The organism is Nakamurella leprariae (assembly GCF_016918035.1).
Taxonomy (GTDB): domain Bacteria; phylum Actinomycetota; class Actinomycetes; order Mycobacteriales; family Nakamurellaceae; genus Nakamurella; species Nakamurella leprariae.
The window spans coordinates 1-115343 of sequence record NZ_JAERWK010000025.1 but is presented as its reverse complement, the minus strand read 5'-3'; the positions used below and the strand labels follow the sequence as shown (position 1 = coordinate 115343).

Sequence of the window (115343 nt, the reverse complement as noted above, 5' to 3'; positions counted from 1 at the left end):
GCCGCGGTGGCTCGGCGCGGGCCGCCCTGCGGGCGCTGCGGGAGGCGGCCCGGCACCGCACCTTCTGGGCCCTGGCCGGCGGATTCGCCATCTGCGGCGCCACCACCAACGGGATCATCGGCACCCACTTCATCCCGGCCGCGCACGACCACGGCATGGCCGAGACCACGGCCGCCGGGCTGCTCGCCCTGGTCGGCGCGTTCGACATCGTCGGCACCATCGCCTCGGGGTGGCTCACCGACCGGTTCGATCCGCGGGTGCTGCTCGCGGTCTACTACGGCTTCCGCGGTGTCGGCCTGGTCATGCTGCCCGGCCTGCTCTCGGACTCCGTCCATATCAGCATCCTGGCCTTCGTCATCGTCTACGGCCTGGACTGGGTCGCCACCGTCCCTCCGACCGTCGCGCTGTGCCGACAGGCGTTCGGTGACAACGGCACCATCGTGTTCGGCTGGGTCTTCGCCGCCCACCAGCTCGGCGCGGCCGCGGCCTCGGTCGGCGCCGGTGTCATCCGCGACGTCTCCGGCACCTACACGGTGGCCTGGTTCGGCGCCGCGGCCATGTGCCTGATCGCCGCACTCATCTCGTTCCAGATCCGGCCGCTGCCGACGGGTCGGACCGGCGCGCGGGTGGGCGGGCCGAGGCGCTGATTCCGCTCAGCGGTCGTACTGCGCCAGGAACGGTCACTCGGCCGCGCCCATCCGGGGCAGCACCTCCATGAGCTGGAGCCACGACGGGTACGGCGGCACGGGACGACTGACCCGCTCGATCCGCTCCTGCTCCGCGGCCGAGAGCACCAGCTGCGCGCCGGCCAGGCTGTCGACCAACCTGTTCCCGTCGCGTCGCCCCGACGACGAGCGAGGTGACACCCGGCCGGGACAGCGTCCAGGCCAGCGCCACCTGCGCGGCCGTGACGCCGCGCTCCCGCCCGACCGCGACCAGTTCGTCGACGATGTCGAACAACCGGTCCCGGTCCGGGACCGGAGGGATCCCCAGCGGAGTCGCGTGGCGGCCGCCGTCGGTGGTGCTGTCCCGACGGTACTTGCCGGACAACAGACCTCCGGCCAGCGGGCCCCACACCAGCGTGCCCAGACCCTGATCCGCGGCCATCGGCAGCAGGTCGAACTCGGGGTCGCGGACGTGCGGCGTGTAGTGGATCTGCTGGGCCACCGGCCGCGGCAGGTGCAGCGCGTCCGCCGTGGCCACGTGCTTGACGACCTGCCAGGCCGCGAAGTTCGACACGGCCACGTAGCGGACCTTGCCGGACCGGACGAGAACGTCCAGCGCCGAAAGGGTCTCGACGACCGGGGTGAGGCCGTCCCACATGTGCAGGTGGTAGAGGTCGATGTGGTCGCGCTGCAGCCGCCGGAGGCTGGTCTCGGCGGCGGCCAGGACGTGGTGCCGGCTCGAGCCCCGGTCGTTGGCGGTCGGGCCGGTGGCCAGGCCGACCTTGCTGGACACCAGCACCTCCGGCGACGGTCGACGCCGCAGCAGGGCTCCGACGATCTCCTCGGACGTCCCGCCGTGGTACGAGTCCGCCGTGTCGACCAGGTTGACCCCGGCGTCGACGGCCTCGTCGAACATGCGCTCGGTGGCGGCCAGGTCGGTCGATCCCACCCGGGTCGCCCGGCCGCCGGTGAACGTGAAGGACCCGAGCGTCACGGTCGAGACGAACAGGCCGCTCGAGCCGAGCCGGCGGAGCTCCACGGGTGCCTCCCACGGTGACACCGGGACGGGCCCGGGATCGCCGACGGTGGGGACGGTAGCCGTCGCGGATGTCGCGCGCGCTGCGCCGGTGCGCCCCCGGCCGGTCACGGCGCCCCCGGCGGCTGTGGTGAGGTGGTCGGGTGCGACTCGCGACCTGGAACGTCAATTCCCTCCGCTCCCGGATCGGCCGCGTCGAGGCGTTCCTGGCCCGCCACGACGTCGACGTCCTGGCCGTGCAGGAGACCAAGTCCCGGGAGGACCAGCTGCCGCTGATGGGGCTGCAGGCCGAGGGCTACGAGGTCGCCGCGGCGGGGACGAACCAGTGGAACGGCGTCGCCATCCTGTCCCGGATCGGCCTCGACGACGTCCAGATCGGGTTCGACGGCATGCCCGGGTGGGGTGAGCCGGAGGCGCCGGAGTCGCGCGCGATCGCCGCGACCTGCGGCGGCGTGCGGGTGTGGTCGCTGTACGTGCCCAACGGCCGCAAGCCCGACGACCCGCACTACACCTACAAGCTGACCTGGCTCGCCGCGCTGCGGACCGCGGCCGCCGGGTGGACGGCCGCCCCCACGGTGCTGGCCGGTGACTGGAACATCTGCCCCACCGACGACGACGTCTTCGACATCAAGCAGTTCGCCAAGTCGACCCACGTCACGCCTCCGGAGCGGGCCGCGTTCGCCGCGTTCGCCGCGGACGGGTGGCACGAGGTGACCCGCGCGCACGCCCCCGGGTACACGTACTGGGACTACTACCGGCAGCGGTTCGAGCGCGACCGCGGCCTGAAGATCGACTTCGCCTACGCCTCGCCGTCGGTGGCCGGGCGGGTGCGGGGCGCCTTCATCGACCGCGACGAACGGGACCCGGCCCAGGGCTCCGGCAGCCCGTCCGACCATGCCCCGGTGGTGCTGGAACTGGCCGACTGATGTCGGGTCAGAGCCAGCCGCGACGCTTGAACATCGCGAACAGCACCGCCGCCGCAGTCACGATCATCACCGCCGACACCGCGAACGCCGCCCAGGTGTTGACGCCCGGGTACTCCACGTTCTGCCCGAAGAACCCGGTGATCGCGGTGGGCACGGCGATGATGGCGGCCCACCCGGTCAGCTTCTTCATCACCGTGTTCAGCCGGGCGTCCGCCAGCGACAGGTTGGTCTCGAAGATGGTGGCCAGCATGTCGCGCAGCGAGTCGGTCCATTCCTGCGCGTGCACCGCGTGGTCGTACAGGTCGTCGAACGCCGCGGCGAGCTCGGCGGACGGGTGCGTGTCCTGCAGCCTGCGGATCAGCGCGCCCACCACGTCCCGCATCGGGACGGCGATCCGGCGCAGATCCACCAGGTTGCGCCGGACCTGGTAGGTCCGCCGCTGCATGTGTTGCCCCGGGCCGGCCTCGTCGAACAAGCCGTCCTCCAGGCTCTCCACCACGTCGTCGAGCTGCTGCGCCGCGTCCAGGTGCCGGTCCACCACCACGTCGAGCAGCCCGTGCACCAGCGCGCCGACCCCGTCCCGCAGCAGTTCCGGGCTGTCCGCCCAGCGTTGCACCACGGCGTCGACGTCGAACGCGGGCGTGCGCACCGTGATGAGCACCCGCCGCAGCACGAACGCCGACACCCGGGTGATGTTCAGCGCCGGCTCCACCTCGTCCGGCGGCGACTTCACCACCGGCGGCACCAGCGCGTAGACCACCAGGAAACTCGACTCGGCGTACCGGGTGACCTTCGACCGCTCCCCCGCCGAGAGCGCGTCCTCCACGGCCTGGGCGGGCAGGCCCAGATCGTCGGCCAGCGCCGACAGCGCCGACGGGCTGGGGTCGACCAGGTCCACCCAGACCAGGGCGTCGTCCTGGTCCAGCAGCGGCCGCACCTCGCCGAGTCCCGGCTGCTGGTCGAGGAGCGTGCCGTGTCGCCACACCGCGATCCGCACGTCGCGTCGATCCACCATGTCGTCCGCCACGGCAACAGTGTGCGCGCCCCGAGGTCCGTTCCAGCCGCGGCACCGCAGCCGGAGCCGGGGTCATCGGAGGGGACCCACCAGGGCCCTGGTCACACCGCGAGGCCGCGTTGCAGGAAGTCCAGGAGCGCGGCGCCGCGCGCGTCGTAGGCGGCGGTGTCCGAGGTGAGCATCAGGGCGAGGCCGGTGCCGCGCAGCTGGGTCACCAGCAGGTCCGCGGTGTCGTCGGCGTCGACGTCGGAGCGGATCGAGCCGTGACCGATCCCGTCGGTGATCAGGGCGGCGAGCAGCCGGCGGAAGTGCTCGTCGCGCTCGAGGAACAACGAGCGCAACGACGGTTGCGAGGTGACGGCCTCGGCCCACATCTGCAGGAACGCCCGGGTGGTGATCTCCTGCCGGCCGACGGCAGCCAGGTACGACTCGACCGTGAGCAGGAGCCGTGGCAGTCCGCGGACATCGGTCTGCGGCGACGCGATCGCCGTCTGGGCGTACTGCGCGGCCCGGGTGAGCAGCTCGTCCCGGCTGCCGAACTGGTGGGTGACGATGCCACGGCTGTATCCCGCCTCGACGCCGACCTTGGCCAGGGTGACGGCGCCCGAGCCGTGGTGGGCGATGAGGCGGAGCGTCGCCTCCAGGACCCGGTGCTCGGTCCGGGCCCGACGCTCGGCCTGGGTCCGCCGTTGCTCTGGCACCTGGTCCTCCCTGACTGATCGATGCACCGGAACTGTGGTTGACAGCCGCTTCGTCCGTGACGCTAACATCCTTGTCATCCAACAAGCTTGTCGCTTGACAAGTTTCTGCCGACCATCAGCTGGGAGCGACATGACCGCGAGCGACGATCGAACACGGCAGCGCGGACCCGCCGAAGTGTCGTTCGGCGGACGCCCGTGACGCCCCGGGTGTTCGTGCACGGCAACCCCGAGACGGACGCCGTGTGGGACCCGATGCTCGACGTGCTGGGCCGCGAGGGCGTCACCTGCCTGTCACCGCCGGGCTTCGGTGCGCACCTGCCGGACGGGTTCGGGACGAGGCTGGACTACCGCGACTGGCTGATCCGCGAGCTCGAGACATTCGATGAGCCGGTCGATCTCGTCGGTCACGATTGGGGCGGCGGCCACGTCGTCGCCGTGGCCATGGCCCGCCCGGACCTGCTGCGCAGCTGGGTCAGTGACGCCATCGGGATCTACCACCCCGAGTACGTCTGGCACGACCTCGCGCAGGTCTGGCAGACCCCGGGAGCCGGAGAGCAGAACGTCGCCGAGCGGTTCGGCGCCCCGGAGCCGGCGCGTGCGGCGGTCATGGAGGCGCGGGGCATCGACCGCGCCGTCGCCGCCCGGCTCGCCGCCGGGCAGGGCGAGGAGATGGGTCGGGCCGTGCTGCGGCTCTACCGCTCGGCGGCCCAGCCCGCGATGGCTGACGCCGGTCGGGACCTCCACCTCGCCGCCGCCCGGCCCGGGCTGTGCGTCCTCGCGGCCGAGGACGACCTCGCCGGGCCGATCACCGCCCGGACCCGCACCGCCGAGCGGGCCGGCGCCCGGACCGCGGTGCTCGAGGGGCTCGGTCACTGGTGGATGGTGCAGGACCCGGCCCGAGCGGCCGGCACGCTCGCCACGTTCTGGGACGGCGTCGGGCGACCGCCGCTCGGCAGCGGCGTCCGCGACGCCTAGAGCGTGACTTCGACGTCCGAGAACAGGATCCGCACGCCGCCGGTCGCCGCGCTCTGCACGCTGGCGAGGAAGGCGCCGGCCTCGGGCGTCGTCACCGCCCGGCTGGCGGTGTCGTAGTCCGGGAACGACAGGTCGAGCATCCGGTACGCCGGGGTCGGCGAACCATCTTCCTTGGGCCACACCTTCGACGACTCCACCGACTGCACGCCGGGCAGAGCCCGAGCGAGGTCGACCTGCGCCCGCGGGTAGGTGCTCTCGAACGACTCCGGATCGACCGGGTTGTCGTAGATCACGGTGATCTTGGTGGTCACGGGCTCTCCTGTGCACAGCGGGCGGCGTGGACGAGTGGTCGGGACCAGCGTGCCCACAGCCGCCGACGACCACCACCCGACCGGTCAGGTCCGATCAGGCCCTCGCCACCAGCACCCGCACCGCGGCGTCCACGCCGGTCCCGGCGGTCACGTCGGCCGAGCCCTCGATGCCGTCCGGCACCGCCCCGGTGGTGACCTCGGTGGCCAGCACCTGGTCGGCCAGCCACTGCCGCCGGCCCTGCACCGCCGCCGCGGCGACCGGGTGCTCGGTCTGCACGGTCAGGGTGATCCGGTCCGAGACGTCCAGGCCCAGCTGCTTGCGCAGGTCCTGCACGCCGCGGGCGACGTCGCGGACCAGGCCGTCGGCGATCAGGTCCTCGTCCAGCTCGGTGGCCAGCGAGACGAAGCCGCCGTCACGCAGCACGCCGATCGCGGCGCCACCGGCTGATCCACGGGCCGAGGCCAGGTCCAGGTTGAACTCGCCGTCCTGCAGGGTGATCCCGCCGCAGACGACGCTGCCGTCGTCGGCGACCGACCAGTCCCCGGCCTTGGACGCCTTGATCACCTGCTGCACCTGCTTGCCGAGCCGGGGACCGGCCGCGCGCGCGTTCACGGTGAGCGTGCGGATGACGCGGTCGTCGTGCTCGGCCAGCTCGGTCAGCTCCACGCTGCGGACGTTGACCTCGTCGCGCAGCACGTCCAGGAACGGCTGCAGCGCCGCGGGCTCCGCCACCGCCACCGTCAGCGACGACAGCGGTTGCCGCACCCGCAGTCTCGCCTCCTTGCGGACGGACAGCGCCACCGACGCGATCTCGCGGACCTGGTCCATGGCCGTCACCGACGCGCGCAGCGCGTCCGAGCTCGGCAGTTCGTCGGCCGTCACCCAGTCGGCCAGGTGCACCGAGCGCCCCCCGGTCAGCCCCCGCCAGATGACCTCACTGGTCAGCGGCAACAGCGGAGCCACCAGCCGGCACACCCGCTCCAGCACGGTGTGCAGGGTGTCGATCGCGTCGACGTCGCCGTCCCAGAACCGCTGCCGGGACCGGCGCACGTACCAGTTGGTCAGCACCTCCAGGTACTCCCGCACCGTCGCGCACGCGCCGGCCAGGTCGTAGGCGTCGAGCTGCCCGGTGACCTCGTCCCGCAGCTGCGCGGTCCGGCCCAGGATGTACCGGTCCATCGGGTCGGTCGAGTCGGTCCGCACCGACCCGGCCACCCCGGCGGCGTTCGCGTACAGGGCCAGGAAGTTCCACGCGTTCCACAGCGGCAGCACCGCCTGCCGGACGCTCTCGCGGATGCCGGCCTCGGTGACGACGAGGTCGCCGCCGCGCAGGATCGGTGAGGACATCAGGAACCAGCGCATCGCGTCGCTGCCGTCCCGCTCGAACACCTCGCCCACGTCCGGGTAGTTGCGGCGGGACTTGGACATCTTGAGACCGTCGTCGCCCAGCACGATCCCGTGCGCGATCACCGTGCGGAACGCCGGCCGGTCGAACAACGCGGTGGCCAGCACGTGCAGCGTGTAGAACCAGCCGCGGGTCTGCCCGTTGTACTCGACGATGAAGTCGCCGGGGTGGTGCTCCTCGAACCAGGTGCGGTTCTCGAACGGGTAGTGCACCTGTGCGTACGGCATCGAACCGGACTCGAACCAGCAGTCCAGCACCTCGGGCACCCGGCGCATGGTCGAGGTGCCGGTCGGGTCGTCGGGGTTCGGCCGGGTCAGCTCATCGATGTACGGGCGGTGCAGGTCGGTGGGCCGCACACTGCGTTCGCTGGTCGACACCCCTTCTCGCTCGTTCCTCGCTCGAAGGATGTCTCCGAAATCCCGCTCCAGCTCGTCCAGCGAGCCGTACACGTCGACCCGCGGGTACGACGGGTCGTCCGAGACCCACACCGGGATGGGCGATCCCCAGAACCGGTTGCGGGAGATCGACCAGTCCCGGGACCCGGCCAGCCATTTGCCGAACTGCCCGTCCCGGATGTGCGACGGCGTCCAGTCGATCTGCTGGTTCAGCTCGACCATCCGGTCGCGGAACTTCGTCACGGCCACGAACCAGGACGACACGGCCCGCTGGATGAGCGGGGTGTCGCAGCGCCAGCAGTGCGGGTACGGGTGGTCGTAGGTCTCCCGCCGGAACAACAGCCCGGCGTCCTTGAGGTCGCCGATGATCTGCGGGTTGGCCTCGAACACCTGCATGCCCTCGTACGGCGGCACCAGGGAGGTGAACCGGCCCTGGGCGTCGACCGGGTTGACCACCACGATGCCGGCGGCGTCGGTCACCGCCTTGTCGTCCTCACCGAAGGCCGGCGCGATGTGCACCACGCCGGTGCCGTCCTCGGTGGTCACGTAGTCGGCCGGCAGCACCTGGTGGGCCGCCGCCCCGCCGGCACCCGGGGCCTGCTCGGTGCCGGTGAAGAAGTCGAACGGCGGGACGTACCGGGTGCCGACCAGCTGGGCGCCGGTCCACCGGCCCAGCTCCTGCGGCTCCTCCCCCAGCTCCCGGGTGTACGCACCGACGCGGGCCGCGGCGAGCAGGTACCGACCCTGACGCGGGGCGTCGTGGCCGGCCTGCACCACCACGTAGTCGACGTCCGGATTCACCGCGGCGGCCAGGTTGGACGGCAGCGTCCACGGCGTCGTGGTCCAGACCAGCGCCTGCGCACCGTCGAGCACCGGGTCGTCGCTGCGCAGCCGCAGCGGCACGGTCACCGCGGGGTCCTGACGCGGCCGGTAGACGTCGTCCATCCGGGTCTCGGTGGCGCTCAGCGGCGTCTCGCAGCGCCAGCAGTACCAGAGCACCCGGTAGCCCTCGTAGACCAGACCCTTGTCCCACAGGGTCTTGAAGGCCCACATCACGGACTCCATGTAGTCCAGATCGAGGGTCTTGTAGTCGCGGGAGAAGTCGACCCAGCGGGCCTGGCGGGTGACGTACTCCTGCCACTCGTGGGTGTAGCGCAGCACCGAGGTCCGGCAGGCGTCGTTGAACTGCTCGACGCCGAGCGCCTCGATCTCCGACTTGTGCTTGATCCCGAGCTGCCGCTCGGCCTCCACCTCGGCGGGCAGGCCGTGGGTGTCCCAGCCGAAGCGGCGCTCCACCCGGCGGCCGCGCATCGTCTGGTAGCGCGGCACCACGTCCTTGACGTAGCCGGTCAGCAGGTGGCCGTAGTGCGGCAGGCCGTTGGCGAACGGCGGACCGTCGTAGAAGACGAACTCGTTGTCGCCGTGCTCCCCGGCCGGGCGCTGGTCGACCGAGGCCTGGAAGGTGCCGTCGGTGCGCCAGAAGTCGAGCACCTGGTGCTCGAGCGCGGGGAAGGACGGGTGCGGGTCGACGCTGTCGGCCCCGGCCCGCGGGTAGCCCCGGGGGGAGCCGGTCGCCGGATCAACGGTGCCGCAGTCAGCGGTCTCGGGCTGGGTCATGTCCTCGTCCTCGCACAGGTCGGTCGATCCACCTGCGAGGACGAGATCCCCACCGGACTCCTCGCCCGGCCGCGGTCCCGCGGTACCACCCCGCTTGCCCGGTGCCCGGCCTCCCGCAGGAGACCCGACGACCGGACCGCTCATCGTCCGGCTGTGACGGGCCGGTCCCGTTCGGGTCTAGTGAGGTCCTCTCGGCGTCAGGAGCTGACGCGCGGTGCGGACCCGTTCTTCCGAAGGCTCCCCGGTGATGGCCGGATCGACGCCGTGCCCAGGATAACGCCGAGCCGGGGCGCACTCATTCCTGGGCGCGCCCCGGCTCGGGACAGGTCGGCGGGCTCGGCGGTCAGCGGGCGGTCACGCCACCGTTGGCGGCGGAGACGTCCGCGTCGGCCAGTGCGCCGGCCTCGTCGGCGTCTTCCCCGTTGGACGCCTGCTCGCGGGTGCCCACGGCGTCCAGCTCACCGAGCTGCTCGTGGATCCACGCCTTGAGCCGGGTGCGGTACTCCTTCTCGTACTCGCGCAGCTCGGCGATGGTGCGCTCCAGCTTCGCGCGCTGCTGGTCGAGGTCGCCCAGCGTGGCCTGCACCTTGGCCTGGGTCTCCGCATCGGTCGTGTCGGCCTTCGCCTGCGCCTCGGTGACCAGCGTGTCGGCCTTGGCCTGCGCCTCGGCGAGCAGCTGCTCCGAGCGGTCCTGCGCCTCGGTGGTCAGCTTGTCGGCGGTCTCCTGCGCGATGGTCAGCAGCCGGGCCGCGTGGGTCGGCGCATCGGCCGCGTCCACCGCGGACGGCTGGGCCGGTGCGGCCGCGATCCCGGGGCCTGCAGTGCCACCGGCGTCGTTGTGCAGCTCGATGAGCCGGGTCAGCTCGGCCTCGACCTTGTCGAGGAAGGCGTCAACCTCGTCCTCGTCGTAGCCGCGCTTTCCGATCGACGGCTTCTTGAACTGGACGTTGTGCACGTCGGCGGGGGTCAACGGCATGGGGCACTCCTCGTGGACTTCTCGGTCGCGACGGCGGTGGCCGGGACCCAGGATGACCCAGGATCCGCCCGGCGGCAGCGCGGGTCGGCTGGCCAGGTGATCGGTCCCTCCGCCTGAGGCGGCCGGTCAGGAGGACCGCCCCACGCGTAGCGCAAACCCACTCTATCGGTGGACCGGAGTCCTCCGGCGACGGCGCGCACGCGCGTCGGTGGCTCACGGGGTGGGTCAGGCGGTGGCGAAGGCGAAGCCGGAGACCATCGTCATCAGGATGTAGACCACGATGAAGAGCACGAAGATGCTCAGGTCGAAGCCGACACCGCCCAGCCGGACGGTGGGGATGATGCGCCGCAGCAGCTTCACCGGCGGATCGGTCGCGGTGAACACGATCTCCAGCGCCATCGCCGGAACGCCGGCGGGGCGCCAGCTGCGCGCGAAGACCCGGACCAGCTCGATGACGATGCGGGTGAGCAGCGCGAGCCGGAAGAGCCACAGCAGCAGGAAGACGACCTGCCAGAGAACGTTCACAGTCTCGTTTGTACCGGACCGGCGGCCCGACCGGGACCGGTCGGGCCGTGTCGTCGGTCGGGTCGTCCGTCAGCGACCGGCGTAGGCCGGCTCGGTGGAGTACGCCGCGGCCGCCGCGACCTGGTCGGCATCGGCCTCCGGAGGCAGCAGCATGAAGACCTTGGTGGTGACCTTGTCGATCGACCCGTGCAGCGCGAAGGCCAGACCCGCGGCGAAGTCGACCAGACGCCGGGCGTTGGCGTCGTCCATCTCGGTCATGTCCAGGATGACCGGCAGACCCTCGCGGTACTTCTCACCGATCACCGCGGCCTCGGCGAACCCGCCGAGCTTGATGGTGACGGGGCGGCCGGCCGCTGCCGAGGCACCCGACGCGGCGACCTCGTTCTCGCGACGCCACTCGGGGCGGGACTGCACGGCCAGGGCTCCCTGGGTCACGGGAGTTGCCGCGGACGCGGGACGCGCCGACTCGGCGGCGTACGGCTGGTGATCGGCGGCGGCACCGTAGGAGCCCTCACCGAAGCGGTCGGTGGCGCGGTCGTCGTGCCGGGCATCGTCCCGGTACTCCGGGCCGTAGTCGTCGGCGTAGACCTCATCGCCCTCGTACCGACGGTCCTGATCGTCCGGCACCAGGCCCAGGAACGCCCCCATCTTGCGCCACTGTCCCATCGGCTGTGCGTCCTTCCTCTCGTCGCCGCTGCACGGAGCGCCGGCGACGGATGGCCGAAGTGCGTTCCGAGCTCGCGTCAGGGTATCGCCCGGTCAGGTGATCGCCGGAGCGCGACACACCTCGCCGGACGGGCGCTCCGCGTCGGACGATCCGGCACGGAGGGTGGAGCTGGTGGTGCGGTCGATCGGACGTCAACGGCGCCGGTCGGGGTCCAGCCAGACCAGGCCGCCCTGCCGGCCGGTCACCGGCGGGCCAGCACCCGGCGCGCCGGCGGCCAGGGTCGCCCGCCGGTGGCTGTACAGCTCGGCATCGGTGAAGGTGCAGCGCGGGTCGATCCGCACGGTCGGCACCCCAGCGCCCGCCAGCTGCCGGGCCAGCCCGGCACGGACGTCGACACCGGGTGTGCCCCACCGGGTCCGGCTGGCCGAGCCGGGCAGCGCGGCCTCCACCTCGTCCCGCAGGGCCGTCGGGACCTCGTAGCACTGCCCGCAGATGGCCGGTCCCAGCAGGACGTCGACGGCGGCCACCCGGGCGCCCAGCCCGGTCATCGTCTCGAGCAGCCGCAGCGCGACACCCGCCGCGGCCCCGAGCCGTCCCGCGTGCGCCGCACCCACCACCCGGGCACCGGTGTCGCCCGCCAGGATGGGCACGCAGTCCGCGGCCAGCACCAGCAGGCCCAACCCGGGGACGTCGGTGACCAGCCCGTCGGCGCCTGGGACGGACCTGATCGCAGGCGCCCGGACGACGGCGACCCGGTCACCGTGCACCTGGTCCATGCCGACCATCCGCCCCGAGAGGCCGGTCGCCGCAGCGAGTCTCGCCCGATTGGCGGCCACGGCGGCGGGGTCGTCGCCGACGTGCTCACCCAGGTTGAAGTCGCCGTACGGACCGGTGGACCGTCCGCCGCGCCGGGTGGTGACCACCCGGCGGACCCGAGCCGGCCCCGGGCTGGTGGACCCGGTCAGCGCTTCATGAACGACGGGATGTCAACGTCGTCGTCCACGGGCGGCTGGGCCGGACGGCTCGCATACCGGGGTGAGGCCGGCGGCTGGCTCGGCGCGGGGCGCTGGGCCGGAGCCTGCTGGGCGTACCCACCCGGCTGCGAGTACTGCGGGGCCGGTGGACGGGCATCGAACGACGGCGCGGACGGTACCGGAGCGGGCGGGGCGGCCACCGGTGCCTGGGCCCGCGCGGTCTGCTGCGCGGCCAGGAACGGATCCCGTCCACCGCCACCACCCTGGCGGGCCTGCCGTTCGTTGAACGTCGGCGGCAGCACCTGCGGCGTGGAGTCGAAGCCCGCGGCGATGACGGTGACCCGCACCTCGTCGCCGAGCGAATCGTCGATGACCGTCCCGAAGATGATGTTGGCGTCCATGTGGGCCGCCTCCTGTACCAGCGACGCAGCCTCGTTGATCTCGAACAATCCGAGGTCGGAACCGCCCGCGATGGACAGCAGCACGCCGTGCGCCCCATCCATCGAGGCCTCGAGCAGCGGCGAGTTGATCGCCTTCTGCGCGGCCTGGATGGACCGGCCTTCCCCGCGCGCCGAACCGATGCCCATCAGGGCGGTCCCAGCCCCGGCCATCACCGACTTGACGTCGGCGAAGTCCACGTTGATCAGACCCGGCGTGGTGATCAGGTCGGTGATGCCCTGCACGCCGTTGAGCAGCACCTCGTCGGCCGACCGGAACGCGTCCATGAGCGAGACGCCCATGTCACCGAGCTGCAGCAGCCGGTCGTTCGGGATGACGATCAGGGTGTCGCACTCGTCGCGCAGCGCCTTGATGCCGTCCTCGGCCTGCCCACCGCGGCGGCGGCCCTCGAAGTTGAACGGCCGGGTGACCACCCCGATGGTGAGCGCGCCGAGCCGGCGGGCGATGGAGGCGACGACCGGGGCGCCACCGGTGCCGGTGCCGCCACCCTCACCCGCGGTCACGAAGACCATGTCGGCGCCCTTGAGCACCTCCTCGATCTCCTCGCGGTGGTCCTCGGCGGCCTTGCGCCCGACGTCCGGGTTCGCGCCGGCGCCCAGGCCACGGGTCAGCTCACGACCGACGTCGAGCTTGACGTCGGCGTCGCTCATGAGCAGCGCCTGCGCGTCGGTGTTCACGGCGATGAACTCCACCCCGCGCAGGCCGACCTCGATCATCCGGTTGACGGCGTTCACGCCGCCACCGCCGATCCCGACCACCTTGATCACGGCGAGGTAGTTGTGCGGAGGGGTCATCCCCTTGGCCCTTTCTTCGGGTCTGATCGTCTCGTCACGGCCGGGCGGGCGTGCGACTCGCGGCTGCTGCCAGTGCTGCCCGGTCGATGCCGGGGCGATCCGACACGCCGATCGGCGTGTCCCTCAACCCTCGACCTCAACCAGACGGTTATAGTTATGTCAACTGCTGCTGGGATGAAGGTAGGGCGCGGACCGCGCGCATCCGGGCATTGGCTGCGGTGTGTCGGGAAGTCGTGTCGCCGCTCCGCGTGCCCGATGCGACCGGGACCCGCCCGCGCGTCGTCCCGTCGGCACGGCGCGATCGCCGTCGCGTCGATCACGCACGCTCGAGATGCCATGCCACGCACCGGCACACGTGCAGGGTCAGGATGGTCAGGACTCGTCCCAGCCCCGCTGCGGCTCGGCGCAGGTCTCCCGGAACACGTACTGCGACACCCGTTTCCGGTGTTCGCTGCTCCAGTCGATCGGAGGCCGACGAGCTTCCGGCGGCAGGTGACCGATGCGGTAGACGGCCATCAGCTCCAGCTCCTCGGGCACCGCCAACAGGTCCTGCACCCGCTGCCAGGCCCACGGCACCTCCATCGGGAAGGACACGAACTGGATGCCCAACCCCAACTGGGTCGTGGTCAGCCACAGGTTCTCCATCGCGGCGCCCATGCTGAACAACGAGTAGAAGGCGGACAGCTCCCCCGGCCGGTACTCGGCCCGGTCCAGCAGCACGGCCAGCAGCAGCGGCGATCCGGCGACCAGCTTGCGGTTCTCCTCGCCGAGCAGCTGCGGGACACGGAAGGCGTTCACCAGCTTCTGACCCCGCGGGGTGAACACCTGCCGGGTGAACGGCCGCAGTGGCGCGGGCAGCCGGTCGAACAGGATGCCGGACCGGGTCTGCTCCAGTTCTTCGGCGCTGAACCGGAAGTACCGCCGGTACCGGGAGAAGAACGTGCCGGACGACATCGTCTCGGTCATGCTCTCGCCGCTGATCCGGGCGATCGCCTCGATCATGGCGCGCTGCTCGATCAGCACGAACCGCCACGGCTGCGAGTTCAGCTGCGACGGCGCCCGGCCGGCCACCTCGACGAGCAGCCGCTGGTCGGCCGCGGACACCGGGTCGGGCAGGAAGGCGCCGTTGGTGGTGCGGCGGCGGCGGATGGCCTCGAGCAGCTCCATGTCGATCAGGCTGGCCGATCAGGCCGGCGGCCGCGGACGGCCCAGAGCGTGGCCGCGTAGGCCGGGGCCAGCGACGCCCCCAGGGCGGCGTGCCCGGCGGTCCGGGCCGGCACGAACGGGATCGCGGCCAGCGGCAGCGCCGCCGGCAGCAGCCGGACCACGGCGCGGTCCCGGCGAACGGCCAGCACGAGCCCGGCGGCGGCGGTGAGCCCGGCGGTGGCGGCGTACGCCGCGTGGTGGATCCACCGTGCCCGGGAAGTGTCCAGGGTGCCGGTGGCCACCCCGAGACCGAGCGTGCAGTTCACCAGCCAACAGGCGGTCGCGGACACGACCAGCACGCGGGACACCCCGTCATTCCACCACGCCCACCGGGGGGGGTGCGGTCGGTCCGACCAGCCGCCGCGCGTGGCGATGGGGTCACCCCAACGGGTCATTCCCGTCACTGAACGGTGATGTCGGGTGACCGCAACGGTGTTCATCGTGGACACTCGAAGATCTCGTGGGGCACCGACCGGGCGGCGAGCACACGTGCGTCCGGTCCGGGCCGCCGCCATCTGCACGTCGTTACCGCACCACACCATCGATCCAGAGAGGCAGGCACCGTGATCGCCACTCCTCCGGCCGCCGGAGCCGACCAGCACCCTTCGTCGGAGCTCGTCGGCAACCCGCTGCGCATCCGGAACCTCCCCGAGAGCACACCGGCCGCCGAGCCGGCGGCCGGCGCCGACCTGCTGGGCAACCCGCGTCGGCTCCGCGGCCTGAACGCCGCCGACTTCGAGGTCTGAACCGGTCGCTCCGACACCATCACGGCCGGGATCGCAGCTGCGGTCCCGGCCGTGATCGTCTGTCGCGACCGGCCGCGGAGTCCTCAGGACGCCGGCGGGATCCCGGTCACGACGCCCGAGGTCAGGTCGACGGCCCAGCCCGCGCCGGTCCCGGCCGGCCGGGACCAACTCTGTCCGGGCTGCAGCACCTCCAGCTGCCGACCACCGTCGATGACCCGGTACGGCAGCCGCAGCTCCCACCGGGCGCCGGTCCCGTCGGTACCGCCCAGCTGCACGCCGACGGCCAGCACACCGCTGCTCCGGTCGCCCGGCAGCCGCACCACCGGGTCGTCGCCGGCCGGCCCGGTCGCCGCGTCGGGCGCGGCCACCGTCCACCCCAGCTCGATCCGCTCTCCGGCATCGGCCGGGTCGGGCACCGGCCGGGTCTGCAGGTCGGTCGTGCCGTCGCCGACGTAGGCGACGACCGACCGACCTGGGTCGGGGTCCGCGGTGGCGTCGTCCGGGAGGTCCAGCTCGATCCGGAGCTCGATGCGGGCGCCGCGGTCGACCGTGAGCCGGTCGAGGCGGACCGGCCCGCCGAGGACCTGACCGCCGGGCAGCGCGTGCGACAGCCGGAACGCCGCGCGGTCGCCGAACCGATCGAGCACCGCGAAGTCCTCGGCCCCGCGGTCCTCGGCGTACAGCACCGGCCCGTCCAGGTCGGGGTCGTTCTCCAGGAACGGCGTCGATCCCAGGTAGCCGCTGTTGCCGCGGAACGGCAGGAAGACGACCGAGTCGTCGGGCACCTCGGCCTCGACCAGCGCCTGGATGGCGCGGAACTCGTCCTGCACGGCCAGGTTGCGGGTGATCTTGTCCGGCACCGCCGTCGCCGTGACCGCCACCATGACCACCACCACCACCGGCGCCGCCCAGCGCCGCCACCGCTGGGTCGAGGTGCGTCCGTCCCGGACCAGCCCGACCAGCGCCGCGGCGCCGAAGACGACCAGGGGCAGCACCACCGGCAGCAGGTAGTACGGCCCGAACAGGACCACGCCCTCCCAGTTGACGCCCATCGCGTACGGGCCCCAGAACGTCAGGTAGCCCAGCGGCACCACGACGGCCAGCGCGGCCACCGACCACCGGCGGTCGCCGCGGGTACGGAGCAGACCGACCACGGCCAGGACCAGCAGCACCAGCCCGCCGGCGATCCAGCTGGGCACCCAGCGCAGGTTGACCAGCAGCCCCTCCACACCGTCGGCCGGGGTGAAGTCGAACGTCGCGTCGTCGAACACCCCACGGGCGCCGAAGCCGAACCCGTCGCGGGTCCCGGTGACCGTGTACGGCAGCCGCAGCGGGTCGCCCAGCACCAGGGCGTGGTAGCCCAGGGCCAGGGCGCCGACCGGCAGCGCCCCGGCCAGCACCGGCAGCATCCACCGCCACCAGCGTCGGCCCCGGGTCCCCACGTGCGTGCTGTCGGCGCTGTCCGGTGCGGCGTCTCGGGTCGACCAGGTGGTCCACAGCGCCCAGACGGCGAACGGCAGCACCACCAGCAGCGCGTCGAACGGCCGGGCCCAGGCGGCCACCGCCGCCAGCGTGCCCGCGACCACCAGGCGGGGGGTGGAGTGACGGCGCAGGCCGCTGAGCAACAGCCAGCCGACCGCCGCCAGCAGGGCCAGTTCGAACAGGTACGACAGGTAGGTGCCGCTCTGCACCAGCACGATCGGCGACACGGCGAACAGCGCCCCGGCGACCAGGCCGGCGGGACGGTCGCCCAGCACCTCGCCGGCCAGCAGCGCGACCAGCACCGCGGCGGCCCCCGCACACGCGGCCAGCCCGACGACCTCGGAGCCGGTGAGCACCCCGGCCAGCGCCAGGACGGCCGACCAGGGCGGCGTGTACTTGACCACGATCCGGTCGTCCACGACCGCGGACGCCCACGGTCGGAAGGCGTCCTGGTCGGCCGGGAGGGTGAAGGTGCCGTGCTCGATCATCCGGGCGAAGGCGACGTACACGGAGTCGTCGCGGTTCAGCGAGTACAGCGGGAACAACCACAGGTGCACCAGCACCGCCGCGGCCGCGGCGCCCACCCCGAGCAGGACCAGCGCCGGCCAGGCCCGGCGGGCACGGACGGTCGCCCGGGGGGCGGTGGCGGGCGCCGGAGCGGTCACGCGGCGGCGCCGACGGGGATCCCCCGATGCCTGCGACCTGACCAGGCCCCTGACCCACTGCCGTGCCGCACGCCGACTCCTGTCCGCTCGCTCACTCGATCACCTCCGCGGTCCGCGGAACACACTCAGGACCAGGACGGCTCCGCCACCGGAGGAGTTGCGCACGACAGTCCACCGCGGCCGGGCCCGGGGCGCCGACCGGTCGGGGACCGCGATCAGCGCACCGAGACCAGGGTCGGATCGGAGATGTCGAAGACGGTCCCCGGCTGCTGCAGCACGGCGGGCAACACCTGCAGTTTGCGCGCGGTGTCCACGTCCAGCGTCGTGTCGTCGCTGCCGTCCCCGGCTGTCGCCGCGACACCCGGGTCGGGACCGGCCGTCCCCCAGCGCACCGTCCGCCCGTCGGTCAGCCGCAGCGTGACGTCGTACGGCGAGGTCGCCGCCACCGCGGCCAGCTGGGCCCGCAGTGACTCCGGCAGCACCCCGGACACCCGCACCGCCGCCAGCGTCGCCGGATCCTGCGGTCCCGGCGTGGCCAGCTCCACCACCGGCAGCGTCGGCACGGACTCCCGTCCGGCGACGGTCCGGTACGGCTCGCCGGTGGCGTCCAGCAGCCACCAGCTGTCGTTGGCCTGGGTCACCGCGACCGGCACCGGCAGCTCGACGGTGATGAGCAGGGTGTCCGGCCAGGCCCGTTCCACCTCGGCGGCGGTGATCCCCGGCAGGGCGGCCACCCGAGCCGCGACGGCGGCCGGGTCGACCCGGGCCAGCGGCGTGTCCAGCGCCACCCCGGACGCGGCGAGCACCTCGGCGCGCACCTGCTCGGCCGCGGCCGGATCACCGGTGGTGGCCGACGGGTCCGCCGCCGCGTCCCCGCCGGTGGCCGCGGTGATCCCGTCCACCTGGACGGACCGGACACCGAGCACCGGCGTGAACCAGGCCACCACGAACCCGGCCACCAGCAGGACCGCGACCGTGGCCAGACCCACCAGCAGCGGCCACCGGCGCCGACGGGCCCGGACCGGCCGCGCGGACGCGACCTCGGCCGGGCGCGGCCCCGTCGGACGCACCGGGGTCCGCGTGGGCCCGCTCACCGGGACCCCAGCAGGGTCAGCAGCTCCGGACCGAGCGTGGTGACGTCACCAGCGCCCATGGTGATGACCAGGTCACCGGACCGCACCAGCCCGGCGACGGTCCGGGCCGCCACCGCGAAGTCCGGTTCGTAGCGGACGGTGCGGGTCCCGCCCGGGCCGCCGACGCCCTCGGCCGGCGCGTCCGAGGTCGGGACGGACCGGGCGATGAGCTCGCCGCTCACGCCCGGCACCGGCTCCTCGCGGGCGCCGTAGACGTCGAGCACGACGACCACGTCGGCCGACCGCAGGGCGGTGGCGAACTCGCCGGCGAACGCGGCGGTGCGGGAGTACAGGTGCGGCTGGAACACCACCACCAGCCGGCCGCCGGCCGGCACCACCGCGCGCGCCGCCCGCAACTGGGCCCGCACCTCGGTCGGGTGGTGGGCGTAGTCGTCGTACACGGTGACGCCGCCGGCCGTGCCTCGGCGCTCGAACCGCCGCCGCACCCCGCGGTAGGCGGCCAGTCCCTCGGCCAGCCGGTACGGGTCGACGCCGAGTTCGATGCCCGCGACCAGCGCGGCCGTGGCGTTCAGCAGCATGTGCTCCCCCGGCACGGCGAGCCGGAGCGCGACCTCCCGGCCGTCGGCCAGTCGCACCGTGCCGGCCGCACCGGTGCGTGCGCCGTCCTGGTCGGTTCCGGGGCCGGCCGATCCGGTCGGGTCGACCGTCACTCGGACCTCAGGTGGGAACGGACCGTCGACCCGGGTGCCGTAGCGCACCACCCGGGCGCCACCGATGCGCTCGCCGCCGGTCCGGCCGGCCAGCGCATCAGCCCCGGGGTCGTCGGCGCACACCACCAGGAAGCCGCCCGGCTGGATCCTCTCGGTGAACGCGTCGAACACCGCGGCGTACGCCTCGGCGGTGCCGTGGTGGTCGAGGTGGTCGGGTTCGAGGTTGGTCACGATCGCGCCGTGCGGGGCGAAGGCCAGGAAGGAGCCGTCCGACTCGTCCGCCTCGGCCACGAAGACGTCACCCGTGCCGCTGTGCGCAGCCCGCGCCAGCCCGGTCGCCGCGCCGGGCACCGCGTCGGGCACCGCGTCCGACGCCGGCTGGGCCAGCACCCCGCCGATCGCGTAGGACGGGTCCAGGCCCGCGGCGTGCAGCGCCACCGTGAGCATCGAGGTGGTGGACGTCTTGCCGTGGGTGCCGGCCACGCAGACACTGCGGGCGCCGGCCATCAGGGCCGCCAGCGCCTCCGCCCGCCGCACCACCGGCACGCCGAACTGCTGCGCCCGGCGCACCTCCGGGTTGTCCGGCCGGATGGCCGTGGAGACGATCACCGCGGTCGGTCCGCCCGGCAACAGGTCCAGGTTCTCGGCCCGGTGACCGACGGCGCAGCGCACGCCGACGGTGCCCAGCTCGTCGAGGGTGCCGGACCCGCGGGCGTCGGACCCGGCCACCGGCCAGCCGCGCTCGGCCAGCAGCGTGGCGATACCACTCATCCCGGCTCCACCCACGCCGACCAGGAACGACCGTTCCAGACTGACGCCGCCGGCGGTCACCGGAGCCGCGGCCGTCACGACGCCGTCCCGGCGGCCCGGTCGACGACCGAGCGGATCAGCGCCACCAGGGCGTCGGCGGCCGGGGCGGCGGCCATCCGGCGGGCCGCGGCCGTCCGCTCGGCCAGCCGGTCCGGGTCGCCGAGCACCGGCAGCACCTGCTCGAGCACCATGGCGGCGGTGAGGTCCTCGTCGGCCACGGCCACCGCCGCGCCCACGTCCAGCTGGCGCTGAGCGTTCAGTCGTTGCTCCCCGTTCCCGTGCGGCAGCGGCACGTACACCGCCGGCAGGCCGACCGCGTCGATCTCGGCCACCGTGATCGCGCCCGACCGGGCCAGCACCAGATCGGCGGCCGCGTAGGCCAGGTCCATCCGGTCGAGGTACGGCACCGCGACGTAGCGGGCCCCGGTCCCGGAGCCACCATCGGCGCCGGCGACCGACGGCGGGTCGTTCTTGCGACCGTAGGCGTGCAGCACGCCGATGCCGGCGGCGGTCAGCTCGGCCGCCGCGCCGGCGACCGCCTCGTTGATCCGGCGGGCGCCCTGCGAGCCGCCGAACACCAGCAGTGTCGGCGCGTCCGGGTCCAGCCCGAAGGTCTCCCGGGCCTGCCCCCGCAGCGCCGGGCGGTCCAGCTGGGACAGCGACCGGCGCACCGGGTTGCCGACCACCTGCGCGTGCGGCAGGCCGGTCCCGGGGACGGCCGCAGCCACCGCGGCGGCGAACCTGGAGCCGATCCGGTTGGCCAGGCCGGCCCGGGCGTTGGCCTCGTGCACGACGATCGGCACGCGACGGCGGGCGGCCAGGTAGGCCGGCAGCGCCACGTAGCCACCGAACCCGACGACCACGTCCACCGACCGTTCCGCCATCACGGCCCGGGTCGCCCGGATCGACGCCCGCATCCGGGTCGGCAGCGTGACCAGGTCCCTGGACGGCTTGCGCGGCAACGGCACCGCCGGCACCAGCCGGAGCTCGTACCCGCGGGCCGGCACCAGGGTGGTCTCCAGCCCGCGCTCGGTGCCCAATGCGGTGATCACCACGGACGGGTCCGCGGCGAGCGCGTCGGCCACCGCCAGAGCGGGTTCGATGTGACCGGCGGTGCCGCCGCCGGCCAGCAGGACGCTCAGGCTCATCCGCGGCCACCCCGACCGTTCCGGCCGCCGCCGGCGGTGGGTCCACCGTCCCGTCGGGTGGGACCGGTGATGCGTGGCGCCCGATCGGGCAGCGGCGGCAGCGCGTCGCCTCGGCGGGCCGGCCGGGACCCGGTCCCGCGCCGCGGTCCGGCCGGGGCCTGCCCGCGCTCGGTGGCGCGCGGGGCCCGGGTCGGCGGGGCCTCGGCGGGTCGCCGGGACGGGGCGCGGCGGGCGGCCGTGGCCACCGCCGGGCGTTGACGCTCCGACTTGGCCCGCTCCCTGGTCCGGCGCTTGAGCGCCCGGCGCTGGGCACGTTCGCTCCGCACCGACTCGGCGTTGCGCATGCCCAGGAACCGGGCCACACGGCCGCCGTTCACCGTGTTGAGCGCGACCGCGGCCTCGGGCTCGGTGCGCGCGAAGTTGGCCAGCAGCCCGAACACGATCATGGTGATGATCAGCGAGGTACCACCGGTGGAGATCATCGGCAGGGTGATGCCGGTGACCGGCAGCAATCCGACCACGTACCCGACGTTGATGGCGGCCTGCCCGACCAGCCAGACCGTGCAGGACGAGGCGACGATCTTGACGAACGGGTCCACGTTGCGCCGGGCGATCCGCAGGCCGGTGTAGGCCAGCAGCGCGAACAGCAGCAGCACCACGGCGCACCCGACGAAGCCGAGCTCCTCGCCGATGATCGCGAAGATGAAGTCGGAGTCGGCGTTGGGCAGGTAGCTCCACTTGGCCCGCGACTGCCCGAGGCCGACGCCGAACCAGCCGCCGTTGGCCAGCCCGTACAGGCTCTGCAGCAGCTGGTAGCTGCTGGCCGGATGCGAGTCGGGGTCCATGAATGCGGTGATCCGGACCAGCCGGTACGGCTCGGCCACCGCCAGCGCGACCACGCCGGCCACCGCGGTGACGGCCAGCCCGCCGAACATCCACCACGGCGCGCCGGCGAAGTACATGACGGCCAGGAAGACGATGCCCAGCGCGACGGTGGTGCCCAGGTCGGGCTGCGCCATGATCAGAGCGCCCATCAGCGCGAACACCGGCAGCACCGGGATCAGCAGGGCGCGCACCGAGCCGAGCGTCTGGCGGCGGCTGGCCAGCACGTGCGCCATCCACAGCAGCAGCGCGAGCTTGGCCACCTCACTGGGCTGGAACTGGAAGCCGCCGACGCGGATCCAGCTGCGGGCCCCGTTCAGCAGTACGCCCACCCCGGGCACCAGCACCGCGGCCAGCAGCAGCAGCGAGACGATGACCGCGGCGGTGGACAGCGTCCGCATCAACCGCACCGGCAGGTACTGCGCAGCGAAGAAGCAGAGCAGGCCGACACCCGCGTAGGTGAGCTGGCTCTGGAAGGTGGAGAACGACGACCCGGCCGCCCGGAACGCCGACACCGACGACGAGGACAGCACCATCAGCAACCCGACGCCGAGCAGCAGCAGGAAGACGGCCAGCACCAGGTGCAGCGAGGTCATCGGCCGGTCGAGCCAGTCGGCCCCGACCCGGCGGACCGTCCGGGCGCCGCGCCGCACGCGGCCGCCGGATCCGTGCGGTTCCCGAGCGTTCCGGCGGGGGCTGCGCTGCTCGGGAAGCTCCGGCCGGCGCTCCCGCTCCTCGGGCTCGGTCGCTCCGGACCGCGACTCGGCCAGGCTCACGGCTGTCCCGCCGGGCGGGCACCGGGCAGCGCCAGGGCCGCCCGGGTGAACGCGTCGCCGCGTGCGGCGTAGGAGGCGAACATGTCCAGCGAGGCGGCCGCCGGGGCCAACAGCACGACGTCACCCGGGGCGGCCATCTCGACGGCCGCGGTCACCACCTTCTGCATCACCCCATCGTCGGTGCCGGGCACGCTCACGCAGGGGACATCCGGCGCGTGTCCGGAAAGTGCGGACGCGACGATCGGCGCGTCCACGCCGAGCAGCACCGCGCCGGCCAGCCGGTCGGCCACCGAGGCCACCAGTTCGTCGACCGCGGCACCCTTGAGCTGCCCACCGGCCACCCACACCACCCGCGGGTGGGCCAGCAGTGACGCGGCGGCGGCGTGTGGGTTGGTGGCCTTGGAGTCGTCCACGAACCGGACCGGCGGCGTGGCGGCCGGTGCCCCCGGGGGCACCAGCTCGGCCACCAGTTGGTTGCGGTGCCCGGACGGGGTGTAGTCGCGCAGCCCGCGGGCCACGTCCTCGGGCCGCACCCCGACCTGCAGCGCCAGCGCCGCCGCGGCGCCGGCGTTGGTCACGTTGTGCGGGCCGGCCGGACGGATGTCGGCCACCGGCAGCAGCACCTGATCCGGAACACCCTGGCGCCGCACCACCAGCTGCCCGTCGATGACGCCGATCGCGTCCATCCCGGCGCCGGCCGCGACGGGCGTACCGCCGGCGACCGCGACTCTGTGCACGGCGGGGGCGGCCGCCAGCAGCGTGGCGGCCACCGGGTCGTCGACGACCGCGACGGCGACGTCGCCGGTGAGCACGCGGGCCTTGTCGGCCGTGTAGTCGGCCATGGCCGACGCGGTGGTGGGCCGGTCACTGCCGGCCGGTGCGCCGTACCAGTCCAGGTGGTCCTCGGCCACGTTGAGCACGACGCCGGCCCGCGGCCGCAGCGTCGGCGCGGTGTGCAGCTGGAAGCTCGACAGCTCGGCCGCGATGACCTCCTGCGCGGGGTCCGTGGCCGTCACCGCCTCGATGACCGGCCAGCCGATGTTGCCGCAGGCGGTGACCCGGCGGCCGGCCGCCCGCAGGATGCTCTCCAGCATCCCGGTGGTGGTGGTCTTGCCGTTGGTGCCGGTGACGGCCAGCCACTGCCGACGTCCGCCGGCCGGGCCCTCCCGATCCAGCCGCCAGGCCAGCTCGACCTCACCGATGATCGGGACCCCGCGGCGGGTGGCGTCCACCAGCAGCGGATGCGTCGGCGGCAGCCCCGGGGAGGTGACCACCAGCTCGATCGGCTCGGGCAGCTCGGTGACGTCGCCGACGAGGCGCACGTCCCCGGGCAGGTCGGCCAGCGCGTCCGGTGCGGACGGTGCGGCTCGGCCGGACAGCAGCACCGTCCGGTCCGGCGCGGCCAGGGCCCGGGCCACGGCCAGGCCGGTCATGCCGGCCCCGGCCATCAGGACCCGGGCGACACCCGGCACGGCGGGTGATGCGTGTGCTCGATCAGCCACCGGTCAGCGACAACCATTCCGCGTAGAAGAGCCCGAGACCCAGCGCCGCGGACATGGCCGCGAGCAGCCAGAAGCGCACCATCACCGTGGTCTCGGCCCAACCCGACAACTCGAAGTGGTGGTGGAAGGGCGCCATCTTGAACACCCGGACGTGGCGCACCTTGAACACCGCGATCTGGATCACCACCGACAGCATCTCGACCACGAACAGACCGCCGATCACTACCAGCAACAGCTCGGTCCGGGTCAGGATGGACAGGCCGGCGATCATGCCGCCCAGGGCCAGCGACCCGGTGTCACCCATGAAGATGCGGGCCGGGTGGGCGTTCCACCAGAGGAAGCCGATACAGCCGCCGAGCATCGCGGCGGCCACCGTGGCCAGGTCGAGCGGGTCGCGGACCTCGTAGCAGCCGGCCAGCGCGGCGTCGCTCAGCAGCGGGTTCCAGCAGGCGTTGCGGAACTGGTAGAAGGCGATGAGCACGTAGGCGCCGAGCACCATGACCGACGACCCGGCGGCCAGGCCGTCCAGCCCGTCGGTGAAGTTCACCGCGTTCGACCAGGCCGCGATGATCAGCACGACGAGGATGACCGTGCCGATCGCGCCGAGCGAGAGGAACGTCAGGTCCCGTGTGTAGGAGATCCGCTGCGACGCCGGGGTCAGCCCCGTCTGCGCGCTGGGGAACCACAGCACCAGGACGGCGAAGGACAGCGCCACGAACGCCTGGCCGAAGAACTTCATCTTCTTGTTCAGGCCGAGGTTGCGCTGCTTGCGGATCTTGATGAAGTCGTCGAGGAACCCGACGATGCCCAGCCCGGTGGTCAGGTACAGCAGCAGCCAGCCCGACGCGGTCGGTCCGCTGCCGTCGGTGGCGAGCTGGACGCCCACCGCGACCAGGTAGCCGACCCACATGGCGATGATGGCCGCGGCCCCGCCCATGGTCGGGGTGCCCCGCTTGCCCTGGTGCTGCTGCGGGCCGTCCTCGCGGATCTCCTGGCCGAACCCCTGCCGGGAGAAGACCTTGATCAGGTACGGCGTCAGCAGGATGGAGACGCCGAGCGCCACCACCGCGGCGATCAGGATCATCCTCACGGCCGGACCCCGTCCGCCGTGCGGGATGCGTCGGACAGCCCGCGGGACAGTTCATCCACCACGCGCAGCGCGACCTGCTCCAGCCCCACCGACCGGGATGCCTTCACCAGCAGCACGTCACCGGGCTCCAACTCCTCCAGGAGGATCGCCACCGCCGCATCGACGTCCGGGACGAGCGCCGACTCCCCCGCCCAGGATCCCTCCAGGTGGGCGCCGAGGTGCAGCGCGCGGGTCGGCGACGGGCGGCCGCGGACGTGCCCGGCGCCCGGCCCGACCGGCGAGGTCGCGCCCAGGATGCGGGTCTCGGGCGCGTCGCCCACCACCAGCAGCCGGTCGATGCCCAGGCGCACCACCTGACGGCCCAGCTCGTCGTGCGCGGCGACGGACTCGTCGCCCAGCTCCCCCATCTCGCCCAGCACCGCCCAGGTGCGCCGGCCGGCGCCCAGGGTGGCCAGGGCACGCAGCGCTGCCCGCATCGAGTGCGGGTTGGCGTTGTAGGCGTCGTTCACGACGGTCACCGTGCCGCCCCGGACCGCAGCGGGGCCGGTCGCCGGGAGGGCCACCTCGGTGACCTCCATCCGCCAGCGGCTGGCCGGGGTGGCCTGGGACAGGGCCGCCGCCACCGCGTCGACCTCCATCCCCAGGGCGCGGGCCACGGCGGCGACGGCGAGCGCGTTGCCGACGTGGTGCTCGCCCACCAGCTGCAGCCGCACCGACGCGGAGCCCTCCGGGGTGATCAGCTCGAAGGTCGATCGCGCGGTCGTGTCCTGCCGCAACTGCTCGGCCCGGACCTGCGCCTCGGGGCGGGTGCCGACCAGCACCACCTCGGCCCGCGTCCGGTCGGCCATGGCCGCGACCCGGTGGTCGTCGACGTTCAACACGGCCACCCCGCCGGCGTCCGGTCCGGTGGAACCCGGCGCGGCCGCGGGCAGCGCCTCGACCAGCTCACCCTTGGCGCGGGCGATGGCGTCGACCGACCCGAACTCGCCCAGGTGCGCCGATCCCACGTTCAGCACCACCCCGATCCGGGGCGGCGCGATCGCGGTGAGCGCGGCGATGTGGCCGACCCCCCGGGCGGACAGCTCCAGCACCAGGAACCGGGTGTCGGCAGTGGCGCGCAGCGCGGTGTACGGGTGGCCGAGCTCGTTGTTGAACGAGCCGGACGGGGCGACGACGGCGACCTCGGGATCGGTGCCGTCCGGGAGCTGGGTCTGCAGGGTGGTCCTGAGCACCGCGGCCAGCAGGTCCTTGGTGGACGTCTTGCCCGAGGACCCGGTGACGCCGATGACCTGCAGGCCGTGCCGGTCGACCAGCGTGGTCACGCTGGCCCGGGCCAGCCGGGCCAGGGCGTGCAGCACGGCGGTGTTGCCGATCTCAGTCGCGTCGCCGGTCGCGTCTCCCGACGTGGCCACCACGGCCGCCGGGTCGCCGGCGGTCGCGTGGACGCCCGTATCCGGCTCACCGGCCGGGAGCCCGCTCACGTCGAGGACGGGCATGCCCGCAGCGTCGGACCGGTGCACCGGACCGGAACCGAGGACGGCCACGGCCCCGGCCGCGGCGGCGGCGTCGCCCAGGTCGTGGCCGTCCACCCGCTCGCCGCGCAGCGCCACGTACAGCGCGCCGGGACGGACCCGTCGGGTGTCGAACTCCACCGACGTCACGACGACGGACTCCCACCCCGGCTGCGCCGGGACGCCCACCACGTCGGCGACCTGTCGCAGCGTCATCTCGATCACGGGCTGAACTCCTCGGGCGGTGTGGCGGCGGATCCGGACGGGTCAGCGGTCAGGTCGGTCAGTGCGGCGGTGAGTTCGTGGCGGTCGGAGAACGGGTGCACCACGCCCGCCACGTCCTGGCCCTGCTCGTGGCCCTTGCCCGCGATGACGACGGCGTCACCCGGCCGAGCACGGCGCACCGCCTCGCGGACGGCCTCGCGCCGGTCGCCGATCTCCAGGATCTCGGCCGCCGTGCCGGCCCCGGTGGCCCCGGCCAGCACGGCGGCCCGGATCGACGCCGGCGGCTCGCTGCGCGGATTGTCGTCGGTGACGATGACCAGCTCGGCCCCCAGCGCTGCCTGCCGGCCCATCTCGGCCCGCTTGCCGCGGTCCCGGTCCCCGCCGGCGCCGAGCACCACCAGCACCCGGCTGGGCACGGCGGCCCGGACCGCACGCAGCAGCGCCTCGACCGCAGCCGGCTTGTGCGCGTAGTCGACCACGGCCAGGAACGGCTGCCCGGCGTCGACCTTCTCCATCCGGCCGGGCACGGCCACGTCGGCCAGCGCCCGGGCCGCGGTGGCCACGTCGCGACCCAGCAGGTGCACGCAGGCCAGTGCGGTGGCCGCGTTGGCCACGTTGAAGGCACCGGGCAACGAGACGGTGACCGGCACCGTCCCGGCCGGGGTGGCCACCGTGCAGTGCTGCACGCCGGTGGGATCGGCACGGCGCTCCAGCACGCTCACGTCGGCCCGCCTGGCGGGGTCGGTGGAGACGGTGAGCGCGTCCGGCACCCGCTCCGCCAGGCGGCGGCCCCACTCGTCGTCGACCACGATCACCCCGGCCCGGGCCCGCCCGTCGAACAGCAGCGCCTTGGCCTCGAAGTAGCCCTGCATGTCCGAGTGGAAGTCCAGGTGGTCCTGGCTCAGGTTGGTGAACGCGCCGACGGCGAACCCGGTCCCGGCGACCCGGCCCAGGGACAGCGCGTGCGACGACACCTCCATCACCGCGACGTCCACGCCCTGCTCCAGCATCACCGCGAACAGGGCCTGCAGGTCGGGCGCCTCCGGGGTGGTCAACGCGCTGGGCAGCACCCGCCCGGCGATGGAGGTCTGCACAGTGCCGATGAGCCCGGTGCGTGACCCGTCCGCGGCCAGCGCCGCCTCGAGCAGGAAACAGGTGGTGGTCTTGCCGGACGTCCCGGTCACCCCGACCACCGGCAGCCGCTCGCTCGGCCGGCCGTACACGTCCGCGGCCAGCGCACCGAGCGGTGCCCGCGGGTCCGCCGCCACCAGCACGGGCACGCCGGCGTCGGTCAGCTGCGCGGCCCCGGCCGGATCGGTGAGGACGGCCACCGCGCCGGCCGCGACGGCGTCACCGGCGAACTCGGCGCCGTGCCGCCGGGTGCCGGGCAGCGCGGCGAACAGGTCACCGGGGCGGGCGTCCTGCGCGCGCAGGGTGACCCCGGTGATGACCGGATCTGCCATGGCGGCCGGGTCCGCAGCCAGCGCGTGCGCCGCGGCCAGCTCGACCAGCCGGACCCCGACCACCCGCTCCGGGCGGACCGACGCGCGGGCCGGACCGGCGGGACCGGATCCCGACGGCGGTCCCGACGGGGCTCCCGGCGCGGGCGGTGGAGCGGGCACAGACACAGGCACAGGACTGCAAGCTACCGGTCTCAACCCACGTACAGGTCGTAGACGGGCGCCGGTTCGGGCGACGGCGGGACGTTGTCCTGACGCATCAGGTAGGCCGCGATCTCGTGGAACAGCGGCGCCGCGCTGCTGCCGCCGGGACCGCTCGAGTTCGGCGCGTCGAGCATGAGGGCGATCGCGTACCGCGGGTCGTCGGCCGGCACGACCCCGCCGAAGGTGGTGGTGACCAGGGTGTCGGAGTAGTCGCCGGTGGCCTCGTCGACCTGCTGCGCGGTGCCGGTCTTGCCCGCCACCTGGTAGCCGGTGAGCGCAGCCGCGGGGGCGGTGCCGCGGTGGTTGACGTCACCGTCCTGCACGGTCGCGCGGAGCATGTCCTTGAGCGTGTCGGCGGTCTGGGCGCTCATCACCCGCGTCTGCGTGCCGGGCGCCTGCGCGCCGCTGCTGACCGGGATCTCGACCGGCTGTCCGTCGCTGGTCATGCTCTGCACCAGGGTCGGGGTGACCCGGACACCGTCGTTGGCGATGGCCTGGTACATCCCGGCCAGCTGGACCAGGTTCACCGTCATGCCCTGCCCGATGGGCAGGTTGGCGAAGGTCGACGACGACCAGCTGGACTGGGCCGGCAGATCGCCGCGGGTCTCGCCGGGCAGCTGCACGCCGGTCTTGACGCCCTGCCCGAACAGCTCGGACTGCCGGATGAACGCGTCCGGACCGATCTGCTGGGCGATCATCAGCGTGCCCACGTTCGACGACTTGGCCAGGATGCCGGCCACCGTCATCTGGATCGGGCCGTGTGCCCAGGCGTCGTGCACGGTGACGTCGCCCATGCCGATCTCGCCGTCCACGGTGAGCACGGTGTCGGGGGTGATGAGGCCCTGCTCGAGGGCAGCGGCCATGGTCACCACCTTGTTGACCGATCCGGGCTCGAACTTGTCGGTGACCGCCTTGTTGCCGGTCTCCCGGACCGACTTGCCCGGCTCGAAGCAGGCCATCGCGGCGATCCGGGCGCTGTCGGCGGTCATCACCACGGCGCAGCCGGACTTGGCCCCGGTCTCGGTGACCCGCTGCTGTACGTACTGCGCCACCGTGTGCTGCAGGTCGTTGTCCAGGGTGAGGGTGATGTCGACGCCGTCGGTGGCCGCGACCTCGTTGCGGGCGCTGCCCGGGATGATGCCGCTGCGGGCGTCCACGTCGACCTCGCGGGAGCCGTCCTCGCCGGAGAGCTTGCCGTCGAACTTGGACTCGATGCCGGACAGCCCGTTGCCGTCGAAGTCGACGGTGCCCACGATGGCCGCCGCGGCGCTGCCGGTCTGCGCCTCGCGGATGTCCTGGCGCTCGGTCACCACCGCGTTGATCTGGTCGTCGTCCAGCACCGCGGCCATCTGCTCGATGATGACGTCGGCCTCGGCCGGCATCAGCCCACGGGCCAGGTAGACGTACCGGCTGTCCGAGCTCAGCTTGTCCATCAGCGCGTCGGCGGTGCGGTCCTCCGGCGCCGTGGTGGTGCCGGTGTCGGCCAGGTCCGCGGCCAGCAGCTCGGCCACCCGGCGGCGCTGGGTGTCGTCGGTGAACAGCGCGGGCCGGGCCGCCACCGCACGGCCCTCCACGGTGAAGGCGAGCTGGGCGCCGGTGCGGTCGCTGATGGAGCCGCGCTGCGCGGCCAGGGTGACCAGCCGGCTGCGCTGGTCGACGGCCTGGGCGGCGTAGCCGTGGCTGTCGACGACCTGGACGCTGATCAGCTTCACGCCGACGGCGACCAGCATCACCACCAGCGCCACCATGGCCAGCCGGCCGCGGCGGGGCAGGTTCGCGCGGGCGACCCGGGACCGCCGGGTGCGCCGACCACGGACCGACCGCGGCTGCGCGGCGCGCCCGGAGCGGGCCGGGCGCTCGGTGCGGCTGCGGCCGGTTCGGTCGCTGCGGTCCGGACGGCCGGCACGGTCAGTGCGGTCGGCCCGGGACGGTCCGACCACCCGCCCCGGGCGGACGGCGTGGCCCGACCCCGGACGCTGGCCACCGACGGCGTGGCCGGCGCCGGTGGCCGGGTCGGAGGGGTGCTCGGAGTTGCGCTCGGTGGGACGCGGCGGCCGGACCGGCGCGCCGCGGCGGCCGGCGCCGGCGCGGGGGGACCGGGTCGGTTGCGGACGCCCGGTGCCCGGCGGCTGGCTGCGCTGGCCCTGGCCGCGCTGGGTCTGGCCGCGCTGGCTCTGGGCACGCTGGCTCTGGGCGCGCGGGGGCTGGCCGGCGCGGTCGCGCGCCACCGCCCGGCGTTCGGTGCTCTCGTCACGGATCACGGAGCACCTCCGGGCTGGGCGGGATCGGCGGGCTGGTCCGCCGGCTGGGGCGGTTCGGCCTGATCGGCCGGTGGCGCCGGCTGGTCCTGGTCGGCCGGGGTCGTGGGTGCCGGGTCGGCCGGCGCGGTGGGTGCCGGGTCGGCCGGCGCGGTGGGTGCCGGGTCGGCCGGCGCGGTCGCCGGGGCCGGGCCGGGCACCACGGACGGGGTGCCGACGACGGTCGCGCCGGTCGATCCGCCTGATCCATCAGCGCCCTGCAGCATCAGCACGGCCGCGTCACCGGCCGGAACGAGGCCGAGTTCCGCCGCCTGCTGCGCGATGCGCGGGGTGGCGCCCAGCTCCGAGGCCCGCCGCTGCAGTGCCTCGATCTCCAGCTGCAGGTCGGCCACCGTGGCGTTGGACCGGCTGGTGCGCAGGCCGGCCTCCTCGGTCAGCGTGTTCAGCCACAGCACGCCGCCGACGCCACCGGCCAGCGCGACGATGAGCACGAGGACGAACGCAGCCCGGCTGAACGCACCGGGGAGACGCCCCGACCGGACGCCGGTCCCGGCGGCCGGGTCGGCGCCGGCCAGCGCGGCGCGACGGGCGCGGCGGTCGTAGGCCTTCTGGACGGAGCGCGGCCGGCGCGTGGTGGTCACCGGGGCGGTGCGGGGCTGTTCCTGCGGGTTCCGATCGGACGACTGCCCGGACGACTGCTCGGACACCAGGGCGGTCACCTCGTCGACGGTTCCGACGGGAGCCACGGACGTCCCGGCGCGGCGGTTCATCCGGCCTCCCGCAGTCGGACGGCGGCACGCAGGCGGGCGGACGCGGCCCGCGGGTTCTCGGTGACCTCGGCGTCATCCGGCTGCTGGGAACCCCTGATCAGCCAACCGAACTCGGGCGCCGAACCGGGGACGTCGAACGGGAGCCCGGGCGGCGCAGTGGATTCCGTGCGCGGCGCGATGGCGTGCTTGACGATGCGGTCCTCCAGCGATTGGTAGGACAGCACCACCAGCCGTCCTCCCACCGAGAGATGATCCATGGCTCCGGGGATCGCCCGGCGCAACGCGCCGAGCTCGTCGTTCACTTCGATGCGCAACGCCTGGAACGTGCGCTTGGCCGGGTGTCCACCGGTGCGCCGGGCGGCGGCCGGGATGGACGCCCGGACCAGCTCGACCAGGCGGGCACTGGTGGTGAACGGCTGCTCGGCCCGGGCCCGCACGACGGCCGAGGCGATGCGCGGCGCGAACCGTTCCTCGCCGTACTGGCGGAGCACCCGGACCAGCTCGGGCGACGAGTAGGTGTTCAGCACGTCGGCCGCGGTGATACCGGTGGTGCGATCCATTCGCATGTCGAGCGGGGCGTCGACCGCGTAGGCGAACCCGCGGCGCACCTCGTCGAGCTGCAACGACGACACGCCGAGATCGAACAGCACTCCCGCGACACCGACCCGCGGGATCCAGCCCCGGGCGGTGTGATCCGCCACCACATCGCCGATCTCGTCGTACACGGCATGCACGAGCACGGCTCGGTCGGCCACGCCCGCGGCGGTGAGCCGGCGCCGGGCGACGTCCAGCGCCTGGTGGTCCCGGTCGATGCCGATCACCCGGAGCTGTGGATGGGCCTGCAACAGGGCGAGGGTGTGACCGCCCATGCCCAGGGTGCCGTCGACCATCACGGGATCCGGGCGGTCGGTGAACGCGGGGGCCAGCAGCGTCCCCACCCGGGCGGAGAACACCGGGACGTGCAGTCCGGCCAGCCGGGCCAGGTCGTCGGACTCTGTCGCCGGAGCGGTCGCCGGGCCGGTCGCGGCCTGCGGGTCGTCCGGCTCGGTCACGTCGTCGCTCTCCTGGTTCTGACCGGTGGTGACCGTGCCCGACGGGGCCGTGCGACGGCCAGGAGCGGATCCTGGCCGCCCCCGGGGTCCGATCCGTGGTGGCGCCTGATGTCTGGTCCCCACCCGCTCCCTCCCTGGCGCGGGGGAAGTCGCGTCAGGAAGCAGAGCGGGTGCAGGCCGGGCAGCAGGCGTGGGCGCGGATCGGACGGTCGGTGGGGCGGAGTGGGACTCGGGGACGTTGGCTGGGGGCCGCGACCGGGGCTAGCCGCTGTCGAACAGTGACCGGTCCGGCGCGGCGTAGACCGATTCCTGCTCGGCCTCGTAGGCCTCCCACCGCTGGGAGTCCCACAGCTCCATGCGGAGCCCGACACCGGTGATGACGACGTCCTTGGTCAGCCCGGCGTACTCGCGCATCCGGGCCGGGACCGAGATCCGGCCCTGGGCGTCGGGGCGCTGTTCCTCGGTGTTGGCCAGCATGTAGCGCTGGTACCCGCGGGCCCGCTCGTCGGTGATGGGGGCGGTGATGGCCGCTTCGGCGAACTCGGCGAAGCCGTCCGGCGTGAACAGGTACAGGCAGTGGTCCTGACCCCGCACCAGCATCGCCCCGGCGGCGAAGTGGTCGCGGTACCGGGCCGGCAGCGTGATCCGGCCCTTGTCGTCCATGCGCGGGGTGTGCGTGCCGAAGAACCCGGTGAGTCCGGTCGCCACGGCCGATCACCTCCACCCCTGTTGCTCCCACCGTCCCCCGGCGCCGCCACCGTACCCCACTTTCCCCCACTTCGGCCCACAAACTGTCCCGCAACGCGTCGCGTCCCCACCACCTGCCCCATCGGCCGTCCCGCGCGTCCGCCGGGCCTGGCGGGGCTCCGCGCTGGACCAGCCGTTCGTCCCTGTTCCGAGCACCGACCGCCCGGCCGACGGGTCCGACCCACGTCCCTGCAGTTCCGGGGCGTCCGGCGGCCGGTCGGGTCCGACGACGAAGGTCGCGGCGGGGCCCGACCCTGGCAGACTGGCGGACGCACCGTCGGCCGGTCCGGCCCGGCGGATGCCACTGACCGTGCCGGCGGCGCGGACGGCACCACTCCAGGACGCAGGAGGCCGAGCGTGACCCAGGAAGTCGAGACAGGCCGGCAGGCCGGTGCTGCCCCGAACTCCGGGCCCGCGATCGCCCCGCACGAGGTCGGCGCGCCCGTCGACGGACCTGTCGACCAGACCCCGCTGACCCCGGAGGGCGCGGCGGAGCTGGCCGGCCGGCTGGCCGACGGCGTCGGCCAAGTACTGCTGGGCAAGCCGGAGGCCGTTCGCCTCGCCCTGATCGGCGTGCTGGCCGAGGGTCACCTGCTGGTCGAGGACGTGCCGGGCACCGGCAAGACCAGTCTGGCCAAGGCCATGGCCCGGGTGCTCGGCGGCGCCGTGAGCCGGGTCCAGTTCACGCCGGACCTGATGCCCGGGGACGTCACCGGCTCGAGCGTCTTCGACCGCAACACCGCCGAGTTCGAGTTCCGGCCCGGTCCGGTCTTCGCCAATGTGGTGATCGCCGACGAGATCAACCGGGCCTCCCCCAAGACGCAGTCCGCGCTGCTGGAGTGCATGGAGGAACGCCAGGTCACGGTGGACGGCACCACCTACCAGCTGGCCCGCCCGTTCCTGGTGGTGGCCACGCAGAACCCGGTCGAGATGGAGGGCACCTATCCGCTGCCGGAGGCGCAGCGGGACCGGTTCCTGGCCCGGATGTCGATCGGGTACCCCGACCCCACCACCGAGGTGGCGATGCTGTCCGACCGGGACCGCACCGACCCGCTGGCGCTGCTGCGCCCGGTGGCCACGGTGGAACGGACCGCGCAGCTCATCGACGCGGTGACCCGGGTGCACCTCGCCCCGGCGCTGCGTTCCTACCTGGTCGAGATCGTGGCCGCCACCCGCGGGCTGCCCGACGTCCGGCTCGGCGCCTCGCCCCGGGCCGTGCTGCACCTGGCCCGGGCGGCCAAGGCGTCGGCGGCCATGGACGGCCGCACCTTCGTGGTGCCCGACGACATCCAGCGGCTGGCCGTGCCGGTGCTGGCGCACCGGCTGATCCTGACCGTCGAGGCACACAGCCATCACCGGTCGGCCGAGGAGATCGTGGCCGTGCTGGTGTCCCGCATCCGGGTCCCCCGGGGGTCGGGTGGCTGAGCCGGCCGCACGACCGATGCCGGGGATGGGCCCCGGGAAGCGGCCGCGGTCCACCCGGGACGGCTGGCGATCCATCAGCGGCCTCACCACCCGGGGGCGCTGTCTGCTGGCCGGTGGCCTGGCCGCCGTCGTCTGCGCCGTCGTGCTGGACGAGCGGGACCTGTTGCGCATCGGCCTGTTCGCGGCCCTGTTCCCCATCCTCGCCTGGCTCGTCATGACGCTGCACCGGACCCGGCTGGCCGCCGCGCACCGGGTGCTGCCCGATCGGCTGGCCGCCGGCAGCACCGGCACCGTGGAGCTGACCGTGACCAACTCGGGGGTCAGCCGGTCGGCGTCGTGCGAGCTCGGCGAGCGGCCGACCCCCGACCTGACCGCGGGCCTGCGTGCCACGGTGCCCGGTCTGCGGGCCGGTCACAGCGCGGTGACCCGCTACCCGGCGGTGGCGGTGCGCCGCGGCCGCTTCGTGGTCGGGCCGCCACGCATCCGTATCGGTGATCCGTTCGGCATGTGGGAGAGCACCCGGATGCTGCCGGCCCGCACGGAGGTCCTGGTCGTCCCGACCGTCGAACCCCTGATCGGTGCACCGCCGGGACCGGGCACGCTGTCGGCCGCGTCCGAGCGGACCCCTGCCGGCGAGTCCGGCGGCGACCCGGACATCACCATGCGTCCGTACCGGGACGGTGACGACATCCGGGCGATCAACTGGCGCGCCTCCGCCCGGCACCACGACGAGCTCATGGTCCGGCTGCACGAGCCCGCCTCCCACGGCGGCGCCACCGTGCTGCTGGACCACCGGGTCGCCGCGTTCCCGGACGCAAGGCCGACGTCCGAGTACCCGGACGGCATCGGCGGTGACCCGACCTTCGAACGCGCCGTCTCGGCGGCCGCGTCGCTGACGTTGCACCTGGCTGCCGAGGACCACCGGGTCCGCCTGGTCACCCACACCGACCGGGTGTTGGCCGACGGGCACGACATCGCCGACGACGTCCTGGGCGCGCTGGCCGTGCTGGGCGCCGACCGCACCTCCTGGCACCCGGTCCGGCCCGCTCATCCCGGGCTGGTGGTGGCCGTGCTCGGCGAGCTCGACGTCCGGACCGCCCGGATGCTCACCTCGACGCTGAGCCGGGCCGGCACGCTGGTCGCCGTGGTGGTCAGCGAGCACGACGGGCGGACGGTCGCGCCGCCCCCACCGGAGGGCATCACCGTGATGACGGCCGCCGGCTGGCGGGTCACCCGGTGGACCCGGGACGAGCCGCTCGCCGCCGCCTGGCAACGGGTGTGCCCGCCGCGCCACCGGCCCGGTCCGGGTCCCGCGGTGCGGATGCGCCCGGCCGGGACGGCCGGACTGTCCGGGGCCGGTGCCCCGGGGACGGGGGTCCGCCGATGACGGTCACCGCACCGCCGGAGCACGACGGGCCGATCCCGGTCGGGGCCTACCCGGCCGGTCCGCCGCCGGACGACGGTCACCCACAGGTCGCCGCGCTGGCCACCGCGATCGGCGCGCTGGCCGTGCTGGCCGGATCGAGCGCCCTGGCCACCCAGCTGTCCGGCACCTCGTGGCTGACCTCGCTGGTGGTGGTGCTGACCGTCATCTGGCTGGTCGGCGTGGGCGGCCGGCTGTTGCGGCTGCCCAGCGCGGTGGTCGTGCTGGTGCAGCTCGCCACCCTGGCCGTGACGCTGACCGGCCTGTTCGTCACCGGCGCGACCTGGGGGGTGCTGCCCGACCCGCACGCCTGGGCCGAGGGCCGGGAGCTGCTGGCCGGCGCCTGGGACCAGGTGCTGACCACCGTCGCGCCCGCACCGGTGACCCCCGAGCTGTCCTTCCTGATCTGCCTGAGCGTCGGGCTGGCCGCGGTGGTGGTCGACCTGCTCATCGCGGTCGCGGGTGCGCCCGGGCTGGTCGCGCTGCCGCTGCTGTGCCTGTACTCGGTGCCGGCGTCCATCTCCGGCGTGATGCTGCCGTGGCCGGCGTTCGTGCTGCCGGCCGTGGCGTACGTCCTGCTGCTGCTGGTCACCGGGGCGGCCGGGCGGGTGACCGGCTGGCGGCCGGCCGCCGGCGTGGGGGCGGCCGCGGTGCCCATCGCGACCATGGCTGCCGTGCTGGCGCTGGTCGGCGCGGCCGCCTCCACCGGGGTGGGCACCGAGGGGCGACTGCCGCAGGCCGAGGGCGGCGGCAGCTCCGGGATCGGGCTGTCCCCGTTCACCTCGCTGCGCGGCGACCTCGAGCGGGCCGATCCGGTCGACCTGATGCGGGTGAGCGGGTTGCCGACCCCCGACTACCTGCGCACGGTCGGGTTGGAGTCCTGGACCCCCGACCAGGGCTGGTCGGTCGACGAGCTGCAGGACTCCGGGTCGCTGTCGACGGACGTGACGCCGGGCCCCGACGAGGTCACGTTGGACATCACGGTGACCAACCTGCGCGAACGCTTCCTGCCGGTCTACCAGGCGACCTCGGCCGTCTCCGGGTTGGGCTCGGGGTGGACCTACGACGCCGAGCTGCAGGCGGTGTTCCGCGAGGACCCGGTCGACGTGGACTCCTACCGGCTCACCAAGAGCACCGCGATGGCGGGCGCCAGCGCGCTGCGGGCGGACACGGTGACGGCCGATCCGCGGCTGCTGGACACCGGGGCCATGCCCGAGGAGGTCGTCGCGCAGGCCTGGGCGGTGGTCGCGGCGGCGACCACGCCGTTCGACCAGGCGCTGGCCCTGCAGCAGTTCTTCACCGATCCCGCCAACGGGTTCGTGTACTCGCTGTCCGTGCCGACCGGCAACACCGGTGACGCGCTGCTGGACTTCCTGCAGAACCGCCAGGGCTACTGCGAGCAGTACGCATCGGCGATGGCCGTGATGGCCCGGGCGGTCGGGCTGCCGACCCGGGTGGCGGTCGGCTTCACCCAGGGCGACCGGCAGGCCGACGGCTCGTACCTGATCAACAGTCACGACGCGCACGCCTGGGTCGAGGTCCGTTTCGATGCGGCCGGATGGGTCCGGTTCGATCCCACACCACTGACCGGTGGCCAGGGCGGACAACAGGGCTTCTTCGACGACACGGCGCAGGCTCCGTCGACCGCGCCGACCACCGAGGGAGTCACGCCCACCTCGGACGCCGCGGTGACCAGCGGCGACCTCGGGATCCCGGAGCCGGCGCCCGGGATGGAACCGCTGCTCGACTCCTCGCCCCCGGTGCCCACGGACGAGTCCGGGTCGGGTTCGCTGCTGGCCGTCCTCGGATGGACCGTGGGCATCGTGGCCGTCCTCGCCGCCCTGGCCGCCACCCCGACGTTGGTGCGGGGGCTGCGCCGCCGCCGGCGGCTCACGGTGATCGAGGCCGGCGGCCCGCAGGCTCCCCTGGCCGCGTGGGCCGAGGTGGAGGACGCGGCCGCCGATCACGGGGTGGCGATGAGTTCGGCGGAGTCGTTGCGCAGTGCGGCCAACCGGCTCGCCCGGGTCGCCCGGCTCGACGGCGACGACCGGGACGAACTGCGGATGCTCGTCCTGGACACCGAACGGGCCTGCTACGCGGCGCCCGTCGGGACCGCGGACCCGGTCGTCGGTGCGGTGCCGGTCGGAACGTCGAGGGCCGCCGCCGCGCTGTCGTCCGGCTCGACCGCAGTGGCAGGGGCGGCAGGAGTGGCGGTGGCGGACCGGGCCGGCGGCTCGGCGACCGGCGCACTGCTCGCGGAACGGGTCCGGCGGATCACCGCCGCGATCGCCCGGGGGCGGCCGCAGCGGCTGTCCGACCGGCTGCTGCCCCGGTCGGTGCGGCCCCCGCGCTGGCGCTGAACGGGTGGACACCGGCCCGGTGGTGCGGCGGCAGGGCGGGGGCCTGATGCACGGCGGTGATCAGATGACGGGTGCGGGGTGCCCGATGATCAGGTGAGGGTGCCGGTCGGGCCGACATCGCGAGCCGGTCGCGGCCGCGGGGTCCGGGACCGGGCACAGTCCACGCCTGGTCGGCGCACAGCGTCATCGACGGGCGGGCGTGCGGCACCGGGGAGCGGCCCAGGGCCGGTCAGGACGCCGGGGTGGACACCGACGACCGGACCGGCCGGCGGCTCACTGCTCCGGTTCTTCGAACCGGCGGCGGAAGCGCTCCTCCATGCGGTGCGACATCGTCGGGTTGGCACTGGGCGTGCTGCGGTTGCCCGACTTCGCGGCGCCGCGACTCCCGGGCTGACCGAAGACGAAGAGCCCGACGGCGGCGACCATGGTCAGGAAACCGAGAACACTGACCACCACACCGAGGGCCAAGAGGCTCTGCGTGGCGATCACACCGACGACGAGCGCGACAAGCCCCAGAAAGAACGTGATCCCGGCGACGATGGGTCGCCGCCGACGGATTCGCCCGACGTTCACACTGGTCGCGAACTTCGGATCATCCTTATAGAGAGCGCGTTCGATCTCGTCAAGCATGCGCTGCTCGTGCTCGGAGAGCGGCATGGGTCCTCCTCCGGCACCGACCTACGCGGTGGGTCACTGGACAGGTCGCCGATGAGCGACCTCACCATCCAGGATACGAGCACTCGCGCCCGGCGTGGTAACGAGTGAGCAAATCGGCTGATGGTCAACCCCGGACCGCCCCGGAACGGTCCCGGGTCCCTCGCGGAGCGCGATCGTCGGGCCGCTCAGCGCGGCCGACCCGGCCCGTCCAGGCCCGGTGCGGGCGGGCCGGGTCGGGACCGCGACGGGCCTGCCGACGGCCGAGCGGCTGGGTGCCGGGCCGCCGGCGGTGGATCGGCGGGACGGCCGGGGCCGAGCACGCTGCCCGGGCGCAGCGCCGCCGCGCCGAACCGGTCGACGAGCAGGTCCGCGACCCGGTCCACCGACGCCCAGCGCCGGGCCGAGTCGGCGGACACCGCAGCGGCGGGCGCCGCCGGCCCGTCGGCCGCGGCGACGACGGTCGGGCCGAGGTCGAACGCCAGCTGCTCGGCGATCACCGCTCCTCCGGTGATCGCCGGACCGCCCGCGCCCGGGCGCCGGGCGCGGTCCGGGCCGTCGTCCCGGCGCTCGGTCTGGTCGTCGCGACCCGGATCGGACGGACCGTCGTGCAGCAGGTTCTCCAGGCGGACGCCGAGCAGGCGGATCCGGCGGCCGGCCGGGACGGCGCGGTGCAGCAACGCGGTCGCGGTCCGGTAGATCACCTGGGTGATGTCCGTGGCCGGCTCGACGGTGCTGGACCGGGTGATGGTGGTCCAGTCGGCGAACCGGATCTTGATCGTGACGGTGCGGCCGCGGGCGCCGCCGGCGCGGGCCCGCGCACCCGTCCGGCCGGCCAACTGCAGCAGCGTGCGCGCCCACACGTCCGGGTCGGGGGTGTCGTCGGCGTAGGTGTGCTCCGCGCCGAGTGAGGACTCGACGGTGTCCGGGGTGACCACGCGCTCGTCGACGCCGGACGCCAGCCGGTGCAGGTTCGTCCCGACGGCCGTGCCGAGCACACGGGTCAGCAGGCGCAGGTCGGCCGCGGCGATCTCCCCCACGGTGTTCAGGCCCACCGACTCGAGCCGGGCCGCGGTGGCGGGACCGACGCCCCACAGCGCCCGCACCGGCAACGGGTGCAGCAGTTCGAGCACCCGCTCGGGTGGGACGACGAGCATGCCGTCGGGCTTGGCCCATCCGGAGGCGAGCTTGGCCACGAACTTGGTCGAGGCCGCGCCGACCGTGGCGGTCAGCTGCAGTTCGTCGGCGATCCGTGCCCGCAGGTCGGCGGCGATCCGCGACGGCGACCCGGACCGGCGTCGGGCTCCGCTCACGTCCAGGAACGCCTCGTCCACCGACAACGGCTCGACCAGCGGCGTGACGTCCCGCAGCATCCGCATCAGCGCGTCGGACGCCTCCCGGTAGGCCGCGTAGTCCGGCGGGAGCACCACCAGTCCCGGGCACAGCGCGCGGGCCGCCGCGGTCGGCATCGCCGAGCGGATGCCGTAGCGCCGGGCCGGGTAGTTGGCCGAGAGCACGACGCCCCGCCGGTCGCCGACGGGATCGGTGGGCCGGCGCCGCTCGGGCTCAATCCCGGTGTCCAGGTCGTCCGGGTGGGCGGACCGCCCCGATCGCCGCGTCCGCCGCGGATCCTGCGGTGCGTCGGGGTGGGCCATCGGCAGCCGGTCCGGGCCGGGCCGGCCGGCGACCAGCATCGGCCGGTCGCGCAGGTCCGGCCGGCTGCGCAGTTCCACGGACGCGAAGAACGCATCCATGTCGATGTGCAGCACGGTGCAGCGGGAGTCGTCGACCTCGGCCGGGTCCGCGGTGACCAACCGGCCCAGGTCGGGCCGGGTGCTCACCGCGCCGGCGGGGCGCCGTCGGCTGTCGGCCCCGCACCGGCCGTCGACCCCGCACCGGCCGTCGCGGCGACCCGGTTCGCACGGCCCACGACCAGCAGGTCGCCGGCGATCTGCTGGGCCACCGGGTGCACGGCCAGGTCGGCCTCGACGGCGCACCGGTCCTCGTCCTCGTCCTCTGCCGATCCGGCCGCGCCGACGTGAGCGACGCCCGGGACCACCCCGATGCCGAGCACCGACTCGACCTCGAGATCGGCGGTGGCGAAGATGCCCCGCAGTTGCTCGACGGTGAACCGCCGCCGCAGCGGGTCGTCGGCGCCCCAGCGCCCGTCGGGATCGGCCAGCAGGGCTCGCGCCGCAGACGAGCGGCCGGCCAACGCCTGGGCCAGCACGGCGGCCAGCAGCCCCGGCACCAGCACCGACACCTGACCGCCGGGCCGCAGCACCGCGGCGATCGCCGCCATGGCAGCAGCGGGGTCGTCGACCGCCTCCAGCACGTGGTGGCACAGCACCAGGTCGGCGCCGGGAGTGGTGTCGCCGACCGTCGCGTCACCGGCCACGCTCCAGCCGGCCACCACCTCGGCCAGCCGATCGGCGTCGGCCTGCCGGCCGGTGACGCGGTCGTCGACGCCGGCCTCCGCGGCCCGACGGTGCAGGATCGCCAGCGCGTCGGCGGACGAGTCCACCACCAGGACGCGGCAGCCCAACTGCGCCAGGGGGACCGCGCGGGTCCCACTACCGCCGCCCACGTCGATCACCCGGGCGTGTGGCCGGTCCGCGATCAACCGGCGCAACACCTCGGCGACCGGATCCGGCCCCGCCGCACCCGCGGTCATCGGCGCAACTCCACGGCGGGCTCGTGCATGGGGGTCACCCTCATCTCGGTGCGGCCCTCCTGACCGGTCCAGCCTGGCCGCATGGGTGGACAGTCTCCAGTTCGGATCCTGCACGAGATCCGGCTCGGATCTTGCTCGGCGCATCTCCGGTCCTGAGGGTAGCGAGCGAGCGGTGTCCGATCCGGCCGGACGCGCACCGCCGCGGACGCGCCCGGTCCGGCAGCGACTGACGCACCCTCCCCGGGCCGTTAGGGTGTCCGGGTGTTGGTGGCCAGCGTGCTCAGTCTGAAAGGCGGTGTCGGCAAGACGACCGTCACCCTCGGCCTGGCCTCCGCGGCCCATCACCGAGGGATCGACACACTGCTGATCGATCTCGATCCGCAGATGAACGCGACCAGCACCCTCACTGCCCGCGACGACCTGGTCGCGGTGCTCGACGGCACCCGACCGCCGGGTGGTCACCACGCGCAGTCTGCCGGGGATCCCGACAAGGACAGCCACCGGCCGCGCGTCGGCAGCACCACCATCACCGAGGTGCTGGACGATCCGCGGCGCAAGGTCGTCGCGCGGGCCGTCCAGCCGTCCGGCTGGGGTGGATCACTGCGGATCCTGCCAGGCAGCGAGACGGTAGAGGCGCACAACCACCCGGACCCCGACGCCAAGCGGCTGGTCCGGCTGACCGACGCCCTCGCCCTGGTCGATCCGGCACCCGAGCTCGTGCTCATCGACTGCCCGCCGTCGCTGGGGCAGCTGACCCGCAGCGGGCTGGTCGCCGCCGACCGCGCCGTTCTGGTCACCGAGCCGTCGCTGTACTCCGTGACCGGCGTGCAGCGCGCCCTCGAGGCGGTCCAGCAGGAGCGCAGCGGCCACAACCCTCGCCTGCAGCCGCTCGGGGTGGTCATCAACCGCTTCCGGCCCCGGGTGGCCGAGCACGAGTACCGGCTGCAGGAGCTGCAGGACTTGTTCGGCCCGCTCGTCCTGTCGCCCGTGCTGGCCGACCGCTCCGCGGTGCAGCAGGCCCAGGGCGCCGGCATGCCGATCCACGGCTGGCCCACCCCGGGCGCCCGGCAGCTGGCGCAGCAGTTCGACGAGCTGCTCGACCGGTTGCTCCGGTCAGCCCGTCGCCGGTCACGCTGACCGGCGGCTCAGCAACTCCTCGACGACGTCGAGGAAGACGGCCGTCTGCCGCACCATGTCGTCGGCCTCCCGCGCGGTGACCGTTGCGGCCAGACCCGCCTCGACCGCGTGACGCTTGGCCGAGCCGGCGGCGAAGAACGCCCCCCACTCGGACAGCTCGGGCGCCACCCGGGCGATCAGCTCCCACGCGCTGCCCCGCCGGCCCCGCACGGGACGGGCCCGGGCGGCCAGCACGGCCGCCGCGGCCCGCAGCGCGGCCAGGTGCGCCGCCGCGAACCGCTCCGGCGCATCCGCGATGCCCACGGCCCGGCCGACGCCGCGGCCGGCGTCAGCCAGAAGGTCACGGGCGGCCTGCGGAACCGGCGGCGCCCCGAGCGGCGCCGGTCGCGACCGTTCACCGGTCCGGTTCGGGCCGGTGCGCGCCGCCGGGGCGGCGCGGCGCGGCGAGCGGCCGGGCGCCTCAGCGCCGTCCGCCGCCGTCGGATCGCACAACATCGGCTGCCAGCCGGCCCGTTCCTGAACCGTCAGCGTCATGGCTCCCACTCCGATCGTCCCCTGGACCATGTTTCGTACGTCTGTTCGACACCGACGGTACCTCGTGGACGGGGCGCTCCGCCAGCACGTCCTGTCCGACGTCCCGGCGACCCGACTCATGCCGTGAGACCCGCACCCTGATCCGCACTGTGCCAGGGACCACCGACACCGAGGATGGCCAGAGCACTCCGGGGTCGTGACTCGACCTCCGACCGTCGACGCGATCACCGACGTCGACCACTCCGGAGGCCGGATGCGCCCGCCCCGGCCCGCCGCGCCGCCGGTGCGGCGTGGTCTGATGACCGGATGCGACACGCCAGGGCGGAGCCGGGACCCGGTCAGGACGACGCCGCCGGGACCCGCGTGCGGCTGGTCCGCTGGACCGCAGAGCAGTTCCGGGCCCGGGTCCAGGAACTGGTCGACGTGTACGTGCAGGCGATGGGGTACCCGCCGGGCGTGGCCACGGCCCGATCCGCGTTGTGGGACGAGCACAGCCGCCGGCCGGACTTCGACTGCTGGGTCGCCCTGGACGCCGCGGACCGGGTGCGCGGGCTCTGCTACGGCTACCGTGGCCTGCCCGGTCAGTGGTGGTATTCCGAGGTGCGCCGCGGGGTGGAGCGGGACGCCTCGCGACGGCTGGACTGGCTGGCCGACTTCTTCGAGCTCACCGAACTGCACGTCCGGCCCGACACGCAGGGCAGCGGCCTCGGTGAGGCGCTGCTGCGCCGGCTGCTGGACGCCCGGACCGAGCGCCGGGTGCTGCTGTCCACACCTGAGGGCGAGAACCGGGCGTGGCGGCTGTACCGCCGGCTGGGGTTCGAGGACCTGCTGCGGCACTACCGCTTCTCCGGCGACGCCCGCCCGTTCGGCATCCTGGGCCGGGACCTGCCGCTGCCGGAGGTCCTGGCCGACCGACACGCCGACCACCCCGTCGGCTGACCGGCAATCCGGCCGGTCACAGTCGGGCGAGCTGGCGGGCCAGCGGGTCCAGCCCCATCCCGCCGAGCCGCAACGCGGCGGTGTGGAAGGCACGGGCGTCGAACCGGCCGCCGGCGCGGGTCCGGGCGGCTGCCCGGCCCGCCAGCCACACCCGCTCGCCGACCTTGTAGGCCGGCGCCTGGCCGGGCCAGCCCAGGTAGCGGTCGATCTCGTCGCGACACAGCGCCGGATCGCTGACCGTCCGGGTGGTGAGGAACTCCAGGCCCAGGGCGGGGGTCCACCGGTGACCGGTGGCGAACCGGGCCTCGGCCGGGATGGGCAGCTCCAGGTGCATGCCGATGTCGACCACCACCCGGGCCGCGCGGAACAACTGGGAGTCCAGCAGACCGAACAGCACGCCGTCGTCGTCCAGACGGCCGAGCTCGCGCATCAGCCGCTCGGCGTACAGCGCCCAGCCCTCGCTGTGCCCGGCCGTGCCGCCCAGGGACCGCCGGAAGTCGTTGAGCCGGTCCCGCTCGTGCAGCGCGGTGGCGATCTGCAGGTGGTGGCCGGGCACGCCCTCGTGGTGCAGCACGGTGGTCTCCCGCCAGGTCGGGAAGCGCTGACGGTCGGCCGGGAAGGAGAACCACATCGACCCCGGCCGGCGCAGGTCCTCCGACGGCGCCAGGTAGTAGGCCCCGACCGGGCTGCCCAGCGGCGCCATCCGGCAGTCCAACGCGCGGATGGACTCCGGCAGGTCGAACTGGGTCCCGGCCAGGTCGGCCACGACGGCGCCGGACACCTCGGTCATCCAGTCCTGGAAGGCCGCCCGTCCGGTCACCGACCGCGCCGGGTCGGCGTCGAGCGCCGCGGCGGCCGCGGCCGGACTGCCCCCGCCGGTGATGCGGCCGGCCACCCGGTGCAGTTCCGCCTCGATGGTCAGGAACTCGTGCCAGCCCCAGGCGTACGTCTCGGCCAGGTCCAGCTCGGTGCCCAGGAACCGACGCTGATCCATCCGGTAGCGGTCGGCGCCGACCGGGTCGGTGGACGGCGCGGCCGGCCGCAGCTCGGTGCGCAGGAAGGCGGCGAGCTCCAGGTACGCGCGATCGGCGGCCCGGGCGACCTCGGACAGGCCGGCCCGGGTCACGGCGTCGGTCCCGGAGTCGGTCCTGGGGTCGGTCCTGGGGTCGCGGGCCGTGTCGCTGGTGGACAGGCCCCGGACGAACGCGGTGAACCACCCGCCGTCCCCGGCACCGGCACCGGCACCGGCACCGAAGGCCGTGCACTGCGCGGCGCACCGTTCGATCTGCCGGACCGCGGCGGTCCGTCCGGCGGCCGACGCGACGGCCAGGCCGCGGGCGTACCCGTCCAGCGCCGCCGGCACCCCGGCCATCCGGTCCCGCAGTTCGGCCAGGTCCGCCTCGGTGTCCGTGGGCAGCAGGTCGAAGGTCTGGCGCACGTGCTGCACCGGCGAGCTGATGCTGTTGAGGTCGGCGGCGGCCCACCCGGAGGCCAGGCGCTCCGCTTGGCCGGTCAGCCGCTCGGTGATGACCTCGCGGGCCAGCTCGTCGTCGGGGCCGGACGGCGGCACGACGGCGAGCCGGGCCAGCGTGCCGGTGATGAGACGGTGCCGTTCGGCCAGCCCGTCGGGCGACAGATCGTCCAGGCCGGGGCGACTCGACCGGCGGCCGAGCTCGATCGCCGTCATCGGGCTGAGCTCGACCAGCGCCGCCACGTACTCGTCGCTCACCCGGTCCACCGATCGGGGGATCCGCGCCGCCGGTGGGACGACAGGACCGGCGGACGACACGGCACCGACCGTACCGGCGGCGCCCGGCGCCGGTCCGCGGGTCAGCGCCCGCGCCCCTGGCGGCGGTGGGGATCCGGGCGCAGCACCGTGCGCTGCCCCGGGTCGCCGCCGACGGGGATGCCGCCGGCCTGCTCGGCGATCGAGTGGGCGATCTCGGCCGGCGAGTCGTCGGCGGCGGGTTCGATCGGCGGATGGCCGTCCCCCTCGCCCGGCCCTTCGCCCGGATCGGCGCCCCCCTCGGGTGGCCGATCCGCCGGCACGGTGACCTCGGGGGTGTCGTCGTCGCCCGCCCCGGTCCGTCGACCGGGTCCCTGGTCGTCGGGTCCGGTCGCATCGCCGTCGCCCGTGGCGCCGCGGTACGCGGCCCGGACGGTCAGGTGCGCGGACACCGGGGCGGTGACGAACTGCAGCAACACGATGAGGACCAGCAGCCCGATCACCGCGGCGCTGCGCAGCTGCAGCCCGAGACCGATCATCAGCAGCACGATGCCCAGCACCTGCGGTTTGGTCGCGGCGTGGATCCGGCTCATGGTGTCCGGGAACCGCAGCACGGCCACCCCGGCCAGCGCGGACATGGCTGCGCCCGCCACCAGGGCGACGCCGGCGATCACGTCGAGGACGTTCACACGCGGTCCCGGGGCAGCAGTTTGGCCAGGCCGGCCGAGCCGAGGAAGCCCAGCAGCGCCACGACGACCGCGGCGACCAGCGTGATGGACGACCGGGTCACGGCGGCGACGACGACGATGACGCCGACCAGGATCGCCAGCAGGACGTCCAGGGCGATGACGCGGTCGATGAGCGACGGGCCGCGCAGCAGCCGGACCATGGCGCAGATGCCGCCGACCGCGAACAGGCCGCCGGCGACGAAGGCGGCCACCGCGATGGTGGTGCTCATCCGTTCCTCCGTCCCGTTGGTCGTTCGCCCGTGCCGGTCCTGCGCGGCGGCCGGTCACGGGGACCGGCCCCCACCGCGGCGACGATCCGCCGTTCCTGGGTGCGGACCGACTCGGCGAAGCGCTCCAGGTCGCCCGGGGCGGTGTCCAGGACGTGGATCTGCAGGGTCCGCCGGTCGGGGTCGGCGTCGATGATGAGGCTGCCCGGCACCAGCGACACCGCGAGCGCGGTGAGCGTCTGGACCAGGTCGGACTGGGTGTCCAGCTGCACGGTGGTGATCTCGCTGCGCGGCAGCCGCGGCCGCACCGCCAGCCAGCACACGTTCAGTCCGGCCCGGACCACCGCGAACCCGAAGGTGACCACGAGCACCACGGTGCGCCATGGATGCAGGCCGACGCGGAACTCCAGCGCGGGCAGCGGGAACAGCAGCAGCACCACGGCGGAGAACAGCACGCCGAGCAGCACCAGGACGGGTGAGACCGACCCCCACAGCGCGGTCCACACCAGGACCAGCGCGACCAGCGCCATCAGGTAGGCGCGGCCCTGCATGCGGCGACTCAGGTGCTCTCCGGTGATCTGCCGGCGACGGCGGCGCAGTCGTTGCAGGCCGCTCATCCGGTGCCTCCCGGATCCTGGGCGGTCGGCTCGGCGGGACTGAGCCCCGGCGGGTCGATGAGCAGGTCGGCGGCACCGTCGGCCGGCGTGTCCATCACCGCGCGGACATAGGTCTGCTGGTCCATCAGGTTGCCGGCCGCGCGTTCGGCCAGGCCGTAGATCGGTCCGGCGCCGACGGTCAGCACCAGCCCGACCGTGACCACCGCGGTGGTCGCGCCGACCATGCCCAGCGGCAACCGGGCGGCCTCGGCGGCCGCCATCCGGCGGCGGGCGGCCTCGCGGGCCCGACGCCGGGACTCGGTGTACTGCGTGGTCATCGGGTGGTCGCCACGGGGGTCCAGCGGGCCGGTCGGCGGGTGCTCCTCCCCCGCCTGCGGTACCGGACGCCAGAACGCCCGGCCCCAGACCCGGACGATCGCGTACAGGGTGAGCAGGCTGGTGAGCGTGCCGAGGCAGACGATGACCAGCGGCAGCACCTGGGCGGCGCCGGTGGAGCCTTCCAGCGCGGCCTCGAACAAGCCGACCTTGCCCAGGAACCCCGAGAACGGCGGCACCCCGGCCAGGTTCATGGCCGGGATGAAGAACAGCACCGCCAGCACCGGCGCCGCCGCGGCCAGCCCGCCGAGCCGGGCCAGCACCGTGCTACCCGCCACCCGTTCGATCAGGCCCGCGCCGAGGAACAGGGCCGTCTGCACCAGGATGTGGTGGGCGACGTAGTAGATCGCCGCGGCCACGCCGGCCTCGGACCCGATGGCCACGCCGAAGAGCATGTAGCCGATGTGCGAGACCAGGGTGAACGAGAGCATCCGCTTGATGCCGGGCTGCACGATCGCACCGAGGATGCCGACCAGCATCGTCGCACCGGCCGCCACCATGAGCACGGTGGTGAACATGCCCGGGAACAGCAGCGTCTGCACCCGGATGATCGCGTAGACCCCGACCTTGGTCAGCAGGCCGGCGAACACCGCGGTGACCGGGGCCGGCGCCGTCGGGTACGAGTCGGGCAACCACGCCGACATCGGGAAGACCGCGGCCTTGACCCCGAAGGCGGTCAGCAGGATCGCCGCGATGGTGGCCTTGATGCCCGGCGGGACCGAGTCGATCTTGGTGGCCAGGTCGGCCAGGTTCACCGTGCCGGTGGCCGCGTAGACCATGGCGACGCCGGACAGGAAGATCAACGACGACAACAGCGAGACGACGATGTACGGCGCCCCGGCCCGCAGCCGCTCCGTCGTCCCGCCCAGGGTGAGCAGCACGTAGCTCGCGGTCAGCAGGATCTCGAAGCTGACGAACAGGTTGAACAGGTCACCGGCCAGGAAGGCGTTGGACACGCCCGTGGCCAGGATCAGGAACGTCGGGTGGAAGATCGACGTCGGCGTCTCGGAGTTGGTGCCGTCCTCCTCCTCGTCGTCGCGGCCCTGCGAGATCGAGTAGATGAGTACGGCCAGCGTGACGATCGTGGAGACCACCAGCATGAACGCGGCCAGCCGGTCGGCGACCAGGGTGATCCCGAACGGGGCGGACCACCCGCCGATGTGCATGACCATCGGTCCGCGGTCGTCGACCACCACCAGCATGATCAGCGCCACGGCCAGCTGGGCGGCCAGCGCGGTGACCGACAGGGCGCGCTGCACCCGCGGGCGGCGGCTGGCCACCATGGTCACGCCCGCACCGATCATCGGCAGGATGACGGCCAGGGGCAGGAGGGCGATCACGGGCGCATCACTCCGATCCCCCGGTGGTGTCCTGCCGCGTCAGGTCCTCGTCCTCGTCGGTGTCGACCACGATCGCCGCGGTCGAGCGGTAGTTGCGGTACACCATGGCGAGCAGGAACGCGCTCACTCCCAACGAGATGACGATCGACGTGAGGATCAGGGCCTGGGGCAACGGGTCGGCCAGCGCGGCGTCCGGGTCGCCCTCGCCCACGATCGGAGCGACGCCGCTGGTGCCCGAGGTGAGCAGCAACAGGTTCACGCCGTGGCCGGCCAGCAGGAACCCGAGCAGCACCCGGACCAGGTTGCGGGACATCATCAGGTAGACCCCGGCGGCGAACAGGCCACCGACGGTCAGGGCGAGCACGAGGCCGACGGTCACCGGCGCCGCCCCCGTCCGGAGCCCGCGGTCGCCGGGGCACCGGAGCGACGGCCGGCCCCGACCCGGTCCTGCGCCTGGCCCTGCTCGACCCGGTCCTGCACCAGCTGTCGGTCCAGCTCGGCGCCCATCGACCGGAGCACGTCGAGCACCAGGCCGATGACGACGAAGTAGACGCCGATGTCGAACAGGCTCGACGTCACGAACTTGAGGTGCCCGAGCACGGCGACGTCGGCCTCGAAGATGGTCGACTGCAGCGCCGCGCCCCCGGTCAACAGGCCGAACACGGCCATCACCGAGGTGATGAGCAGGCCGATGCCCATGAGGATGCCGGCGTCGACCGGGGCGGCCTCGCCCAGTTCGAACGCGCCGCCGGCCAGGTACCGCAGGGCCAGGGCCAGGCCGACGATCAGCCCGGCGGCGAAGCCGCCACCCGGCTCGTCGTGCCCGACGAACAGCACGAACAGGGAGAACACCACGATGACGTGGAAGATCAGCCGGGTCACCACCTCGAGCAGCAGCGACCGGCGGGGCGACCAATTGGTGGCCAGCCACGGCGAGGGCCGGTCCGGCCGCGTGCTGTCGTCCGACGGCAGCACGGTGGGACGCCGCGGCACCGACCCGGTGCGGCGGTTGATGAAGATGAGCGAGGCGACGCCGGTGGCCGCGGCCACCAGCACGGTGATCTCCCCGTAGGTGTCCCAGGCGCGGACGTCGACCAGGATGACGTTGACGATGTTGTGACCGCCGCCGAACGTCACCGCGGCACCGTCCAGCGCCCCGGAGACCGGTTCGAGGGTGCGGCTGCCCGGGATGATCAGGGCCAGCGCCGTCATGAGGGCCCCGGCGGCGATGGCCAGCACGGTGCGGATCACGTTGCCGCGCTTGCCGGTGGACAGCGCCGTGTCCGGCATCCGGGTCAGCACCAGCAGCGCGGCGATCAGGGTGACCGTCTCGACCAGCAGCTGGGTCAGAGCCAGGTCCGGCGCCCCCCGCACGATGTACAGGACCGCGATGGCGTACCCGATGCCGCCGACGACCAGCACCGCCACCAGGGCGCGACGGATCTTCAGCAGGCTGACCGCCAGCACCAGCACGACGGCTCCGACGGCCACCTCGGCGGGATCGCCGAGCACCACGTCGCCGGCGACCTCGCCGGAGTGCAGCAGGTTGAGCCCCGGGAAGACGATGAGGACGAGCAGGATCGCGCCCATCGAGGCCGGCAGCGAGCCGCGCTGGGTGGCCGAGGTGACCCCGAAGGCGATGAAGTCCACTGCGCGGGTGGTGGCCCGGTAGCTGCCGCCCGGCGCAGCGCCAGGAGCGGCGATGGCGGCGCGGGCCCGTTCGATCCCGCGCTGGGCCAGGAACACGCCGGTGCCCACCACCCAGCCGGTCACCGACAGCAGCAGCGGCAGGTTGAACCCGTGCCAGAGGGCCAGCGCGTCGGCGTGCGTCTCCCCCGCGGTGCGGGCGTAGGACTGCAGCAGACCCTCCAGGACCTGCGGTACGACACCGAAGATCAGACCGAGGACCGCGAGCAGTACCGCCGGACCAGTCATCAGGGCGGGCGCCCGCTTCGGCCGGACCGGCTCCACGCCGTCCTTGTCGCCGAACGCGCCCCAGAGGAACCGGATCGTGTACGTGACGGTCAGCGCCGACCCGACCGCCATCAGCGCCACCGCCACCACGCCCCAAGTGCCGCCGTCCAGCAGCCCGGCGTACCCGGCCTCCTTGGTCGCGAACCCGAGCATGGGCGGGACACCGGCCATGGAGACGCCGGCGGCGACCGCCACCCAGAACGGCACCGGCAGCCGGCGGCGCAGACCGCTGAGCCTGGTCAGGTCCCGGGTGCCGGTGGTCTCGTCGATGATGCCGACCACGAAGAACAGTGGTGCCTTGAAGCTGGCGTGGGCCAGCAGCATGGCCATGCCGCCGAGCAGTGCGTCGGCGTTGCCGGCGCCGAGCAGCAGGGTCATCAGGCCGAGCTGCGAGACGGTGCCGTAGGCGAGCAACAGCTTGAGGTCGCGCTGCCGCAGCGCCTGCACCGCGCCGTACAGCAGGGTCGCCCCACCCAGCAGGATCAGCAGCGGCTGCCAGAAGGTCGGCGAACCGTCGGGCAACGCGAACGCGGGCGCCAGCCGGGCGAACAGGTACAGACCGGCCTTGACCATGGTCGCCGCGTGCAGGTACGCGCTGGCCGGGGTGGGCGCGGCCATCGCGCCGGGCAGCCAGAACGAGAACGGCACGATCGCCGACTTGGTGATGCCACCGACGATCAGCATGATCACCGCGGCGGTCACCCAGCCACCCTGCGGCGGGTCGGCGATGATCTCCGAGATGCGGTACGTATCGGCCAGTTCGCCGAGCAGCACCGCCCCGATCAGCATGACCAGACCACCGGCGGTGGTGGTCAGGAACGCCTGCGACGCGGCCGACCGGGAACTCTGCTTGCCCGCCCGGTGCGCGATGAGCAGGTACGACAGCAGACCGGTCAGCTCCCAGAAGATGACCAGCAGCAACAGGTTGTCGGCCCAGACCAGGCCGAGCATGGAACCGGCGAAGACCAGCATCGAGCCGAGGTACTTGCCCAGGCCGTCGTCCCCACGGGGGAAGTACCGGCTGGAGTAGAGCAGCACCAACGTGCCGATGCCCGCGATGACCAGGGTCATGATCATGGACAGCGCGTCGAGCCGGAAGTCGAGATCCAGCGACAGGACCGGGATCCAGCTGATCGTGACGGTGCGGCTGCCGCCGTCCAGCACGGACGGCAGCATGGCCGCGGCCCACACCGTGGTGGCGGCCGGCAGGGCGGACAGGACGATGAGCGCGCTGCGGTCCCACCACCGGCAGCAGGCGGGACCGAGCAGGCCGAGGACGAGGTACGCCAGCAGGAACCAGGGGGCCGCCGCGAAGGCTCCGGAGGTCCCCATCAGCGGGACCCGTGGTGATCAACCGGGAACAGGGCGTGTTCGGACGGTCTCGGGGGCGCCGAGGCGAGACATCCGGAAACGCGCACACTTCTCCCAGGGCTCGACGGTGGGTGTGACGTCCACTTTACCGTCCGCCGGGCGGCCTTCCCGCCCCGGGCCTGCGGGAATCGGTGTCAGGGACACGACCGACGAGCCGGTCGGCCCACGGTGCCGCCGACCGCGACCGGGTCAGCGGCCGCCGGGAGTCTCGTCGCGACGGACCTTGCGCCGCGCGAGCGCATCGACGATCCGGTGCACCAGGTTCATCAGGGCTCGCATCGCGGTTCCCTCCAGGCGTTCACGGGACGGGCAGGACGGACGCCGGTCCCGGTGGCATGACGCTGACGTCGCCCAGCCTGCCAGAGCAGACCGGGTCGGCGATGGAGTCGGTCAGGCGTCGGCCTCGCCGGACGCGACACGTCCCGGGGCCCGACCGGATCGGGCCGAGTCCCGGGACGCGTCGCTGCGGCGTCAGCTGCAGCCTGAGGTGCTGCCGCAGCCCTCGCACACGTAGCAGGCACCGGATGGGCGCATCTTGGTGCCGCAGGTGAAGCAGAGCGGGGCGTCGGCCGACTTGCCGATGACCAGCTCGAGCAGCTCGGTCGACGAGCCGGCGCGGCCGGCCGGCGCCGCCACCGGCGCGAGACCGGACGACGGGGCCGGGGCGACCACCGGATCGGTGGCGGTGCCCTCAGCGGCACCCGGCTGCACGCCGGACCCGCCCTGCTCGACGGCCGGGCGGACCACCGGGGTGGCGTCGACCGAGGTGCGCAGCTCCTCGACGACCTCCTCCTGCGCCGACGAGGACCCACCGCCGTAGGTGTTGTCCAGATGCGCGGAGCGCTCCTCGGCCGAGAAGATGCCCAGCTCGGCGCGCTTGTCGACCGGCAGGTAGTCCAGCGCGATGCGACGGAACAGGTAGTCCATCACCGAGGTCGCGATGCGGACGTCCGGGTCGTCGGTCATGCCGGCCGGCTCGAAGCGCAGGTTGGTGAACTTGGCGACGTAGGACTCCAGCGGGATGCCGTACTGCAGGCCCACCGAGACCGCGATGGAGAACGCGTCCATCACGCCGGCCAGGGTGGAACCCTGCTTGCCCAGCTTGATGAACACCTCGCCGAGGCCGTCGTCCGGGTAGGAACCGGTGGTCAGGTAGCCCTCGGCCCCGCCGACGGTGAACGAGACCGTCTGCGACGGCCGCTTCTTGGGCAGTCGGCGGCGGACCGGACCGGTGTGCACCGGCGCTGCGGCGACCGGCGCGGGAGCGGCCGGCTCGACCGGGGTCTGCTGGGTGGTCTTGTTCTTGCCGGCCGCGGACAGCGGCTGACCGACCTTGCAGTTGTCCCGGTAGATGGCCAGCGCCTTGAGACCCATCTTCCAGCCCTGCTGGTAGATCTCGGCCACGTCGGCGACGGACGCGTCCTCCGGCATGTTCACCGTCTTGGAGATGGCACCCGAGATGAACGGCTGGATGGCCGCCATCATCCGGACGTGACCCATCGGGGCGATGGATCGCTCCCCCATCGCGCAGTCGAAGACCTCGTAGTGCTCGCGCCGCAGACCGGGGGCGTCGACGACGTGGCCGTGCTCCGCGATGTACTCGACGACGGCCTCGACCTGCTCGTCCTGGTAGCCCAGCGCCTTGAGGGCGCGCGGCACCGTCTGGTTGACGATCTGCATGGAGCCGCCGCCGACCAGCTTCTTGAACTTCACCAGCGCGAGATCGGGTTCCACACCGGTGGTGTCGCAGTCCATCATGAGGCCGATGGTGCCGGTCGGAGCGAGCACCGAGGCCTGGGCGTTGCGGTAGCCGTGCTGTTGCCCCAGCTCCACCGTGCGCGCCCAGGCGGCGGTGGCCAGCTTCAGCGCGACGGCGTCGTTGGTGTGCAGCACGCGGATCTGGTCGTTGGCCGCGGCGTGCTTGCGGATGACCCGCTTGTGCGCCTCGGCGTTGCGGGCGTAGCCCTCGTAGGCGCCGACTGCGGCGGCCAGCTCGGCGGACCGGCCGTAGGCGGAGGCCTGCATGAGCGAGGTGATGGCGGCGGCCAGCGACCGGCCACCCTCGGAGTCGTAGGCGTGCCCGGTGGCCATCAGCAGCGCGCCCAGGTTGGCGTACCCGATGCCCAGCTGACGGAACGCCCGGGTGGTCTCGGTGATCGGCTCGGTCGGGAAGTCGGCGAAGCAGATCGAGATGTCCATGGCGGTGATGACGAACTCGACGGCCTTGGCGAACCGCTCGGCCTGGAACACGCCGTCGTCGCTGAGGAACTTCAGCAGGTTCAGCGAGGCCAGGTTGCAGGACGAGTTGTCCAGGTGCATGTACTCGCTGCACGGGTTGGACGCGTTGATCCGTCCCGACTCGGGCGAGGTGTGCCAGTCGTTGATGGTGTCGTCGTACTGGATGCCCGGGTCGGCGCACTCCCACGCGGCCTGGGTGATCTTGCCGAACAGATCGGCGGCGTCGACGGTCTCGATGACCTCGCCGGTCATCCGGCTCCGCAGACCGAAGTCGGTGCCGTTGGGGCCTGCCCCCTCCACGGCACGCATGAATTCGTCGGAGACGCGGACCGAGTTGTTGGCGTTCTGGTACTGCACGGAGACGATGTCGTCGCCGCCCAGGTCCATGTCGAACCCGGCGTCACGGAGGGCACGGATCTTGTGCTCCTCCTTGGCCTTGGTCTCGACGAACTCGGCGATGTCCGGGTGGTCGACGTCCAGCACGACCATCTTGGCCGCGCGGCGGGTCGCGCCACCGGACTTGATGGTGCCGGCCGACGCGTCGGCGCCGCGCATGAAGGACACGGGGCCGGACGCGGTGCCACCGGAGGACAGCAACTCCTTGGACGACCGGATGCGGGACAGGTTCAGCCCGGCGCCGGAGCCGCCCTTGAAGATCAGGCCCTCCTCGCGGTACCAGTTCAGGATCGAGTCCATCGTGTCGTCCACCGACAGGATGAAACAGGCCGAGACCTGCTGCGGGGACGCCGTTCCCACGTTGAACCAGACCGGCGAGTTGAACGCGAACACCTGGTGCAGCAGCATCCAGGTCAGCTCGTGCTCGAAGACCTCGCGGTCCTCCTCACCGGCGAAGTAGCCGTGCTCGGTCCCGGCCCGGGTGTAGGTCAGCACCACGCGGTCGATGAGCTGCCGCAGGCTGCTCTCCCGCACCGGGGTGCCCACCGCGCCGCGGAAGTACTTGCTGGTCACGATGTTCGTGGCGTTCACCGACCAGAAGTCCGGGAACTCGACACCGCGCTGCTCGAAGTTGATCGACCCGTCGCGCCAGTTGGTCATGACGACGTCGCGCCGCTCCCAGGTCACCTCGTCGTACGGGTGCACGCCGGGCGTGGTGAACAACCGCTCCAACCGCAGTCCGGCGCTCGTCGTGGACTGGCCGGCGCCGGAGCGGGCGCGGCGACTGCGGGAACCCTGCGCGGGCTGCCCGGCACCGGCGTCCGGCGAGTTGCCGTTGGTGGCGGTCTCGGTCATGGAGCGTGTCCCTTCCCCTGGATCACGATGCCGCACGGTCGAGGACGACCGGCGGGCTTGCGGGTGGCGCTGTGGTGCCGTGCTGCGGTGGTGCGTGCGGTGCTGCCGTGGAGCGGCCCCGGCTGCAGGAGCCGCGGCCGGCCGGCGCCGGGTGGACCGGGTCGCCGACGGTGGTGACGGCCGGGCGACGCTGCTCGGCGGGTTCGAGGTGCAGGACTGACGGGCGACGAGCGGTCAGCTCACCGGCACACCACGTGCTCGGGGGCGTCCCGTCTCGGGTCGGCCCCGGGCCGTGCCGGGCCCGGTGCCGTCGGCCGGCTCGGTGTCGTCGCCCGGACCGGCGTCACCGCCCTTGGCCCGGCGCCGCATGTCGGCGATCTCGGCGGCGAAGTCCTCCGCCGACGTGTAGGAGCGGTACACCGACGCGAACCGCAGGTAGGCGACCTCGTCCAGTTCGCGCAGCGGGTCGAGGATGGCCAGCCCGACCTGCTGGCTGGCGACCTCCGCCATGCCCCAGGCCCGGATCGTCTCCTCCACCTGCTGGGCCAGCTGGGCCAGATCGTCGTCCCCCACGGGGCGCCCCTGGCAGGCCCGGCGTACCCCGGTGATGACCTTGGAGCGCTGGAACGGCTCGGTCACGCCACTGCGCTTGACCACCATGAGCACCGCGGCCTCGACGGTGGAGAACCGACGGGAGCACTGCGGGCAGGACCGGCGACGCCGGATCGCCTGGCCGTCGTCCATCTCCCGGGAGTCGATGACCCGCGAGTCGGGGTGACGGCAGAACGGACACCGCACCGCAGCCACCTCCTTCGATCCTCACGCGCGCGTCCCGGACCGTCCGGCCGCTGTCCGTCCCCGCGCCCGATGTGGACAACGCGTGGACCGGACGTGGGCAGCCGGTCTGCTCCTGTGGACAACTCAGTCATCCGTGGGCACTACTTGTGGATGACTTACACCAGTGTAAGCACTAGATGTTGGGGTGACGGTACGGCGGGAGCCCGCCGCCGGACAAGTCGGCACGGGCGTGTCGGGACGGATTCACTCTCCCGGCCGTCGACGTGATCGTCGATCACCGTGCGTGCGGCGGGGAGCCCGCCGGACCCGGCGAACGGGCGGCACCGTCAGTCACTGACCGGTACCTGGAGCACCTGCCCGACCGGCAGGGTGACTGCCGCGAACTCGCCCAGACCGTTGATCCGCCGGATGTCCTGCACCACCTCGTCGGCGTCCCGGACCGGGTCGGCCTCGACCGCGATGGAGAACAGGCTGTCGCCCGGCTCCACCACCACCGGCACGGATCGCAGCGACGACACCGGTGCGAACAGCGTCCACAGCAGGACGGATCCGGCGACCACGACCGACGTCGTCATGGCCAGGCGCGCCCACCGCCCCATCCGGTAGCCGCGGAGCGCGGTGGGGGCGCCGGTCGGGCACCCGACCGGGGAACGGACGTCCGCGGGCGCCACGGTGTCGGCCGCCCGGGTGCCGGGCCGTCGGCGGGCCGGTCGGGCGCGGTCCGCACGGACCTCCGCCACCCGGCGACGCCGGCGGGACCGACGGCTGGTGTCGTCCGCCGGCTCGACCGGCGCCTCGGTCGACGAGAGCCGGTGCGGGACCCCGTGGGGCCGGGCCGAGGCCAGCCGCAGCCGACCGGCGCGGGCGCACTGCCGGCAGGTCGGGACGGTCGAGCCGGCCGCCCGCAGCCAGGACGTCGAGCCTGCCGGGCGGTGGGCCCGGCCGGTGAGCGGCGGGGCGACATCGACGGGCGCCCCCGGTCGGACCGGGGCCAGGAACACCGACCGGCCGGCGCGCCGGTCGGCGCGCCGGCGGTCGAACGCGGGGACGAGCCCGCCGAGCACACCGGCCGGACCGGTGCGCAGTGAGCGACGGACACCGGACGTCAGGACGTCAGCCATCTGGACTCTCCTGCCTCCGCCGGTCCCGTCATCGGGATCGGCGACTGCTCCGAGGTGGTCCGACCCGGTCGCGCACCCGCTGCGAGCGTGCCGCCGGTTCGAACGGGCGTTCTATCGAGCGCCCGTGGATGTTCTACACCCAGGCACCGACAACGCCGTCCGGACGACGTCCTCGAACGCCTCGGACCGGGCCTCCGCGAGCCGGAGCAGCCCGGGTCGGATCGGCTCCGACCTGCACAGACGACATCCGGGGCGTGTCGCTCGAACAATTGTTCACAGTTCGAATACACTGGGCGCGCCGCTCCGTCGATCACCGCCTCAGGTCGAGCGGACGGCACACGGACCGGGGCAGACACGTCCCGGCGTCACGGGAAGGTGTTGCGGTGGCCAGGGAACGCACGACAGCAGACAGCGGCGTCGGGACCGTGGCCGCAGGAGTCAGCGGGTCGACCGGCGGGAGCGGCACGACGGGCGACACCGTGGTGGTCTTCCCCGACGTCGCCCACACCGGCGTGCTGACCATGCGGCAGCGCAAGATCCTGCAGGTCATCAGGGACTCCGTGGAGCGCCGTGGCTACCCGCCCAGCGTGCGGGAGATCGGCGACGCCGTGGGTCTCAAGTCGCCGTCATCGGTGGCCCACCAGCTCAAGGTGCTGGAGCGCCGAGGACTCATCCGCAAGGACCCGAACCGTCCGCGCGCGGTGGACATCCGGCCAGCGGAGGACAACTTCGAGGATGCGACCGTGATGCCGGTGCCGGCGTTCGTCCCCGTCGTGGGGCGGATCGCCGCGGGCGGGCCGATCCTGGCCGACCAGCAGATCGACGACGTGTTCCCGCTGCCCCGCGAGTTGGTCGGCGAGGGCATCCTGTTCCTGCTCAAGGTGGTCGGCGACTCGATGATCGACGCGGCCATCGCCGACGGGGACTGGGTGGTCGTCCGCCAGCAGCCGGTGGCCGAGAACGGTGACATCGTCGCCGCCATGATCGACGGCGAGGCCACGGTCAAGACCTACCGTCGCCGCGACGGGCACGTCTGGCTGATGCCGCACAACGAGGCCTACGAGCCGATCGCCGGCGACGAGGCGGCCATCCTGGGACGGGTCGTCACCGTGCTCCGCAAGGTCTGACCGACCGCCCCGGCACAGCAACAGGCCCGGGACCACCTGGTGGTCCCGGGCCTGTTCTTGATCGTGTCCGACCGCCCCGGCGGTCAGCGGTGTCCGCTCAGGAGGCGACGCGGCGCTGCGGCTCGGGCGCAGCCTGATCGGCCGGCACCACGGGCACGACCGGAGTCGCGGTGATCTGGGCGGGCGGCGTCGGGACGCTGGCGGTCACGTCGGACTCGGCGGCCGTGGCCTTCTTGGGATCGTCCTCGTGCATGGCCGACACCTCGGACTTCAGGATGCGCAGCGAGCGCCCCAGGCCCCGAGCGGCGTCCGGCAGCTTCTTGGCGCCGAACAGAAGGATGAAGGCGGCGATGATGATCAACCAGTGCCACCACGACAAGCCACCCATGAACTGACCTCCTCGGAGAAGACAACGATGCCGGGCCCGGACCATTCGTCGCCGGGTTCCGGACGGATTGCTCAAGCCGGGCGAGCACAGCAGTTCGTGCGGCGACCGTTCCAGGGTACCCCGGTCGAGGTTACCGGCGCGTTGCCGAACGGCGGACTCATGGTGTCCGCGCAGACCACGCACAGTGGTGCAGCTCGCCCCGATCGCCGAGGTGACCGCCGCTCAGATCCCCCGGCCGGTCACAGCACCATGCTCACAGCACCACGCTCACCCCACCGCGTTCACAGCACCGCGTTCACAGCACCGTGGCGACCCGGTACTCCTCCAGCAGGCCGGCCAGGTTCAGGTTGACCTTGGCGTGCAGGTGCGTGCCGGCGTCCGTGTGCCGCTCGTCCAGCACCGTCCCCTCCCGGTGCACCCGGGCGACCAGGGCGCCCTCGGTGAACGGCACCACCACCTCGACGGTGACGGCCGGGTCCGGCAGCCGACGCGCGATGACCTCGCGCAGGGCGTCGATGCCCTCCCCGGTGTGCGCGGAGACGAACATCGCGCCGGGCAGCTCGTGCCGCAGCTGGGCCAGTACCACCGGGTCGGCGGCGTCGACCTTGTTCACCACGATGAGCTCCGGCACGGCCGCGGCATCGATCTCCGCGAGCACCTCCCGGACGGCGGTGATCTGTGCCAGCGGTTCGGCATCCGATCCGTCCACCACGTGGACGAGCAGGTCCGCGTCGGCGACCTCCTCGAGCGTCGAGCGGAACGACTCGACCAGCTGGTGCGGCAGGTGCCGGACGAACCCGACCGTGTCGGTGAGGGTGTACTGGCGCCCGTCGGCGGTGCGCGCCCGCCGGGTCGTCGGGTCCAGGGTCGCGAACAGCGCGTCCTCGACCAGCACCCCGGCGTCGGTGATCCGGTTCAGCAGCGACGACTTGCCGGCGTTGGTGTACCCGGCGATGGCCACCGCGGGCACGGCGTTCTCCCGCCGCTGCGACCGCTTGGTGTCGCGCACCTTGGTCATGGCGGCCAGTTCGGCCCGCAACTGGGCGATGCGCCGGTGGATGCGGCGACGGTCGATCTCCAGCTTCGTCTCACCGGGACCGCGGGACCCGATGCCGGCGCCGGCGGCGACCCGGCCACCGCGCTGCCGGGACAGCGCGGCACCCCAGCCGCGCAGGCGGGGCACCAGGTAGTTGAGCTGGGCCAGCTCGACCTGGGCCTTGCCCTCCTTGGACCGGGCGTGCTGGGCGAAGATGTCCAGGATGAGGGCGGTCCGATCGACCACCTTGACCCGCAGCCGCTCCTCGAGGTTGCGCAGCTGGCCGGGTGAGAGCTCGCCGTCGCAGATGACCGTGTCCGCGCCGGTGGACTCGACGATCTCCTGGAGTTCGGTGACCTTGCCGGAGCCGATGTAGGTGGCGGCGTCCGGATGGCTGCGCCGCTGCACCAGCGCATCCAGCACCACGGACCCGGCCGTCTCGGCCAGCCGGGCCAGCTCCGCCATGGATGCGGCCGCCGCGTCGGCGCGTTGGGAGCCCGCACCGCCGGCGCCGGCCCACACGCCGACCAACACCACCCGCTCCAGCTGGAGCTTGCGGTACTCGACCTCGGTGACGTCGGTGAGTTCGGTGGACAGCCCGACGACCCGGCGCAGGGCGGCCCGGTCGGCCAGGTCCTGCTCGCCGCGGGTGTCGGGGAAGTGCTCGGGGAGAGTTGTGGCGCCGTCGGTCGCCGCATCGGACGTCGCGGACCGGGCGTCGTGAGTGGGATCAGGACGGACGTCGGGATCGAGGTGGATGGCCGAGCCGTGGCTCGGCGACGTCCCGCGCATCGGACGGGAGTCGTCCGTCCGTCCGTCGGCCCCGTCGGACAGTGCCGCTCGTGCGGCGTCGTTCTGCATCGTCATCGTGCTACCAGGGTGCCAGACCGATCGCGGCGGTTCGAGCGAATTACCAGGTCCTGGCCCTCGATCAGCGACCCTCGATCACCTGACGGCGGAGCCGCCGCACACCGATCAGCCGGCGTCGGGCCACAGGGTGGCGTCGAGTCGGCCCACCGCGACCAGGACGGCCGGGCCTTCCAGCGTGGCCGTCCCGTCGTCGGCGACGGTGACCACGACCCGCCCGCCGGGCACCCGCACCCCCAGGGTGCCGGCCCGCCGTCCATCGGCGGCGAGCGCCACCGCGGCGGCGGCGACGGTGCCGGTCCCGCAGGACCGGGTCTCCCCGGAGCCGCGCTCGTGGACCCGCATGGCGATCTCCGCGACGGGACCGGCCGGGCGGTGCACGAACTCCACGTTCACGCCCGACGGGAACACCGTCGCGTCGAAGTCCGGGGCGGTCGACAGGTCGAGCTCGGCCAGCGGCACGTCGGTCAGGCAGGCCAGGTGCGGGTTGCCCACGTCGACGGCGGTGCCCTCGAACCGACGCCCGGCGACCGCAGCCGTGCTGGCGCCGCCGAGCGTCACCGGTCCCATGTCCACCCGGACGGGACCCTGCTCCCCCAGCCAGGCGGTGCGCAATCCGGCCCGGGTGTCGAAGGTCAGCGTCCCCGGGGCGGCCCAGCCGGCGGCGACCAGGAAGCGGGCGAACACCCGCGAGCCGTTGCCGCACATCTCCGCCAGCGAGCCGTCGGCGTTCCAGTAGTCCATGAAGAACTCGGCGCCGGTCCCCGTGTTCCGGCCGGGCGCGACCCGGATGACACCGTCGGCGCCGATCCCGGCCCGCCGGTCGCAGATGGCCCGGACCCGCTCCGCGGTCAGCTCGATGCGACCGTCCCGGTCCGGGAGGAGCACGAAGTCGTTCTCGGTGCCGTGCCCCTTGAGGAAGGCCGGCCCGGTGAATTCGAGATCCTCGGATCCGGCCTCGTAGGCAGGCAGCACGTCGGTCACCGCGCCAGTCTAGGAAGCGCCGGGGACCGACGCGGCCGCGCGCACCGTCGCCGCCGCCCGGGTCACCAGCTGCGGGTCGGCTGCGTCCAGGTCGATCATCCGGTGGTCCCGGCGGAACCAGGAGCGCTGCCGGCGGACGAACCGGCGGGTGGCCGTCACCGTCTCGGTGACCGCCGTGTCCACGTCGAGCTCACCGTCCAGCACCTGCAGCAGCTGGGCGTACCCCAGCGCCCGCCGCGCGGTCATCCCGCGCCGCAGGCCGGCGGCGTCCAGCCGACGCACCTCGTCCAGCCAGCCGGCCGTCATCATCACCTCGACCCGGGCGCCGAGCCGCTGGTCCAGCTCCTCGGTGGCCCGGTCCAGCCGGAGCAGGACCGCCCCGTACCGCGGCACGCCCGGCCGCGGCATCGAGGCGGTGAACGGCCGCCCGGTCAGCTCCATGACCTCCAGGGCTCGGACCAGCCGACGGCCGTTGGCCGGGTCGATGGCGGCGGCGGCCACCGGGTCGGCCGCGGCCACCCGCCGGTGCAGTTCGGCCGGGCCGACCACCGCGAGCTCGCCCTCGAGCCGGCGGCGGACCGCGGGGTCGGTGCCGGGGAAGTCGATCTCGTCGAGCACGGCCTGGATGTAGAGCCCGGACCCGCCGACCAGCACGGGCAGCCGGCCGTCGGCCCGGATCCGCTCGATCACCGCCCGGGCGTGGTCACGGTAGGCGGCCACGCTGGCCGTCTCGGTGACGTCCAGGACGTCGAGCAGGTGGTGCGGCACGCCGCGCCGCTCGTCCGGGGACAGCTTGGCCGTGCCGATGTCCATGCCGCGGTAGAGCTGCATCGAATCGGCGTTCACCACCTCGGCGCCCGCGGTGCCCAGCCTGGCGTCGTCGCCGAGGACCGCGGCCAGGTCGAGCGCCAGGTCCGACTTGCCCACGCCGGTCGGTCCGGCCACGACCACCAGCGGCGGCGTCGGACGGTCGGTCATGCCGGACCGCCGTTGCCGGCCGCACGGTCGCTCCCGACCGAACGGCGATCCGGCCAGGTCCAGGTCGCGACCAGGTAGCTGACCCCGAACGGCGCCCCGGCGGCGAGCAACCGTCCCGCGGCGGGCGGGTGCTCGGCGGTGACCGCGGCCAGGACCGCCCAGACCGACGCGCTCGGCACCAGCAGATCGTGCACCGGCCACCGGTCGGGGCGCAGGCACCCGGCCAGCGCGGCCGGATCGGCGTCCCGCACCGCGGCGGTGAGGGCCGCGTCCCAGGCGGCGGCCCCCGGGTGGTCGCCGCCGGGTGCGCTCGGCCCCGCGCACGCCGACCCCTCGGCCACCACCAGCAGCCCCGTCCGGGCGTCGGCCGCGGCCTCGCGGATCGCCGCCGCCGCGGCACCCACCGCGCGCGGCGACCCGGGGTGCCCGCGGCCTCCCCCGACCGCCGAGCGCAGGATGGGCACCGGCCCGGGCGCCACCTCGACCACGACCGGGTCGGTCACTCCGGCGCCGGCCAGCAGCGACCTCCCGACCCGCGCGGACACCGACCCCGGCGCACCGTCGTGTACGGCCCGCCGCGCCACGGATCCGTCCGTGCCGTCCGGCCTGGGCCAGGCCGCGGCCAGCACCACCACCCGATCCAGTCCGTGCAGCGCCGACACCGCGGACGCCGCCGCCGCCGGCACCTCGCCGGCCCTCGGCAGCAGCGACGGAGCCACTCCGGGCAGCAGGAACGGCGCCCCGGGGCAGGTGACGACCACTTCGATCACGCGCCGCTCACCGAGCCGCCTCCGTTCCGCGCGCAGGTCCCGCCGCAGGTCTCGCCGTCGACGGTCGGCCGGACCGACCGTCCAGCGGGCCTCCGATCCGGCGGGGCGGCCCGGGTCGGGCGGTGACCGGACCACCGGCCCGGAGCCGACGCCATCACCGCACCTCCGGCCGACGGGGCCCGTCGCATCGCCCTGCGCCGCCGCTGACATGCTGCCAGGCTGATCCCCGGCCGCGATCCGGCCTCGCCAGTGACGGCGGATCCGGGGCAGACTGGGGCTCTCTGAGCCCCCAGAGCAGCGTGGCACCACGGGGCCGGTCCAGGCCGGCCCGGAATCGCAGGATTCCCCGTCGAGCAGTTGGAAGGTCCCGCACCGATGACCCAGGACGACACCACTCCCGCCGCCGCGGGCGGTACCACCGAGCGTGCCGACGGCTCCGCTGACGGACACGCGGACGGGATCGCACCGACCGCGACCGAGCGTCCCACCGAGGGCGAGACCGTCGAGGCGCCGGTCGATCCGACCGTCGGTGACGATCCGCGTCGGGAGTACGAGCGGCCGGACGAGCCGTCCGGGTTGACCAGCCCCCTGCCGGGCCTGACCGAGACCGCCGATGGACCGACGGACCCGGCCGACTCCTTCGCCGCACCGGCCGACCTGATCGCCCCCGCCCCGGACTCCGGGGCCGTCCGCGATGAGCAGGTCGGCGGGAACCTCCCGCCCGCGGAGGCCGGGTCGGTTCCGCCGGCCGCTGGTGCGGTGCCGCCCGCCCCGATCCCGGTGGTCGAGCCCGGCACCCCGCCGGCCCCGATGCCGACGACACCGCCGGTGGCTCCGCCCGTCCCGGCTCCGCCCGTCGCGCCCGGCACCCGGCCGGGTGGGCCGCGACCGGCCGGGTCCCGCGGGCCGGGACGGCCGGGCGGTCGGCCGGGCGACAAGGGGCGCGGCACCCGGCCGGGTGGCCGGCCGACGCCGACCCCGCCGGCCGAGCACGGGCCCACCACGCTCGTCGAGCCGATCGTCGAGCCGGTCGACCCGCACGAGTGGGGCCGCATCGACGAGCAGGGCGTGGTCTACGTGCGGACCGCCGCCGGCGAACGGATCGTCGGCAACTGGCAGGCCGGCGACGCGGAGGCGGGGCTGGCCCACTTCGGGCGCCGGTTCGACGACTTCGCCACCGAGGTCGCGCTGCTGGAGGCCCGGCTGGTGTCGGGCTCGGGCGATCCGAAGGCAGCGAAGCAGCAGGCCATCGCGCTGCGCGAGCAGATCGAGACGCTCCCGGCCATCGGTGACATCGACGGCTGCGCGGCTCGCCTGGAGACCATCGTCACCGGCGCGGACGGTGCCATCGCGCTGGCCGCCCAGGTCCGGGCGCAGGCCCGCGCCCAGGCAGTGGCGGCCAAGGAGAAGCTGTGCGAGGAGGCCGAGGAGCTGGCCGCCTCGACGCAGTGGAAGTCGGCCGGTGACCGGCTCAAGGCCATCGTCGAGGAGTGGCGGCAGATCCGCGGGATCGACCGCAAGACCGACGATGCGCTGTGGAAGCGGTTCGCCAAGGCCCGCGACACCTTCACCCGGCACCGCGGGTCGCACTTCGCCGAGCTGGACAAGCAGCGCAGCGCGGCCAAGGAGGCCAAGGAGGCGCTCATCGAGCGCGCCGAGGCACTGGCCGATGCGACCGACTGGACCGCCACCGCGCACGCCTACCGCGACCTGATGACCGAGTGGAAGGCCGCCGGGCGCGCCCCGCGGGACACCGAGGAAGCGCTGTGGCAGCGGTTCCGCGCGGCCCAGGAGCGGTTCTTCTCGCGTCGCAACCGGACGTTCGCCGAGCGGGACGCCGAGTTCGAGGCGAACGCGGCCAAGAAGGAGTCGCTGCTGGCCGAAGCCGCCGAGATCGATCCGGCCAAGGACCTGGACGGCGCCAAGGCGCAGCTCCGGGACCTCCATGACCGGTGGGAGGCGGCCGGCAAGGTCCCCCGGGAGCGCATCCGGGAGCTGGACGGCAAGCTGCGCGCGGTCGAGGACAAGGTCAAGGCGGCCGAGGACCGGCACTGGCGACGCACCGATCCGGAGACCGCCGCCCGGCTGGAGCAGTTCCGCTCCCGGGTCGCCGACTTCACCAGCCAGGCGGCCAAGGCCCGCGCTGCCGGCAACGAGCGCAAGGCCAAGGAGGCCGAGGCGCAGGCCGCGCAGTGGCAGGAGTGGCTCAAGGCCGCGGAAGCCGCCGTGGACTGAACCGTGGACTGAGGCCGCCGTCGACGGACCAGTCGTCGCGGCGGTCACGGCATCGCACGGGGGTCCGGCCGAGAGGGCCGGCCCCCGTCCGCGTCCGCAAGGGGCTGTGGGCTGGGCGGGATCAGCCGACGGCGCAGGCCGACGCCGGCTGCGCCGGGGCCGGGCGGCCGAAGCCGGGCAGTCCCAGGCCCACGCCCGGCGTCGTCGTGCGGGTGCCGGCCTCGAACCGGTCCCCCGCCCGGGTGCGGCGGTGCGTCAGCACCGGACCGTCGGCGACCAGGTGGTGCGGCGCGGCCTGGTCGATGCGCACCTGCAGCACGTCGCCCGGTCGCACCGTCCGGTCGACGGCCCCGGTCGGCCGGAAGTGCACCAGCCGGCCGTCCCGGGCGCGTCCGCTCATCCGCTGGGTGGCCTCGTCCTTGCGGCCCTCGCCGGCCGCGACCAGCACCTCGACGGTGCTGCCGACCAGCGCCTGGTTGCCGGCCAGGGACGAGGCCTGCACCAGCTCCGCCAGCCGCAGGTACCGCTCCTTGACCACCTCGGCCGGCACCTGGTCGGGCAGGGCCGCGGCCGGCGTCCCGGGGCGGGGCGAGTACTGGAAGGTGAACGCGCCGGAGAAACGGGACTCGCGCACCACGTCGAGCGTGGCCTGGAAGTCCTCCTCGGTCTCCCCCGGGAACCCGACGATGATGTCGGTGGTGATGGCGGCGTCCGGCATGGCCGCGCGCACCTCGTCCAGGATGCCCAGGTAGCGCCCGGACCGGTACGAGCGGCGCATCGCCTTGAGCACCCGGTCCGACCCGGACTGCAGTGGCATGTGCAGCTGGTGGCAGACGTTCGGCGTCTCGGCCATCGCCGCGATGACGTCCGGGGTGAAGTCCTTGGGGTGCGGCGAGGTGAACCGGACCCGCTCCAGACCGTCGATGTCGCCGCAGGAGCGCAGCAGCTTGCCGAACGCCTGCCGGTCGCCGAACTGCACGCCGTAGGAGTTCACGTTCTGGCCGAGCAGGGTGACCTCCAGGACACCGTCGTCGACCAGCATCTGCACCTCGGCCAGGATGTCGCCGGGCCGGCGGTCCTGCTCCTTGCCGCGCAGCGACGGCACGATGCAGAACGTGCAGGTGTTGTTGCAGCCCACCGAGATCGACACCCACGACGCGTAGGTCGACTCACGCTTGGCCGGCAGCGAGGACGGGAAGACCTCGAGCGACTCCAGGATCTCCAGCTGGGCGTCGCCGTTGTGCCGGGCCCGCTCCAGCAGCGTCGGCAACGAGCCGACGTTGTGGGTGCCGAACACGACGTCGACCCAGGGGGCCCGTCGCAGGATCTCGCCCCGGTCCTTCTGGGCCAGGCAGCCACCGACGGCGATCTGCATCCCGGGCCGGGTCACCTTCAGCGGGGCCAGATGCCCGAGGTTCCCGTACAGCTTGTTGTCCGCGTTCTCCCGCACCGCGCAGGTGTTCAGCACGACCACGTCGGCCGCCCCGGGCGCGGCGTCCGCGGCGGCGGGGACCAGGCCGGCCTGCTCCAGCAGCCCGGACAGGCGCTCCGAGTCGTGCACGTTCATCTGGCAGCCGTACGTCCGCACCTGGTAGGTGCGGGGGGCCTCCTGCGGGGACGCGCTCGGCTCGGCGGCAGGGGCGGCGGACACGGTCGACATCACGCACGACAGGGTACGGCGGCCCTGCCACACCTCCGGCGTTCCGCGCACCGACGAGGAGGGAGCCTCGTCGCCGCCCGGGTGGGACGAAGATCGACCGGCGGATCGGGGTCGATCACGTAAAGCTTCGATCACGCCTGGACGCTCCTGGGAGCGAGCGGTGAACCGGTGTGGCAGGCTGCGTCCACACCGGGCGGTCCGTCACGCGCTGTGACGAGTGGACCCGGCGACCGGCCGGCCGACGGACGGGTGTGCAGGAGCGGAGGACGGGTGGCGGCAGTAGGAGCAGGACCGGCGTCCTCGGGCACCGGCGGGTCCGGACCGATGATCGAGATGCGGGACGTGCAGAAGCACTTCGGCGCCCTGCACGTGCTCAAGGACATCAACCTGTCGATCCCGGCCGGGCAGGTGACCATCGTGCTCGGTCCGTCCGGGTCCGGGAAGTCGACCCTGTGCCGCACCATCAACCGACTCGAGCCGATCGACTCCGGCACCATCGCCGTCGACGGCACGGTGCTGCCGGCCGAGGGCAAGGAACTGGCCCAGCTGCGCGCCGACGTGGGCATGGTGTTCCAGTCGTTCAACCTGTTCGCGCACAAGTCGATCCTGGACAACGTGACGCTCGGGCCGATCAAGGTCCGCCGGATGAACAAGGCCGAGGCCGAGAAGCTGGGCATGTCCCTGCTCGAGCGGGTCGGCATCGCCTCGCAGAAGGACAAGCTGCCGGCCCAGCTCTCCGGCGGGCAGCAGCAGCGCGTCGCCATCGCCCGGGCCCTGGCCATGCGGCCCAAGGTGATGCTGTTCGACGAGCCGACCAGCGCCCTGGACCCGGAGATGGTCAACGAGGTCCTCGACGTGATGACATCACTGGCCCGCGAGGGCATGACCATGCTGGTCGTCACCCACGAGATGGGCTTCGCCCGCCGCGCCGGGGACCGGGTGCTGTTCATGGCCGACGGCGAGATCGTCGAGGACGCCCCGCCGGAGCAGTTCTTCACCGATCCGAAGTCCGCCCGGGCCAAGGACTTCCTCAGCAAGATCCTCACCCACTGACCCACCCGGGAGCGCCCGCGGCCGGCTCGTCCCGCCGGCACCGCCCCGGCTCCCCCACCTGGCCCAGGAAGGTCCACCGGCGACGGGACTGTCCCGCCGTCAACGATCCGAGAGGAACCGGCTTGATGAGGTACCGGAAGTTGTCCACCGCGGTCGGCGTCGCCGCCGCCGCGTTCGTACTCGCAGCCTGTGGCGGCGGGGGCAGTGGCAGCGCCGTGGACGCCACCAGCACCTCGTCCAGCGCTGCGTCGTCGGCGGCGGCCTCCTCGTCCGCCGGCTCCTCGTCGTCCGGCTCGGCCACCTCGAGTGCGGCCGCCGGCGACTCCAAGGTGCTCTCCGACGCCGACGGCGGCACGCTCGTCGTCGGCATCAAGTACGACCAGCCCGGCCTCGGGCAGCAGAACCCGGACGGCTCGTTCTCCGGGTTCGACGTCGAGGTGGCCAAGTACGTGGCCGAGCAGCTCGGCGTGCCGGAGACCGGTGTCACCTTCAAGGAGGCCAAGTCGGCCGAGCGCGAAGGCCTGATCGAGCGCGGAGAGGTCGACTTGATCGTCGCCACCTACTCGATCACCGACGCCCGCAAGGAGAAGGTCAACTTCGCCGGGCCGTACTTCGTGGCCCACCAGGACCTGCTGGTCCGCGCCGACAACGACACCATCACCGGCCCGGAGAGCATGGGCGGCGCGATCCTGTGCTCGGTGAGCGGTTCCACCCCGGCGCAGAAGGTCAAGGACAACTACGCCCAGGACGTGGCGCTGCAGGAGTACGGCACCTACACCGAGTGCGTCGAGGCGCTGCGCAACGGTGCGGTCGACGCCGTCACCACCGACGACGTCATCCTGGCCGGCTACGCCGCCCAGTTCCCCGGTGAGCTCAAGCTCGTCGGCAACGGGTTCTCCGACGAGAACTACGGCATCGGCCTGAGCAAGGGCGACACCGCCGGCACCCAGGCGATCAACGACGCCATCCAGGCGATGATCGACGACGGCAGCTGGGCCGCCGCGCTCGAGTCGACCGTCGGCCCGTCGGGCTACACCATCCCCGAGCCGCCGACCCCCGGCGACGCCTGATCCCCACCGCGGCCCCTGACCCCTCCGGGTCGGGGGCCGCGTTCATGCCCGGCGCCGCGCCCGCGACGCCGCGGTTCCCCGGCGCCACCACTGGCAGGCAGGAGGTCGAGCGTGGACTTCAGCTTCCTCACCGATCCCAGGTACGACTTCCTGGGCGCGTTCTGGATGACGATCCAGTTGTCGTTCTGGTCGGCGCTCGGGGCGTTCGTCCTGGGCGTGGTGCTGGCCGCCATGCGGGTGTCGCCGGTGCCGTTGATGCGCGGGTTCGGCACCGCCTACGTGAACATCGTCCGCAACATCCCACTCACGGTGATCATCATCGTGATGAGCCAGGTCATCGCCGGCACGCTGGGCCTGCGACTGGCAGTCCGTGAGCCGGGCGTGAACCCGCAGGGCTTCCTCGACTCGCAGAACTTCCGGCTCGCCGTGCTCGGCTTCATCCTCTACACGGCCACCTTTGTCTGCGAGGCGGTCCGGTCCGGGATCAACACGGTGCCGCCCGGTCAGGCCGAGGCGGCCCGGGCGATCGGGCTGCGGTTCACCCAGGTGCTGGGGATCGTCATCCTGCCGCAGGCCATCCGCGCGGTCATCGCACCGCTGGGCTCGGTGCTCATCGCATTGATCAAGAACACCACGGTGGCGTCGGCCATCGGGGTGTTCGAGGCCGCAGCACTGATGAATCTCTACATCGAGAACGAGGCCGACAAGTTCCCGGCCACCTTCCTGGCCATCGCGGTCGGGTTCGTGATCATCACCCTGCCCATCGGGCTGCTGTTCGGCGCCTGGGCCAAGAAGGTGGGAGTGAAGCGATGAGCGGCAACGCCACGGTCCTCTACGACCACCCCGGCCCCCGGGCGAAGGCCCGCAACCTGGTGCTGTCCGTGCTGTTCGGCATCCTGCTGGTGCTGGGTGTGTGGTGGGTGGTCGACACCCTCATCGACAAGCAGCAGCTGACCGCGGCGAAGTGGTCGCCGATCGTCGACTGGCAGAACTGGGAGACCTACCTGCTGCCGGGGCTGTGGAACACGCTGAAGGCGGCGTTCCTGGCCCTGATCATCGCGCTGCCGCTGGGCGCCCTGTTCGGCATCGCCCGGCTGTCCGACCATGCTTGGGTCCGTTGGCCGTCCGGCATCATCGTGGAGTTCTTCCGCGCCGTGCCCGTGCTGATCCTGATGCTGTTCGCGTTCCAGTTCTGGTTCCTGGTCACCGGCGTCTCGAGCCCGCTCGCCGGCGTGGTCATCGGCCTGGTCCTCTACAACGGCTCGGTCCTGGCCGAGGTGTTCCGGGCCGGGATCCTGGCCCTGCCCAAGGGGCAGACCGAGGCGGCCCAGGCGATCGGGCTCAGCAAGTCACAGACCATGCTGTCGGTCCTGCTGCCGCAGGCGGTCACCTCGATGCTGCCGGCCGTGGTCAGCCAGCTGGTGGTCATCGTCAAGGACACCGCGCTGGGCGGCCTGCTCATCGGCTACGTCGAGCTCCGCCGCACGGCCAACACCATGGGCAGCTTCTACGGCAACCTGCTCGCCACCTACACGGTCGTCGCGGTGATCTTCATCCTGGTCAACCTGGCGTTGAGCTGGGGCGCCGGCGCGCTGGAGCGCACGCTGCGGAACCGGCGCGGTGGACGGACGGCCACGGTGCTGCTGTCGGGGCTGGAGGGACCGATGGCGGGCGGGGCCCGCAACGCGGCCGTCCTGCCGGACCCGAACGCGCCGGGCATGGAGCCCGAACAGCGCCGGTAGCGGTGTTCCGGCTCCGACCGTCGCGGCGGCGGCGTCCCCGCCGGCTCAGCGGGCGATCTCGGTGGCCCGGGACTCGCGGATGACGGTGACGCGGACCTGACCGGGATAGGTCAGCTCCTCCTCGATCTGCTTGGCCACCTCGCGGGCCAGCACGTGCGTCTCCAGGTCGTCGACCACCTCGGGCTTGACCATCACCCGGACCTCACGACCGGCCTGCATGGCGAAGACCTTCTCGACGCCCTTCTTGGCCGCGGCGATGGCCTCGATCCGCTCCAGCCGCTGCACGTAGGACTCCAGCGACTCGCGCCGGGCGCCGGGACGACCGCCGGAGCAGGCGTCGGCCGCCTGGGTGAGCACGGCCTCGACGGTGCTGGGCTGGACCTCGTCGTGGTGCGCCTCGATGCAGTGCGCGACCGCCTCCGACTCGCCGTACCGACGGGCCAGCTCGGCGCCGACGATGGCGTGCGATCCCTGGGCCTCGTGGGTGAGGGCCTTGCCGATGTCGTGCAGGAAGGCGCCCCGGGCGGCGATCTCCGGGTCGATACCCAGCTCCAGGGCCATGGCCCGGGCGATGTGCGCGCACTCGACCAGGTGGCCGAGCACGTTCTGCCCGTACGAGACCCGGTACTTGAGGTGCCCGATCAGGCTCATCAGCTCCGGGTGCAACGGCGCGACGTCGGCGTCGACGACGGCGTCCTCGGCGGCCCGCCGGCACAGCACGTCCACCTCGTCCTTGGCCCGCTCGTAGGCCTCCTCGATGCGGTGCGGGTGGATGCGACCGTCATCGACGAGCAGTTGCAGGGTGATCCGTCCGATCTCCCGGCGCACCGGGTCGAAGCAGGACAGCAGCACCGCCTCGGGGGTGTCGTCGATGATGACGTTGACGCCGGTGACGGTCTCGAAGGCGCGGATGTTGCGGCCCTCACGGCCGATGATCCGGCCCTTGAGGTCGTCGGACGGCAGCGGCATGACGGTGACAACGGTCTGCGCGGTCTGGTCGCTGGCCACCCGCTGGATGGCGTCGGCGACGATGGCCCGGGCCCGCTGCTGAGCGGTGGCCTGCGCCTCCTGCTCCAGCCGCCGGGCGTCCAGGGCCAGCTCCCGGCGCAGCTCCCGCGCCTGACGGGCGAGCAGTTCGGTCCGGGCCTGCTGGGTGGACAGACCACTGACCCGGCTCAGCTCGCGCTCCACCGCCTCGGAACGCCGGTCCAGCTCCTCGACGCGGGCGGTCACCTCGTCCCACTGCTGCTGGACCCGTCGGTTCTCCTCGGTCAGGTCCCGCATCCGGCGCTCCAGGTCGGTGCGCAGACCGGCCATCTGCTCGCGGTCGGCGGTGATCCGGGTGCGCTCGGCCAGCACGGACCGCTGCTGGTCGGCCAACGCCTGCTGCTGGGCCGCGAGCGCGGTCTGCTGCTCGGACAGGGCGGCGCCCGACTCCCGCAACCGGGTCTGGGTCCGGTCCAAAGCGCTGCGCTCCTGGGCCAGGCTCTGCTCGACCTCCGCCCGCAGCGCCTGCCGTTCCTCGTCGAGCCCGGCCCGCAGCCGGGCGACCTGGGCCCGGGCCGCGTCGAGCACCTGCCGGGCCTCCTCCTCGGCGTCCTGCCGGAGCCGTTCCGCCGCCCGCCGCACCGGGTCGGGCACCGCACCGGTCGCGGATCCGACCGGCACCAGCGCGACGGACTCCCCCGCCGGCGCGGGCGCCGTCAGGGACGGCCGGGTGACCGGAACCGCCGACGGATCCGGCACGGACGGGCGACCCGGTGCACCGCCCGGCGCGCTGCCGGACACATCGACGACCGTGGTCGACGTCGCCGTCCGGGTCATCGCCGGTGCCGCGCCGGTTGCGGACCCGGCGCCGGCAGCGTCGGCTCGGGTGGCCGTGGGGCGGTCGCCGCCCTGCCGACGGACGAACTCGTCCAGCAGCCGGCGCAGCGCCGCCTCGTCCATCCCTGCGGACGGGCGGCGACGCGCCACCACCACGATGGCGACCACCAACGCCGCCAACACGGCGGCCAGGAGGATCGCCAGCACGATGTCCGGCATGAACCCTCCCTCGTCGTTCCGGCCGGAGACGATGGGACTGTCGGACGGTGCGTCAGCGCCGCCGGTCGACGAACCGAACGGCGGTGGCCTCTGTGGTACCGGGTCGCGGCGAGCCGGCGTGCTGATCGAACAGATATCGCGGTGCGCGCACGGTCAGTCCGTGTGCGTCATCATCTCCGGTGACCCGAGGTTAAGGAGCCGCCGGAGCGGAAGCAAGCGCCGCGGCGCGCGCCGTACCGGTCGGGACCCGGGTCCGGATGCCGGATCGGGCGTCACCGGACAGAACGGGCACATCGCCCGGACGGTCGCCACCTCACTCGTCGGGCTGCCGGTCCAGATGCCCCTGGACGGCCCGGTCGACCACCTCGTACACCAGGCCCGGCGGGTAGCCGCGGCGGGCCAGCAGCCCGGCCAGCCGACGGCGCGCGGCCTCCGGCCCGGCCGCCATCACCGAGTCGAGCCGACGCCGCACCAGCTCGGTGGCCCGGCGGCGCTCATCGTCCGGATCGACCGCGGCGGCGGCCTCGGCGGCCATCGCCCCGTCGACGCCCTTGCGACGCAGCTCGGCGGCGAGTGCGGTCCGACCCAGACCTCGGTCCCGGTGCTTGGTGCGGACGAACGCCTCGGCGTAGGCCGCGTCGTCGATGAGCCCGACCTCAGTGAGGCGGTCCAGCGCGATGCGCGCCGCGTCGTCCGGGACACCCCGCCGCTGCAGCGCCTCGGCCAGTCCGGCCCGGGTCCGGGCCGACACGGCCAGTAGTCGCAGACAGACCGCCTTGGCCACCGCGACCGGGTCACCCGGATCGTCCTCCGGATGACCGGGCGTCGCGGCCGGTTCGGTGTCCGGACCGCGTCGGCGCCGCGGTGGCCGCGACCTCGAGTCCCCGGTCGGGCCGGCCGGGGAGCCAGCCGGTGGTGCCGTCTGCTCGACGGCGGCGATCCGGTCGGCCAGCTGGGCGAGTACGGCCGACCGGTCGGCCTCCACGGTCAGAACTCCACGGCCGCCGGGGCCGGCTCGGCATCGATGCGAGCACCGACGCCCAGCTTCTCCTTGATGCGCTTGTCGATCTCGTCGGCGATGTCCGGGTTGTCCCGCAGGTAGGTGCGGACGTTCTCCTTGCCCTGACCCAGCTGCTCGCCGTCGTACGTGTACCAGGCGCCCGCCTTGCGGACGAGGCCCTGCTCCACGCCGACGTCGATCAGCGAGCCCTCCCGGGAGATGCCCTGGCCGTAGATGATGTCGAACTCCGCCTGCTTGAACGGCGGGGCGACCTTGTTCTTCACGACCTTGACCCGGGTCCGGTTGCCGACGACGTCGGTACCGTCCTTGAGGGCCTCGATGCGGCGGATGTCCATCCGGACGGAGGCGTAGAACTTCAGCGCCTTGCCACCGGTCGTGGTCTCCGGCGAGCCGAACATGACGCCGATCTTCTCGCGCAGCTGGTTGATGAAGATCATCGTGGTGCCGGTGTTGTTGAGCGCACCGGCGATCTTGCGGAGCGCCTGCGACATCAGACGGGCCTGCAGACCGACGTGGCTGTCGCCCATCTCGCCCTCGATCTCGGCGCGGGGCACCAGCGCGGCCACCGAGTCGACCACGACCAGGTCGATCGCGCCCGACCGGATCAGCATGTCGGCGATCTCGAGCGCCTGCTCACCGGTGTCGGGCTGGGAGACCAGCAGCGAGTCGGTGTCCACGCCGAGCGCCTTGGCGTACTCGGGATCGAGCGCGTGCTCGGCGTCGATGAAGGCGGCGATGCCGCCGGCGGCCTGGACGCTGGCCACCGCGTGCAGCGTGACCGTCGTCTTGCCGGAGGACTCCGGGCCGTAGATCTCGATGATCCGGCCACGGGGCAGTCCGCCGATGCCCAGCGCGACGTCGAGCGCGATGGAGCCGGTGGGGATGACCTCGATCGGGGCCCGACCCTCGTCGCCGAGCCGCATCACCGTGCCCTTGCCGTACTGCTTCTCGATCTGGGCGAGCGCGATGCTGAGCGCCTTCTCGCGATCCGGTGCACTCATGACCTGTCCCGTGCCTTTCCTCGGGTCACCGGATGGATCCCATCCGGTGGAAGCTGCCTGCCGTGTCGTCAGGTGTGGTTGTCGAGAACGACGCTAGGACGAGGCACCGACAACGCCCGTCCGCCGGCCGCGGCTGTGCACAACTCGACCGCATGGGGACAACCCTACCCGTACACACGTTCGACACCGGCAGGTCGCACGGCGTGTCGCAGCGGCCTGGGCAGCACCGAGTGGCCCGGGCGGACCGCCATCACTTGCGGCGGTTGCGCCGCCAGGCCACCAGCGCGAAGGCCAGCGAGGTGAGCAGCATGACCAGCACCACGACCTGGAACAGCGGACTGCCCGGCTCGGTCATGCGAGTTCCTCCCCGTCCTCGTCAGCCACCCCATCGGTCGCGATCGGTCGCGATCGGTCCCGGTCAGTCCGGCAGGCCGTACCGCAAGGACTCCGGCACCTCGAAGGAGTCGCACACGGCGGCCCAGATCACCTTCGGATCCCGTCCCGACTCCAGCGCCTGCGCCGCGGTCATCCCGTCCAGCGCGCTGAACACGTGGTCCTGCGCGACCGAGTCGGCGCGGTACTCACCGAAGTGGGCCACCATCAGCTTGCGGAACTCGGTCAGTCGCACGCCCGCCGACTGTAGTGGCGTTCCGGTCCCGCTTCACCGGCCGGGGATCAGTCGGTCAGTTCGCGCAGGCCCATGGTCAGCCCGCGGAGCCGGTCGGTGGCGTCCTGCAGCGCGGCCACCGCGGGCGCTCCCGCCCCGGCGATCCCGCCCCCGGGGGCGGACCCGTGCAACTCGCGGGCCGCGGCCACCGTCTCGGCGGTCACCGCGACCAGCTGGCCGTACGAGGCGACCCCGGCCCGGATGTCCTCGGTGAGCAGCCGGATGGCCCCGTCCAGTCCGGGCTGGGCATCGGCCGGCGCGGCCGACCGCGTGCGGATCAAGGCGGACAGCTCCACCGAGCGCTCCCGCAGGCTCACCTCGGCGTCGTCGGCCACCCGGACGACGTCCTGCCGCAGGTCCACCGTCGACCGGCCGGCGTCCCCGGCGGCCAGCAGACCGACCAGTTGGCGCAGGCTGTCGGAGTACCCGTTCAGCTCGACCATCGACGGGCGGACAGCGGCGGCCACCGCGGGGCGTCGGGGCTGCGGCGGCGGCAGGGCGGCCAGCGCCCGGGACCGCTCACGGGCGTCCCGGACGGCGCGGACCAGGCCGCCGATCGACCAGATGAGCACGGCCAGGAAGCCGACCAGCAGCAGCGCGGGGATGACCAGTTCGGCGCCGGGGGTGAGCAGCCCGACCGTGGCGCCGGCCGTCCCGGCCAGCCCCACGCCCGTGCCCACCGACCACACCTGCACCCGGCGACGGGCGGCACGGTGCCGCCGGGCGGCCACGGCCGATGCGTCGCGGCGGGTCCGCACCAGCTCGGTCGCCGCGTTCGACACGGTGCCGGCCAGCTCACCGCCGGCCGCCATCACCTGCGGCGCGTTGCGGGCGGCGAGCTCGGACGCGCTGCGCACCAGGGCGGACCCCGTCTGCAGCCCGGCCTGGACCGTCTTGCGTGACCTGCTGGACGTCATGCGGACATTGTCCCCTCGACGGGCCGGGTCGCGGCGGGGGTCGGACCCCGAGTGCACCCCGACCCCACCCGGAACGTCCCGGACGGGGTCGGAAGCACGAGTCTGCGCAGCGGGACTGGTCCCGCGGACGGTCAGTTCTGCTGCTGGTTCGGCGTCGACTGCTGGGCCGGCTTGGTCAGGTCGGCCGGGCCGGCCACCCCGTTGGTGGCGGGGTCGATGGCGCGGGAGTTCTGGTTGGCCAGCTCCGGGTGCAGCTGCGCGCGCAGTTGGTCGAGCCGGCTCGCACCGGCCATGTCCAGCGTTGACTTCTGCACCTCGAGCATCCGGCCCTCGACCGAGTTGGCGTGCAGCTCGGCCGAGCCCAGGGCATTGGCGTAGCGCCGCTCGATCTTGTCCCGCACCTCGTCCAGCGACGGAGTGTTGCCCGGCGCGGACAGCTGCGACATCGACTGCAGCGAGGCCGAGACCTGCTCCTGCATCTTGGCCTGTTCCAGCTGGGAGAGCAGCTTGGTCCGCTCGGCCAGCTTGGTCTGCAGCGTCATGGCGTTGTTCTCGACGGCCTTCTTGGCCTGCTCGGCGGCCTGCAGGGCCTGGTCGTGCATGGCCTTGAGGTCTTCCATCTGCTGTTCGGCGGCGACCAGTTGGGTGGCGAAGGCCTGCGCGGTCTGCTCGTACTGACCGGCCTTGACCGCGTCGCCCTTGGCCCGGGCCTCGTCGGCCAGCACCAGCGCCTGGCGGGCCGAGGACTGCAGCCGTTCCACGTCGCCCATCTGGCGGGTCAGCTTCATCTCCAGCTGGCGCTGGTTGCCGATGACCGCCGCGGCCTGCTGGGACAGCGCGGCGTGCTGCCGTTGCGCGTCCTCGATGGCCTGCTGGATCTGCACCTTCGGGTCGGCGTACTCGTCCACCTTGGAGGAGAACAGCGCCATCAGGTACTTCCACGCCTTGGTGAAGGGATTGGCCATCGATCCGGTCCTCTCGCGTGCCTGACCGGCGCGCCGTTCGGGCGACCGGTACGCCCATCGTTGCAGGTGTTCCGACGGTGATCCACCGGATCATGGACCGGCGGGCCGGAAATCCGGGACGAGTTCCGGGTGCCGTACGGTCCGTCCCGGAGCATCTCCGGGGTCGACCCCGGGTCGGGCGCCCGGATCGTCCGGACCCCGGTGGCCGCCGTCCCGCCCGCCGGTGGGCCCTGGCTACAGTGCCCTGTCCGGTCGCCGCGCCGTCGCGCTCCCGCCGGCGGAGCGTCGCCGCTCCCGGCCCGGACACAACGGACGGAGGTGGACCGTGGCGCGGCACGCCGGTGAGGGTCGGCGCGGCATCGCCCGGTGGGTCTGGGTGACCGTCGCGGTGGCGGTGGTCGCCGCCCTGGCCGTCGTCGGGTACGTGGCGATCGTCGGTCAGGACGATCCCGACCCGGCCACCGTGTGCACCCAGCAGGCCGAGCTGGCCGTGACCGCGACGCCGGCCCAGGCGGCCGCCCTGACCGCCGCGGCCGCCGCCTTCGACGCCACGCGTCCGGTGGCCCGGTCCGCCTGCGTCTCGTCCACCGTGACCGCCGCCGCGACGCCCGAGGACGCCGGCGAGCTCGGCACCCTGCAGCCGCCGCCCGCGGTGCTGGTCGTCGATTCCCCCGCCGATCTGGCCGCCCTCGAGGAGCACGACTCGGCGGTCACCGCCGGCCGGGACGACGATCCGGAGGCCAGCTCACCCGTGGTCCTGGCCGTCCGACCGGACGACGCGGACCGGGTGGCGGACGCGCTGGCCGGCGGCGGCTGGGCTGACCTGGTCCAGCTGGTGGGCGACGGCACGACAGCGGGTCCGCTGGCCCTGGCCCTGCCCGATCCGGCCGGCAACCGCGCCAGCGCCTACCTGGTCGAGTCGGTCGTGCTGGCCGCGCAGGACGGGACGACCGCGACCGCGGACGGATCCCCGGAGGCGGTGGACGAGTCCGCCGTCACCGGCGCCCTGCCGCTGCTCGACCGGCTGGCCGCGGCGACCGCCGCGTCCCGCGGACCGGACGCCGCCGGCACCACCGCCGAGGCGCTCACCGGCCTGGCCACGGCGGGCGACGCCGATCCGGCCGGGCCGGTTCCCGTCGTCCCGGTCGTCGAGACCGACCTGGTCGCCTGGAACTCCACGGCCGACGAGCCGCTGGCCGCGGTCCGGCCGGCCGGCCCGGCCGTCGGCGACACCGTGCTGGTCGTGCAACTGTCCGCGGACTGGGTCGACGCCACGGCCCGGGAGGCGGCCGCGCAGTTCGCGGCGTTCCTCCGCTCGGCGCCCGGACGTCAGGTGCTGGCCGACGCGGGCCTGCAGGTGCCGGACACCACCGCCACGGTGTCCTGGCCGGCGCTGCTCGGTCCGGTGGGCGGGGCCGCCGCCGTCCCGGCCGCCACCGGCGCGGCCCGCACCGCGGCGCTGGAGCCCTTCGCCGGCTGACCCGACCGGACCGCCGGCACCGCTCAGCGCAGCAGCGGCACCGGGGCATCACCCAGCCCGACCACGCCGTCCACCAGGCGGCCGGTCGGCGCGGTCACCGAACAGGTCAGCACCCGCGTGTCCGACCCGTCCGCGCCGCCGTCCGCGGTCGCGATCCGCACGGCTCCGCCCATGGTCGGGTCGGCCCGACCGAGCAGCCGGGTGGCCACCGCCCGGCAGGCTCGGGTCACCGCCACCCCGTCCGCGGCGGTGTCCTCGGGCACGGAGGTGGTCGCCAGCAGTTGCGCCTGGTGCGGCTGGCGGCAGTGCTCCAACGACCGGCCGGAGCCGCTGGACAGCTGCGACCAGCACACCCCGAACGCCGCCGGCAGCCGACCGCCGGCCAGCGCCCCCCGGGCCGCCCCGGTGTAGCTGCCGCGCCAGGTGGGCTCGACCACGCAGGCCAGCCAGCCGCGACCGGCCGCGCGCTGCACCCGGTCGGGGATCACCCACCGGGTGCTCAGCGACATCCCGGGCGTCCACTCGACCACCGTCGTGCGCGGCCCGACGGCCGACGCGTCGAGCCCGCCGGCCGCCGCGTCCCCGGCCGGATCGAACCCGAGCCGTCCCGCGCCGGCTGTGACGGCGTCGACCCCGGAGCCATCGCCCCCGGCGGCATCGGCCGGAACCACGGTGCGCAGCGTCCCGGCGCCGACGAAGTCCTCGGCGCTCTCGGTACAGCGCGATCCGAGACTGCGGGCCAGCTGCTGGTACTCGGTCAATGGCGTGCCGGCCGGCAGGTCGCGCACCCACACCACCTCGCCGGACTTGGCCTCGGCGCAGGCGACGAAGCCGGCCCAGCCGACCGGGGTCACGCCGGCCAGCGAGCCGGGGGTCCCGTCGGCGTCCAGACAGGCACCGGACACCGGCGCCGCCGGCAGCACCATGGCCTCGGCCGTGCCGCCCACCGGCCGCCCGGTGACCCCGGGCCTGATGAGCACGAGCACGCCGACGACGGCGAACGCGAGCCACCCTGCCCACCGTCGGACCATGACCACACCCTAGCGGCAGTGTGATCGACATCACTTCTGAGTGACGCGTCATCCGGACGAAACACGGGTGACCACGGTTCGTCATCACCTCGGGCGCCCGGACCGGCGATCAGGACTCGAAGGCCTCCGGCGGCGGGCAGGAGCACACCAGGTTGCGGTCGCCGAAGGCCCCGTCGATGCGGCCCACCGGCGGGAAGTACTTGTGCGCCGGGTCGACCCCGTGCGGGAACACGGCCTGGGCGCGGCTGTACGGCCGGTCCCAGTCGCCGGCCAGCACGGCCGCGGTGTGCGGTGCGCGCCGCAGCGGGCTCTGCTCGACCGGCCAGGCGCCAGCGGCGATCTCGTCGATCTCAGCACGGATGGCTGTCATCGCGTCGACGAACCGCTCCAGCTCGGCCAGGTCCTCGCTCTCGGTCGGCTCGACCATGAGCGTGCCGGCCACCGGGAAGGACATGGTCGGTGCGTGGAAGCCGAAGTCGGCCAGTCGCTTGGCCACGTCGTCGACGGTCACACCGGTCGCCCTGGTCAACGGCCGCAGGTCGAGGATGCACTCGTGCGCCACCGCGCCGGCCGCTCCGGTGTAGAGCACCGGGAACACCGGGTCGAGGCGCCGGGCCAGCCAGTTGGCCGAGGCGATCGCGGTGAGCGTGGCGCGCCGCAGGCCGTCGGCGCCCATCATCCGGATGTAGGCCCACGAGATGGGCAGGATCGAAGCCGATCCGAACGGGGCCGCGGCGATCGCGCCGACTCCGGTGGCCGGGCCCGCGCCCGGGTCCAGCGGATGGTTGGGCAGGAAGGGCGCCAGGTGCTCGGCCACCGCGACCGGACCGACCCCGGGTCCCCCGCCGCCGTGGGGGATGCAGAAGGTCTTGTGCAGGTTGAGGTGCGAGACGTCGCCACCGAACGCGCCCGGACGGGCCACCCCGACCAGGGCGTTGAGGTTCGCCCCGTCGACGTACACCTGCCCTCCGGCCTCGTGCACCAGCTCGGCCAGCTCGCTCACCGAGTCCTCGAACACCCCGTGGGTGGACGGGTAGGTGATCATGATGGCGGCCAGCTCGGCCCGGTGCTGCCCGACCTTGGCGCGCAGGTCCTCGAGATCGACGTCCCCGGAGTCGGTGGTGCGGACGACGACCACCTTCATGCCGGCCATGACGGCGCTGGCCGCGTTCGTGCCGTGGGCGGACGCCGGGATGAGGCAGACGGTGCGGTGCTCGTCGCCGCGAGAACGGTGGTAGGCGCGGATGGCCAGCAGGCCGGCCAGCTCGCCCTGCGACCCGGCGTTGGGCTGCAACGACACCGCGGCGTACCCGGTGATCTCGCACAGCCACGCGCTGAGCTGGTCGATCAGCTCGCGGTAGCCGGCGCTGTCCTCGGCGGGCGCGAACGGGTGGATGCCGGCGAACTCGGGCCAGCTGATGGCCAGCATCTCGCTGGTCGCGTTCAGCTTCATCGTGCAGGAGCCGAGCGGGATCATGGTCCGGTCCAGCGCCAGGTCGCTGTCGGACAGCCGGCGCAGATACCGCAGCATCGACGTCTCGCTGTGGTGGGCGGAGAACACCGGGTGGGTCAGGTACGGCGAGGTCCGGCGCAGCGAGTGCGGCACCGCCGTCCCCGGCGCGAGTCCCCAGTTGACCCGGTCCGCGGTGACCGCGGCCAGCACGGCGCTCAGGTGCTCTTCGGTCGTCGCCTCCGACACCGACACCTGGACCGCGTCCTCGCCGTCGACCCAGACGTTGACACCGTTGCGCCGGGCCTCGGCCCCGATCGCCCGGGCCCGGCCGGGGACGCGCAGCCGCAGGGTGTCGAACCACGCGTCGTGCTCGAGCTCGACGCCCGCGGCCCCGAGCATGACCGCGAGCAACCGGGCCTGCCGGTGCACCCGGTCGGCGATCCGGCGCAGCCCGGCCGGCCCGTGGTAGACGGCGTACATCCCGGCCATCACGGCCAGCAACACCTGCGCGGTGCAGATGTTGCTGGTCGCCTTCTCCCGGCGGATGTGCTGCTCGCGGGTCTGCAGGGCCAGCCGGTACGCGGGCGCGCCGGCGTCGTCCTTGGACACGCCGACCAACCGGCCGGGCAGCTGCCGCTGCAGTTCCGGCCGGACGGCGATGAACCCGGCGTGCGGGCCACCGAAGCCCAGCGGCACGCCGAACCGCTGGGAGGAGCCCACGGCGATGTCGGCCCCCACCTCGCCGGGCGGCGTGATCATGGTCAGGGCCAGCAGGTCGGTGGCCATCACGACGCCGGCCTCGCGGGCGTGCACCGCGTCGATGATCGCCCGGTGGTCGCGCAGCGCGCCGGACGCGGCCGGGTAGCTGATGAGCAGCCCGAAGCAGTCGCCGACTCCGAACTCCTCGATGCCGCCGGAGAGATCGGCCTCGACCAGTTCGATCCCCAGCGGCTCGGCCCGGGTGGCCAGCACGGCCTTGGTCTGCGGCAGGGTGTCCGCGTCGACGAGGAAGCGGGACGACTTGGACCGCATGGTCCTGCGCAGCAGGGTCATCGCCTCGGCGGCCGCGGTGCCCTCGTCGAGCATGGAGGCGTTGGCCACCGGCAGCCCGGTCAGGTCGGCCACCGCGGTCTGGAAGTTGAGCAGCGCCTCGAGCCGGCCCTGCGAGATCTCCGGCTGGTACGGCGTGTAGGCCGTGTACCAGGCCGGGTTCTCCAGCACGTTCCGGGCGATCACCGGCGGCACCACGGTGTCGTGGTAGCCGAGCCCGATCATCTGCACCATCGGGCGGTTGCGGCCGGCCAGGGCGCGCAGCTCGGCCACCGCCTCGGACTCGCCGACGGGCTCGGGCAGATCGAGCGGGCGGGCGGCCCGCCCGGTGCGGATGACGGCCGGGACCACGGCCTTCTCCAGCGCGTCCAGGTCCGGCTGCCCGAGGGCGTCCAGGATGGCCTGCAGCCCGGCCTGGTCGGGGCCGATGTGCCGGTCGGCGAACTGCTGGGCCAGATGGTCGGCCGAGTGTTCGGGGTGCATGCGTCTCCTCCGCCAGGGTGAGCGCGGCGCGGTCGACGCCGGCGCCTCCCCCTCTGTCGCGCCCGCGTGACGGTGCTCCAGAGGTGTCTCGACCCGGCGGTTCTGTGGCCTGAGAGATTGGCGGGGAGAGCTTGCTCCTTCGGCGTCCGGCCCGACCGATCGCTCACGCTGATCGGGGGCTCGGACTCTCCCGCCGGGGGTCGTCGACGCCGGCCAATCTACCAAGGGCCCACCCGAGCACCCTGCCAAGGGCCGTGCCAGCGGTGCCGGCCGGGATGCGCCCGCCGATCGACCGCGGGACGCTGACGCCATGTCCGAACCGACCACCGCACCGACGCGGGGCGTGATCGCATCCGCCTTCCCGATCCTGAACACCCCGGACCTGGACCGCTCGCTGACCTTCTGGCGCGACCTGCTGGGCGGCGTGGTCGAGTACCGGTTTCCCGAGTCCGGCCCGGCCGACTACGTGAGCCTGACCCTGGGCGCCTCGCACCTCGGGCTGGGCGCGAACCCCGATGCCGGCCCCGCGTCCGACGCCCCGGCCGCGATCTGGTTGTACACCGACGACTGCGACGTGCTCGTCGAGCGGCTGCGGGCCGCCGGGGTGCCGGTGGTGGAGGAACCGCAGGACCAGCCCTGGGGTGAGCGGACGGCGCAGGTGCGCGACCCCGACGGGCTCACCGTGCACCTCGGACAGCCGGGCGGTGCTGGCGGGCCCGGCTGACCCGGATCAGGCGGCCCGGACCCGCTCGTCGACCGGGGTGATCGTCATCAGGTGACCGGACTCCCGGTGCAGGTCCAGGTGCGGCCGCAGCCCGGCCTGGCGCATCGCGATGACGCCGGACGCCAGCGCGGCGACCACGATGATCACACCCGAGATCGTCTGCGAGACCGCCGGTCCGAACGCGTCGGTGACCGCCCCGATGATGAGCGAGCCGACCGGGATGCCGCCCATGAAGACCAGCATGTAGATGCTCATCACCCGCCCGCGCAGCACCGGATCGGTGGCCAGCTGCACGGTGGAGTTGTTCAGGCTGTTGAACATGATGGACACCACACCGGTGGCCACCAGCAGCACCACGAACACGGCGATGCCCGGGGCCAGGCCCATGGCCAGGATCAGCAGCCCCACGCCGAGCGCGGCGGCGAACTGCACCCACAGCCGCGACGAGGTGGTGCGCGCGGCCAGCAGCGCACCGGCCAGCGACCCGACCGCCAGCGCGGTGTTCAGCCACCCGTAGACCTGCGCCTGCCCGCCGAACTCCTGCTGCGTGTAGGCGGACAGGATGATCGGCCAGTTGAACCCGAAGGTGCCCACGAAGAAGATCAGCACGATCGGCCACCGCACCCGGGGTTCGGCCACGGCGTACCGCAGCGCCTCCCGGACCTGGCCGCGACCCCTCGGCGCGACCGCGGACGGCACCAGGTCCCGAGACCGGATGGCGGCCAGCGCACAGAACACGGCCACGAACGTCACCGCATTGACGGCGAAGGCCAGCCCCACGCCGACCGCACTGATCAGTACCCCGGCGACGGCCGGGCCGACCAACCGGGCCATCTGGAAGTTGCCCACGTTCAGGCTGACCGCGTTGCGGACCAGGTCGCGCGGCACCATCTCGTTCACGAACGTCTGCCGGGCCGGGTTGTCGACCACGGTGACCAGGCCGATGCCGAGGGCCACGGCGTAGACGTGCCAGACCTGGACGGCGCCGGTCAACGCCAGCACGGCCAGCACGGTGGCCAGGACCGCCATCACCACCTGGGTGATCATCAGCAGCCGGCGTTTGGAGTACCGGTCCGCGATGAGCCCGCCCCACAACCCGAAGAAGGCCATCGGCGCGAACTGCAGCGCGGTGGTGATGCCGACGGCCAGCGGCGACCCGGTGAGCTGCAGCACGAGCCAGTCCTGGGCGATGCGGGAGATCCAGGTGCCGGTGTTGGAGACGACCTGGCCGCCGAAGTACAGCCGGTAGTTGCGGATCCGCAGGGCGGCGAACGTGGAGGGGCGACGCGCGGGCTCGGACGTCGGTTCCGGCGTGGTGGCGGAGGCGGCGCTGCCGGCGGGCGTGGTGGCGAGGGCGGGCGTGCTGGTGAAGGGTGGTGTGCTGGTCATCTCCTGGGGACGGGACGGTACCGAGCGGTCAGTGGGTCGGTCAGTGAGCTGGTCGGTCATGACAGGGTCGACAACCGTCGCAAGGCGTCGGCGGCGCGGGTCAGGGCCTGCTGGTCCGGGGGCGAGAGCCGGTCGAACTGCCGGGTGAGCCACTCGGTCCGCACCGCCGTCGACCGCTCGGCGAAGGCCACACCCTCCGGGGTGCGCTCGATGAGCACCTGACGGCGGTCCTCCGGGTGAGGTCGGCGGGTGACGAGGCCACGCTGTTCGAGCCGCTCGATGATCCGGGACATCGACGGCGGCTGCACGTGCTCGCCGCGGGCCAGGTCCCCGGGCGTCAGGGCGCCCTCCCGGCACAGCCGGCCGAGCACCGCGCCCTCGGTCGCGGAGATGTCGCCGTCGGCGGTCTGGTAGCGCAGCCGGCGGCCCAGGACCAGGACCGCGGCGCGCAGGGTGTTGATGGTGTCGGGGTTCGGCGCCGGCCCGGCCGCGCGGACGGGGGCGGTGGGGGCAGGCAGACCGGACATGTCGTTAGTCTAACTCTTTACCGCGACTAACGAAAGGGTCGATCGCCAAGACGCAGCGAGCCCACCACCCCGGAACGGGACGGCGGGCTCGGAAGGTCTGCGGGACGGGTCAGCCGGCGTTGCGGGCGTTGCGGCGCCGGGACAGCTCGTCCTGCGTCGGCGGCACCCACACCTCGCCGCCCTCGATCCGCTCGGCCGGGAACTCGGCCAGTGATCCGGTCACCTCGCGCATGGTGCCGCCGATGGCGATGCCGAAGACGCCCTGGCCGCCCTGCAGCAGGTCGACGATCTCCTCCGGCGAGGTGCACTCGTAGACGGTGGTGCCGTCGGAGAACAGGGTGACCCCGGCCAGGTCCTCGACCCCGCGGGCGCGCAGGTGGTCGACGGCGACGCGGATGTTCTGCAGAGAGACGCCGGTGTCCAGCAACCGCTTCACCACCTTGAGGACCAGGATGTCCTTGAAGGAGTACAGCCGCTGGGTGCCCGACCCCGACGCGCTGCGCACGCTGGGCACGACCAGGCCGGTACGGGCCCAGTAGTCGAGCTGGCGGTAGGTGATGCCGGCGGCCTGCCAGGCGGTGGTGCCGCGGTAGCCGAGCGAATCGTCCTGCTTCGCCGCGTCCGGGGACGGGAAGAGCGCGTCCTGGCCGTCACCCATGGTGCTCCCCCGTCCGCCGCGTCAACCGGTCCGCACGCCGCACCGCCCGGTCCCGAGCGGGACCGAGGAATGACAACCATGCAGTTCGGCACGGTAGGTGGGCGGCGGGGCAGCGTCAACGCTGGCGGCGGCGTGTCCGGTGCGCGACCGGCAACCTCCACCCGAACGGGCTGACGGCCATCATCCGGCAACTACCCGGCGATCACCGTCGGTCGGCCGGGCGACCGGCCGATCAGGGCTTCTGACCGCCGAAGTCCTCGGGCGAGATGGTGTCCAGGAACTCCCGGAACCGTTCCACCTCGTCGCTGACGGCGTCGCCGGACGCGCCGGCGTCGTCGGCCGCCTCCTCGCCGTCCTCGCCCATGACGATGCCGGCGTCGGCCAGCACGGCTTCCTCGACGAACACCGGGATCTCCACGCGGACGGCGAGCGCGATGGCGTCGGACGGGCGGGCCGAGACGGTGGTGCCGTTCTCGAAGGCGAGTTCGCCGTAGAAGGTGCCCTCGCGGAAGTCGACCACCCGGACCTGACTGACGGCGTGCCCCAGGGCGGCGATGACGTGACCGAGCAGGTCGTGGGTGAGCGGCCGGCTGGGTCGGACCCCCTGCAGGTGCATGGCGATCGCGGTGGCTTCGGCCGACCCGATGAGGATCGGCAGACTCCGGTTGCCCTCGACCTCGGTGAGCACCAGAACTGGCTGCTGATTGGGCATCTCGACACGGACGCCGACGATGCGCATCTCGATCATCCCGGTGCCTTTCTGCTCTGTCCGAACGGTGTACGACCCGGCCCCGCGGGCGTTCCACCGCTCGCTGCCGAACCTACCGAATGCTGCGCCCGGTGCGTGCAACCGCTGGTCGGGGCCCCGCTGGCGCCGGTCGCGCGGGCACCCGGCCCGGGTCGGGACGAGTCAGCGACCGAGCTCGCGGCGCAGCGAGGCACGGACGAGGTGGCCGTGCAGCCGCGAGGTGGTGGCGGCCAGGCCGGCGGCGGCCGCGCCGGCCCGTTCCCGCGCGTCCGGATCCCGCTGCTGCCGCGCCTGGGCGGCGACCAGCTGGGCGACCAGGGATGCCTCCCGCTCGGCTGCGGTGCGCAGCGAACGCAGGTGCCGGGCCTCCAGACCGGCGGCCAGCAGCTCGGCCACCACCGCGGCGATCTGCACGGCCTCGGCCTCGAACCAGTCACCCGGGGCCGGGGCCAGCAACCCGTAGTGCTCGAGCTCGACCAGCTGGGTGGCGGTGAGTCCGGTGCCGGCGAGCAGCTCGGCGCGAGTCATCCGCACGCCGGAGGCGGGCGCCGCCGGTGCTGCGTCGTCCGCCGGAGCAGCCGCCACGCTCGACGTCCGGGACATTCGCACCGGCGGACCGGCGGGCTCCTGCCCGCGGTCGATCGCGTCCAGCTGCTCCTTGATGACCTTGAGCGGCAGGTAGTGGTCGCGCTGCGCGGCCAGGACGAACTTGAGCCGGTCGACGTCGGAGTCCGAGAACTGCCGGTAGCCGGACGGTGTGCGGCGCGGCGTGATGAGACCCTCGGACTCCAGGAACCGGATCTTGGAGATCGTGACGTCGGGGAAGTCCGGCTTGAGCCGCGCCATCACCACGCCGATGCTCGACCAGGTCGGCTCGTCGGCCACCCCTGCCGCGGTCATGACGACGCGGTGCCGGCCTGGTCACCGGACAGGAAGACCAGCCGGAACTTGCCGATCTGGACCTCGTCCTGGTTGGCCAGTGGGGAGACCTCGATGGGTTCCCGGTTCACGTAGGTGCCGTTCAGCGACCCCACGTCGGCCACCTCGAAACCCTCGGCGGTGCGGCGGAACTCGGCGTGCCGTCGGGAGACGGTGACGTCGTCGAGGAAGATGTCGCTCTCCGGGTGACGCCCGGCGGTGGTCAGGTCCTTGTCCAGGTGGAACCGGGAACCGGCGTTGGGTCCCCGCTTCACCACCAGCAGGGCCGACCCGGCGGACAGCGACTCCACTCCGAGGAGTTCGTCGGCCGTCTCGGTCTCCCCCGTCGGGAACAACCCGGTCGAGAAGATCGAGGTCTGATCCGACCCCTGCTCGCGGTCACTGCTGGTCACCCGTCGCTCCTCACCCGCATCACCCAGCGCCGACGGGACCCGCCCGCTGCCGGACCCGATCCGGACGCGGGGCGGCCTCGCCGCACCACATCCACCGGACACATCCACGTTCCGTTGCTGAGAACCTACCGTGCGGCACCGGTCGGGTGCATGCATCGGGTCCACCGCGCTCCCACACGGTGCCCCGACCCGCCGACCGCGTCCGGCCGCTCAGTTCCCCGCGGTGACCTCGGCGTACCCGGCCGCATCGAGCAGGTCGTCCAGCTGGGCCGGGTCGTCCGGCTGCAGGTCCAGCAGCCAGCCCGCGCCGTAGGGATCGCTGTTGACCAGTTCCGGGTTGTCCTCGAGCGCGGCGTTGCGCGCCACCACGGTGCCCCCGACCGGGGCGAACAGGTCGGACACCGACTTGGTCGACTCCACCTCCCCGATCGACTCCCCCGCGCTCACCGTGGTGCCGGGCTCGGCCAGCTGCACGAACACGATGTCCCCGAGCTCGGACTGGGCGTGGTCGGTGATGCCGACCCGGTAGACCTCGCCGGTCCCGGGGCCCTCCTGCCCGGTACGCACCCATTCGTGATCCCGGCTGTAGCGCAGTTCCTCAGGGATCACGGGGCGCACCTTCCTGCAGCGGGATGTCGGGGAGTCCGGCGGACCGGGCGTCGGCGCCGGCCCCGCCTGCGAACCTAGGTCCAGGGCGCCGGTCCGGTGGGTGTGACCCGCCGGGAGCGCCGCGGCGTGGACCCGGTCAGCCGTCGGCCGGGCGAGCGTATTGGGGCGTCCGCGGCGGTCGCAAGGCGTCGATCCGGACCTGCTGGGACTGCTCGACCGTGACCGTGCCGCCGGCCCGGCGCACCGAGTCGACCACGCCGCCCGGGATGGCCAGCGCGGCCGAGAGGGTGGGCGGGTCGCCGATGGCCAGCACCGTGTACGGCGCGGTCAGCGCGGTGCCGTCGAGATCGACCGCGCCCGCGGTGCCGGTGAACGCCGAGTCGACGCCGATCCGCACCGGGCCGACCTGGAACGCCTCGGCGCCCGCGTTGCGCAGTTCCTGGACGGCGTCCAGCAGCACCTCCGGTGACACGCGGCCGGACGGGTCCTCGACGGTGACGACGACTCCGGGACCTCCGGCCGCGACCGCCCCGGTCAGGATGCCGAGCGCGGTCGCCTGCCGCTCGGCCTCGGCCAGCGCCTCGGCCGAGGTCGCGCCGCTGCGCCGAAGCCGGGCCAGCGTGTCCTGCAGCTGCACGACCTCGGCGTTCAGCTCGTCCTCCTGCCGTTGCAGCCCGTCGAGCAGTTGCACCAGGTCGTCCGGGCGGGCGGTGGCGAGCGTGTCGCCCTCGGCGGTGCGCTGCACCTGCACGGCCAGTCCCAGGCCCAGCAGGGCGCACAGCACGGCGACCACGGCCTTGCTGCCCGGGCCGGTGCGCCGGCCGGCCGGTCGTCGCGCCCCGTCCGGACCGCCGGCCGGACTGCCGTTCGCACGGGTCATGTCAGGCCTTGAAGACGTGCCGCCGGATGGCGGCGGCGTTGCCGAAGATGCGGATGCCCAGGACGACGACCACCGCGGTGGACAGCTGTGAGCCGACGCCGAGCTGGTCGCCGAGGAAGACGATCAGCGCGGCGACCAGCACGTTGGCCACGAACGACACGACGAACACCTTGGCGTCGAAGATGTGGTCGAGCCGGGCTCGGACGCCGCCGAACACCGCGTCGAGGGCGGCGATGACCGCGATCGGCAGATACGGCGCCATCCAGTCGGGCACGGTCGGCTGCAGGAACAGCCCGGCCACGACCCCGATGGCCAGGGCGATCACGGCGTACACGGTGCGTCCTCCTGCGGTGCTCCCCCGGTGCCGGCCTCGGGGCCGGCTCGAGTCGGGCGTCGGTCACCAGGGTGTCGCGCGCCCCGGCGCCGGGGCATTCCGACCCTCTGTCCCGACCCGCCGACCGTACTGGCCCGGAGCGCCGGCGGTCGCGGCCCGGCCGGGCGCGTCACCGGGTCGGCGGCACCGGAGCGACGGTCGGGGTCGGGACCGGGCTCCCGGTCGTCGGATCGGTCAGCGCGGTGGCGGCGCGCGGCGCCGGACCGGAGCCGGCGGGCAGGTCCAGCCGGTCGGCCACGGTCACGTCGAACCGGATGCCGTACAGCTGGGCGAAGGAGGAGAACCGGCCGAACCCGGTGGTGTCGATCAACACGATCTGCATCGCGCTGGGGTCGCCGACCGCCTCGAAGGCGATCGGCCAGGCCACCGGTCGGTTGTCGACCAGGATGGCGCTCCCGGCCTGCCGGATCGTGCTGGTCGGCCGCAACCGGACTCCCCCGACGGCGACGGCCTCCGCGCCGCTGGCCCACAGGCTGTTGGCCAGCAGCTGCAGGTCCCGGTCCAGGATCTGCACGTCCGATCCGGCGTCCTGGGCGTCCGCGCCACTGCCGGCGTCCGCGGCGGCCGGAGCCGGTCCCACCTCGATGCGGATGCCCGGCCCGGACACCGCGATGCTGCCGGCCGCCATCTGCAGGGCACTCACCGAGGCCAGCGGCGCGTCCAGCCCGAGCTCCTGCTGGGCGGTGCGCACCTCCGCGGCGAGCGAGGTGACGCTGCCGGCCAGCGCCTCGGCGCGGCTCCGACGGTCCTGCACCTCGCTGAGCAGCCCGGCGCGGGCCGCCTCGGCGCCGACCGCGTCCTGCTCGGTGGCCCGGGCGGCCGCGCCCCAGATGACACCGATGACGGCCACGGTCAGCCCGACCAGGGCGAGATCGCGCCCGCGGTTCCGGGGCGGGCGGCCACCGGTGGACCGGGCGGCGTCCCGGGCGGCCCGGCGCCGGGCCGCTGCGGCGTACCCGGGGTCCAGGTGGTCGTGGTTCAGCGATTCCAGCAGCGCCGGCGGCGGGAACCGGCGCACCCGCGGCGGCCCGGTGGCCGGCTCGACCGGTGCCTGACCGCCGGCGTCCGGGCCGTCCGCGCCGTGGTCGGTCACGGTCGTGCTGCTCCGGTCAGGACGGGGGTGCTGCGCACCACCCAGGCCACCTGGTGCAGGTAGAGCACACCGGACCACAGGTACAGCAGCACGCCCCAGGTGATGAACGCGTACCCGGTGGGCAGGGCGACGGCGGCGAAGACCGAGTCACCCTGGGCCAGCAGCAGCATCGGCAGCGCGTACAGCAGACAGAAGGTGGCCGCCTTGCCGAGGTAGTGCACGGGCAGCGCGGTGTACCCGTGCCGGCGGACCAGCCGCAGCCCGACGGCCAGCACCAGGTCGCGGCCGATGATGAGCGCGGCCACCCACCACGGGATGAAGTCGCGGATCACGAAGGCGACCAGGGTGGCCAGGATGTACAGGCGGTCGGCGGCCGGATCGAGCAGCTCGCCCAGCCGGCTGTACTGGTTCAGCAGCCGGGCCAGCTTGCCGTCCGCCCAGTCGGTGATGGCACTGACCGCGAGCACGACCAGCGCCCAGCCGTCGGCGTGCGGACCGAGCAGCAGCCACAGGAACAGCGGCACCCCGAGCAGCCGCAGCACCGACAGCAGGTTGGGCACGGTCCAGATGCGTCCCAGGCCCTCCGCGGCCGACCCGGCCGGATCGGTCCCACCGGCGGGGCTGCCGTGCTGCGTGGAGGGGGCGGAGTCGGTCGGTGGCATCGCGGTGGTCCGCTCCGTCCTGCTCGGTGGGTCCGGCGCCGGTGGTCCGGCCGACCGGCGGGTCGTGCTCGGCCGTGGCGAGTCAGCGCACCGACCACATGGCGAACGCAGCCATGGTGATGCTGTCGACGATCCGGCCGTCCTGCATCATCTCGCGCATCCGGGCCACGGGCACCACCTCGTGGACCATGTCGGCCTCGCTGTCCTCGCGGGCGTGCGCCCCCGGCGTCAGGCCGGTGGCCACGAAGACGTGGCCACGCTGCGAGCAGAACCCACCCGCGGCGAACAGTTCCCCGAGCCGCTCCCACCGGTCGGCGCGCATCCCGGTCTCCTCGGCCAGCTCGGCCTGGGCCAGGGCCAGCGGCCCGCCCGCGGTCACCGACTCCGGGGTGCCCGCGCTCCAGGTCCCCATCGGCAGTTCCCAGGAGCGGCGTCCGGTCGGGTACCGGAACTGTTCGACCAGGTGCACCCCCTCCGGGGACTCGGCGATGACCACGGCGAAGTCCGGCTTGTCCACCACACCCCAGACGGCGCGGGCGCCGTCGGCGCGTTCCACGACGTCCTCCCGGACGGTCATCCAGGGATTGGCGTACACGACGCGGCTGGTCAGCGCCCGCAGCTCGCCCGGTTGGTCGGACGGGACGTGCGGGGCACCGGGGTCGGCAGGCTGATGACTCGGCACCGGACCATGGGACCACGGCACCGCTTCCGACCACCGACCGCCTGGGCACCGGGCGGTCACCCACGCCCCGGTGACCCGGACCGGGACCACCGGGGCACCGGTACCGGACTCCTAGGATGCCGCGGTGCCTCCCGCCGTCCCGCCCGCCCAGCCCGCACCCGGCGACGGCGATCTCGCCTGGTTCGGCGGCACGCTCGCCACCGGCCTGCTCGAGTCGGTGGACCTGACCGCGGATGCCTCGCCGCTGGACGGCGGAGGCTGGTGGGCGGTGGTCGCCGAGTTCGGGGGCCGGGTCGTCGGGCACCGGTTCGCCACGGTGCGCCCGGCTCCGCTGCCGGCCCCCGTCCGGGCATGGGCCCCACCCACCGGTTGGGTCTCCTCACTGGACCGCGCCGCCTACGTCGCCGGCGTGCGCCGGATCCAGCAGGACATCCGGGCCGGTCGGGTCTACCAGGTCAACCTGTGCCGGATGCTGCACGCTGCGATCCCCGACGACGCGGATCCGTTGGCCCTCGCGGCGCGCCTGGCGGCGGGCAACCCGGCACCGTTCCAGGGCGTCGTCCGGGCCGGCACCGACTGGGTGGTCACCGCGTCGCCGGAGCTGTTCCTGGCCCGGGACGGCGAGGTGGTGAGCAGCGCGCCGATCAAGGGCACCACCGGCCCGCGCATGCCGTTCGCGGCCAAGGATCTGCCGGAGAACATCATGATCACCGACCTGGTCCGCAACGACCTGGGCCGGGTGGCCCGCCCGGGCACCGTGCAGGTGACCGGACTGGCCGTCCGCGAAGAGCACCCGGGGCTGGCCCACCTGGTCTCGACGGTGCAGGCGCGGCTGCGCCCTGGGGTGGGCTGGACGGACCTGCTGGCCGCCACCCTGCCGCCCGGCTCGGTCAGCGGGGCACCGAAACACACCGCGCTGCAGGTGATCTCCGAGTTGGAACCGGAGCGCCGCGGTGTCTACTGCGGCGCCGTGGGGTGGGTCGACGCCGACCGCGGCAGCGCACGACTGGCCGTCGGCATCCGCACGTTCGCCTCGGCCGGGCCGCACCCCGATGACCCGGCCGGTCGCCGGCTGACCTTCGGCACCGGCGCCGGCATCACCATCGCCTCGGACCCGGACGACGAGTGGGCCGAGACGGAACTCAAGGCGGCGCGGTTGCTCTCGCTGGCCGGCGGCCGAGCCGGCTAGCGAGACAGTCAGCCGCGCAGCACCGTCCCGTCGTCGATACGACCGGGCGAGCCGTCCTCGGACACCGTGACCGTGCCCTCGACGCGGACGTCGGCACCGAAGGTCCAGTCCCCCTGCACGGTCAGCCGGTCGCAGGCCACCAGGGACGGCGGACCTACCGGGAAGCGCCGCTCGAACTCGGCGACCAGCTTGTAGCTCCCGGACAGCCCGACCAGCGGGGCCGCGGCGCGACGGTGGTCCAGGTGCAGCGCCGCGTCGTCGTCCAGCACGTAGGCGTCCGAGCGGACCACCAGCAGGTCGCTGGTCGTCTTCACCGGCAGGAACCGGGACCGCGGCACTTCGACGGCGGTGGCGCCCTCGAACACCCCGATGGCCGCGCCCATGGCCGTCTCGATCTGGATGACCTGCGGGCTCGAGGCGTCGGTGGGGTCGACGGTCTTGACGTTGCGGATGATCGGCAGGCCCAGCACCCCCTCGCCCTCGTCCAGCCGCTGCCGCAGCGCGGGCAGGTCCAGCCACAGGTTGTTGGTGTTGAAGAAGCGGTGCCGTTCGATGTCGCCGAACGCGTCCTGATCTTCCGGTCGGGTCTGCGCCGACTCGCGGAGCACCAGTTGCCCGTCCGCCCGTCGGCGGGCCAAGTGACCGCCCTTGCGGTCGGCCTCGGTGCGCCGGCAGAACTCGGCGCCGAACGGGCTGCCGGTCGCGGCGAACCAGCCGGCCAGCCGCGGATCGGGCCGGGCGCCGAGGTTGTCGGCGTTCGAGACGAACAGGTACCGGTAGCCGGCTGCCAGCAGCGCGTCCAGCACGCCGGAGGCGTCCAGGGCCGGGTACAGGTCGCCGTGGCCGGGCGGGCACCACTGCAGCCGTGGATCGGCCGGCCACTCGACCGGGGTCAGGTCGGTGGCCACCAGCTTGGGCTCCGAGTTCTGCCGGAACTCCAGTGGCAGCCCGTCCACCGCCAGGTCCGGGTGAGTGGCCAGCGCGGCCATGGTGTCGGCACTGGTGGCGAAGGAGTTCATGAACAGCACGGGCAGCCGGACGCCGTACTGCTGCCGCAGCGCCCGCACCTGGTCGACGATGAGATCCAGGAAGGTGCTCGAGTTCCGCACCGGCAGGAGCGACTTCGCCTGCTGCATGCCCATCGAGGTGCCCAGGCCACCGTTCAGCCTGACCACCGCGGTGACGGCGAGCGCGTCGCGGGCCTGCTCGTCGTCGACGGTCAGGTCGTCCAGCCGGGTCAGCTCCGGCACCGGCTCCAGGTCGCGTTCGTCGAACAGCCCGGTGTCGCCGCCGGCCAGGGCCCGGTAGGAGTGGGCGAAGACGTTGATGGCGCTGGGGTGGACCCCGGCCTCGACCATCAGCTCGCGCGCGCGGGTCAGCCCGTCGGGGCTCGTCTCGGTGCTCGTCTCGGGGCTCGTCACGGCGCCCAGCGTAGGGCCGGGCCGGCGACGGTCCGGACGCGCTCCGCGTCCTGGTGGTCGCGGTGCGCAGCCGGCCCGCGAGCCCGCGCGGACGCCGCGGGTCCAGTGCGGACGCCCGCCGGGCATCCGCACCAGACCGGTCGGCCGTCAGGCCAGGGCGGCGTCCAGGGTGATGTCCACGGCGGCCAGCGCCTTGGACACCGGGCAGCCGACCTTGGCGCTCTCGGCCGCCTGACGGAAGCCGTCGGCGTCGACCCCGTCGACGTCGCCGCGGACGGTGAGCGCGATCCCGGTGATCTTGAAACCGCCCGCGTCCTCGTCCGGGCCGAGGCCGACCTCGGCCTCGACGGTCAGCCGGTTGATGGTCCCGCCGGCGTCGCCCAGCAGCGCCGAGAGCTGCATGGCGTAGCAGGAGGTGTGCGCGGCGGCGATGAGCTCCTCCGGGCTGGTGACGCCGCCCGCGGAGTCGGCCGACCGCCGCGGGAACGACACGTCGTAGGTGCCGACTCCCGAGCTGACCAGCTCGACGCGGCCGGAGCCGTCCTGCAGGCCACCACTCCACTCGGTGCGCGCCTTGCGTGTGGGCATGAGCGTTCTCCTCGCTTCGATCGGTTCGTCCGGTGTGACGGGGGTCGATCAGTGCTGATCACGGTCGATCGGTCCCGACCGGTCCCCTGTACCCCGCCCGCCACCGGGGAGACGGCGGGTGGGCCGGGCCCCATCCTGCCGAGCGCCTCCGGAGCGCCGCTCGACGGGCCGGTGTCGGTGGTCGGTGGGACAGTCCGCGCCATGACCGGACAGACGGATGGCACCCCCGCCAACAGCACCGGAAGCACGCCCGGGGTCCGGGCCGGCATCGTGGTGAGTGTGGCCGAGCCGCGGGCGTTCGCGGAGCTGGCCACCGCCGCCGACCGGGCCGGGTGGGACGGGATCTTCACCTGGGAATCGGTCTGGGGGCAGGACGCGTGGGCCACTCTGGCGGCGGCCGCGATGGTCACCGAGCGGATCCGACTGGGCACCATGCTCAGTCCGCTGCCCCGGATCCGGCCGTGGGACTTCGCCGGGCGGGTGGCCACGGTGGACGTGCTCTCCGGCGGTCGCGTGCAGGTGGCGGTGGGCCTGGGCGCGATCCACGACGGCTGGACGGCGTTCGAGCCGGACGAGGGGCGGCGGGTGCGGGCCGAGAAGCTCGACGAGGGGCTGGCCGTCTATGACGGCCTGATGCGCGGGCAGCCGTTCGCGCACACCGGCCGGCACTGGTCGGTGCGCCCCACCACGTTCGTCCCGGCGCCGCCGCCGGTGCAGCGGCCCCGCGTCCCGGTGTGGGTGGTCGGTGCACATCCGTCCCGCCGGTCACTCGGCCGGGCCGCCCGCTGGGACGGGATCCTGCCCACCAAGGTCGGCTGGACCGAGCAGACGCCGTTCGGCCCGGCCGATCTGGCCGAGGTGGTCGACGCGGTGCGGCCGTTGCGCGAGGCGGCCGGGCTGCCCTGGGCGGGGTACGACGTCGTCGCCGAGGGGGTCACCGAGCCGGGACCGACCGCTGACCGACTGGTCGGCGAGTGGGCGACGGCCGGTGCCACCTGGTGGATCGAGTCGGACTGGTCGATGGACGGCGGGACGGCCGACCTGGTGGCCCGGCTGCGGCGGCGGATCGAGGCCGGCCCGCCGGGCCGGTGAGGGACCGGACGGGGAAGCTCCCCGCCAGATGCCGCAACGGTGCGGTGATCAGGGGCAGTCAGGGGCAGTCAGGGACAGTCAGGGGTGACCACGCCCAGCCGCTGGCGCCCCGGGCCGGTCGCGCGCGGTTACGCTCCGGTCACCGATCGTCGAGCCAGTCGACGGACGGAGCACCAGCGAGGGGGCCGGGTGATCGAGCCGACGCCACAGGCCGGAACGGGCAGCGCGACAGGACGGCGGTCCGGCCGACGGTCTCGCACCGCGATCGCCCTCCTGCTGGCCTTCGTCGTCGTGCTGTCCGGCGCCGCGACCAGCGGCGCCGGCCCGGCCGGCGCCGCCACCGGCCCGACCGCCACGCCCCCGATCGCCGGTCAGCCGGCCGTCCTGCGGGCCGCGACCGTCGCCGCGACCCCGGGCCAGGCGGTCGCCGACGCCGCGGCCCACGCCGCGGCGAACGGCGTCACCGCGCACATCAGCGTGGTGGACCGGGCCGGTGGTGGCGTGGTGGCCGAGACCCCCGGTGCCGACCGACAGGTCGCGTCCGAGTCGATCATGAAGCTGTTCCTGGCCGCGTACTACCTGACCCTCTACGGCGGCGCTGACGTGACGCCCGCCTCGGTGAAGGACCGGCTGTCCTACATGCTGCGGTTCTCCGACGACGCCACGGCGAGTTCGCTGTTCACCGCGTCGGCCATCCCCACGGTGGCGGCGCGGTACGGCATGCCGAACACCATCAACGCGACCGACCGGGTCGGCCACTGGGGCGCGGCGCGGATCACGGCCCGGGACGTGACCACCTTCCTCTCCCGGGCGGCGGCCGATCCGATGGTCGGCCCGTGGCTGCTGCCGGTGCTGGCGCAGACCGCCCGGACCGGCAGCGGCGCGGACGCGTCCTTCGACCAGTTCTTCGGGCTCAACACGCTCGGCGGTGATCACGGGTCCAAGCAGGGCTGGGGCTGCGACAGTTTCTGGACCACGCCGCGGTGCGCGGTGCACTCGGTCGGGTACACGGACCGGTGGTTCGTGGCCGTGCTGCAGTTGAGCAACGGCTACCCGGACCCGATGCGGGCCACAGCGACCGTTGCCGCACAGCGGATCCAGGCGTCGGTCCTGGTCCCGCCGCCGATCGGCGCGCTGGACGGCGCCCGGTCGTCCGGGGTGGGCCGGCTCATGGTGGACGGGTGGGCGGCCGACCCGGCCACCCCGGGCCGCGACGTCGAGGTGCACGTGTACGTGACGGGTCCGGCCGGCACCCGCGGCACCGCCGGGGTGATCGCCGGCGCTGGACGGCCGGATGTGGCCGGTGTCCATCCGTGGGCGGGCGACAGCACCGGCTTCAGCGCCGAGGTACCGGCCATGGGCGCCGGCCGGAACACGGTGTGTGCCTTCGCCATCGCCGCCGATCCGGCGGCCGGGAACACGCTGTTGGGTTGCCGGGACGTCGAGGTGCGGGACGCGTTCGGAGCGTTCGACGGGCTGTCGGTCACCGGGGACCGGATGCGACTCACAGGTTGGGCCGTCGATCCGAACGCGCCCGGGCGCGCCTCCGAGATCCACGTGTACGACCAGGCTCCGGACGGCACGACCACCGGGTACGCCGGGAACTGGGCCGACTCGTCCCGCCCGGACGTGTCGGCGGTGTTCGGGGTCGGTCCGTCCCACGGCTTCGACCTCTCCGTCCCGGCCGGGCGGTCCGGACGCCACACGGTGTGCGCGTTCGCGATCACCGTCGGCGGCGGCGCCGGCAATCCGCTGCTCGGCTGCCGCGAGGTGCAGGTGCCCGGGCCGACCGGAGTGCTGGACGACGTGCGGATCAGCGGCGGCACGCTGACCGCGAGCGGCTGGGCGTTCGACCCGCGGCGGCCGGGCGGCGGGCTGCCCGTGCACGTGTACGACTTCGGACCGGACGGGACCCGCGGGTTCTCCGGCTCCGTCACCGACCGGAGCCGTCCGGACGTCGGGCGGGTGTTCCCGGATGCCGGTTCGACACCCGGATTCTCGGTCGCCGTCCCGGCCGGATCGCGCGGGTCGCACCAGGTGTGCGTGTTCGCGGTCCCGGGTGGCGGCGAGCCGTCGGTGCTGCTGGGCTGCCGCACGGTCACCAGCTGAGCACAGGTGAGCCGGCCCGGCACGCGCACCGATCGGCGCCCCACTCGCGCGGTGGCGGTCCGAGCTCTTCGCCGGTCCGACCCCGTGGTGACGGGTCCGGCCCGTTCAACCAGGGTCGAACCCGGCCCTCGAGGGTCGGGCCTCACCGGCAGGGCGTTGCCGCGGCAACGCCTTCCCGGCGCTCCGTGTCCGCTCGCTGACGGCCCGTGGCTGCGACGTTCCCGCGGCACCGTGCGCCAGCGGTCCCCGACCGGGATCTCAGGACAGTTCGGGGGCCACCGGGTCGATCCAGATGGCGACGAGCTCGTCGAGCGTTCCTTCGATGCGGAACTTGTCGAGGGTGGCCGAGACGCAGGCGGTGAGCGGCGAGTCCGGCGGCAGCGCCAGCACCAGCTGCTCGGGCTGCCACTGTCCGGCGGGGAGCCGGCCGGCCACGGTCAGTCCCACGGCCGCGACCGACGGATCGAACGCCTGGGCGAGCGGGACCAACACCGCGTCCACCTCGCCGGCGCCGATCCCGACCGCGGCCTGCTCGACCGAGCCGTAGCGCACCGCGACGGCGCCCGGGGTGTCCACCGCCTGTGGGTCGGTGACCGAGGCCGCGCCGGCGACTGCCCCGAGGCGCTGGTCGGCCAGGTCGGCGGCGGTGAGGCCACCGGCACCGGCGCCGGACGCGGCCGCCACCAGCACCACGTCCGCGTCGGCGGCGTAGCCGGACGATGGTTCCAGCCCGGCCGCCTGCACCTCGGCAGCGGTGTGCCGGTCGACCAGCACGTCGAACGCGTCGACGTCCGACGTCGACGCGGTGATCCAGCTGACCTGGTCTGCGGTCCAACCCAGCGAGGCGGCCAGCCGGTCGACGAGCTCGACGTCCAGGCCCTGACCGTCGGCCGGATCGCCGAGCACCCATGGCGCCTCGCGGGACGCCCCGGTGGCCACCGTCAGCACCCCGGCGATGCGGGTGGGCAGTGCGGCCGCGGTGCACTCGCGCAGGGGGGCCGCCGTGGAGGCGACGGTGGCGGCCGTGCTGACGGTCGGCGAGCTCGCGGTGGGCGAGCTCGCGGTGGGCGAGCTCGCGGTGGGCGCCGGAGGCGTGGGCGCCACGGCCGGGTCGGCCGGTCGCCCGCACCCGGAGAGCAGCAGCGTCAGCATCCCGGCGGTGAGCAGGACGGCCCGGCGCCGGGTCCGCTGGTCGGTCACGCCTCGCTCCTCACCGCCGACTGCCGGCTGCCCACGGAAGGTCGGCGACACCGGCATGACCAGCGGAGCGTAACGGCAGAACGGCAGACGGTGAGGGATCGATGAGGCGATCCCTCAGGAGACCGGCTCACGCGTCGGGGCGTCGGCGCGCTCGGCGGGCCGGCGGCGCAGCAGCAGCACGATCACCATGACCAGCAGGACGACGATCACCGCGGCGGCCGCGACCAGCCAGCCCCAGTTCCGCTCCAGGAATCCCGATGAGTCGGCGACCGGCTCGGCGGCGACCGGGGCGGCCGCGCCGATCTGCGGGAAGGTGATGGTGGCCGCTGCGGTGCGGGTGAGCGAGCCGCTGGCCACCTCGACCTCGGCCTGCCAGGGGCCGTCCGGCAGACCCTGGTCGAGCGGCACGGTGACGGTGCCGGTCTCCCCCGGCGCCAGCGTCGTCGCCCGGGTGATGGCGAACGGTCCGGCCGACAGACCCGCGGGGCCGTCGCTCAGGGAGACGGTGCCCTGCAGGTCCAACGCCCGCCCGCCGGTGTTGTGCACGGCCGCGGTCACCGCCGGGCGTCCGTCGGTGCCACGTTCGGCGGTGAGGGTGTCGACGGTGAAGTCCGACGCGGGCGCACCGCCCGGACCGACCGAGAGGTAGACGCGCACCCCGACCCGGTTGGTGGTGGCCACCCCTCCGTCCGCCGTGGAGGCGCTGGTGATGGACGCCCACGCGGCGGCGTACTGCTCTCCGGGTGGAGCGTCGGTGGGGACGTCGATGGTCAGCTGCGCGTCGGCCCGGCCGCCGGCCGGCACGGTCACCGCGCTGGGTTCCAGCCGCATCCAGCTGACCAGCTGTTCGGACGCCTGCCCGTCGGGTGCATCGTCGGGGGTGAACCGTCCGTCGACCACCCGGGCCCCGCCCGGCGCGAGGGCGATGGTCTGTTCGGTGGTGGTCGAGTTCGACACCTCGACGCGCCGGGTGATCGACGCCCCGGGAGCCAGGTGGTCGATCAGATAGACGCGCGCCCGGGGATCGTCGGCCGCGGCCGCGGGCACCTCGGCCAGCCGGATCCCGAAGGAGCCGCTCGACCCCGCGGCATCACCCGACGGCTCGGTGCCGGGTCCGCCGGTCGGCGCGGCGGCGACAGGCCCAGCGGCAGGCCCCGTCGCACCCGAGAGCCCTGGTGCCAGGAGCAGGCTCCCGAGCACCAGGGCGACGAGCGCAGCGAGTGGACGGACTCGACCCCGCATCAGCGGACTCCCCCGAGTCTGATCGAGTTCGGGACGGGTGGATGGATCAGAGGGTCGAGTGCGTGAAGGTCATCTCGTAGCTGCCGGCGAGCACCCCGGCCGGGACGTCGACACTCAGCTCGGGCGTCCAGCTGACCACGTTGTAGCCGTTCACTCCGCTGACGTCGAAGACCGTCTGGGCGATGTTGTCCATGGTGATGACGCTCGCCGTACCGACGGTCACGCCGCCGGTGGTCGCGTTCACCGCACCCGGGTCGTAGGTGACCAGGCTCTCCGGCAGGGTGCCACCACCGACCGTGTCGGTCAGCGGGGTCATGCCGACCTGCACCTCGTAGTCGGCCGTACCGCCACGCAGATCGGCCACGGAGACGCTGCCGAGCGAGACGGACACGGTCTGGTCCGCGCCCGTGATCGACCAGGTGCCCAGATCGGCGGTCGTCGGCACCGTGATCTCCAGAGCGCCGCCGGTCACCTCGAGGGTCACCTCGGTGTCCTCGGCGGCGGCGGGCAGGGCGAACAGGACCATCGAGGCCGCGGCGATTCCGGCCACGGCGAACACACTCTTCTTCATGATCAGGAACTCCAGTGAGAGGAAGATGGCCTGCCGGTACCACCAGCGGCCCTGCGCCGAGACCTCGGCCCATCGCCATGAAGCGTCCCCTCTTGCCAGTAGCTGATCAATCACTCATGGTGATGATAGTGATCAACACCATCCGGGGGAGGAGGCGCCATGACCGACAGCGAGGACGCCACCGGGCGCCGCGCCCGCCCGGTCCGGTCGCCGGCCGCGAGCGCAGGATCTTCCGTCACGGACCGACCCACCGGCTCGCATCCCCTCGCTGCACCGACTGCCGCCACACGGCGTCACGGGCACCCACTGCCGTCACCACCTCGTCCCGGGAACGGACGCCGCACACTCGCGGTGACCACCGCCATGGTCGTGATCGCGCTGGTCACCGGCACCGGCTGGGTCGCCGCGGCCGTCCCCGACGGGTCGTCGTCCACCGCACCCGCCTCGGCCACAACCACGCCGTCGACCACCACCCCGAGCGCGCCGGCTCCTGGGCTGTCCCTGGGTACTGACGACCGGCCGGAAGCAACGGACGGGATCGTCACCACTGCGCCGATCGAGACCACGGCCGTCGCGACGACGACGGGCGACACATCTGTCGACACGCCGACCGGGTCCACCCCGTCGTCACCGTCGGTGATCATCGCAACGCCACCCACCGTGACCGGTCCACCCGGAACGAGCGACATCCACGACCCGTTGGTGGCGGAACCGGGCCATGCCGTGACGTCCGCCCACCAGCCCGGCGATCAACTCCCCGATCAGCCAGCCGACGCCGACCCGGTCGCCGGCGCCTCGCCCGCATCCGCCCCCGTCTCCACGCCACCGCCGGGACCGCCCGGCCCGACACCGGCCCCGGACGAGCCAACGACCGTCGTCACTGCCGTCATTGCTGCGGCACAGACGATGTCGTTGCGCGGCGCGAGCACCGCCGCCCTGGTCACCCTGCCGCCGGGCCGGCTCGGAACGGCCTACACGGCGGCACTGCCGGAACCCGACGGCCCCGGGCCGTGGACGTGGACGGTGACCGCGGACCACCCGCCGGCGGGGCTCGATCTGGACCCGGCCGGCACGATCACCGGGACGCCGGCCGAGTCCGGTGCCTACTCCTTCACCGCCCGGGCCACCGACCCCGCCGGCGAGCAGGTCGACCTGCGCCTCGAGGTGTCCGTCGCCACCGGCGCCCTGTCGGTGACGGTGCCCGGTGTGGCCGAACTCGGTGGCGCCACCCCGGGGACGTCCGTGACCGCGCAGCTGGGCCCGGTCACCGTCGTCGACGAGCGGGCGCTGTCCGACGCCCAGTGGTCGGTCGAGGTCTCCGCGACCGCGTTCACCGCCGGCTCCGGGCGCACCATCCCGGCCGACCGGCTGGCCTACTCGCCCGGTCCGGTCGCCGCCCGAGCAGGCCTGGGCGCCTTCACCGGCAGCGATCTGGTGTCCGCAGCGACGCCCGGGCTGGCCGCGCGCTGGACCGGCGGCGGACCGGCCAGCTGGGTCACCTGGCGCCCGACCGTGACCGTCGCGGTGCCGCTCGACCAACCGGCCGGCACCTACCGCGGCGTGATCACCCACTCGGTCTTCTGACCGTGCGCCACACCGTGCGAGAGCTGCCACCCGTCAGTCGATCTCGCTGGTGATCACCACCTCGCCCACCGTCCGCCCGGTCTTCGGGCGGTGTCCCTCCCGGAGGGCGTCGGCGTCGGACGGCCGGATTCCGGTGGCGGTGGTCGGTCGCAAGGTGGCGTCGTCGATCAGGGCGGTGTGAACCGCGCGACCGCCTCGCCCACCGCACGCACCACCCGGCGACCGCCCGGACCTCGACCAGCAGGTCGTGCGGCTGCAGGGACGGCACCGGCACCGACCGGGCGGTGATCGCCTCCGGATCGATGACCGGGAGGCGGTGCGTCGAACCGAAGGCGGTGGTGGTCGTCCCGGTGCTGCTCAGGTCGGCATCAGCGGTGGCGGTCAGCCGATCACTCTGTCCGCTGCGGTGCCGGGAGGGGCACGGCACCCACGCACGGCGACGGCTCGCGGCGGTCGCTCAGCGGTCGTAGTGCCCGGCCGCGATGTCCTCGAGCAGCGTCGGGCCGGTCGGCGCCCAGTCCAGCAGCGCGCGGGTCGCCACGCTCGAGGCCGGGACGTCCGCGGCCAGGACGGCGCCGATGAAGCCGAGCTCCTCGGCCAGCTGCTCGGCCGGCACGGACCCCGTCGGCACCCCGAGCCGGGCAGCCAGCGCCTCGGCGATGACCCGGACCGGGATCCCCTCCTCGGCCACCGCGTGCAGCACCGATCCCGCCGGCGCCTGCTCCAGCCCCAGCCGCACCAGTCGCGCGGCGTCCGAGCGGTGCACGGCCGGCCACCGGTTGACCCCGTCGCCGGGGTGCACCGAGGTGCCGCGCCGGCGGGCGGCGTCGGCGACGACGGCGACGAACCCGTGGTCGCCCTCGCCGTGGACGGTGGGCGCGAACCGCGCGCTCACCACCCGGACCCCGCGGTCGACGAACTCCAGCGCCAGGTTCTCGGCGCCGCCGCGCGGCGAGTCGACTCCGTGGTACGGCGCGCGGTCCACCTCGGTGGCCGGACGGCCCAGCCCGAAGAAGACCAGGCCGGCGGCCAGCACGAACGGCCGGTCCGACCCGGCCAGCGCCTGGCTGATCGTCTCGACCGCGGCACGTTCGGCCCGGTTCGAGGCGGCGAGGTCGACGAAGTCGTGCTTGTTGGCCAGATGCACTACGCCGTCGGCCTTCTCGGCACCGGTCCGGATCCCCGGCAGGTCGTCCAGATCACCGCGGCGGACCACGGCACCGAGCTGCTCGATGCGGGCAGCGGCCGCATCCGAGCGGGCCAGTCCGGTCACCTGGTGCCCGGCCGCGACGAGTTCGGCGACGACGGCCTGGCCGATGAACCCGGATGCTCCGGTGACGAAGACCCGCATGGTGGAACCTCCCGTGATGTCATGAGCTGACATCAGTACGGTAGCACCGATGTCAGACACTGTCATCGCCTAGACTCCCTCGCATGGGGCGGTGGCAACCGGGCGCGCAGCAGCGCCTGCAGCAGGCCGCGCTGGAGCTGTTCGCCGAGCGTGGCTTCGACGCCACCACCGTCGCCGACATCGCCGCCCGCGCCGGGGTGACCGAGCGGACCTTCTTCCGGTACTACGCCGACAAGCGTGAGGTGCTCTTCGACGGCGAGGACGGCCTGCAGCGGGCGTTCGTCGACGCGGTCGCTGCCGCACCGGCCGGGGCCTCGACCACCGCGGTGATCGATGCGGCCCTGGCCGCCGGCGGCGGCTTCCTGGAGCAGCGCCGGTCGGCGGACCGGCACTTCCCGCGCATCCGGGCCGAGATCCTGGCGGCCAACGACGCGCTGCAGGAACGCGAGCTGCTGAAGATGGCCAAGCTGGCCGGCGCCCTGGCCGGCGCGCTGCGCACCCGCGGCCTGGACGAGCTGTCGGCCCGGATGACCGCCGAACTGATCGTCGCGGTGTTCGTCACGGCGTTCACCCGCTGGATCGGCCCGGACGAGGACCGCGGCCTGGTCGACCTGCAATTGGACGGACTGACGGCCCTGCGCGCCGTGCTGACGGACTGACGGACTGACGGACTGACCCTTGTCAGGCAAGTGGTGACTTGCCTATGGTGGCCGACGTGGCCGACGTCTACCAGGCGATCGCCGACGGAACCAGACGGGCGCTGCTCGACGAGCTGCTGCAGCGGGACGAGCAGACGCTGTTCGAGCTGTGCTCCCGGCTGGCCATGCACCACGACCTGACGCCGAGCCGGCAGGCGGTCTCGCAGCACCTGGACGTCCTGGCCTCCGCCGGCCTGGTCCGCACCGAGCGGCGCGGCCGCTACAAGCTCCACACCATCGACCCCTCTCCGCTCGCGCAGATCGCCGAGCGGTGGCCCATCCGGAAGGCAGACCCGTGAAGCTCCAGACCGTCAGCATCTTCGTCGACGACCAGCAACGGGCCGCCGACTTCTACACCCTGACCCTGGGGTTCGCGATCGCGGCGGACGTCCCCATGGGCGAGCACCGCTGGCTCACCGTCGTCGAGGCGGGGCGCCCGGACGGCACCCAGATCTCCCTGGAGCCGAAGGGTCACCCGGCGGTCCGGCCGTTCACCGACGCCCTGCTCGCAGACGGCATCCCGGTGTGCGTGTTCGGCGTCGACGACGTGCAGGCCGAGTACGAGCGGCTCGTCGGGCTCGGCGTCACCTTCACGCAACCGCCGACGCCGATGGGACCGGTGACCGTCGCGGTGCTCGACGACACGTGCGGGAACCTGGTGCAGCTGGCTCAGTTCCACGGCTGAGGCGGCTCCGGCGCAACCGGGACCGCTGAGCCCGGGCACGACGAAGGCCTGGTGGACGTCGTCCACCAGGCCTCGGTGATCTCACGAAATGGCCTGCCGCGCTGACCATCCGAAGACGGCACCAACGACTCGTCCGAGCCCACTTGCCATCCGAGAGCACCGCGAACCGCGACATCAGGCCACAATCCCCGCGTCACGCCGCTGCCATAGGGAGACACGCCCCAAGGGGGTGTTGCTGGACCGTCGTGGCGGGCCTCACGCCGTGACCCTCAGGTCGCGGCGTCGAGGGATGCGAGCAGGGCGAGCTTGTCGGCGTCGGCGCTGTGTTCGGCGGGGTAGTAGAGCACGAGGATGAGGTCACCGATGGGCATCTTCTCGCGGTGCAGGCGCAGCACACCGAGGTTCGGGTGGTTGACGGCGGCGGTTCCTCCTTGCAGCTGCCGGACGTCGTGGCGGGCCCAGAGTGCGCGGAAGCGTGCACTGGCGAGGGACAGCTCGCCGACGAGCTCGATCGCGCGAGGGTCGGCGGTGTCATCGCCCAGGGAGCTCCGGAAGGAGGCGATGAACTCGTCGACGGCGCGGTCCCAGTCTTCCTGGAAGTCGCGTTCGGCCGGGTCGAGCATCAGGGACCGCAGCCGGTTGTTCCCGGGCGCGAGCCGTGGGCTGAATGCGGTGGCGAGGGGGTTGGCGGCGAGGACGTCGAAGTAGCGGTTCTCGATGAACGCGGGGATGTCAAGCGCCGCCAGCAGGTCCTTCAGCCGGGCTGGGACGCACTCAGGGCGCCGTGATGCCCGCGCGCGGCGGGGGCGCGGGCGGGGTCTTCCGAGGCTGATCAGGTAGTCGGCCTCCACTTCGTCGAGGTGCAGGACGCGGGCGAGGGATTCCAGGACCTGCGTGGAGGGGTTCTTGTCGCGGCCTCGTTCGAGGCGGAAGTAGTAGTCGGCGCTGATTCCGGCCAGCAGTGCGACCTCCTCGCGCCGCAGGCCGGGGACGCGGCGTCCCGATCCGGCGGGGATGCCGGCCTGCTCGGGCGTCACCAGCGCGCGGCGCGCGCCGAGGTACTCCCCGAGACGATTGTCGTTGGCGCCGTCCATGAGATCAACGGTAGCCAGTCCTGGCCGATCGAGAGGTGCCCTGTCACTACGTGGATCAGCGGGTCCTTCCCCCCTCCCCGGCGCGGCCGAGCATGGAGACGTGCCGGTGATCGATCCGGACGAAGACCACCCGGCCGACGGCCGGATACAGAGATGAAGGAAGCACTCATGAACGTCAGCGCACGTACCGTTCTGATCGTCGGGGGCACCACGGGAATCGGCCGTGCCCTCGCGCAGCGTTTCGTGGACGCCGGGAGCACGGTCGTCGTCGGAGGCCGCAACACCGACCAGGTCGAGGGGCTGGAGACAGTCCGCGTCGATGTGACCGACCCCGCATCGATCCTCACGGCTCGCGACGAGGTACTGTCCAAGCACCCCGAGCTCGACGTGGTCGTGACGATGTCGGGAGTCATGCTCACCGAGGACCTGCGCGACCCGGGCCACATCACCCAGGCCGAGACCACGATCGCGGTGAACCTGCTCGGTACGATCCGCGTGATCGACGCGTTCACCCCGCACCTGCTGGGCCGTGGCACCGGTGACATCATCACCGTCTCCTCCGGCATCGGCTTCCTGCCGTTCCCGCTGATGGCCACCTATGGCGCGTCGAAGGCCGCGGTGCACTCCTACACCGAGTCGCTGCGCTCCCACCTCGCCGGTACGGGCATCACCGTGACCGAGCTGGTTCCGCCGGCCGTCGCCAACGCCGGCCAGGAGAAGCTCAACCCCAACGCGCTGCCGATGGGCGACTTCCTCGACGAGGTCCTCGGTCAGCTGACGCAGAACCCGACCCCGAACGAGCTCGTGGTCGAGCGGGCCAAGGCCCTGCGCTGGGCCGAGCACGACGACACCTACGCCGAGCTCCTCGCCGCCCGCTCCCAGGCACTGAGCAACCTCCCCGGACGCTGAGAACTCAGTGGCGTCCACCAAGGTGGTGTGCGACGGCCTCGGTGACCAGCGGGGCGTCCACGGAAGGGCGGCCATCGCGTGATCTTGTGGAGACCTCTCACAGTCCAACCAGGAGACCGACGCGATGACCGCTGCGAGCAAGTATCGACCCTGCCCACTTCCTGCCCGAGCAGCTGGCCCAGGCCAGCCCTGATCTGCTGCGCTCGATGTTGACACGTTCATCAACACGCTGATGTCGGCCGATGCCGACTCGGTCTGCGGCGCCGAGTACGGCACCCGCTCGGCCGAGCGGACCAACGTGCGCAACGGCTCCCGGCATCGGGAGTTCGACACCCGGGCCGGCACCCTGGACGTGGCGATCTCCAAGCTCCAGGCCGGCTCGTACTTCCCGGACTGGCTGCTGGAACCTCACCACGGCGCTCGAAGCGCAACTCCCGCTGGCCACTACGCGGCCCGCCGCCACCGGGACGGACAAGGCCTGCATGAGTACCTCGAAGGCACGCGTCTGCAGAGGTCCTGTCCCGGTGGTGCGGTGACCGGCGAGACGTTCCCGCCGACGGGAGTGTGGACGGGTGAGGTCTGCACCGTGGCCAGCGGGAACACGGCAGACACGCTGTCGGGCAGGCCTTTGAAGCCGTCGCAGGCCACGAAGAACACGTCCCGCACGCCCCGGTTGCGCAGCTCGGTGAGCACGGCGAGATGAGAACTTCGCGGACTCGCCGTCACCGTCGCCGGCCCACATGCCCAGGATGTCCTTGTGCCCGTCCAAGTCGACGCCGATCGCGGCACAGACCGGCCGGTTGCGGACCTGCCCGTCACGGATCTTCACCATGATCGCGTCGATGAACACCGCGGCATAGGTGGTCTCAGGCGGTCGGGACCACCCGGCCTGCATCTCCTCGCGCACCCGGTCGATGATGCGGGTGACGGTGTCCCTGGACACGCTGGACACGCTGGCCCCGTACACGTCGGCGAAGTGCGCGCTGATCTCGCCGGTGGTCAACCCCTTGGCGTACAACGACAACACCACCTCGTCGACATCCGACAGGCGCCGCTGCCGCTTCTTGACCAGCTGCGGCTCGAAGGTGCCGTCCCGATCGCGGGGCACGTCGATCTGCACCGCCCCGGCCGCATCGGTCAACACCGTCTTGGACCGCTTGCCGTTGCGGGAGTTACCGCCGTTGCGGCCCACCGCGTCATGCTTGTCATAGCCCAGATGCTCGCTGAGCTCCTCGTCCAAGGCCGTCTCGATGACGGTCTTGGTCAGCGCTTTGAGCAGCCCGTCCGGGCCGGTCAACGCCACACCACGCTCGCGGGCCAGCTGCACACCAACTCCCGCGCCGCGTCCAGCTCGGCCGCCGACGGCGGCCGACCCCCGGTTCATCCGACGATGGCTCCACGACCACCAGTGTCTCGATCATCACGACCCTCTCCGCCCGGTCCACGCCGAGCTGATCAGGCCAGTTCCACCATCAGCGCGACAGTCCCGGTGATGTCTCATGCCCTCTGCGCGACGATGACGTTCGTGAAGAGGGTCAGCGTTCGCTGTCAAGGAGGGCCATGAGTGGTGCCGCGTAGCGTGTTCCGGCGACGGATTCTTGTGGGGCGGCGTGTTCGATCTCCGCGATGTCGTCAGCGGTGAGGTTCAGCTGTGCGGCCTCGACGGCTTGGGGGATGCGTTCGGGACGGCGGGCGCCGACGAGGGGGACGATGTTCGGGCTCTTGGCGAGGACCCAGGCGGTGGCGAGTTGCGCGACGCTGACGCCGCGTCGGGTGGCGATGGTGCGGAGCTTGTCGACGAGGGCGAGGTTGATCGGCAGGTTCTCGTCGTTGAAGCGGGGCAGGTGGCCCTTGAAGCGGTCGTCGACGGCGTCGCGCTGGAACTCGCCGGTGAGGAGTCCGTGGCCGAGGACGGCGTATGCGGTGACTCCGATACCGAGTTCGAGTGTGGTGTTGAGGATGTCGCGTTCGATGACGCGGCTGAAGAGGGAGTACTCCAGTTGCACGTCGGTGACGGGGTGCACGGTGTGGGCGCGGCGGATGGTGTCGGAGCCGACCTCGGACAGGCCGAGGTGACGCACGTAGCCGGCGTCGATGAGTTCGGAGATCGCGCCGACGGTGTCCTCGATCGGCACGTCCGGGGCGAGCCGGGAGGGTCGGTAGATGTCGATGTAGTCCGTGCCGAGGCGGCGCAGCGAGTAGGTCAGGAAGTTCTTCACGTGTTCGGGGCGGCCCTCGATGCCGACGAATCGTCCGGCGGGGTCCTTGAGGCCGTTGAACTTTACGCTCAGGATCGCGTTGTCCCGATCGCCGGGACGCAGCGATTCACAGATCAGTTCTTCGTTGTCGCCCATCCCGTAGAAGTCGCCGGTGTCGACAAGCGTCATGCCCGCATCGAGCGCCGTCCGGATGGTGGCGATCGACGTCTCGCGACTGAGCGGCTCGTTCGTCATCATCTCTGCCCCGAGCCCGACCGCTCCGGTGAGCAGCCCGCTCGAGCCCAGCTCGCGGGTGGGAAGTGTTGTGGTGTGTGCCATGGTGTGTGTCCTTTCCACGTGTCCGGTTCAGATACTTGGGGTGTAGCGGGGCGGCTTGCGAAGTTCGAACCACATGCGCGCCCGCATCCGCGCCATGGGCGTGAGCGCGGTGAACGGCATCGCATCCGCACCCAGTTGCCGGGCGGTGTCGGTGAGGAAATCCCTCACCTCCCACACGTCGGTGGGGTCGGAGTCGGAGTCCACTGCGAGCGTGGACTCCACTCGAGCTGCCGACCATCCGAGCCGACGGGCAAGCTGCGGCGCCTCCAGCCCGACGCGAGAGAGGTTCTGCTGCAGTTCCTTGCCGGTGCGCTCACGCTCTTCGGCGTTCAATGACATACACATCTCCATGCTGTTGCGAATTCAACAGTAGACCTGCTGGGTTGAACTTGCAACAGTTAGGCTGGGATCGACCAGTGAGGTCGACGAGGAGTGGCATGACGAGCGACGAGGAGCCCACGACGGATGCCGTGGACTTGTGGTTGGCCTGGAAGCAGGCGAATGAGCGTCTCCGCAGCGCGATCATCGGTGACGTCAGTGCGCACTCCGACGTCGGGGAGCCCGAACGCACGGTGCTCATCCACCTGCACGCCGCAGGCGGCACGCTCAGGCAGAATGCGCTCGCGTCCGCCACGGGCTGGGATCGCGGCCGCCTCTCCCATCTCCTGACCCGCATGGAGGCTCAGGGCCTCGCGCGACGTACCCGCCTCACCAACGGCGTCGACGTCTCCATCACCACCGGCGGGGAGGCTGCGTGGGCCGACGCGGAGCGGTCGCTGCGGGCCGCACTTGAACGACACCTCCTCAACCGGCTCGGCCCAGACCAGGTCATGCACCTTCGCGAACTCCTGCGAGTCCTCTCAGAGGACCGCCTGCTCCCCCATCCCGCGGCAGACGGCCTCAATCGCACGCACTCTCGTCCGCGGGTGACCGGTACTCATGAGCAATGAACAGAGAGATGGCGTGAGACGGAAGCTGTCATTCCTGGTCTTCGGAGGGACGGGGCGCACGGGGCAGCACTTCGTGCGCCTGGCATTCGAGCAGGGCCACAGCGTGCGGGTGCTTGCCCGGACGCCGAGCAAGCTGCAGCATCCTCATGCTGACCTCAAGGTCCTCCGGAGATCGATCAGCGGCCCGCTCGATCTCGACGCGCTCCTGGGGGGCGTTGATGCGGTGGTGGCTATGATCGGCAACGCCTCCGCCCAACATGATCGGGCAGTGAACACGGGGTTCGTCCAGGCTCTCGTGCCGGCGATGCGGCGCACAGGCGTGTCGCGCCTGCTCTATCAGGCGGGCGGCCTCAGCGCGACACCTGACAAGCGCCTTCCCTGGCCCCTGCTCGTCCTGCGCAGTACCCTGGCCCGGCGGAACATCGGTCAGCACAAGGACGAGGCAGTCATGCGATACCTCGACCAGTACGCACGTGACATCGAGTGGATCGTCCACCGAGCAGGCATCGGATCCGACGGCCCGTCCAAGGGTCAACTGCACCGCTCCCGCAACCGAACCAGCATCGCCACCTTCGTCGACTGCGCCGAGTATACCCTCCGGGCCGTTCAAGACCCGTCCGCGGTGCACACCTACGATTCCAGTGCTTCCAGCAGCGGGCACCGTTCCTGAGTCACGTCAGGCAGCCCGCTTCCGGAAGCCGGCGGGTCTGGCGTCGCCTTCCGCACGGGCGGGTTCGCGAATCCCTCCCTCTGAACCCGTGCTGTTCTCCAGGAGCCTCGAATCTCCTCATCGGTCCGGAAGCGATGCGAGTCACTGAGCGCGGTGATCGTAGGTTGCGTGCGCTTCCTCGATGCGGTCCTCGTTCTCGAGTGCCCAGCGTTGGAGGGCTCGGAGTGGTTCTTCGAGGGTGCGCCCCATTTGGGTGAGTTCGTATTCGACGCGGACCGGGACCTCGGGGAAGACGGTGCGGTGCACGAGTCCGTCGCGCTCGAGTCCGCGGAGTGTCTGGGTGAGCATCTTCTGCGAGATCCCCTCGATGCGGCGACGAAGCTGGGAGAAGCGTGCGCTGCCGTCGCTCAGCACGCCGATGATCAGCACCGTCCACCGGTCCCCCACCCGGTCCAGGATCTGACGCGCCGCACAGTCCGTCCGATACAGGTCGGAAGAAGTCGCCGAGGTGGTTACCACAAAGTGCCTTCTTCCCCACAGTGAGTTGGTCTCCTACGGTGACCATAGCGGCTGGTGTCTTGGCCGACAAGAGTTGAAGGAGAAACACGAATGTCACGGATCACTGTGCTTGGTGGCACCGGTTACGCCGGTTCCGCGATCGTCGCCGAGGCGGCCGCCCGCGGTCACGAGGTCACCTCGGTCAGCCGCTCCCTTCCGGAGGACACCCTGCAGAGGGTGACGTACATGCAGGGCGACGTCTCCGACGAGAGCACTCTGGCCGAAGCCATTTCAGGGGCCGACGTCGTCGTCGGTGCGCTCTCCCCGCGGGGAGCCCTGGCAGAGGGATTCCGTGACGTGTATCGAACGATCACGTGTCAACGGATCGTGAAGATCAACCCTGCTGGGTTCCGGGAATGTTGACCCCCGGGCGGTTGGTCAGTCCCGGTTCGCCCGGTTCTGTTTGGCCAGCAGTTCGCGGCGTTGGCGGGTGCGGTAGGAGTCGCCGGTGAGGGTGAGGACCTCGGCGTGGTGGACGAGGCGGT

102 protein-coding genes, 4 pseudogenes and 1 riboswitch (1 of these 107 running past the window's edge) are annotated in these 115343 nt (G+C 73.2%); of the genes and pseudogenes, 29 read left to right on the top strand and 77 right to left on the bottom strand.

Features of this window, described 5'->3' with window-relative positions; genetic code table 11:
- On the top strand, positions 1 to 647 hold the final stretch of the coding sequence (locus JL106_RS18430; protein WP_205262216.1) for an MFS transporter. The gene continues 736 nt to the left of window position 1, outside the view; only the last 647 of its 1383 coding nucleotides appear in the window; its start codon lies beyond the left edge, outside the window; it ends in the stop codon at positions 645 to 647.
- On the opposite strand, the gene JL106_RS18425 is transcribed toward JL106_RS18430, so the two are convergent.
- On the bottom strand, positions 577 to 1704 hold the full coding sequence (locus JL106_RS18425; RefSeq protein WP_205262215.1) for an aldo/keto reductase: 1128 nt from the start codon (positions 1702 to 1704) through the stop codon (positions 577 to 579). The genes JL106_RS18430 and JL106_RS18425 overlap by 71 nt on opposite strands.
- Positions 1705 to 1844: 140 nt before the next feature.
- Between JL106_RS18425 and JL106_RS18420 the strand changes: the two genes are divergently transcribed.
- A complete protein-coding gene (locus tag JL106_RS18420) occupies positions 1845 to 2627 on the top strand; it encodes an exodeoxyribonuclease III (protein WP_205262214.1) in 783 nt (260 codons plus the stop codon).
- Between the two features lie 7 nt (positions 2628 to 2634).
- Here JL106_RS18420 and JL106_RS18415 read toward each other — a convergent pair whose 3' ends face one another.
- Positions 2635 to 3654, bottom strand: a complete 1020-nt coding sequence (locus tag JL106_RS18415) for a magnesium transporter CorA family protein (protein ID WP_205262213.1) — start codon at positions 3652 to 3654, stop codon at positions 2635 to 2637.
- Between the two features lie 89 nt (positions 3655 to 3743).
- Positions 3744 to 4343, bottom strand: coding sequence for a TetR/AcrR family transcriptional regulator (locus JL106_RS18410; protein ID WP_205262212.1), 600 nt, complete (start codon positions 4341 to 4343; stop codon positions 3744 to 3746).
- Between the two features lie 195 nt (positions 4344 to 4538).
- Here JL106_RS18410 and JL106_RS18405 point away from each other — a divergent pair, with 195 nt between their 5' ends.
- Positions 4539 to 5318: an alpha/beta fold hydrolase gene (locus JL106_RS18405; protein ID WP_328842582.1), complete on the top strand. Its 780-nt coding sequence runs from the start codon at positions 4539 to 4541 to the stop codon at positions 5316 to 5318.
- Here the strand turns inward: JL106_RS18405 and JL106_RS18400 are convergent.
- The 9 genes from JL106_RS18400 to JL106_RS18360 form a co-directional block, all read right to left on the bottom strand.
- Positions 5315 to 5629, bottom strand: coding sequence for an EthD family reductase (locus JL106_RS18400; protein ID WP_205262211.1), 315 nt, complete (start codon positions 5627 to 5629; stop codon positions 5315 to 5317). The genes JL106_RS18405 and JL106_RS18400 overlap by 4 nt on opposite strands.
- Positions 5630 to 5723: 94 nt before the next feature.
- Positions 5724 to 9047: an isoleucine--tRNA ligase gene (gene ileS / locus JL106_RS18395; protein ID WP_205262210.1), complete on the bottom strand. Its 3324-nt coding sequence runs from the start codon at positions 9045 to 9047 to the stop codon at positions 5724 to 5726.
- Between the two features lie 343 nt (positions 9048 to 9390).
- On the bottom strand, positions 9391 to 10023 hold the full coding sequence (locus JL106_RS18390; protein ID WP_205262209.1) for a DivIVA domain-containing protein: 633 nt from the start codon (positions 10021 to 10023) through the stop codon (positions 9391 to 9393).
- A gap of 225 nt (positions 10024 to 10248) precedes the next feature.
- On the bottom strand, positions 10249 to 10548 hold the full coding sequence (locus JL106_RS18385; RefSeq protein WP_205262208.1) for a YggT family protein: 300 nt from the start codon (positions 10546 to 10548) through the stop codon (positions 10249 to 10251).
- A 69-nt stretch (positions 10549 to 10617) separates the two neighbouring features.
- Positions 10618 to 11214, bottom strand: a complete 597-nt coding sequence (locus JL106_RS18380) for a cell division protein SepF (RefSeq protein WP_205262207.1) — start codon at positions 11212 to 11214, stop codon at positions 10618 to 10620.
- 192 nt (positions 11215 to 11406) lie between these two features.
- Positions 11407 to 12138, bottom strand: coding sequence for a peptidoglycan editing factor PgeF (pgeF, locus tag JL106_RS18375; RefSeq protein ID WP_328842581.1), 732 nt, complete (start codon positions 12136 to 12138; stop codon positions 11407 to 11409).
- Between the two features lie 38 nt (positions 12139 to 12176).
- On the bottom strand, positions 12177 to 13442 hold the full coding sequence (gene ftsZ, locus JL106_RS18370) for a cell division protein FtsZ (protein ID WP_205262206.1): 1266 nt from the start codon (positions 13440 to 13442) through the stop codon (positions 12177 to 12179).
- Positions 13443 to 13814: 372 nt separating this feature from the next.
- Positions 13815 to 14609: a nitroreductase family protein gene (locus JL106_RS18365; RefSeq protein ID WP_205262205.1), complete on the bottom strand. Its 795-nt coding sequence runs from the start codon at positions 14607 to 14609 to the stop codon at positions 13815 to 13817.
- Between the two features lie 5 nt (positions 14610 to 14614).
- Positions 14615 to 14947, bottom strand: a complete 333-nt coding sequence (locus JL106_RS18360) for a hypothetical protein (protein WP_205262204.1) — start codon at positions 14945 to 14947, stop codon at positions 14615 to 14617.
- A 264-nt stretch (positions 14948 to 15211) separates the two neighbouring features.
- Between JL106_RS18360 and JL106_RS18355 the strand changes: the two genes are divergently transcribed.
- Complete coding sequence (locus tag JL106_RS18355; RefSeq protein ID WP_205262203.1) at positions 15212 to 15394, top strand: hypothetical protein; 183 nt, start codon at positions 15212 to 15214, stop codon at positions 15392 to 15394.
- Between the two features lie 83 nt (positions 15395 to 15477).
- On the opposite strand, the gene JL106_RS18350 is transcribed toward JL106_RS18355, so the two are convergent.
- From JL106_RS18350 to mraZ, 13 genes are all read right to left on the bottom strand, one after another.
- Positions 15478 to 17541: a DUF7846 domain-containing protein gene (locus JL106_RS18350; protein ID WP_205262202.1), complete on the bottom strand. Its 2064-nt coding sequence runs from the start codon at positions 17539 to 17541 to the stop codon at positions 15478 to 15480.
- 215 nt (positions 17542 to 17756) lie between these two features.
- Positions 17757 to 18635: a cell division protein FtsQ/DivIB gene (locus JL106_RS21285; protein ID WP_205262201.1), complete on the bottom strand. Its 879-nt coding sequence runs from the start codon at positions 18633 to 18635 to the stop codon at positions 17757 to 17759.
- Positions 18632 to 20116: a UDP-N-acetylmuramate--L-alanine ligase gene (murC, locus tag JL106_RS18340; protein ID WP_205262304.1), complete on the bottom strand. Its 1485-nt coding sequence runs from the start codon at positions 20114 to 20116 to the stop codon at positions 18632 to 18634. Before murC ends, JL106_RS21285 begins: the two co-directional genes overlap by 4 nt.
- 74 nt (positions 20117 to 20190) lie before the next feature.
- Positions 20191 to 21303 carry an undecaprenyldiphospho-muramoylpentapeptide beta-N-acetylglucosaminyltransferase gene (gene murG / locus JL106_RS18335; RefSeq protein ID WP_236007933.1) on the bottom strand — a complete coding sequence of 371 codons (1113 nt, stop codon included), beginning with the start codon at positions 21301 to 21303 and terminating at the stop codon, positions 20191 to 20193.
- On the bottom strand, positions 21300 to 22961 hold the full coding sequence (gene ftsW, locus JL106_RS18330) for a putative lipid II flippase FtsW (protein WP_205262200.1): 1662 nt from the start codon (positions 22959 to 22961) through the stop codon (positions 21300 to 21302). Before ftsW ends, murG begins: the two co-directional genes overlap by 4 nt.
- Positions 22958 to 24409, bottom strand: a complete 1452-nt coding sequence (gene murD, locus JL106_RS18325) for a UDP-N-acetylmuramoyl-L-alanine--D-glutamate ligase (protein WP_205262302.1) — start codon at positions 24407 to 24409, stop codon at positions 22958 to 22960. The genes ftsW and murD overlap by 4 nt, the downstream gene beginning before the upstream one ends.
- Before the next feature lie 46 nt (positions 24410 to 24455).
- Positions 24456 to 25553: a phospho-N-acetylmuramoyl-pentapeptide-transferase gene (gene mraY, locus JL106_RS18320; RefSeq protein WP_205262199.1), complete on the bottom strand. Its 1098-nt coding sequence runs from the start codon at positions 25551 to 25553 to the stop codon at positions 24456 to 24458.
- Positions 25550 to 27289 carry a UDP-N-acetylmuramoyl-tripeptide--D-alanyl-D-alanine ligase gene (locus JL106_RS18315; RefSeq protein WP_205262198.1) on the bottom strand — a complete coding sequence of 580 codons (1740 nt, stop codon included), beginning with the start codon at positions 27287 to 27289 and terminating at the stop codon, positions 25550 to 25552. The genes mraY and JL106_RS18315 overlap by 4 nt, the downstream gene beginning before the upstream one ends.
- On the bottom strand, positions 27286 to 28815 hold the full coding sequence (locus tag JL106_RS18310) for a UDP-N-acetylmuramoyl-L-alanyl-D-glutamate--2,6-diaminopimelate ligase (RefSeq protein ID WP_328842578.1): 1530 nt from the start codon (positions 28813 to 28815) through the stop codon (positions 27286 to 27288). Before JL106_RS18310 ends, JL106_RS18315 begins: the two co-directional genes overlap by 4 nt.
- Before the next feature lie 128 nt (positions 28816 to 28943).
- Positions 28944 to 31214 carry a peptidoglycan D,D-transpeptidase FtsI family protein gene (locus JL106_RS18305; RefSeq protein ID WP_205262197.1) on the bottom strand — a complete coding sequence of 757 codons (2271 nt, stop codon included), beginning with the start codon at positions 31212 to 31214 and terminating at the stop codon, positions 28944 to 28946.
- On the bottom strand, positions 31211 to 31957 hold the full coding sequence (locus JL106_RS18300; RefSeq protein ID WP_205262196.1) for a hypothetical protein: 747 nt from the start codon (positions 31955 to 31957) through the stop codon (positions 31211 to 31213). The genes JL106_RS18305 and JL106_RS18300 overlap by 4 nt, the downstream gene beginning before the upstream one ends.
- 20 nt (positions 31958 to 31977) lie before the next feature.
- Positions 31978 to 33033 (bottom strand): 16S rRNA (cytosine(1402)-N(4))-methyltransferase RsmH, encoded by a 1056-nt coding sequence (gene rsmH / locus JL106_RS18295; RefSeq protein ID WP_328842577.1) that lies wholly within the window; start codon positions 33031 to 33033, stop codon positions 31978 to 31980.
- A gap of 261 nt (positions 33034 to 33294) precedes the next feature.
- Complete coding sequence (mraZ, locus tag JL106_RS18290) at positions 33295 to 33741, bottom strand: division/cell wall cluster transcriptional repressor MraZ (RefSeq protein ID WP_328842576.1); 447 nt, start codon at positions 33739 to 33741, stop codon at positions 33295 to 33297.
- A 396-nt stretch (positions 33742 to 34137) separates the two neighbouring features.
- Between mraZ and JL106_RS21760 the strand changes: the two genes are divergently transcribed.
- Genes JL106_RS21760 through JL106_RS18275 form a run of 3 tightly spaced genes read left to right on the top strand, consistent with a single transcriptional unit; the run spans position 34138 to position 38988 of the window.
- Entirely contained in the window at positions 34138 to 35205 is a 1068-nt protein-coding gene (locus JL106_RS21760) for an AAA family ATPase (protein ID WP_328842575.1), read from the top strand.
- A gap of 25 nt (positions 35206 to 35230) precedes the next feature.
- Complete coding sequence (locus JL106_RS18280; protein WP_205262195.1) at positions 35231 to 36592, top strand: DUF58 domain-containing protein; 1362 nt, start codon at positions 35231 to 35233, stop codon at positions 36590 to 36592.
- Complete coding sequence (locus JL106_RS18275) at positions 36589 to 38988, top strand: transglutaminase family protein (protein ID WP_205262194.1); 2400 nt, start codon at positions 36589 to 36591, stop codon at positions 38986 to 38988. Before JL106_RS18280 ends, JL106_RS18275 begins: the two co-directional genes overlap by 4 nt.
- Positions 38989 to 39261: 273 nt before the next feature.
- Here JL106_RS18275 and JL106_RS18270 read toward each other — a convergent pair whose 3' ends face one another.
- From JL106_RS18270 to JL106_RS18260, 3 genes are all read right to left on the bottom strand, one after another.
- Complete coding sequence (locus JL106_RS18270; protein WP_205262193.1) at positions 39262 to 39645, bottom strand: DUF3040 domain-containing protein; 384 nt, start codon at positions 39643 to 39645, stop codon at positions 39262 to 39264.
- Between the two features lie 185 nt (positions 39646 to 39830).
- A complete protein-coding gene (gene dinB, locus JL106_RS18265; RefSeq protein ID WP_236007955.1) occupies positions 39831 to 41396 on the bottom strand; it encodes a DNA polymerase IV in 1566 nt (521 codons plus the stop codon).
- An 83-nt stretch (positions 41397 to 41479) separates the two neighbouring features.
- The gene (locus JL106_RS18260) at positions 41480 to 42316 is read right to left on the bottom strand and encodes a class I SAM-dependent methyltransferase (RefSeq protein ID WP_205262191.1); all 837 of its coding nucleotides are present in this window, start codon (positions 42314 to 42316) and stop codon (positions 41480 to 41482) included.
- A 261-nt stretch (positions 42317 to 42577) separates the two neighbouring features.
- On the opposite strand from JL106_RS18260, the gene JL106_RS18255 reads away from it, so the two are divergent.
- On the top strand, positions 42578 to 43453 hold the full coding sequence (locus tag JL106_RS18255) for a ParA family protein (protein WP_205262190.1): 876 nt from the start codon (positions 42578 to 42580) through the stop codon (positions 43451 to 43453).
- Here JL106_RS18255 and JL106_RS18250 read toward each other — a convergent pair.
- Positions 43445 to 43987, bottom strand: coding sequence for an SAV_6107 family HEPN domain-containing protein (locus JL106_RS18250; protein WP_236007932.1), 543 nt, complete (start codon positions 43985 to 43987; stop codon positions 43445 to 43447). The two genes, JL106_RS18255 and JL106_RS18250, sit on opposite strands and share 9 nt — an antisense overlap.
- Before the next feature lie 306 nt (positions 43988 to 44293).
- Here JL106_RS18250 and JL106_RS18245 point away from each other — a divergent pair, with 306 nt between their 5' ends.
- Positions 44294 to 44926, top strand: a complete 633-nt coding sequence (locus JL106_RS18245; RefSeq protein ID WP_205262189.1) for a GNAT family N-acetyltransferase — start codon at positions 44294 to 44296, stop codon at positions 44924 to 44926.
- Positions 44927 to 44942: 16 nt separating this feature from the next.
- On the opposite strand, the gene JL106_RS18240 is transcribed toward JL106_RS18245, so the two are convergent.
- The 10 genes from JL106_RS18240 to JL106_RS18195 form a co-directional block, all read right to left on the bottom strand.
- The gene (locus JL106_RS18240) at positions 44943 to 46655 is read right to left on the bottom strand and encodes a DUF885 domain-containing protein (RefSeq protein WP_205262188.1); all 1713 of its coding nucleotides are present in this window, start codon (positions 46653 to 46655) and stop codon (positions 44943 to 44945) included.
- Positions 46656 to 46756: 101 nt separating this feature from the next.
- Complete coding sequence (mnhG, locus tag JL106_RS18235) at positions 46757 to 47341, bottom strand: monovalent cation/H(+) antiporter subunit G (RefSeq protein ID WP_205262187.1); 585 nt, start codon at positions 47339 to 47341, stop codon at positions 46757 to 46759.
- The gene (locus JL106_RS18230) at positions 47338 to 47610 is read right to left on the bottom strand and encodes a monovalent cation/H+ antiporter complex subunit F (RefSeq protein WP_205262186.1); all 273 of its coding nucleotides are present in this window, start codon (positions 47608 to 47610) and stop codon (positions 47338 to 47340) included. The genes mnhG and JL106_RS18230 overlap by 4 nt, the downstream gene beginning before the upstream one ends.
- Positions 47607 to 48224 carry a Na+/H+ antiporter subunit E gene (locus JL106_RS18225; RefSeq protein ID WP_205262185.1) on the bottom strand — a complete coding sequence of 206 codons (618 nt, stop codon included), beginning with the start codon at positions 48222 to 48224 and terminating at the stop codon, positions 47607 to 47609. Before JL106_RS18225 ends, JL106_RS18230 begins: the two co-directional genes overlap by 4 nt.
- Positions 48221 to 49903 (bottom strand): Na+/H+ antiporter subunit D, encoded by a 1683-nt coding sequence (locus tag JL106_RS18220; RefSeq protein WP_407940201.1) that lies wholly within the window; start codon positions 49901 to 49903, stop codon positions 48221 to 48223. The genes JL106_RS18225 and JL106_RS18220 overlap by 4 nt, the downstream gene beginning before the upstream one ends.
- 43 nt (positions 49904 to 49946) lie before the next feature.
- The gene (locus JL106_RS18215; RefSeq protein ID WP_205262183.1) at positions 49947 to 50318 is read right to left on the bottom strand and encodes a sodium:proton antiporter; all 372 of its coding nucleotides are present in this window, start codon (positions 50316 to 50318) and stop codon (positions 49947 to 49949) included.
- Positions 50315 to 53245 carry a Na+/H+ antiporter subunit A gene (locus JL106_RS18210; RefSeq protein ID WP_236007931.1) on the bottom strand — a complete coding sequence of 977 codons (2931 nt, stop codon included), beginning with the start codon at positions 53243 to 53245 and terminating at the stop codon, positions 50315 to 50317. Before JL106_RS18210 ends, JL106_RS18215 begins: the two co-directional genes overlap by 4 nt.
- 510 nt (positions 53246 to 53755) lie before the next feature.
- Positions 53756 to 56773 carry a vitamin B12-dependent ribonucleotide reductase gene (locus tag JL106_RS18205; protein WP_205262182.1) on the bottom strand — a complete coding sequence of 1006 codons (3018 nt, stop codon included), beginning with the start codon at positions 56771 to 56773 and terminating at the stop codon, positions 53756 to 53758.
- Positions 56774 to 57007: 234 nt separating this feature from the next.
- Positions 57008 to 57571 carry a transcriptional regulator NrdR gene (gene nrdR, locus JL106_RS18200; protein ID WP_205262181.1) on the bottom strand — a complete coding sequence of 188 codons (564 nt, stop codon included), beginning with the start codon at positions 57569 to 57571 and terminating at the stop codon, positions 57008 to 57010.
- A 326-nt stretch (positions 57572 to 57897) separates the two neighbouring features.
- A complete protein-coding gene (locus JL106_RS18195; RefSeq protein ID WP_205262180.1) occupies positions 57898 to 58692 on the bottom strand; it encodes a LysM peptidoglycan-binding domain-containing protein in 795 nt (264 codons plus the stop codon).
- 383 nt (positions 58693 to 59075) lie between these two features.
- Here JL106_RS18195 and lexA point away from each other — a divergent pair, with 383 nt between their 5' ends.
- Complete coding sequence (lexA, locus tag JL106_RS18190; protein ID WP_328842574.1) at positions 59076 to 59819, top strand: transcriptional repressor LexA; 744 nt, start codon at positions 59076 to 59078, stop codon at positions 59817 to 59819.
- A gap of 97 nt (positions 59820 to 59916) precedes the next feature.
- Here lexA and tatA read toward each other — a convergent pair whose 3' ends face one another.
- The 5 genes from tatA to JL106_RS18165 form a co-directional block, all read right to left on the bottom strand.
- On the bottom strand, positions 59917 to 60207 hold the full coding sequence (tatA, locus tag JL106_RS18185; RefSeq protein ID WP_205262179.1) for a Sec-independent protein translocase subunit TatA: 291 nt from the start codon (positions 60205 to 60207) through the stop codon (positions 59917 to 59919).
- Positions 60208 to 60502: 295 nt separating this feature from the next.
- Positions 60503 to 62110 (bottom strand): GTPase HflX, encoded by a 1608-nt coding sequence (gene hflX / locus JL106_RS18180; RefSeq protein ID WP_236007930.1) that lies wholly within the window; start codon positions 62108 to 62110, stop codon positions 60503 to 60505.
- A 108-nt stretch (positions 62111 to 62218) separates the two neighbouring features.
- Entirely contained in the window at positions 62219 to 63085 is an 867-nt protein-coding gene (dapF, locus tag JL106_RS18175) for a diaminopimelate epimerase (protein ID WP_407940200.1), read from the bottom strand.
- An 18-nt stretch (positions 63086 to 63103) separates the two neighbouring features.
- Entirely contained in the window at positions 63104 to 64072 is a 969-nt protein-coding gene (gene miaA, locus JL106_RS18170; protein ID WP_205262178.1) for a tRNA (adenosine(37)-N6)-dimethylallyltransferase MiaA, read from the bottom strand.
- Entirely contained in the window at positions 64069 to 64842 is a 774-nt protein-coding gene (locus tag JL106_RS18165) for a hypothetical protein (protein WP_205262177.1), read from the bottom strand. Before JL106_RS18165 ends, miaA begins: the two co-directional genes overlap by 4 nt.
- 810 nt (positions 64843 to 65652) lie before the next feature.
- Between JL106_RS18165 and JL106_RS18160 the strand changes: the two genes are divergently transcribed.
- Entirely contained in the window at positions 65653 to 67077 is a 1425-nt protein-coding gene (locus tag JL106_RS18160; protein WP_205262292.1) for a DUF349 domain-containing protein, read from the top strand.
- Between the two features lie 121 nt (positions 67078 to 67198).
- On the opposite strand, the gene miaB is transcribed toward JL106_RS18160, so the two are convergent.
- Positions 67199 to 68737 carry a tRNA (N6-isopentenyl adenosine(37)-C2)-methylthiotransferase MiaB gene (miaB, locus tag JL106_RS18155; protein WP_205262176.1) on the bottom strand — a complete coding sequence of 513 codons (1539 nt, stop codon included), beginning with the start codon at positions 68735 to 68737 and terminating at the stop codon, positions 67199 to 67201.
- A 324-nt stretch (positions 68738 to 69061) separates the two neighbouring features.
- Between miaB and JL106_RS18150 the strand changes: the two genes are divergently transcribed.
- From JL106_RS18150 to JL106_RS18135, 4 genes are all read left to right on the top strand, one after another.
- Positions 69062 to 69790, top strand: a complete 729-nt coding sequence (locus JL106_RS18150; protein ID WP_205262175.1) for an amino acid ABC transporter ATP-binding protein — start codon at positions 69062 to 69064, stop codon at positions 69788 to 69790.
- A gap of 125 nt (positions 69791 to 69915) precedes the next feature.
- Positions 69916 to 70860, top strand: coding sequence for a glutamate ABC transporter substrate-binding protein (locus tag JL106_RS18145; RefSeq protein ID WP_205262174.1), 945 nt, complete (start codon positions 69916 to 69918; stop codon positions 70858 to 70860).
- Between the two features lie 111 nt (positions 70861 to 70971).
- Entirely contained in the window at positions 70972 to 71673 is a 702-nt protein-coding gene (locus tag JL106_RS18140; protein ID WP_205262173.1) for an amino acid ABC transporter permease, read from the top strand.
- Positions 71670 to 72602 (top strand): amino acid ABC transporter permease, encoded by a 933-nt coding sequence (locus tag JL106_RS18135; protein WP_205262172.1) that lies wholly within the window; start codon positions 71670 to 71672, stop codon positions 72600 to 72602. The genes JL106_RS18140 and JL106_RS18135 overlap by 4 nt, the downstream gene beginning before the upstream one ends.
- A 45-nt stretch (positions 72603 to 72647) precedes the next feature.
- Here JL106_RS18135 and rny read toward each other — a convergent pair whose 3' ends face one another.
- From rny to JL106_RS18105, 6 genes and pseudogenes are all read right to left on the bottom strand, one after another.
- On the bottom strand, positions 72648 to 74645 hold the full coding sequence (rny, locus tag JL106_RS18130) for a ribonuclease Y (protein ID WP_236007928.1): 1998 nt from the start codon (positions 74643 to 74645) through the stop codon (positions 72648 to 72650).
- Positions 74646 to 74958: 313 nt separating this feature from the next.
- Positions 74959 to 75630, bottom strand: coding sequence for a regulatory protein RecX (locus JL106_RS22240; RefSeq protein ID WP_205262171.1), 672 nt, complete (start codon positions 75628 to 75630; stop codon positions 74959 to 74961).
- Positions 75631 to 75632: 2 nt separating this feature from the next.
- Positions 75633 to 76667 (bottom strand): recombinase RecA, encoded by a 1035-nt coding sequence (gene recA, locus JL106_RS18120; RefSeq protein WP_205262170.1) that lies wholly within the window; start codon positions 76665 to 76667, stop codon positions 75633 to 75635.
- A gap of 418 nt (positions 76668 to 77085) precedes the next feature.
- On the bottom strand, positions 77086 to 77295 hold the full coding sequence (locus JL106_RS18115; RefSeq protein WP_205262169.1) for a DUF3046 domain-containing protein: 210 nt from the start codon (positions 77293 to 77295) through the stop codon (positions 77086 to 77088).
- A gap of 47 nt (positions 77296 to 77342) precedes the next feature.
- Positions 77343 to 78251 (bottom strand): phage shock envelope stress response protein PspM, encoded by a 909-nt coding sequence (pspM, locus tag JL106_RS18110; protein ID WP_205262168.1) that lies wholly within the window; start codon positions 78249 to 78251, stop codon positions 77343 to 77345.
- A gap of 256 nt (positions 78252 to 78507) precedes the next feature.
- A pseudogene (locus JL106_RS18105) lies at positions 78508 to 79216 on the bottom strand (PspA/IM30 family protein); the annotation flags it as partial.
- A gap of 325 nt (positions 79217 to 79541) precedes the next feature.
- Between JL106_RS18105 and JL106_RS18100 the strand changes: the two are divergent.
- Positions 79542 to 80696, top strand: coding sequence for a substrate-binding domain-containing protein (locus JL106_RS18100; protein ID WP_205262167.1), 1155 nt, complete (start codon positions 79542 to 79544; stop codon positions 80694 to 80696).
- A gap of 23 nt (positions 80697 to 80719) precedes the next feature.
- On the opposite strand, the gene JL106_RS18095 is transcribed toward JL106_RS18100, so the two are convergent.
- Both JL106_RS18095 and gcvP read right to left on the bottom strand, forming a co-directional pair.
- Complete coding sequence (locus JL106_RS18095; RefSeq protein WP_205262166.1) at positions 80720 to 81727, bottom strand: hypothetical protein; 1008 nt, start codon at positions 81725 to 81727, stop codon at positions 80720 to 80722.
- Between the two features lie 109 nt (positions 81728 to 81836).
- Positions 81837 to 84713 (bottom strand): aminomethyl-transferring glycine dehydrogenase, encoded by a 2877-nt coding sequence (gene gcvP / locus JL106_RS18090; protein ID WP_205262165.1) that lies wholly within the window; start codon positions 84711 to 84713, stop codon positions 81837 to 81839.
- Between the two features lie 87 nt (positions 84714 to 84800).
- Positions 84801 to 84916, bottom strand: a riboswitch (glycine riboswitch).
- 107 nt (positions 84917 to 85023) lie between these two features.
- On the opposite strand from gcvP, the gene JL106_RS18085 reads away from it, so the two are divergent.
- Positions 85024 to 85437 (top strand): VOC family protein, encoded by a 414-nt coding sequence (locus tag JL106_RS18085; protein WP_205262164.1) that lies wholly within the window; start codon positions 85024 to 85026, stop codon positions 85435 to 85437.
- 6 nt (positions 85438 to 85443) lie between these two features.
- Here the strand turns inward: JL106_RS18085 and JL106_RS18080 are convergent, their stop codons facing one another.
- The 12 genes from JL106_RS18080 to JL106_RS18025 form a co-directional block, all read right to left on the bottom strand.
- Positions 85444 to 86826: an MFS transporter gene (locus JL106_RS18080; protein WP_205262163.1), complete on the bottom strand. Its 1383-nt coding sequence runs from the start codon at positions 86824 to 86826 to the stop codon at positions 85444 to 85446.
- 56 nt (positions 86827 to 86882) lie between these two features.
- Positions 86883 to 87353 (bottom strand): MarR family winged helix-turn-helix transcriptional regulator, encoded by a 471-nt coding sequence (locus JL106_RS18075; RefSeq protein WP_205262162.1) that lies wholly within the window; start codon positions 87351 to 87353, stop codon positions 86883 to 86885.
- A 109-nt stretch (positions 87354 to 87462) separates the two neighbouring features.
- Positions 87463 to 88011: a MerR family transcriptional regulator gene (locus tag JL106_RS18070; RefSeq protein WP_205262161.1), complete on the bottom strand. Its 549-nt coding sequence runs from the start codon at positions 88009 to 88011 to the stop codon at positions 87463 to 87465.
- A 232-nt stretch (positions 88012 to 88243) separates the two neighbouring features.
- Complete coding sequence (locus tag JL106_RS18065) at positions 88244 to 88759, bottom strand: bifunctional nuclease family protein (RefSeq protein WP_205262160.1); 516 nt, start codon at positions 88757 to 88759, stop codon at positions 88244 to 88246.
- A gap of 162 nt (positions 88760 to 88921) precedes the next feature.
- Positions 88922 to 89659, bottom strand: a complete 738-nt coding sequence (gene ftsR, locus JL106_RS18060) for a transcriptional regulator FtsR (RefSeq protein ID WP_205262159.1) — start codon at positions 89657 to 89659, stop codon at positions 88922 to 88924.
- Positions 89656 to 90090 (bottom strand): oxoglutarate dehydrogenase inhibitor Odhl, encoded by a 435-nt coding sequence (gene odhI / locus JL106_RS18055; RefSeq protein ID WP_328842571.1) that lies wholly within the window; start codon positions 90088 to 90090, stop codon positions 89656 to 89658. Before odhI ends, ftsR begins: the two co-directional genes overlap by 4 nt.
- Before the next feature lie 210 nt (positions 90091 to 90300).
- Positions 90301 to 90699 (bottom strand): glycine cleavage system protein GcvH, encoded by a 399-nt coding sequence (gcvH, locus tag JL106_RS18050; protein ID WP_205262158.1) that lies wholly within the window; start codon positions 90697 to 90699, stop codon positions 90301 to 90303.
- 136 nt (positions 90700 to 90835) lie between these two features.
- A complete protein-coding gene (locus JL106_RS18045) occupies positions 90836 to 91579 on the bottom strand; it encodes a DUF881 domain-containing protein (protein ID WP_205262157.1) in 744 nt (247 codons plus the stop codon).
- A gap of 1 nt (position 91580) precedes the next feature.
- Positions 91581 to 91913 carry a small basic family protein gene (locus JL106_RS18040; RefSeq protein ID WP_205262156.1) on the bottom strand — a complete coding sequence of 111 codons (333 nt, stop codon included), beginning with the start codon at positions 91911 to 91913 and terminating at the stop codon, positions 91581 to 91583.
- A 169-nt stretch (positions 91914 to 92082) separates the two neighbouring features.
- Complete coding sequence (locus tag JL106_RS22235; protein WP_205262155.1) at positions 92083 to 93066, bottom strand: DUF881 domain-containing protein; 984 nt, start codon at positions 93064 to 93066, stop codon at positions 92083 to 92085.
- Entirely contained in the window at positions 93063 to 93728 is a 666-nt protein-coding gene (locus JL106_RS18030) for a CDP-alcohol phosphatidyltransferase family protein (RefSeq protein WP_205262154.1), read from the bottom strand. Before JL106_RS18030 ends, JL106_RS22235 begins: the two co-directional genes overlap by 4 nt.
- Before the next feature lie 82 nt (positions 93729 to 93810).
- A complete protein-coding gene (locus JL106_RS18025) occupies positions 93811 to 94410 on the bottom strand; it encodes an NUDIX hydrolase (RefSeq protein ID WP_328842570.1) in 600 nt (199 codons plus the stop codon).
- Positions 94411 to 94534: 124 nt separating this feature from the next.
- Here JL106_RS18025 and JL106_RS18020 point away from each other — a divergent pair, with 124 nt between their 5' ends.
- A complete protein-coding gene (locus tag JL106_RS18020; protein ID WP_205262153.1) occupies positions 94535 to 95599 on the top strand; it encodes a chorismate-binding protein in 1065 nt (354 codons plus the stop codon).
- 8 nt (positions 95600 to 95607) lie between these two features.
- Here JL106_RS18020 and JL106_RS18015 read toward each other — a convergent pair whose 3' ends face one another.
- Positions 95608 to 96957 carry a UTP--glucose-1-phosphate uridylyltransferase gene (locus JL106_RS18015; protein ID WP_205262288.1) on the bottom strand — a complete coding sequence of 450 codons (1350 nt, stop codon included), beginning with the start codon at positions 96955 to 96957 and terminating at the stop codon, positions 95608 to 95610.
- Between the two features lie 210 nt (positions 96958 to 97167).
- The gene (locus tag JL106_RS18010; protein WP_205262152.1) at positions 97168 to 97608 is read right to left on the bottom strand and encodes an OsmC family protein; all 441 of its coding nucleotides are present in this window, start codon (positions 97606 to 97608) and stop codon (positions 97168 to 97170) included.
- Positions 97609 to 97809: 201 nt separating this feature from the next.
- Here JL106_RS18010 and JL106_RS18005 point away from each other — a divergent pair, with 201 nt between their 5' ends.
- Positions 97810 to 98700, top strand: a complete 891-nt coding sequence (locus tag JL106_RS18005; protein WP_205262151.1) for an LLM class flavin-dependent oxidoreductase — start codon at positions 97810 to 97812, stop codon at positions 98698 to 98700.
- Between the two features lie 189 nt (positions 98701 to 98889).
- Complete coding sequence (locus JL106_RS18000) at positions 98890 to 100809, top strand: hypothetical protein (RefSeq protein WP_205262150.1); 1920 nt, start codon at positions 98890 to 98892, stop codon at positions 100807 to 100809.
- A gap of 258 nt (positions 100810 to 101067) precedes the next feature.
- On the opposite strand, the gene JL106_RS17995 is transcribed toward JL106_RS18000, so the two are convergent.
- The 3 genes from JL106_RS17995 to JL106_RS17985 form a co-directional block, all read right to left on the bottom strand.
- Positions 101068 to 102009 (bottom strand): type 2 periplasmic-binding domain-containing protein, encoded by a 942-nt coding sequence (locus tag JL106_RS17995; protein WP_205262149.1) that lies wholly within the window; start codon positions 102007 to 102009, stop codon positions 101068 to 101070.
- Positions 102010 to 102123: 114 nt separating this feature from the next.
- On the bottom strand, positions 102124 to 103251 hold the full coding sequence (locus tag JL106_RS17990; RefSeq protein ID WP_205262148.1) for a COG1361 family protein: 1128 nt from the start codon (positions 103249 to 103251) through the stop codon (positions 102124 to 102126).
- 46 nt (positions 103252 to 103297) lie between these two features.
- Complete coding sequence (locus tag JL106_RS17985) at positions 103298 to 103936, bottom strand: hypothetical protein (RefSeq protein WP_205262147.1); 639 nt, start codon at positions 103934 to 103936, stop codon at positions 103298 to 103300.
- 237 nt (positions 103937 to 104173) lie between these two features.
- Between JL106_RS17985 and JL106_RS17980 the strand changes: the two genes are divergently transcribed.
- A complete protein-coding gene (locus tag JL106_RS17980; RefSeq protein ID WP_205262146.1) occupies positions 104174 to 105406 on the top strand; it encodes a hypothetical protein in 1233 nt (410 codons plus the stop codon).
- 457 nt (positions 105407 to 105863) lie between these two features.
- Here the strand turns inward: JL106_RS17980 and JL106_RS17975 are convergent, their stop codons facing one another.
- A complete protein-coding gene (locus tag JL106_RS17975) occupies positions 105864 to 106757 on the bottom strand; it encodes an SDR family oxidoreductase (RefSeq protein WP_205262287.1) in 894 nt (297 codons plus the stop codon).
- An 83-nt stretch (positions 106758 to 106840) separates the two neighbouring features.
- Here JL106_RS17975 and JL106_RS17970 point away from each other — a divergent pair, with 83 nt between their 5' ends.
- From JL106_RS17970 to JL106_RS17960, 3 genes are read left to right on the top strand one after another with little or no spacing between them, the layout of a single operon-like run.
- Positions 106841 to 107416 carry a TetR family transcriptional regulator gene (locus tag JL106_RS17970; protein WP_205262145.1) on the top strand — a complete coding sequence of 192 codons (576 nt, stop codon included), beginning with the start codon at positions 106841 to 106843 and terminating at the stop codon, positions 107414 to 107416.
- 56 nt (positions 107417 to 107472) lie between these two features.
- On the top strand, positions 107473 to 107754 hold the full coding sequence (locus tag JL106_RS17965) for an ArsR/SmtB family transcription factor (RefSeq protein WP_205262144.1): 282 nt from the start codon (positions 107473 to 107475) through the stop codon (positions 107752 to 107754).
- Complete coding sequence (locus JL106_RS17960) at positions 107751 to 108140, top strand: VOC family protein (RefSeq protein ID WP_205262143.1); 390 nt, start codon at positions 107751 to 107753, stop codon at positions 108138 to 108140. The genes JL106_RS17965 and JL106_RS17960 overlap by 4 nt, the downstream gene beginning before the upstream one ends.
- 269 nt (positions 108141 to 108409) lie before the next feature.
- Here the strand turns inward: JL106_RS17960 and JL106_RS17955 are convergent, their stop codons facing one another.
- Complete coding sequence (locus JL106_RS17955) at positions 108410 to 109234, bottom strand: helix-turn-helix domain-containing protein (RefSeq protein WP_205262142.1); 825 nt, start codon at positions 109232 to 109234, stop codon at positions 108410 to 108412.
- Positions 109235 to 109402: 168 nt separating this feature from the next.
- Between JL106_RS17955 and JL106_RS17950 the strand changes: the two genes are divergently transcribed.
- Positions 109403 to 110143, top strand: coding sequence for an SDR family oxidoreductase (locus JL106_RS17950; protein WP_205262141.1), 741 nt, complete (start codon positions 109403 to 109405; stop codon positions 110141 to 110143).
- A 131-nt stretch (positions 110144 to 110274) separates the two neighbouring features.
- Positions 110275 to 110573 (top strand): annotated as a pseudogene (locus JL106_RS17945) (transposase); the annotation flags it as partial.
- Between the two features lie 134 nt (positions 110574 to 110707).
- Here the strand turns inward: JL106_RS17945 and JL106_RS17940 are convergent.
- From JL106_RS17940 to JL106_RS17930, 3 genes and pseudogenes are all read right to left on the bottom strand, one after another.
- A pseudogene (locus JL106_RS17940) lies at positions 110708 to 111567 on the bottom strand (IS256 family transposase); the annotation flags it as partial.
- A gap of 111 nt (positions 111568 to 111678) precedes the next feature.
- Positions 111679 to 112680 (bottom strand): aldo/keto reductase, encoded by a 1002-nt coding sequence (locus JL106_RS17935; protein ID WP_205262140.1) that lies wholly within the window; start codon positions 112678 to 112680, stop codon positions 111679 to 111681.
- A gap of 27 nt (positions 112681 to 112707) precedes the next feature.
- A complete protein-coding gene (locus JL106_RS17930; RefSeq protein ID WP_205262139.1) occupies positions 112708 to 113019 on the bottom strand; it encodes a DUF2316 family protein in 312 nt (103 codons plus the stop codon).
- Positions 113020 to 113117: 98 nt separating this feature from the next.
- Here JL106_RS17930 and JL106_RS17925 point away from each other — a divergent pair, with 98 nt between their 5' ends.
- Entirely contained in the window at positions 113118 to 113630 is a 513-nt protein-coding gene (locus tag JL106_RS17925) for a MarR family winged helix-turn-helix transcriptional regulator (protein ID WP_205262138.1), read from the top strand.
- Positions 113620 to 114300, top strand: a complete 681-nt coding sequence (locus JL106_RS17920) for an NAD(P)-dependent oxidoreductase (protein WP_205262137.1) — start codon at positions 113620 to 113622, stop codon at positions 114298 to 114300. Before JL106_RS17925 ends, JL106_RS17920 begins: the two co-directional genes overlap by 11 nt.
- Positions 114301 to 114441: 141 nt before the next feature.
- Here the strand turns inward: JL106_RS17920 and JL106_RS17915 are convergent, their stop codons facing one another.
- The gene (locus tag JL106_RS17915) at positions 114442 to 114819 is read right to left on the bottom strand and encodes a winged helix-turn-helix transcriptional regulator (protein ID WP_205262136.1); all 378 of its coding nucleotides are present in this window, start codon (positions 114817 to 114819) and stop codon (positions 114442 to 114444) included.
- A gap of 90 nt (positions 114820 to 114909) precedes the next feature.
- Between JL106_RS17915 and JL106_RS17910 the strand changes: the two genes are divergently transcribed.
- Positions 114910 to 115221 (top strand): NAD(P)-dependent oxidoreductase, encoded by a 312-nt coding sequence (locus JL106_RS17910; RefSeq protein WP_205262135.1) that lies wholly within the window; start codon positions 114910 to 114912, stop codon positions 115219 to 115221.
- Positions 115222 to 115236: 15 nt separating this feature from the next.
- On the opposite strand, the pseudogene JL106_RS22620 reads toward JL106_RS17910, so the two are convergent.
- Positions 115237 to 115343 (bottom strand): annotated as a pseudogene (locus JL106_RS22620) (AAA family ATPase); the annotation flags it as partial.

Coding starts and splice junctions, on each gene's coding strand:
- ileS (WP_205262210.1), bottom strand. CDS start 9,047: ATGACCCAGCCCGAGACCGCTGACTGCGGCACCGTTGATCCGGCGACC.
- JL106_RS18390 (WP_205262209.1), bottom strand. CDS start 10,023: ATGCCGTTGACCCCCGCCGACGTGCACAACGTCCAGTTCAAGAAGCCG.
- JL106_RS18380 (WP_205262207.1), bottom strand. CDS start 11,214: ATGGGACAGTGGCGCAAGATGGGGGCGTTCCTGGGCCTGGTGCCGGAC.
- ftsZ (WP_205262206.1), bottom strand. CDS start 13,442: ATGACCCCTCCGCACAACTACCTCGCCGTGATCAAGGTGGTCGGGATC.
- JL106_RS18365 (WP_205262205.1), bottom strand. CDS start 14,609: ATGGAGCTGCTCGAGGCCATCCGCCGCCGCCGCACCACCAACGGCGCC.
- murC (WP_205262304.1), bottom strand. CDS start 20,116: ATGAGTGGTATCGCCACGCTGCTGGCCGAGCGCGGCTGGCCGGTGGCC.
- murG (WP_236007933.1), bottom strand. CDS start 21,303: ATGAGCCTGAGCGTCCTGCTGGCCGGCGGCGGCACCGCCGGTCACATC.
- murD (WP_205262302.1), bottom strand. CDS start 24,409: ATGGCCGGGGCCGGCATGACCGGCCTGGCCGTGGCCCGGGCCCTGGCC.
- JL106_RS18280 (WP_205262195.1), top strand. CDS start 35,231: ATGGGCCCCGGGAAGCGGCCGCGGTCCACCCGGGACGGCTGGCGATCC.
- JL106_RS18275 (WP_205262194.1), top strand. CDS start 36,589: ATGACGGTCACCGCACCGCCGGAGCACGACGGGCCGATCCCGGTCGGG.
- JL106_RS18270 (WP_205262193.1), bottom strand. CDS start 39,645: ATGCCGCTCTCCGAGCACGAGCAGCGCATGCTTGACGAGATCGAACGC.
- dinB (WP_236007955.1), bottom strand. CDS start 41,396: ATGGATGCGTTCTTCGCGTCCGTGGAACTGCGCAGCCGGCCGGACCTG.
- JL106_RS18260 (WP_205262191.1), bottom strand. CDS start 42,316: ATGACCGCGGGTGCGGCGGGGCCGGATCCGGTCGCCGAGGTGTTGCGC.
- JL106_RS18250 (WP_236007932.1), bottom strand. CDS start 43,987: ATGACGCTGACGGTTCAGGAACGGGCCGGCTGGCAGCCGATGTTGTGC.
- JL106_RS18245 (WP_205262189.1), top strand. CDS start 44,294: ATGCGACACGCCAGGGCGGAGCCGGGACCCGGTCAGGACGACGCCGCC.
- JL106_RS18230 (WP_205262186.1), bottom strand. CDS start 47,610: ATGAGCACCACCATCGCGGTGGCCGCCTTCGTCGCCGGCGGCCTGTTC.
- JL106_RS18225 (WP_205262185.1), bottom strand. CDS start 48,224: ATGAGCGGCCTGCAACGACTGCGCCGCCGTCGCCGGCAGATCACCGGA.
- JL106_RS18220 (WP_407940201.1), bottom strand. CDS start 49,903: ATGATCGGTGCGGGCGTGACCATGGTGGCCAGCCGCCGCCCGCGGGTG.
- JL106_RS18210 (WP_236007931.1), bottom strand. CDS start 53,245: ATGGGGACCTCCGGAGCCTTCGCGGCGGCCCCCTGGTTCCTGCTGGCG.
- JL106_RS18205 (WP_205262182.1), bottom strand. CDS start 56,773: ATGACCGAGACCGCCACCAACGGCAACTCGCCGGACGCCGGTGCCGGG.
- JL106_RS18195 (WP_205262180.1), bottom strand. CDS start 58,692: ATGGCTGACGTCCTGACGTCCGGTGTCCGTCGCTCACTGCGCACCGGT.
- tatA (WP_205262179.1), bottom strand. CDS start 60,207: ATGGGTGGCTTGTCGTGGTGGCACTGGTTGATCATCATCGCCGCCTTC.
- hflX (WP_236007930.1), bottom strand. CDS start 62,110: ATGACGATGCAGAACGACGCCGCACGAGCGGCACTGTCCGACGGGGCC.
- miaA (WP_205262178.1), bottom strand. CDS start 64,072: ATGACCGACCGTCCGACGCCGCCGCTGGTGGTCGTGGCCGGACCGACC.
- JL106_RS18160 (WP_205262292.1), top strand. CDS start 65,653: ATGCCGACGACACCGCCGGTGGCTCCGCCCGTCCCGGCTCCGCCCGTC.
- miaB (WP_205262176.1), bottom strand. CDS start 68,737: ATGTCGACCGTGTCCGCCGCCCCTGCCGCCGAGCCGAGCGCGTCCCCG.
- JL106_RS18150 (WP_205262175.1), top strand. CDS start 69,062: ATGATCGAGATGCGGGACGTGCAGAAGCACTTCGGCGCCCTGCACGTG.
- JL106_RS18145 (WP_205262174.1), top strand. CDS start 69,916: ATGAGGTACCGGAAGTTGTCCACCGCGGTCGGCGTCGCCGCCGCCGCG.
- JL106_RS18135 (WP_205262172.1), top strand. CDS start 71,670: ATGAGCGGCAACGCCACGGTCCTCTACGACCACCCCGGCCCCCGGGCG.
- rny (WP_236007928.1), bottom strand. CDS start 74,645: ATGCCGGACATCGTGCTGGCGATCCTCCTGGCCGCCGTGTTGGCGGCG.
- recA (WP_205262170.1), bottom strand. CDS start 76,667: ATGAGTGCACCGGATCGCGAGAAGGCGCTCAGCATCGCGCTCGCCCAG.
- pspM (WP_205262168.1), bottom strand. CDS start 78,251: ATGACGTCCAGCAGGTCACGCAAGACGGTCCAGGCCGGGCTGCAGACG.
- JL106_RS18095 (WP_205262166.1), bottom strand. CDS start 81,727: ATGGTCCGACGGTGGGCAGGGTGGCTCGCGTTCGCCGTCGTCGGCGTG.
- gcvP (WP_205262165.1), bottom strand. CDS start 84,713: ATGCACCCCGAACACTCGGCCGACCATCTGGCCCAGCAGTTCGCCGAC.
- JL106_RS18085 (WP_205262164.1), top strand. CDS start 85,024: ATGTCCGAACCGACCACCGCACCGACGCGGGGCGTGATCGCATCCGCC.
- JL106_RS18080 (WP_205262163.1), bottom strand. CDS start 86,826: ATGACCAGCACACCACCCTTCACCAGCACGCCCGCCCTCGCCACCACG.
- JL106_RS18075 (WP_205262162.1), bottom strand. CDS start 87,353: ATGTCCGGTCTGCCTGCCCCCACCGCCCCCGTCCGCGCGGCCGGGCCG.
- JL106_RS18070 (WP_205262161.1), bottom strand. CDS start 88,011: ATGGGTGACGGCCAGGACGCGCTCTTCCCGTCCCCGGACGCGGCGAAG.
- JL106_RS18065 (WP_205262160.1), bottom strand. CDS start 88,759: ATGATCGAGATGCGCATCGTCGGCGTCCGTGTCGAGATGCCCAATCAG.
- ftsR (WP_205262159.1), bottom strand. CDS start 89,659: ATGACCGCGGCAGGGGTGGCCGACGAGCCGACCTGGTCGAGCATCGGC.
- JL106_RS18045 (WP_205262157.1), bottom strand. CDS start 91,579: ATGACCCGTGCGAACGGCAGTCCGGCCGGCGGTCCGGACGGGGCGCGA.
- JL106_RS18030 (WP_205262154.1), bottom strand. CDS start 93,728: ATGCCACCGACCGACTCCGCCCCCTCCACGCAGCACGGCAGCCCCGCC.
- JL106_RS18015 (WP_205262288.1), bottom strand. CDS start 96,957: ATGGTCGAGGCCGGGGTCCACCCCAGCGCCATCAACGTCTTCGCCCAC.
- JL106_RS18010 (WP_205262152.1), bottom strand. CDS start 97,608: ATGCCCACACGCAAGGCGCGCACCGAGTGGAGTGGTGGCCTGCAGGAC.
- JL106_RS18005 (WP_205262151.1), top strand. CDS start 97,810: ATGACCGGACAGACGGATGGCACCCCCGCCAACAGCACCGGAAGCACG.
- JL106_RS17990 (WP_205262148.1), bottom strand. CDS start 103,251: ATGCGGGGTCGAGTCCGTCCACTCGCTGCGCTCGTCGCCCTGGTGCTC.
- JL106_RS17975 (WP_205262287.1), bottom strand. CDS start 106,757: ATGCGGGTCTTCGTCACCGGAGCATCCGGGTTCATCGGCCAGGCCGTC.
- JL106_RS17970 (WP_205262145.1), top strand. CDS start 106,841: ATGGGGCGGTGGCAACCGGGCGCGCAGCAGCGCCTGCAGCAGGCCGCG.
- JL106_RS17955 (WP_205262142.1), bottom strand. CDS start 109,234: ATGGACGGCGCCAACGACAATCGTCTCGGGGAGTACCTCGGCGCGCGC.
- JL106_RS17950 (WP_205262141.1), top strand. CDS start 109,403: ATGAACGTCAGCGCACGTACCGTTCTGATCGTCGGGGGCACCACGGGA.
- JL106_RS17935 (WP_205262140.1), bottom strand. CDS start 112,680: ATGGCACACACCACAACACTTCCCACCCGCGAGCTGGGCTCGAGCGGG.
- JL106_RS17930 (WP_205262139.1), bottom strand. CDS start 113,019: ATGTCATTGAACGCCGAAGAGCGTGAGCGCACCGGCAAGGAACTGCAG.
- JL106_RS17925 (WP_205262138.1), top strand. CDS start 113,118: ATGACGAGCGACGAGGAGCCCACGACGGATGCCGTGGACTTGTGGTTG.
- JL106_RS17920 (WP_205262137.1), top strand. CDS start 113,620: ATGAGCAATGAACAGAGAGATGGCGTGAGACGGAAGCTGTCATTCCTG.
- JL106_RS17910 (WP_205262135.1), top strand. CDS start 114,910: ATGTCACGGATCACTGTGCTTGGTGGCACCGGTTACGCCGGTTCCGCG.